Raw genomic sequence first — 113,868 nt, forward strand, 5'->3', positions numbered from 1 at the left:
CTCTTGGCCTTGGAGTGGCTGCAGGACAATATCGAAGCCTTTGGCGGCGATAAGACCAATATCACCCTGGTGGGCCAATCCGCCGGGGCGGCGATTAGCCTGTGGCTGACGCGTCGCGATCATTTCCGGGGCGGGTTCCGCCGCGTGCTGGCGCTCTCGCCGGCATTCCCGCGCGACCGTTTTGAGCATCGCATCACCGACCTGCGCCGGGCCCTAGGCGTGCCGGTCACGCGCCAGGCGCTGGAAAAGATGGATCCTGAATCACTGGCCAAGGGCTATGCCAAATTCCGCAAGAAGTACCGCTTCGACGTTGCCTTGGGCCCCGCACCACTGCGCGCCGAAGAACTAGCGGATATCCCTATCGTGGTGACCTCCACCCGCGATGAGTTCTACACCATGCCCGCGGCCGAGCGCATAGACAAGATGGCGTTTGCCGGCTTTATTACCAGCTACCTCTCGCCCAAGTTCGGGATGTCACACGATCGTTTCAAACAGTGGCGGCAGCTAGCGCACTACGTCGATCCGCATCGGCCAATGGGCCGGCTCATTGGTGATGCCGCCGTGCGCCGCTGGACCGCGCAGGTAGCCGAGGAGGCTCCAGGCCCGACCTGGATGATGGAATTTACCCGGACCGAAGCCCCCGCGGTGCACTGCGCCGAGTTAGACCCGCTCTTTGGCGGCAGCGGAGGCGAGGAGGCCGACGCTTCCCCGGCCGGTGAGCTCAACGAGTGGCTGCGCCACTATGCCACCACGGGCGAGCCCGGTTTCCCCGGCTACGGCGATGACCACCAGGTGTTGGAATTCAACCTGGATACGGGAGAGCGTCGGCTAGCCTATGCCACCTTGGACTATGTGGCCGCGGCCTTCTATAACGACGACGAGCTTGGGGTGTAGCGGGCGCCGAAAATTACAACGCGGCGCGCAGCGCGCTATCCGCGAGCTCGTCAATCATCCACGGGCTAAAAACACCAGGCATGGCATCGGCGGCGGCGAAGAGGTTTGCTGGCTCGACCCATTGGTAGGAATCTACCTCGTCGGGGTTAGGCTCCCAGGTGGCGTCGGCAGCAAGCTCAACGGTATATACCGGGCAGATTTCATTTTCTACCGTGCCGGAGGAATCCACCGCGCGATAGGAAAAGTCCGGCAGAATAAGCCGCGGGGCGGACAGATCCGCCGGCGCAATGCCCAGCTCAAAGGAAGCGCGGCGCAGCACCGCATCCGCGGTCTCCTCGCCGGGTGCGGGGTGGCCGCAAAAGGCATTGGTCCACACGCCGGGCCAGGTGCGCTTGCTCAGGGCGCGGCGGGTGACCAGCACCTTGCCACCGCAGGTCAGCCAGGCAGAAAAGGCGAAGTGCAGCGGGGTATCAGTGGTATGAACTTCGGCCTTGGGAGCGGTGCCGATGGGTTCGCCCTCGGCAGAGGCCAAGACTACAAGTTCCGTCATAGATTAAGGTCTCCTACCCAGGTCACGTTGCCAATGTGCAAGCGCGCATTCCACAGGTTGCCAGGCGTCACGTCAAAGCGGTACTGCAGGTTGACCGAAGCGCCTGCACCCAGCGGGAGATCGAGTCCCGGGGGCTCCACGTCTGGGGCAGATTCCTTGTCATAGGGCAAGGAGTTGATCTTGGCCCAGCCGCCGTTGCCGTCGGCACGCTCCAGGGTGGGGTCTTCAAAGGCGTCGACAGGCAGGGGCACATCATTTTTATTCTTGAGCAGAATGGTCACTACGGTGCCACCGGTGTTGCTATCGGTATACACACCCTGCAACTCCCAGCTCACACCCAGGCCCTTATCCTCTACCGGCTCGGCCAGGTTAGAGGTGACTTCCTTATCGTCGGTGTCCTTGGCCTCGTACGGGGCCTCTTCGGAGCTGGATACGGTGATATGGTCCCCCAGCCCGGTTTCTTCCGGCTGGAGAACGCTACATCCGGTCAGGGTCACGGCGAGTACGCTGACTACGCCCGCGCCGAGTGTGTGGGAAATTTTCACCGTGGATGGATCCTTTGCACGCGAAGATTGTTGTATTTCTGCACAAGTACCTTAGCCTAAACCTCCCTGAACTTAAGTATTTACGCTCGTTAACGCCGCATGTGGCATACTGGGCAGTCGCTTAAATCTCGCCCCCCTTTCCCTAATTCAGCGCACTAACCGCCGTTTCGAAGTGAGTGTGGTCGACTTATGAATTCCATTTTGCGCATTACCCGCAGTGCCTCTGCCCTGTGGCCCTTTTATTTAGGCGTGCTGCTGACCGCCACGATCACTGCGGTCGTTGCACTGATCTCGCCGTTTTTGACGCGCGAAGCTACCGATACCATCGTGGGCGCCCTGCAGAACGACGCCCCACTGGGCGATGCGCTGCGCACGGTGCTGTTGCTGGCAGTGGCGCTTTTTCTTGCCGACGCCGCCAATGCCCTCTTCCGCAATATCGGCGGCTACATCGGCGATGTCATGGTCTCGCGCCTGCGCGAGATTTTGTCCACGCGCTACTTTGCCAAGCTGCTGGCCCTCCCGCAGGGCTACTACGATAACCAGGTCACCGGCACGATCATCGCCCGGCTGGATCGATCGATTGCCAATATCACGCAGTTCGTGCAGTCCTTTGCCAATAACTTCTTCACGATGATCATCCAGACCCTCGCGGTGCTGGCCATTACCGCGTGGTATTACTGGCCGCTGGCCGTCCTGCTCGCGCTGCTCTTCCCGGTCTATATGTGGCTTACCGCGCTGACCTCGAAGCGCTGGCAAAAGTTTGAGGCGGTCAAAAACGAAAATATCGACCTCGCCAACGGTCGCTTCGCAGAGGTCATAGGCCAGGTCAAGGTGGCTAAGTCCTTCGTGAGCGAAACCCGCGAGCTCTCCCACTTTGCTAAGCGTTACCGCACCGTGGTCGATACCACCAAGCCGCAGTCCCACTGGTGGCACATGATGGATACCTTCCGCGGCCTGGCCATGGCGGTTATCTTCCTCGGCATTTACGGCGTAATTTTCTGGCGCACGCTCGAGGGGCATTTCTCCTTGGGCGATATGGTCATGTTGCTGCAGATGGTCTCCAGTGCGAAGCAGCCGGTCTTTATGATGAGCTGGATTGTCGATACCGCCCAGCGCGCCATCGCCGGCTCCAAGGACTACTTCAAGGTCATGGAAGAAGAGCTCGAGCCCACCGCGCCGCGCGAGCTGGTTGCTGCCACCACCGGTTCGCATACCCCGCAGCTCGACCTCACCCCGGTACGCCCGCTGGAGCCCACACCCGGCGCGCCGGTCTTCTCCTTTGACCACGTCTCCTTCGCCTACGAGGAGGGCAAGCCCGTGGTGGAGGATATTTCCTTCGCCGCCTCTGAGGGCCACAAGGTGGCGCTCGTGGGCGAGTCCGGCGGCGGCAAGTCCACGTTGGTCAACCTCTTGCTAGGCCTTTACCATCCCTCGGCCGGACACCTGGATGTACTGGGGCACCGAGTAGACGATCTCACCGCCTCACGCCTGCGCGCCTCAGTGGGCGTGGTCTTCCAGGAGTCCTACCTCTTTTCCGGCACCATTCGCGAGAACATCGCTTATGGCAAGCCGGGTGCCACGGAAGAGGAAATCGTGGACGTCGCCAAGCGGGCCAATGCCCATGAGTTCATCCAAGCCTTCCCGGACGGCTATGACACGGTCATTGGCGAGCGCGGTCTGAAGCTTTCCGGCGGGCAGAAGCAGCGCGTCTCTGTGGCGCGCGCCATGCTCAAGGACGCGCCCATCCTGGTCCTGGATGAGGCCACCTCGGCGCTGGATACCAAGTCCGAGCGCGCCGTGCAGGCCGGCCTAGATGAGCTGATGAAGGACCGCACCACGCTGATTATTGCCCACCGCCTATCCACCATTGCGGATGTCGATACCATCATCACCCTAGATCGCGGTCGCATTGATGAGATGGGCTCGCCGGCCGAGCTGGCACAATCCGGTGGCATTTATGCCGAGCTACTCAAGCTCACCCAATCCACCTCGGCCGCGGACCGCCGCCGGTTGAAGAAGTATGGCTTTGTCTCCGGCCCTGCCTCCGAATCCGAAGACGAGGAGGAGGACTCCCGGTGGGCCGACAAGGCAGATGAATAAAAGCGCATAAAAGCGCTGGGGTGGCCGCGGGCTTCGCGTTATGGTTATGGCCATGGAGTTTCCTAGCCTAGAAGAGTTGCAAGCCCGCGGAACCCGCAAGTGGACCGTCTTCGAGGAAGACGTTTTGCCGCTGTGGATCGCGGAGTCCGATTTCCCCACCGCACCCGCCGTAAAGAAGGCACTGGAAGAGATGGTGGATAAGGAAACCTTTGGCTATACCCCAGCGCCCAAGGCCTCGGGGCTGCGCGAAGCTGTGGCCGATTTCTACAACGACCGCTACGGCTGGCGCCCCAACTCCGACCATATTTTCTGGATCGGCGATGTAGTGCGCGGCCTCTTGCTCGGCGTGCAGTACTTCACTCGCGAGGACTCCCCCGTGATCGTGCCAGTTCCTTCCTACCCACCGCTTTTGGAGCTGCCACGCACCGCGGGCCGCGAGAAAATCGAGACCAGCTTGGAGCTCGACGATATTGAGCGCGCCTTCCAGGCGGGCGCGGGCTCTATTTTGCTGGCCAATCCCTATAATCCACTCGGCCGCGCCTTGGATGAGGAGTTCCTCACCGAGCTAGTCGAACTGGCGGAGAAGTATGACGCGCGCATCTTGGCCGATGAAATCCACGCCCCGCTGGTCTATGAGGGCCGGCATATCCCGGTAGCCTCGCTCGGCGCGGCGGCCGCGGAGCGCACCATCACGGTCACCGCGACGTCCAAGGCCTTTAATACCGCCGGGCTCAAGTGCGCGCAGATGATTTTCTCCAACGCGGCCGATGTTCAGACCTGGAACTGCCTTTCTGGCGTGGCCAAGGATGGCACGGGCACCTTGGGCGTGTTGGCCGCGGAGACCGCCTACCGCGAGTGCGGCGACTTCCTCGATGAGGAGGTGGCCTACCTGCGCGAGACTCGCGATTGGTTGGTGGAGGAGCTGCCCAAGCGCATCCCCGGGCTAAAGACCAGCAAACCGGATGCCACATACCTGCTGTGGTTGGACTTTGCCGATACCGCCATCGGTGGCAATCCGCAGCCGGCCAAGTGGCTGCGCGAGAATGCCAAGGTGGCACTCAATGAGGGCGATACCTTCGGCACTGGCGGCCCGGGCCATGCACGGTTGAACTTTTCTACCTCGCGCGAAATCTTGGAAGAAGCGCTCGACCGCATGGAGCGCGCCTTCGCGGACCTCGATTAGGCCGGCCCAGCTGGGACCACCATGTATTCTGCGTCACCCCCACGCTTTGATTTCTCACCATGTGGGCGGTAATGTCCCATTACACGAACAGGCGTGACCCGCCACCTCGGACCACGAAGAGGTACCCCACCTCCGCCACCACCCTCGGCGGAATGGGGAAGCTTCCTCGCATTCTAGCTGTACATGGAAAATTAAGGAGCCACAATGGCTACCCCAGTTGCGTCAAGCACCTCTAAGCCCGGCGCCACCATCGTAATCGCGTCGCTGATGCTGTTTTCGATGTTCTTCGGCGCCGGCAACCTCATCTTCCCGCCCATGGTGGGCGTTTCGGCCGGCACCAACTTTTGGCCCGCCGTCCTCGGCTTCCTGGCCGCCGGCGTGCTCCTTCCGGTCCTAGCTATTGTTGCCGTTGCCATTTCTGGCCGCTCCGTGCGCGATTTGAGCTCCAACGGCGGCGCCCTCTTCGGCCTGGTCTTTTCCGTGATGGCCTACCTGGCCATCGGTGCTTTCTACGCCCTGCCGCGTACCGGCGCCGTGTCCATGGAAACCGCCATCACCCCGCTTCTGGGCTGGGAAGGAACGATGGCCAATGGCATCTTCAATATCGTCTTCTTCCTTATCGCTTTAGTGCTGGCCTGGAGCCCAAATACCATCATCGATACCTTGGGCAAGTTCCTTACCCCAGCCCTGGTAGCGCTGCTGATTGTCCTTATCACTTTGGCCGCTTTTAGCAACGGCCGCGATCCCCAGACCCCTACTGAGGATTATTCTTCTTCCCCCATGGTCACCGGCCTGTTCGAGGGCTATAACACCATGGACGCGATTGCCGGCTTGGCCTTTTCCATCGTGATTGTCGGCTCTTTGCGCTCCAAGGGCTTTAAGACCAAGAAGTCCTTGGTTAACGGCACCATCACCGCCGCGCTCATTGCGGGCTTTTTGCTGGCCGCAATCTACCTGGGCTTGGCCTGGGTGGGCCAAACTATCCCTAATGGCCAGTCCTATGAGTCGGGAGCGCCCCTGCTTGCCGACGCCGCCAATCTCACCATGGGCACCATCGGCCAGGCCGTCTTCTCTGCCATCGTCATCCTGGCCTGCATGACCACCGCGGTGGGCCTTATCACCTCCACGTCGGCCTTCTTTGAGATGCTCATGCCCAAGGTCAAGTACCACGTATGGGCGTGCCTGTTTACCGCGCTGTCCATCCTCTTTGCCTTCCAGGGCCTGGATACGGTTCTGTCTATCGCGGTTCCGTTCATCACCTTCTTGTACCCACCCGCTATCTCCCTGATCGCCCTCACCCTGATCCAGCCGGTGGTAAAGAAGTCCGTCGTCTTTTACTGGACCTACCGCCTGGCGCTGTGGGTATCGGTGCTGTGGTCGGCTCTGTCCGTCATCGCCGCCCAGGGCTGGGGCGCCGACACACTCGATCCCCTCTTGAGCCTGGCGCCCGGCCAGTCCGTGGACTTGGGCTGGATTGTTCCTACCGCTATCGCGGCAGTTATCGGCCTCGTTGTCGATATCGCCACCAAGGCCGGCGAGAAGCACGCCGCCGCCAACCGACAAGCGGAAGAACCGGCCGAGGCTGAGGCCCTCGCCGGGGCTTAGTACCCTTCTCCTGCTTCACTCCCCTCCCTCTCCGCACTGCATCGCAGCGCCGAGGCGGAGGGGAGTTTTCTGTGTGCCTACCGTTCTCCACTCCACACTGCCGTATCGCCCCCGACCGGAATAGTCGAGCGGCGCGTACCGTTGGAAGGAGAGAACTTATAGAGCACCTACCGAAGCAAAGGAAGGCCCTCCACCGTGACCGAACGCGCGCATCTTTCCGTCTTGGACTTCTGCACCATCTATGAGGGCGAAACTCCAGCACAGTCCATCGCCCGCTCCGTGCAATTGGCACAGGAAGCAGAGAAACTGGGCTACTCCCGCATGTGGTACACCGAGCACCACAATATGAAGTCCATCATGTCCTCTTCCCCGGCCGTGCTCATCGCCCACATCGGTGCGAAGACCGAGCGCATCCGCTTGGGCTCCGGCGGCGTGATGCTGCCCAACCACTCCCCTTATGTCATCGCCGAGCAATTCGGCACCTTGGAGGAAATGTACCCCGAGCGCATTGACTTGGGCGTGGGCCGCGCCCCCGGCACGGACATGAATACCCTGGGCCGCGCGCTGCGCCGCGACGCCCACTCTGCCGAGCGCTTCCCCGAGGACGTCAAGGAGCTCAACTCCTACCTCGAGGGCAAGTCCTATATCCCTGGAGTCAGCGCCATTCCAGGCGCGAATACCAACGTGCCTATCTATATTTTGGGCTCGTCCATGTTCGGCGCCTCGCTGGCCGCCAAGCTCGGTCTGCCTTATGCCTTTGCCTCCCACTTCGCCCCGCAGCACCTCGAGCAGGCCACCACCTACTACTGCGAGCACTTCCAGCCTTCCGAGCGCTTTAGCAAGCCCTATGTCATTGCCGGCGTCAACGTCACTGCCGCCGATACCACCCAAGAGGCACAGGAAGAATACGAGCGCGTGTGCTTCAATCGCGTCAAGGCCTTCGCCGGCCGCGGCAAGCACCTCACCGACGAGCAGGTAGAGCAGATCATCGGCTCGTACCAGGGCCAGCAGATCCTCGACATGTTGAAGTACTCCGCCGTCGGCACCGCCGATGAGGTGGCCGCCTACCTCGATACCTTCCAAGAGCACGCCAAGGCCGATGAGCTCATGGTCTCTCTGCAGTCCAGCTCGCACGAAGAAGTAATCAAGAATATGCAGCTGCTCGCGCAGGGCTGGCAGCTCGATCCGGCACGCGTAGCCGGCACCCCGAGCTAGTCTTCGGCCCGCACCTGGCCCAAGTGGTCAATGGGAACGCCGGGGAACCGCTCCCGGAGCTTTCCCTCGAGTTCCCGCGGGCCCAGGTTCGCCTGCTCCGGCAGGCGGGCCGAATACCGTTGGGCCTCGTCCAAGGTAGAAACGCGCACCCCGCCTGGAATCAGGGCAAGGAAATTCTGATCCGGCCCGAGCGAATAGAACTGCACGCGCTCTAGCTCAGAGGCGGCGAAACTGGTCCGCTGGTGGGGCAAGGAAATCTCCTCGCCGATCCGCAGCACCGGACGTGCCCGGCGCCGCCCGGAGGCCACCACCGCCAGCATGGCGCACAGCGCCCCGCCTAGGGGCATGAGCGCGGCAATGAGATAAACGGAATGCAGGCGCGAATCGGCCGGTTCCTGCAACGCCGAGTAAATAAGCACCCCACCGATAACCAGCAGCGCGACGGCGATGATGACCGCCACCGCTATCGCCTTGCCCAGGCGCGCGCTGCCGCTAGCCGCGCGTACTTCAATCGTTTCGGTGCTCTCGTCCACGGTCACATAGCCTAGCGTGCTCGCCTAGCATCTCGGTGCTGGTCGGACGGCGCGTGACTTATTATTTGAACGCCTTTACCCGGGCAACGCGTTGTTTCTCCGTGACGCTGTTGCATTAGCGCGCCTTTGCAAAATGGAATAGCATTACTGTGTTTCGCTCCGCTGGGAAAGGCCCCGGAGAAACTAAGGACAAAGGTTGAATGAGCCCACGCGATAAACAGCAGCATCAGAAGATCGCTTATTACCTGCGAGAACAGATCAGCTCCGGCGTGCTGCAACCAGGCGATTTCCTGCCTAGTGAAGCAGATTTGTGCGAGAAGTTTTCTTCCTCCCGCGGACCCGTGCGCCAAGCCGTTGCGGCTTTGCGGGCCGAAGGGCTAGTGTCCTCAGGCCGCGGGCGCCGCTCCACCGTTTTGGCCTCGACCCAGGCAGAGCTTTTTGAATCGATTTACTCCATTTCCAGCTGGCTGAGCGAATATGACGTGGATCCGCAGCAGCACACCCTGTGGCTGGCTCGCCGCCGCGCGCCGCGAGACATCACCCGCTTTCTGCGCGTAGACCCAGAACAAAATGTCGTCTTTGTCCACCGCGTACGCTATACCGAAGACCACCCCATTGCCATCGAGCGCATGTATTTCCCCATGGTGGTGGGAAAGCACATCCTGGACTTCGATGCAGATGCCGGATCCATTCATGCGCACCTGCGCGATTGCGGCGTGGACTTTGATAATGTGCGCCGCGAACTCACGTTGGAAGAAGCCAATGCGGAGGACGCTGAAGCGCTTGGCGTGGCTACGGGTACCCCGCTGTGGCGGCTGCAGATGGAGATTTCCAACCACTCCGGCGAACCCGTGGAATTGGCAGTCTACCTTTACCGCGCGGACCGCATGAAGCTGGCGATGAATAGCGTGCGCGGGGGTGTATCACCCCTAGAAGTTATCCCCACTCCGGGAAATTTTGCATAATTTTCACGGCAGCTATTCCCACCTGCTACCCTGCTTTCTATGAGAAGATTTCGCGCCAGTAGGGCGCTGGGCAGCCTCGCCATGGCGGCCGCTGTAGGAACCCTCTCGGCGTGTTCCGCGGGCCATACCGCGGTGGTCGATACCACCCAGGCAGGCAGCGACACCGCACCTTCTGCCCTCACCGTGGCTTCCACCTCTGCCGCCACCTCGCTGGATTTCACCACCACCGGTGGCGCCGCCATCCCCGCCGTGCTTATGGACAACGTGTACGAGACCCTCGTGCGCATCGATGAGGACGGCTCCATTACCCCAGGGCTTGCCACTTCGTGGGATATCAGCGATGATGCCCGCACCTATACTTTCCACCTGCGCAAGGGCGTCACCTTTTCCAATGGCGATGCCTTTAACGCTGAGACCGCCGCCTTTTCCATTAACTACGTGCGCGAGAAGTGGACTAACGGCATCGCCGCCGCCATGGATCCGGTAGACACGGCCACGGCAGTAGACGATCACACGCTCAAGGTGCGCCTCAATCAGCCGTCCAATGGCTGGCTGTGGTCCATGGGTACGGCCACCGGCGCGATGATGACGCCACACGGCATGGATAACCTCGCCGCCCAGCCGGTGGGAACCGGCCCCTATGAGGTTTCCCGCTTTGCCCCCTCGGAATTCGTAGAGCTGCACGTTCGCGACGGTTATTGGGGAAAGCCCGCCGCACAGGATGTCACGGTGCGCTATTTCCCGGATACCATCTCCTCGGTCAATGCGCTGCAGGCCGGCGGCGTGGACGTGGTCTGGGGCGTGCAGAACCCGGAGCTTCTTGATGACGTCAAAGAGGGCATCGCTACCGAGGTCGGCACCACCAATGGTGAGGTGCTGTTGTCTATGAATAATGCCCGCGCGCCTTTTAACGATCCACGGGTGCGCCAGGCCGTGGCCTATGCCGTGGACCGCTCGGCGGCCAATGACATTTTGTGGAATGGGATGGCTAAAGACACCGGCGGCGCGCCGATCCCGCCTACGGATCCGTGGTTCGAGGACAAGCACTACTACGACTACGACCCAGACAAGGCCCGCCAACTGCTCACGGAGGCCGGCGCGGAAGGCGCCGAAATTACACTGACCACGCCGACGCTGCCCTACGCCCAGACCGTCGCCGAGCTGCTGTACTCGCAGCTTACTGAGGTTGGTTTTAAGGTGACGCTGGAATCCGCCGAATTCCCGGCCGTGTGGCTAGGCCAGGTGATGGGGGCTAAGGACTATCAGATGTCGCTCATTTCCCACGTGGAGCCGCGCGATGTGCCTACCTTGTTCGGCGATCCGGATTATTACCTCAACTACGATTCCCCACGCACCCGTGAGCTTTTGGACCAGGCCGATTCCGCACCCGAGAAGGACTACCCCAAACTCATGGCACAGGCCGTGGACCAGATCATGGCGGATGCGGGCGCGCTGACGCTCATGAATATGCCCAATATCGTGCTCACCCGCGCCGGCGTGAGCGGATTGCATCCGGATCAGGTCACTAACGCGCTCATCCTGCGCGACCTGACCTCTGCCGACGCGGACGCGGGCGCCAAAACCACCGCCGCAGAAAACACCGGAAAGGAGGCCCGATGAGTTCCCTTCGCACCACGGGGCGCGCCATCGTGCGCCCGTTGCTGCGCTTCGCGTTGACGCTCTTTATAGCCTCCATCATCATTTTTGCGCTCATGCGCGCGGTGCCGGGCAACCCGGCGCGGGTGGCGCTGGGGGTGAATGCGACCGAAGAGGCCGTCGGCAAGCTGAGCTCCGAGTTGGGGCTGGACCGCCCGCTGCTGACGCAGTATTGGGAGTGGGTAAAAGGCCTATTTACCGGCAATTTTGGGCAGTCTTTGTCCTCGCAGCAGGATATTACGCCGCTGGTATTGGACCGCGCCCAGGTCTCGCTCATCCTCATTGGCCTGGCGATGCTGCTTGCGCTGGCCGGGGCTATCCCGGTGGGCATGTGGCTGGCACTGCGCAACCGTACCCGCGGCGCGGATGTGGTTTCGGCCGGCACGCAGCTGGGCATTGCGGTGCCAAGCTTCCTCCTCGGCATCATTCTGGTGGCTATCTTTGCCGTCCATCTGGGCTGGCTGCCCGCCAATGGTTGGGTGCCGCCCAACCAGGGCGCGGGCGAGTTTATTCGCCACCTCATCTTGCCGGTCATTGCACTGGCCCTGGTGCAAGGCGCAATGCTGACGCGCTACGTGCGCTCGGCGGTGCTTGATGTACTGAATCAAGACTATATCCGCACCGCCCGTGCGCTCGGCCAGTCCCCGTGGGAGGCACTAAAGCGCCATGGCCTGCGCAATGCGGCGCTACCGGTGCTCACCGTGGCCGGCGTGCAGCTGACCACGATGGTCGTGGGTGCCGTGGTGATCGAATCCGTCTTTGTCATCCCCGGTATTGGTTCCATGCTCTTGGACGCGGTATCGGTGCGCGATCTGACCACGGTGCAAACCCTGGTCATGCTGCTCGTCGCCTTCGCCTTGGTGGTTAATGCCTTAACGGATGTGGCCTACCGATTCATCGATCCGCGCATCACGGCAGGTGAGAAGTAATGAAGCTGCGTTTTTCTGGCTGGCTGGGCGCCTTCCTCGTTGCCGCCACGGTGCTGGTGGCGCTACTTTCGCTGGTGTGGACCCCCTATGACCCGACGCTGGCGCACCCGGATGTGCGCCTTGCCGGTCCCAGCGCCGAGCACCTCCTGGGCACGGACCGCTTTGGGCGCGATACCGCCTCCCGCATCATGGCGGGCGCCCAGATTACGGTCTTCGTCGGGCTCATTGCGGTGGGCATCGCCGCCCTCGTGGGAGTGCCCTTGGGCATCCTCGCCGGCATGCGCCGCGGCACATGGGTAGATGCCCTGGTAATGCGCGGCGCGGATCTGTTGCTTGCCTTCCCCGCGCTGCTGCTGGCGATTATTGCCGGCGCGGTGTGGGGCCCTTCGACGCTGACGGCCATGGTTGCCATCGGCATCGCCGGCATTCCCTCCTTCGCCCGCGTGGCGCGTTCGGGCACGCTGCAGGTTATCACGCAGGACTTTATTTCCTCCGCGCGCATTTCCGCGGTGCCGGGCTGGAAGGTGGCGCTGCGCCATATCCTTCCCAACCTCACCGGGCTGCTCATCGTGCAGGCCTCCGTCTACTTCGCGCTCGCCATCCTGGCCGAGGCCGGCCTTTCTTACCTCGGCCTGGGCACTGCCCCGCCGGCAGCCTCTTGGGGCCGCATGCTGCAAGATTCCCAGTCGCTGCTGGGCACCGCTCCCCTGCAGGCCTTCTGGCCGGGGCTGGCCATTGCTGCAACGGTGCTGGGCTTTAACCTGCTTGGCGACGCCCTCCGTGACCTCCTCGATCCCCGCCTGAAAGGATCCGCGCGATGAGCCTGCTCCACGTAGATGACCTGACGGTTACCGCCACCGGGTCCACCACTGCCCTGCTAGGCCCCATTAACATCGAGCTCGCGGCCGGCGAGAAGCTCGGCATCATTGGTGAATCCGGCTCCGGCAAGTCCCTCACGGCGCTATCCATCATGGGCCTTCTGCCCGGTGGGGTGCGAACGAGCGGCTCCGTGACCGTGGACGGGACCGAGGTGATCGGCGCGCGCGATGCCCGCATCCGCCCCCTGCGCGGGTCCACCATGGCGATGGTCTTCCAAGAGCCGATGAGCGCGCTGGATCCGCTCATGCGCATAGGCACGCAGCTCTCCCAGGCCGGGGTGCGCGATTGCGCGGCCGCGCTCGACGAGGTGGACCTAGCCGCCGATGTTGCCTCCCGGTTTCCGCATCAGCTCTCCGGCGGGCAGCGCCAGCGCGTGCTCATCGCCATGGCCATGGCCGGGCGCCCCGACCTCCTCATCTGCGATGAACCAACCACCGCGCTGGATGCCACCACCCAAGATGGCGTGCTGCGCGTTATCGAGCGGGTGACCAAGGCCCACGGCACCGCTCTGATCTTTATCACCCATGACCTGGGCGTTATTCGCCGCATGTGCCCCAACGTCCTAGTCATGCACCAGGGCGCGGTGGTGGAATCCGGTCCCACCGAGCGCGTGCTTGTCCACCCCGAGCATCCCTATACCCGCACGCTCATCGCCTCCTCGCGGCCGCCGGAGCTGAGCCTTTCTCCTGCCACGGCGGAGGAGGATGCGCTGGTGACGCTACGCGGGGTCAGCAAGGTCCACGCCGCACATACCGCACTGGATGGCATCGACCTGCGCGTGCACCACGGCGAGCGCCTCGGCATCGTGGGCGGCTCCGGCTCGGGCAAGACCAGCCTGCTCAAGCTCATCGCCGGGCTCGACCAGCCCACGAGCGGTGACATCGACGTCCGCGGCCGCGTGCAGATGGCCTTCCAAGACCCGCAGGGCTCGCTTAACCCGCGGCTGAAAGTCTGGAAATCCATCGCAGAGGCCATCCCCGGCAGTCCCAGCAAGGCCGACAAGCGCGCTCGCGCCGCGGCCGCGCTTGAGGAGGTCGGCCTGCCGGCCGAGAGCCTCGATCGCTTCCCGCACGAGTTCTCCGGTGGCCAGCGCCAACGCATTTCCATCGCCCGCGCACTGTGCGGCGAGCCGGATATCTTGCTGGCCGATGAAGCCGTCTCTGCCCTCGATATGTCGGTGCGCGCCCAGGTGCTGGAGCTTTTGGCGGGGGTCATCGCCAAGCGCAAGCTGACCCTGCTCTTTGTCACCCACGATCTCGCGGTGGTGCGCCACCTATGCGATAGCGTCGCGGTCCTGGACCGCGGCCGGCTCATCGAGCACGGAGCGACCGACTCCGTATGGTCCTCGCCCAGCACGGACTACACGCGCCGGCTCATCGCGGCCGCCGACATGTAAAGCGGGTGGCTTCGGGCGTAAGGTAGTCGGGTCAGATAACTCCGCCGAGAAAGGATCCTGCTGCTCCGTGGCCACCCAGCTTGACTATCCCATCCCGCAGCGCCCCAGCACCACCCAGTTACTCACCGCGTTTAATAGCGCCTCGGTGCGCTGGCCCAGTGCCCTGCGCGCGGGCTTGGCGATTCTCATTCCCGGCGCCATCGCGCTGCTGACCGGCCACGACTACGCCATCCTGCTCATTTCCACCGGCGCGTTCACCGTCATCTTTGGCGAGGGCCACCCTTATCGCACCCGCCCCCGCGTCATGCTCACCGCCGGCACCGCACTCATTACCGTCGCGGCCGTGGGCGTGCTAGTAGGCCACCTCATCTTTGCGCCTGGCCACGGCCATTGGTGGCTGCTGCTGGCAGGCTTATACACCACGGCATTGGCCGCCGTGTGCGGCTTTGCCCAAAATGCCCTGCGCTTGCCGCCGCCGGGCACCTTCTTCTTGGTCATGGTTGGCGGCGGTTCGGTGATGCTTGCGCGCACCGATGTCACCGTGGGCCAGCTGCTCTTTTGGGCGCTGACCGGCATGATAGCCAGCCTCGTGCTCGGCATGGCGCCGGCGCTTATTGACTCCCACGGCCCCGAGCGCCGCGCGGTCACCGCACTGGAAAAGGCCGCGGCCGCATTCAAAGATGACCGCGACGATTCCTTGGCCCGCCACCACCAGGCGCAGACCGCGCTCTTTGCTGCCTGGCAGGCGCTTTCCGACGCCCACATCATCCGCGGCGGCCGCATCATCGACTCCCAGGGCGCCCACCTAGTAGAGCGCACCCTCGCGGCGCAGCACACCATCGTGGCGCATAATCGCGCCTTGGATTTGGGCGCCGATTCGGATCAGCTCACCGATAATGTCACCGACGTCGATCCGGATCGCACCGCCATCCCGCACACCCGCCCCACCGGCCGCTACCGCCTGTATCGCGCCGCGGTCCGGGATTCGCACGCCATGGTCACCACCCAAAAGATTGTCCTTTCCGCGGCCATTACCGTGCTGGTGGGCCTTACCCTCGGCTTCGACCGCCCGGACTGGGGCGTGGTCTCTGCCTTCCTCATGCTGCAATGGGGACCGGATCACGTGCCAGGCACCGTCCGCGGCATCCACCGCATGCTCGGCTCCGTCGTCGGCGTACTGCTGTTTTCTATCCTCCATTACTTTGGCATTCAAGGGTGGACGCTCCTGCTCGCGCTGGCCGCGTGCCAATTCTGCGCCGAAATCTTCGTGGCCAAGAACTACGCCATCTGCGTTATCTTCTCCACCCCGCTCGCCCTCCTCATGGGCAATTCCGCCACCCGTCCCCTGTGGCCGACCATCCAGGCCCGCTGCGGCGAAATCATCTTGTCCATCCTCATCGCCACCGCGGTGCTATGGCTGTGGCAGCGCAGCGCCCCCGTGCGCAATCAGGCTCGCCTGCAGGTCCGCGCGATGGAGTCCATGGCTACCCTGCTCGGCCTGCTCTTTGTCAATACCCCAGATGCCGTACTGTCCGCCCGCCGCGACCTGCAATACGAGCTGCTTTCAGAGCGCCGCGCCATCCAGTCCCTCGCCGTGGATAACCCCGATGCCGTGCGCCGATTCTGGGCCCGCCACATTGCCGTTCAGCATGCCGGCTACTTCCTGCTAGATTTCTGCACCACCCACCCGGACCGCACCGCCACCCGCGCGGAGCTTGATTCCCTCGTCCGCGAAATCCGCACCGCACGCGCCGCTTAAAACAGCGAGTACTCCTCTATAACTTCGTAGCGTGGGCCACCGCCGCGGCCCTCGCCGAGGTGCGATTGCATCAGGCACACTCGGTCCGCGCGAAATTCCGGCCCCCGATACACCGATAAAGCACGCACATAATCCGCTAGCGCCCACGGCTCGCGGGTGCGCCGGCCGGCACGCGCAACGGTGAGGTGGGGGCGGTGGTGGTTAAAGGGGACGTCGGCAAGCTGGCACTGCGCCATCAACTCCCGCACACCGCGCGCCTGCCCGCCGACGCCCACCCATAGCGTGCGCTGCTCAAAGCTCCCCGCCCCGCTCAGGTGCACATCCAACGCCGCGCGCCCAGCCACCGCGTGGGCTAGGTGCTCGCGCACCGCCGCGGCATCATTGGGCTGATCGCCATAAAAGGCCATGGTCATATGCCAATTATCCGGATCCGTCCAGCGCAGCTCGTTGGTGGTTGCCGCGTGGATGGGCCGCAGCGTATGCACCAAATGCTCGCGCGCGGCGGCCGAGGGCAATAGTGCAGCAAAGACGCGGATCATGGCCTAGCTGGCATAGACGTTGAGGCGCAGTTCCGCGTCCAGCAGGTGTTCTTCCTCGCGCTCAAAGACGGCGAAGGCATGCAAAATATCCGCAACAGCGGTGGAATTATCATCAAACTCGGGCATGCGATAACTTCTTTCAAACCACAAAGGAGGCACAAGAATCACGCTCGATTCTTCTGCCTCCACATAGTAGCTGACAATGATGTAATTAGCCGCCCTTGACCACCGTGACCTGCCAGCCAGCATCCCCCGAGCGATGGAAATCACGAATCTCATGGCCCTCATCAGCCGCCCACTGCGGAATGGATTCGGTGGCCTGGGTGCAGTCGAAGTCAATAACCAGTGCCTCGCCAGTCTCCAGCTCCGCCATGACCTGCTTGGCCTCGATCAACGGGAACGGGCACACCGCGCCGAGGGTATCGAGCGCATAGCGCCCGCCGCCCAGCGCGCGGGCCTTGTCCTTCGCCTGCGGCTTAGTCTTGAGCGCTACCGCCCCGGTGGCAGTGGCAAAGCTCGGCAGCACCTTATCCTCGGCGGAGACCACCGAGTTATCCACGGATTCCTCGGTGGAGTAGGTCTGCGGCTGCTGCGGCTCACTCTTGGGTTTCAGCCACAGACGCGCGCCCGCACCCACGCCTAGCGCCATAAAGAATAGCGATACCCAGCCCTGGAAGCTAAACAGGGAGGTCTCCACCATGCCATTGCCCACGGTGCAGCCGCCGGCCAGCGACGCGCCTACGCCCATCATGATGCCGCCCCAAATAGCGCGGGTCGCGGTCTGTGCATCTGGCACGCGCACACGGAACTCACCAGCGGACTTGGCGGCGATAAAAGCGCCCACCAGCAGGCCGATACCCAACAGGGTGCCCCAGTTCATGCGCGCGGAATCGCCGGTGGCGGTCCAGCGGACGATGTCCGCGGTCGGCGTTGTGATACCGAGGCCGCCGTTGCGGCCAGCGTTGGCCGAAAGCACAAAGCCCACCGTGCCGATGATGCCCACAGCAACCGCCGCGATATTCATGTTCAGCGGCTTGGCGTACCACGGCTGGCCCAGGTCCACCTTCGGGCGGCCGGCGTCCTTGGCGCGGTAGTGGCGCCACAGCAGGAAGGTCACGACCCACAAGACCGCCACCAGGATCCACGGTGAAATGTGCAGCGCGCCATGGATGGTGGTGACCGGGAGGCTCCACTGCTTGAACCAATCATTGGCGCCAGACAGCGGGCCGGACTTCATGGCCGCGGCCGAAAGCCCATAAAACAGCAGCGCAATCCACGAGCCGACCAAGCCCTCGGCCGAGCGGTACCACGTGCCGGAGGCGCAACCGCCGGACAAGATAATGCCGAGGCCAAAGATGAAGCCGCCCACGATGACGGCTACCGGCTTAAAATCACTAATCTCCGGCGAAAGCACGCCCGTGCCTGTCAACAGAGTCAGGCCAAAGGCATGCACCGAAATCAAAATGAGCAGGGCGGTAAAGCCGCGCCAGGTCTTGTTGAGGAAAATATCGCGCAGCATACCGGTTACGCAGAAGCGCCCGCGCTGCAACACAGCACCGAAGGCGATGCCTGTGAGAAGTCCGGTAATACTCACACTGTCTCCTTGCATCGAGTCAAGGGTTTCAGACTACGCCCTCTAAGACAGAATTGTCTATAATTGACGTACAACCCGGTTTTAAGGTGGCAGATTTCCGCGTTTCCGTCGGCCTTCCCTATGCCACCTCAGGCGCCCCAGCCGCTCCGGGCACAATTAAGGAGAATTAACCTATGGGAATCCCAGACGACGTTGTCCTCGATGGTTATACCCTCATTGAGCAACACGCAATCGACCACGAGTTCCTGCTGCGCGGCTCTCCGCTGGGCACCGAAACTCCCCTCCTATTCGCCCTGACCATTGCGGGCGTACTGCTGGTTGCGGCGAGCTTCTTCCTCCGCGGAGGCAGCCGCGTCGCCGCCGGCTTGGTGGGCGCCATCCTGGCGCTAACCAAGCTGTGGTGGATGCCCTTCGCGCTATGGCAGCAGTTCGATGACGGCCAAGTATTCGGCTACACGCTCAAGTACTTCCCGCAGTACTGGCCGGTGGCGTCCCTTATCGTCGGCGTCATCGCGCTGGTGGGCCTAGCCTCCGCCATTTTCCGCCGGCCTTAGTTGCCCAGGCCAGCCCAGCCGCGACTAGCCGCCGAGCACCGCAATTGCGATGTGTACCCGGTTGGTGCCATCGATCTTGGCCAGGATGTGCTTCATGTGCGTCTTGACCGTGGTCAGGGAGATGAATAGCTGCTCGGCAATCTCGGCGTTGCTCAGTCCTTGGGCCACCAGCTGGGCGATTTCATTTTCGCGCTCGCTCAGCTCGGCCAGCCCGCTGGGCTGAATCATCTCTTGTTCCGGCTGCGGCGGCGTGGCCGCCAGCCCCACCAGGTTTTCTAGCACCTTCGGGCTGAGCTGTTGCTGGCCTTGGGCCGCCGCTCTTACCGACGCCACCAGCGCCTCCGGCGCCGTTGTCTTCAACAAAAAGCCCACCGCCCCAGCGCGCAGGGCGTGCAGGATGAATTCGTCGGTATCAAAGGCGGTGAGCATCACCACCGGGATTTCGCGCGCGCCGGCGAGCGAGTGCAGCTGCGCTGTCGCCTCGATGCCGTCCATGACCGGCATGCGAATATCCATCAGCACCACGTCCGGCTCCTCGGCCAGGATGAGCTCCACTCCCTCCTTGCCGTTTCCGGCCTCGCCGATGACGCTGATGCCCGGCGCGCCTTCCAAGATCATGCGCAGGCCGTGGCGCAGCAGCGGCTCATCATCGACGAGAACTACACGAATCTCACTCACTGTACTTCCTTCCTGGGCAGGCGCAGCGTCCACGAGAAACGTCCTTCCTCGTCCTTTACCCGCAGCGATCCGCCCACCACACTAGCGCGCTCGCGCATGCCGACGATCCCGTACCCGCCACTGTTTCCACTCCCCTTCTTCTCGGCCCGGGTGACGGGGTTGGACATGGTGATAGACAGGGCGTCGGCAAGCGCGGCGATAGTGATGGTCACCGGCTCGCCCGGCGCGTGCTTGCGGGCGTTGGTCAGGCCCTCCTGCACCGCGCGGTTGAGCGCGTGGCCACCCATGGTGCTAAGCTCCGCCAGCGACTGCGGCCCCGTGCCCTGCTGGTAGCGCACCTCCACGTACATGCCTGCCCGGCGGGAGCGCTCCACCAGCGATTCCACGCCCTCGCGTGGGTCAATGCGCCCCTCACTGCGCAGCGAGTGCAAAGCCTCGCGCAGGTCCCCCACGGCGGCCTCGGCTTCATCGCGAATCGTGCGCGCAGATTTCCGCGTCTCTTCCGGATCCAAGTCCTTGCGGTAGGCCAGCCCGCCGGCATAGACCGCAATCATGCTCAGCCGATGCGAGAGCGTATCGTGCATATCCCGCGCAATCCGGTCGCGCTCCTCCTGCCGCGCAAAGTTTTCCCGCGTGGCCATTTCCTCATGCGTGAGCTCCGCCTGCGCCTGCAGCGCAATCGTGCGCTCTTTTTGGTTCGAGCGAACCAGCCCAACAACCAGTACGACCAGCGCCGGGATAAGCGGGCTGCCGTAATAACCCATCTGAAACGGAATATTTGCACCTTTAGCACCGGAAAAATCAGTGTCGACTAGTTTCGAGGCCACCATGGCCGTGCATACCAGCGCGATCCACAACCGGCTGCGGCGCGAGGCCGCAGAAAACGCCGCTATCATTACCGAAGGACGGTACTCAGCAATCGTCACCGTCGCCGAAATAATGGTTGCGGCTACCAACGCACTGCGCGGGCCGGGCTGCGTGCTGCGCGGGTCACGCTCTCGGGCGGCATGGCGCAAGGCGAAAGGCAGAAGCATCCAGGTGCCGACCATCACCGCGGCCGTAACAAGCATGCGATTTACTGAGGCATCAGTATCCGCTAGTCGCATCAACGAGACCAGCACGTCGCCGACGACAACAATTACTGCGATGAGAATTTTCTGCCACAGCGGGCGCTTAAGCATCTCGTCGGATTTTCGGAACAACTTCATAACGCGCACCAGTCTAAGCCGACCCGCCGCCAGCGCGGTATCCCCCGCAGGGAGGATTCTCCGAGCTTAGCCACGCGCCTCTAAGACCATAATGGCGATGTGCACGCGGCTCGTGCCGCCGATCTTTTTCAAAATGTGCTGCATATGGGACTTTACCGTGGCCATGGACACCACGAGCCGGTCGGCAATCTCCTGGTTATTCAAGCCTTGCGCCACCAGCTCGGCGATTTCTCTCTCGCGAGAGCTAAGCCTACCTAAGTGGTTGCGGGCGGTACGGGTGTGGTGCGAATGGGCGTCGGAAAGCGCGGGGCCTTGCATGCCTACCAGCTTGTCGACGACCTGCGGGCTCAACAGCGGCTGCCCCGCCGCGGCCGCACGCACGGCCGCCATGAGCGATTCCGGCGGCGTCGACTTCAACAGGAACCCAGCCGCCCCGGCACGCAGAGCCCGCAGGATGAAAGAATCGGTATCGAAGGCCGTGAGCATGATGATCGGCACTGCGTGAACGGACAGAATCTTCTCCACGGCCGCGATGCCATTCATGACCGGCATGCGAATATCCATTAACACCACATCGGGCTGCGCATCGAGGACGGTAGCCACCGCGTCCCGGCCATTGCTCGCCTCGGCCACGACCTCAATATCGGGCGCATTAGACAACAGCAGGCGCAGGCCGCTGCGGACCAGGTCCTCGTCATCAACGAGCACTACTCGCAGGGCATCGGCCATCATGCTCCCTTTCCTACTGGTTGATTCCACCGCGCGCGCCACAACTGCGATGCGATGGGCGTATACGCCACAGTAACCGCTACCACTGCCGCGAGCGCTATCGGCACGATTCCCACGTGGCCTGCCACTACGCCATTGAGGAACGAGGGCACGAGAATATCGTTTAGCTTTTCGAAGATTCTGGGGAAAAATTCGATGACTAGTGTGGCCGCGATGAATGTCAGCGCAGCCTGCAGGAGCAACGTCCATAGGCTTACCCGATGCAGCCGCTTATCGACGTCCGGCTTCCCCACCGCCGCAAACAGCACCCTCGCGCCTTGCCCGCGAAACTCCGGCACGACATAACCGCGGCGCTCCACCAGCTCGATGCGGTCTGCGTCTTTGGGCGCGTTATCGTCGCTGTGCCCGCGCAGGAATTCCAGGCTATAGGCCGAGTCATCGGTATCGGTATAGCTGAGCTTGCGCGAGGTTCCGTTGACGGTCGAGGTAAAAAGACTGCGCTTAAAGTCTAAGTATTTTCCCGTCCACCCCTCGCGGGCCGTGGTTTCTTCTAGGTCGATGCGCATGAGCCCGTATTCGGGATGGCGCAGTTGCCAGCTCATCTCGCTCATCGTGTGGCCTCCTTGTGCGCTAGCGGTAGCTGGATCCTCCATCTGAATTCCTCGCCTTCGTTTCCTTCCGGACTTCCCTGGTCAGCCGCGATGCTCATGCGCCCGCCGGAAAGCTCCACACGCTCGCGCAGTCCCACTAGACCGTAGCCACCTGTGGTGTCCGCGCCATTGCCCGTTTCGGTTCCTGCCTTCTCGCGCGGGACTGGGTTTCGCATCTCGATGTCTACCGCGCCGGCCGCCTCGCGCACCGTGATACTTACCGGCTGACCGGGCGCGTGCTTGCGTGCGTTCGTCAGGCCCTCTTGTACTGCGCGGTGCACGGCGTGCTGCGCCATCGTGGATAGTCCGGCGAAAACGTCCGGGTCGGTACCGTCCGCGTAGGCCACCGTTACCTCTGCGCCGGCCTCCCGTGCGCTCGCGACCAGCTCCTCGACACCGGTGCGCGGGTCCTGGGAAAGGTCTTCGCGCAAGGCGCTTAAGACGGTGCGCAAATCTTCCACCGCGTTTTGGGCTTCAGCGCGGATGGTGCGCGCAGCCTCCGTAAACTCCTCCGGCACACCCTCGCGCGGATAGCTCAGCGCTCCCGCATGAATAGCCACAAGGCTCAACCGATGCGAAAGCGAATCGTGCATATCCCGCGCGATGCTTTCGCGCTCCTCTCGCCGCGCATGCTCCACCTTGGCGCGCATCTCTTCGCGGTTCATCCGGGCTTGCTGTTCCACCCGCCACCGCTTTTCGCGCTGGTTGCCGCGCTTTTGGCCTGCAAGCAAGCCCGCGACCATCACGACCACGACGAAGATGGCCCCAACCCATCCGATCTCGTCCCAACTTAGGTACGGGTTAAAGCTAGTATCTATCGCAAACGCCAGTACAAAGCATGCCACCGCGACCACCGAGCGCGTGGTCGAGCGCCGCGAGACCATGGAAATAAAAGCCACAACTCCGCTGACCGCGCCGAAATAGGAACTAGACCCCAGCAGTACGATGCAACCGGCGATGAAGCTGCGGGTGGAGCCGGCATAGTCGACGTCGGAAAGCTCGCGCGGCTGGTGCTCCAGGGCAAAGGGCAGGGCGATAATACCCAGCACGCCCACCGCAAACCCGGTGCAGATATAGGGCCCGTACTCCTCAAATGTCGGCGAGTACTCCTCAATATCGAGGTTCATCAGCACCATGCCGACGAGCCAATTCGCCACCGCGCAGGCGGCAACAATGCCCGCCGTACTCCACTTCGTTCTGACCATGGCCCCAAGCTTAAGCCCGCGGCCATAGTCCCTAGGGATGATTTATTTCTGCACCCCGGCCGCATCGCGCATGGCCTTCGTCTGCGCGGACGGATGCTCGTTCTCGGTAGCGAGGCGCTCAAACGCCACGGCCGCCAGCGCGGCGGCCTGCATGCCGAGTACGGAATCATCAAAGCGCATCATCGGCGAGTGATTCCACTCGCGCTGATTTTCGGGCTTTTCCGGATTGGCCGTGCCCATCCACATAAACGTGCCCGGCACCTGGGAGAGGACGTAGCCGAAGTCCTCGGAGGCCATCATCGGGGCGTCGAAAGGCTGGACGTTCTCGGCGCCAAACATCTGGCCCCACAAGGTGGCGGCGAATTGGTTCTCGCGCGCATTGGTCTTGGTGGTCGGGTACAAAATCTCGAAATCCACCTGCGCGGTGCAGCGGTGCGAGGCAGCGACGGAGCTGGAGACCTCCGTAATCATCTGCCGCACGGCGTCGATCTTTTCATCGCGCAGCACGCGCACCGTCGCGCCCAAAGCCGCGCGCTCCGGGATGGCGTTATACGCGCCGTCGCCCGCCCACAGGTTGGTCACGGTAATCACGATGGGCTCCAGCGCATCAAAACGGCGGGTCAGCGCGGTCTGCAGCGACATCTGAATCTCCGCCAGCGCCGCCACCGGGTCGATGGCATCGTGCGGGCGGGAACCGTGCCCGCCCTTGCCCAACACCGTGATGGTCAGGTTGGAGGAGCTGGCCATCATCGGGCCTGGCACATAGTGGAAGGTGCCGCGATCCTGCGGGCCGACGTGCAGGCCGTAGGCGGCAATGGGGCGTCGGCCAGCGGCGTCGAGCACGCCCTCCTCAATCATCGGCAGCGCGCCGCCCGGGCCTTCCTCGCCGGGCTGGAACATGAAGGTGACATCGCCGTGCAACTCCTCGCGGTGCTCGCACAGAATCCGCGCCGCGCCCACCAGGCCGGCGGTGTGCAAGTCGTGGCCGCAGGCGTGCATGTACCCATTCGTCGACGCGAACGGGCTGCCGGTCTGCTCGCGCACCTCCAAGGCGTCCATGTCCGCGCGCAAAAGCACCGACACCGGCCGCTCGCCGCGCTGGCCGCCGCGCAGCACAGCCACCACCGAGCTCAAATCCTGGCCCACGTGTATCTCCAGCGGCAGGCCCTCCAGCGCTTCTAGGACCTTCTTCTGCGTGCGCGGTAGGTCCAGGCCGATTTCCGGGTTGCGGTGCAGGTCGCGGCGGAAATTCTGCAGCTCCTCGAGCATGCCCTCGCCCATTTCCTGGAATACCTCGGTGGCTACCCGCTCACCAATGCGCGCCCGCGTCACCGGCAGGGGCGGCAGCTGCTGGGCCTGGCGCGGGGCGGCCAGGCGGCCGGGGTTGGTGGGGCGAATTCGCTTGGTCGGGTCAGTCATGGGGAGCTCCTTTTCTCGCTTTCCTATTCGAGGGTACCGCAGGTTATCCACAGGGCGCCGGGCGGGTTCGGGGTTGGTGTGACGGGTGGGGCGAGTTATCCACAGGCGGGCGCGGGTGGGCTACCGCGGGCTTGCGGGGTGTCTTAGGCTCACCGGCATGACCCGCTTGCAGGACTACGCCCGCCAACTTGCCTCGCCGATGGAGCTTCTCGGCGAGGTCTCTGGCGCGCGCGAGGCCGACCTGCGGCGGCTGGGGCTTCCCCGGCAGGAGGTCCGGAGCCTGCTTGCGCTTGCCGACGTCTACTTTGGCCCCACTCCCTTCACCCGCCGGCAGCGCTCGTGCCGGGCAACCAAGCATTGCTTGGCGACGTTGAAGATCATCGAAAAGTACGTCTCGCGCACGAAATCCAAGCGGGATGCGTGGGCGCTGCGCGCTGAATTATGCGCGAACGACCAAGACGTGGAGCGGCTCGCGCGCACGCGATTGAAGGAGATGTATCCGCCGCGGCAGCCGGAGAAAGGCGTGCGAATGACGCGGCGCAAGGGCGGCCCGTCGACGCTCTCGATTACCGGCGATTCCGATTTCATTGCTGACCTGCACGCCAGCATCAATGAGGAGAAGCCGCTTGATTCCGTGGAGAATATCTTCTTCCGTGGCGGGGCTACGGCGCGGCCTGCCGCGACGACGAATATCATCATCCAGCTCGATGAATTAGATGAAATCTTAAGCGGCGGAGGCGAGGAAATCACGCTGCGGCTGACCAATGGTGCCGAAATCAGCGGCGCGAAGCTGGTAGAAAAGCGCTTGGCCGAATGCGGGCTCGTCACCCTCGTCCATCCTTATGAGGGAGCGGTGAACCTGTATCGCACCTCGCGGCATGCCTCGGAAAAGCAGCGGCTCATGGCGGGCGCGGAAAATCCCACCTGCCCGTGGGCCGAGTGCAATTATCCGGCGGATAAGTGCCAGATCCACCACCTGCAGGCGTGGAAGCACGGCGGGGAGACCAATATGGCGAACCTCAGCGTGGCGTGCCCGTATCACAACGGCGTCAACGACGACGATCCGCACGCTCCGCCGGTGCGCGGCCGCCTTGAACGGCGGCAGGGCCGAATAGTCTGGGTCCCGCCCTGGGCCTATTCGACCTAACTACTCACCTAAAGCCCCGGCCGTACCGCCTATCCCGGCCGCAGAAAACCGACCGCGAAATATCAACCGCACGGGCCGGGCGCGCGGGCCGGGCGCGGAAGCCGGCAGCTAAAGACCTCGCAACCACGGCGTGGCTGCGAGGTGGGTTCGGCATGCGTGGGGTGGATTAATCGTCGGCGTCGGTAGACAGCGCGGCCACGAAGGCTTCCTGTGGCACCGAGACGGAGCCCAGCGTCTTCATGCGCTTCTTACCGGCCTTCTGCTTCTCCAGGAGCTTGCGCTTACGGGAGATATCGCCGCCGTAGCACTTAGCCAGCACGTCCTTGCGCATGGCGCGGATGTTTTCGCGGGCGATGATCTTCGAGCCGATGGCCGCCTGGACGGGCACCTCGAACTGCTGGCGCGGGATGAGCTCCTTGAGCTTCTTGGTCATCTTATTGCCGTACCACTGGGCGGAATCGCGGTGGACGATGGCAGAAAAGGCGTCGACCGGGTCGCCGTTGAGCAAAATGTCGACCTTTACCAAGTCCGCGAGCTGCTCACCGGCCTCTTCATAGTTCAGTGAAGCGTAGCCCTTGGTGCGGGACTTGAGCATATCGAAAAAGTCGAAGATGATTTCGCCGAGCGGCATGGTGTAGCGCAGCTCCACGCGATCCTCGGAAAGGTAGTCCATGCCGCCCATCTGGCCGCGCTTGGACTGGCATAGCTCCATGGTGGGGCCGACGAACTGCTCGGGCACGATGACGGTCATCTTCACCACGGGCTCGTAGACCTCGTTGAGCTTTCCTTCCGGCCAGTCAGACGGGTTGTGGACCCACTTTTCCTCGCCGTCTTCGGCCACCACGCGGTAGGTCACCGAAGGCGCGGTGGAAATCAGGTCGAGGCCGAACTCGCGCTCCAAGCGGTCGCGGGTGATTTCCATGTGCAACAAACCCAAGAAGCCGCAGCGGAAACCAAAGCCGAGGGCGACGGAGGTTTCGGGGTCGAAGGTTAAGGAGGCGTCGTTAAGCTGCAGCTTTTCCAAAGCATCGCGCAGGTCCGGAAAGTCGGCCTGGGAAATGGGGAAAAGGCCGGAGTAGACCATCGGGTCTGGGTCCTTGTAGCCCTTGAGCGGGGTTTCGGCGCCGCCGTTGGACCAGGTGACGGTATCGCCCACCTTGGTCTCGCGGACGTCCTTTACGCCGGTAATGAGGTAGCCCACCTCGCCTGGGCCCAAGCCATCACACTTTTGCATCGTGGGCGAGACGATGCCGATTTCCAGCAGCTCGTGATTAGCGTTGGTCGACATCATGGTGACCTTCTGGCGCGGGGTGAGCTTGCCGTCCACCATGCGGATATAGGTCACCACGCCGCGGTAGGTGTCATAGACGGAGTCAAAAATCATCGCGCGGGCCGGCGCATCGGCGTCGAATTCAGAAGACGGAGGCGGGACTAGCTCGCAGACCTTGTCCAGCAGCTCGACGACGCCCTCGCCGGTCTTGCCCGACACGCGCAGCACCTCTTCCGGCTCGCAGCCGATGATATTAGCGATTTCCAGCGCGTATTTTTCCGGGTCGGCGGCCGGCAGGTCGATCTTATTGAGGACCGGGATGATTTCCAGGTCGTTTTCCATCGCCAGGTAGAGGTTGGCGAGGGTTTGGGCTTCGATGCCCTGGGCGGCGTCGACAAGCAGGATAGCGCCCTCACACGCCTCGAGCGCGCGGGAGACCTCGTAGGTAAAGTCCACGTGGCCGGGGGTATCGATCATCTGCATGACAATCTGCTCCCCCTGCGCGGTGCCGGACTGGGGCACCCACGGCAGGCGCACGTTCTGCGCCTTAATGGTGATGCCGCGCTCGCGCTCGATGTCCATATTATCGAGGAACTGGTCACGCATATCGCGCTCCGCAACCACCTTGGATAGCTGCAGGATGCGGTCCGCCAGCGTCGACTTGCCGTGGTCGATGTGAGCAATAATGCAGAAGTTTCGGATTCGGGCGGGATCCGTAAACGTCGTGGCCGCAAAGTTTTCAGACATACGTCTACAATAGTCGACATGAAAAGCGCCATGCTCACCCGTCTGCGCCAAGCGCTGGGAATCAGCGAGCGCGAGCCCATAGACACCGGCCTGAGCCGCATTAATTCCCGGTTGGGGCTGGATAGGTCGGATGAGTTCCACGAGCCACGCAAGGCCGCCGATATCCGGGTAGAGGCCACCGCCTCCCACCCCCGCTCCATATTTTTCTCCCCCGATATGGACGGCCAGGCCGATTCCGGCGAGGTGGTCTGGGTGTGGGTGCCGGCCGAGGGAAAGCAAGCGCCACCGCGCGAGCGGGCCATTTTGGTCGTGGGCCGCACCCGCACCACGGTGATGGGGCTGCTTATCTCCCCCAATCCAAAGCATGCGCTTGACGACGCCTGGCTGGAAATCGGTTCCGGCGAGTGGGACGAGTCCGGGTGCGATTGCTGGGTGCGCCTCGACCGCCTGCTCGAGGTATCCGAGGAGCAGGTGCGCCGGCAAGGCACGCTTTTTCCGGAACGCAGATTCGAACGAATCGCGAATAGGTTGCGGGCGCGCTACCACTGGGCCTAGCCGCCGCGCGGCCGGCGGCCACGGGGAGAGTTTTGGCAGGTCGGGTTCGGTACTGCTATTGTGTGTTGGTTACTTACTTGCCGGGCGCGTTGGTCAGGGCGGGCAGGACCTTGGGTTCGCTCTTCGAATACCAGCGCCGAGCGCGCCAGTAATTGCTGGCCGCGGGAGTAGTCCGAGTAGGTCGGTTTCTACGTCAATCACTTTCGATTACTAAGAGGTATTTTTCATGGCAAATATCAAGTCCAAGCAGAAGCGCGTTATCACCAACGAGAAGGCACGTCAGCGTAACAAGTCCGTTCGCTCCGCCGTCCGTACCGAGATCCGCAAGTTCCGCGAGACCGTTGCCGCTGGCGACAAGGCTGCTGCTGAGAAGCAGCTGCGCGTGGCATCCCGCGCCCTGGACAAGTCCGTGTCCAAGGGTGTCTTCCACCGCAACACCGCAGCCAACAAGAAGTCCGGCATGGCTTCCGCGTTCAACAAGATGGACTAAGAGCCATTGCACAGATTATCCCCCGGTCGCGCTCTACGGAGCGCGCCCGGGGGATTTTCTTAGCTTATTTTGGGCGGCGGAACCGGCAGGCAGGGCCGGTGAGACTTAGGCGGGGCGCTTAGGCCAGTTCGTCGTTGAAGTAGTCTTCGAAGATGGCGCCGGCGTTGTGGAAGGCGTCGGCAAGCGAAGTGCCGCCACGGGTTTCCACAAAGGTCTCATAGGCGGTCAGCAACTGGGTGTAGATAATGTTGACGGTCGGCGTGAGGCGCGGATCGGAGGACTTCCAACCCTCACGGGCCTGTACCGCCTGGCGGACGCGCTGAATGATGCGGCTATTGCGCTGGCAGTACAGGGCGCGCAGCTTCGTGTCCTTTGCCAGTGCCTGGGCCGTGAGCTGGGAAATTTCGGGGAAGAACTCATTGCCTACGGCACGGTTGAATTCGGCCATGGCCATGATTTCGGAATCTTCGCGCAGGCTTCCGGTGGGCAGGCCGGCAGCGAAATTCTGGAACTGGTTCTCCACTTCCTCTGACATTTCGGGGCCTAAAACTGCCGATTCTTTGTCTTTTATGTGATTAAAGAGGGTACGGCGGGAAACGCCTACCTCGCGTGCGAGTTCCTCCATGGTGAACCCGTCATAACCTCTCTCGATGACGAGGTTGAGCGCAGCGACTCGGATTTTTGATATACGCGGCATAAATGCCCCTTTCTGTCCCGACGCCCTTTAAGCTTCAGTATCTTTTCTTTCTCCCTAAGGAATTGTGAGGAAATTCTATTTTGCCTACAAACTAAGGGATTTTGGGGCGATTTTATTACCTTATAATCGGTCAGGGAAACCACCATGCGCTTCGCGGGAATTCCCCGCCTGCGCGGCGGCGAGTTTGCGCCCGTCATGACACTATTTGAGAAAACTGTGACGTTAGACAACCAGGGCGCCAAGCCCGAGCGGCCGGCCCCACATTTTATCCGATCGCGCGTTCGAAAGACCGATGGTGCTTGTGTCCGGTGGGACGGCTAAGATGAGTCAACGATGAAAGACGTTAAGCCACTGGTGAAATGGGCGGGCGGGAAGCGCCAGCTCTTGCCGCATATCCACGCCGCCCTGCCGGCGGAGGCCCCGCGGCGATTTTATGAACCCTTCATTGGTGGCGGTGCGGTGCTTTTCTCTCTCGAACCGGCCAGCGCACGGGTCAACGATCTCAATGGTGAGCTCATCAACCTCTATGAGGTGGTGCGCGGCGGCGTCGATGAGCTCATTGAGGAACTCGCGGGCTACCCCAATGAGGCAGAGTTTTTCTATGCGCTGCGCGCAGTGGACCGGGATGCCCACAAGTTTGCCGCCCTCTCCCCCGTCGAGCGCGCGGCACGAACGTTGTATCTCAACCGCACCTGCTATAACGGCCTGTACCGCGTGAACGCGGCCGGTCAGTTTAATGCCCCGTTTGGGCGCTATAAGAATCCCACCATCTGCGATGAGGACACGCTACTCGCGGTGCACCGCTATTTTGCGGACAATGATGTGGCCTTCTCGCAGGGTGATTTCGCCGCGGCGGTAGCAGAGGCGCGCGAGGGCGACTTTGTATACTTCGACCCGCCTTATGACCCGGTGAACGTGACGAGCTCGTTTACCGGCTACCAAAAGGGCGGCTTTGACCGTGCGGAGCAAGAGCGCCTCAAAGAGGTCTGCGATGACTTGGATAGGCGCGGGGTGAAGTTCCTGTTGTCTAATTCGGCCACCGAGTTCATCCGCGAGCTCTATGCGGACTATGAAGTAGGCATCGTGGGGGCGACGCGGGCGATTAACTCCGTTGGTTCGAAGCGGGGCAAGGTCGACGAGGTCCTGGTGCGCAACTACGAGGTCCGCGGTGACTAGCGGGCCGGAAGCGCAGGAGCTGCGGGCGCGCTTTGGTGTGCCAGAAACGGTGAAGCTCGGCGTCAATGACTGGGGGTGGCTGCGCATCCTGGCGGCGGGATACGACGCGGAGCTGGAGCGGCGCGGGTATTTCTATATCGGCGCGCGGGAGCTAGAACGGCTTTCGGGCCGGCAGCCGCGGCTGATGGCCAAGCATGATTTTTCTACGTCGCGGCCGTGGATCTTTCAGCGCCTCCAGCTGGGAATCGTACCGGTCAGCCGCAGCGAATACCTGGTGGGCCGGTTCAACCTCTACGAACGGTTTCCAGAAACGCAGCGCGGCGAGGTACGCACGCTGGAGTTGCCCGCGGGGCTGGACACCCTCTCGTTGGAGGGGGTGAGCTCGGAGGCGGTGGCGTTAAATGGGGCGTCGGCAAGCGGGATGCTAGAGGACTTCCTGGGCTGCGGGCCATTGCAGGCGACGGTGGCCGGGCGCATGTCCACGCGCGGGCTTAAGGTGCGGCTGCCGGACTTGGGCGTGGATGTGGCGGTGGACCGCGCGCAGATGGAGATCGACGGCGGCTTCGAATCGCTCGAGCACCTGGTGCTGGTGGAGGCGAAGAACCACCTTTCGGACGATTTCAATATCCGGCAGCTATATTTTCCGTATCGCCGGTTCCAGCAGCGCCTGGCCAAGGATGTCGTGCCGGTTTACCTGGTGTATTCCAATGGTATTTTCCACCTGTACCGCTATGAATTTCGGGACCCGGCGGATTTTCGCAGCATTGCGCTGGTTGATAGCGCCCGCTACGCGCTGTCGGCCTCGACCCTGGACGCGCAGGCGGCGCTCGATATTGTGCGGGCGGTAGAGCCCGAACCCGAGCCGGCCGTGCCCTTCCCACAGGCCAATAGCTTTGAGCGGGTGGTCAACCTGCTGGAGCTCATCGCCCTGCAGCCGCTAAGCAAGGCGGAGATTACCCAGCGCTATGACTTTGACCCGCGGCAGGCGGATTATTATGCCAACGCCGCGCGCTACCTGGGCCTGGCGGAGCCGGTGGAGGACACGTGGGAGCCGACGGAGCACGGGCGCCGGGTTACCGAGCAGCCGCAGCGCGACGCCCGGAATGCGGCACTCATACGGGCGCTGGCGGCGCGGCGGGTTTTCCGCGAGGTGCTTGAGCTCAGCCTGGCCCGCGGCGCGGTGGCTAGCACCGCGGAGATTTGTGCAGCCATGGAGGGGCTGGGGCTGAGCTTGGCGACGTCCCGGCGGCGCGCCTCCACCGTCGCCCGTTGGACCCAGTGGGTGCTGGACACGGTGGCCGAGGGCACGCCGCGCCTGTTTTAAGCCAGCAGGTTCTGCCCGCCGGAGATGATGAGGACGATGCCGGCGATGATGAAGAAGAGGCCAGAGCCGATGTCGATCCACGGGCCGGCGGCGATGAGTTTGCGGCGCACCGCGTTGGTGGAAATTACCGTGGCGACGACGAGGAAGAAGAGGAAGGCCGACAGCGAGAGCGAGAGTGTCAGCGCAATCGCCAGCCAGACGGGTGGGCTAGCCGGGAGCAGCGGGGCGATCATCGCGGCGAGGAAGAGCACGATTTTCGGGTTGGACATATTCGTGGCCAGGCCGACCTTGAAGGCGGTGCGCAGGCGGCCGAGCTGGGCAGCGGCGTCTTCTAAGTCCACGGGCGGGTTGGCGCGCTGGGCGATGCCGCTGCGCAGCGCGCGCGTTCCCATAAACACTAGGAAGCAGCCGCCGACGGCTTGGACCGCGCCGAGGATTTCCGGGAAGGCCGTCAGCAGCGCGGCGGCACCAAAGACGGTGGCGGCGCACCAGAAAAGCACGCCGATCTGGATGCCAGCGGCCGCGGCAATGGCGTGGCGGCGCGAGCGGGTAGCGTAGCGAGTCACCAAAATGATGTCCGGCCCCGGCGAGGCGACGCCCACCAGGTTCATCAACAAGAGGGTGAAAAAGGATGTCCAGGTCACTCCCCCGCCTCGCTTTCCAGGCGCGAGATAAGGTCCTCGCGGCCGAACAGGCGGGCCGAATCCAGCGCGGAGGGCTGGCCGGCGGTGGGGTCGGCGTGGGCGGCAAGGAGGGCGTCGATAACCGCGTCTTCCTTCTTGAAGATGGCACCGGCCAGCGGGGACTGGCCGCGATCATTGAGCAAGTTGACGTCCGCGCCGGCGCGGGCAAGTGCGGTAACCAGCTCGGCGTGGCCGTGATAGGCGGCGAGCATGATAAAGGACTGGCCTTCGTGGTTAACGAGGTCGATATTCACGCCGTGGTCAATATAGGCGAGGAGGTCCAGGTTGCCCTCGCGCGCCATGTCAAAGAGCCGACCGGCGAATTCTTGCACTTGCGTCTCAGACATGGTTTCTAGCTTATCGCGCCAGTTCCGCGACGCGTTTGACGGCCGCCTCTATGGCGAATTCGGGCTCACCGCCTTGGCCTTTAACGGCGGCATCAAGCTCGGAGACGAGGATGACGGCCTTGGTGACATTATCGGCGGACCAGCGGCGAGCCACGGGCTGGGTCATTTTGACCACGTAGGGCGCCAGGCCGGTTTGGCTCGCCAGCGAGTATTGGTCCCCGCGCGCGGAGTAGAGGCGGGCGACGGCGCCGACCTTATTGGCCAGCGCGGCGGCAATCGCCACGGGGCTCGCGCCCAGCTGGAGGGCGCGGCGGCAGGTGGATACGGCGGCTTCGACGCGGCCGGCGACGGCGGCGTCGGCAATGTCCCAATTGGCCACCTCGGCCACGCCGACGTAGTAGTTTTGCACCGCTTCGCGGGTAACGTTGCCGCCGGTGTCGGAGACCAACTGAGAGATGGCCGAAGCCAGCTCGCGCAGGTCAGAGCCCACGCCCTCGAGCACGGCATGGATAACGTCCGGGGTGGGGCGCACGCCGTGACTGGAAAATTCGCGGGTGGCCCACTGTCCCAGCTCATTGGGGTAAAGCGAGAAGACCTCGTGGACCTCAGCAATCTTGCGCAGCTTGGCCACGAGCTCGGGCTGCTTCTTCTTTTTCTTCAGCGTCTTGGCCGTCACGGAGTAGATGATGACCATGGTCATGCCCGGCGCGGGGTTGGCGCAGGCGCGCAGGAGGATATCGACTACTTCCTTGCCGGCGCGCTCGCAGTCGCTGATGACGATTACGCGGTTATCGCCAAAGAGCGACGGGCTGGTGGCCTCGAGGATTTCGCCTTCAGAGACCTCGGAGGCCTTGAGCTTCGTCAGCTCGGGCCGAGCACCGGTGGGGCCGCTCTCCTCGGCCGCGGCGCGCTGAATCTGCAGGCGGGCGCGTTCGGTGAGGAATTCATCGTCGCCGAGGATGAGGTGTACTGGAGGCATGCCCGCCATTCTAGCCTGCGGCCAGGCCGAGCCAGGCGATGCCCGCCAGCGTCAGCGCCAAGGTGAGCCACGGGCGGTGATAGAGGAGGCCGGCGATAATCCATGCGTAGGCAAGCAGCGTAAAAAGCGGGTTGGCGGGGATGGTGACCACGGGCAGGTGGGCCACGCCGTGGGCGACGGTATTAATCCACCACGAGAAGGGCTCGATAAGGCGCAGCAGGCCGGCGCCCAGCACATCGAGCGGGCCGAGCTGGGCAAAGATGGCGGCGATGAGCCCCACGATGGTAATCGGCACGGTGGCGGGCTCGACCAGGATATTGGCCAGCACGGAGACCACGGAGACCTCACCGGACATGAGCGCCACCAGCGGCAGGGTGACGATATCGGCGGCGATAGCCACGGCAACCGCGCGCAGGAAGATGGCGGGCCAGCCGGTCACGGCCAAGTGCTTATAGATGAGCGGGCTCAGCGCCACGATGCCGAGCGTCGCCGCACAGGATAGGGCGAAGCCGAAGTGCACGGCGAGGTCGGAATCCACAAAGAGCAGCGCGATGATGCCGAGGCTTAAGGCATGGATGGGCTCCATGCGCGTGGAATTGAGCACCGCGAGCAGCCCCACTACACCAGCGACGGCCGCGCGCTGGACGGAGGGTTCGAAGCCCACAAGCAGAACATAGGTGGCCAGCGCGCACAGGGAGGCGGCCACGCGGGCGCGGGGCCCGAGCGCGAAGGCGGCGCACACCACGGCAGCGGCGGAGCAGACGATGGCCACATTGGCGCCGGATACAGCACTCAAGTGGGAGAGCCCGGTGGCGATATACAGGTCGCGCTCGGCGGTATCTTGCAGCGCGGTATCGCCGAGCACCATGCCGGGGATAAGGCCCTGGCTGGAAGGACCGACGGTATCGAGGACCAGCGCGCGGAAATTCTCGGCCACCTCGGCCGCCCAGCCGGCCAAGCCTTCGGGTTCGGCGGTTACCTGTACGTCGGTGGCATTGGCGCTGAGCTTTCCGACGCCCGCCCTATCCGACTCCCCTACCCTTACCCTGGCCGTAACCTCGGCGCCAGCGGCCGCTGGGACTGGTTCTGGGCTAAAGACCGGCAGCTGGGTCGGGTATCCCGGAACCTTGAGCTTGAGCAGCCAGCCGCCCGTACTGGTCTGCGTTGGTGCAGTGACAAGGCGCCCGGTGACTTCGCTGCCGAGGTCGAAGGCGGCGGCGCGAGCCTGGCGCACCGCGGCGACGAGCGCCGCACCCCCAGCGACCGCCCCGCAAAAGAGCGCTTGGCCCCATTGACGGGCAATGAGGCACAGCGCGACGACGACCGCGATGAGTGCGATGGCCCAGCCGCGGCCGGCGAGCAGCACGGCGATGACGGCCAGCCAAGCGGTGGCCGCGCCGGGGACGAGCCGCAGTTCTCGCATCGCACGCTCGAGCTCGGGTTAGAGCTGGACCTGGTCTTTAAGCTGCGCCAGCTTCGCCGGCCCGATGCCGGAGACCTCGAGGAGCTCTTCTACATCCTTGAAACCGCCGTGCTCCTCGCGGTAGGCCACGATGGCCTGCGCGGTCACCTCGCCGACGCCCTTGAGTTCGGTGAGCTCCTCGGCGGTGGCGCTATTGAGGCTCACGCCGCTGCTGCTAGCGCTGCCGCCAGGGCTGCTGGAGTTTTCGCCGGCGGGGGCGGGTTCGCCGGGTGCGGGAGCTGGGGCGGCGCCGGAGGGCAGAATGTGGAGTTGTTGGCCGTCGGAAAGCCGCTGGGCATGGTTGAGGGCCATGGTCTCGGCGCCTGGTAGCGGCTGGGCGGCATCGAGGGCATCGGCCACACGCGCGCCGGGCTCGAGTGTTTTCAGGCCGGGCTCTGCAACTTCGCCGATGACCGAGACGATGATCTCGCTAGGCTCTTCGCTGGGGGCCGCGCCTGGGCTCATTGCTGCAGGCTCGGGCATGCCGGAGGCGTCATCGGAGCGCGCATTAATGCCGAGCCAGACCACCACGCCGATAACGAGAATGACCGCCACGGCGCAGGCCTGCCAGGGGCTGATGCGCAGTCGCGGGCGCGGGTAATCGACGGCGAGGAGTTCTTCCTCGCCGGTGGGTTGGGTAAATTCGCGGAGTCGTTCGCTGATCTTGGGTGCCGCCATGGCGCTGAGGCTAAGCGCGGGCGCACACCAGTGAAAGGTCGGGCGAAGGCGGGCTGTGGATAACTTGTTGTGGACGTCAACAAACCCGGCGCGCTGGGCCTAGTTATCCACAGATCGGCGCGGTGGGAAGGCGCGGGGTCGACCACGTGTGTGAGAATGCACCGGTTCGGCGGGTGGTTCGGAACTAAACACGGCGGAGACGCCGATGGCGGAGGGGCCGGTGTGGACAGAGAGGACGTCGTTAAGCGGAGTGCAGATGAAGGACGACCCTTGCGGCAGCGCGGCTTTAAGGAGCGCCTCCAGCTTGGCAGCCGCGTCTTCGGCCTGATTGTGCTGGATGGCGACGAAGGCCGGCTCGCCGTCCGCGCGGGAGGCGATGAGGTCCACCAGCTTGGTAAAGGCCTTGGTCTGGGTGCGGGTCTTGCCCACCAGCTCCAGCTTGCCGCGGGTAATCGACATAATCGGCTTGGTGGCCAAAAGGGCCGTAGAAAGCACGGCCGTGGCAGGGGAAAGGCGGCCAGAGCGGCGCAGGTCCTCCGTGGAGTGCAGGTAGACCCAGGTAGACGCACGCTTGAGGGTATCGACGGCCGCGGCGTAGCACTCGTCCAAGCTGGCGCCGCGGGAGGCGAGCTTGGCGGCGGACATGGCGGCCGCGCCCATGGCCATACCGGCCGAACCGGAGTCAATCACCCGCACCGTGTGCGGAAAAACGCCGGAGGCGGATACCGCCGCGGAATAGGTGGAAGATAGCTCTTTGGACAGATGAATGGCCACCACGCCATCATCCTGGGCGCGCTCCATTTCGCGGCCGTAGGCGGCGGCCAGCTCCAGCGCGCTCAGCCCCGAGGTGGAGCGCTCCAGGCCATCCTTGCCGTGGCTTTCCATAAGGTGCAGGTCAATGACGGTGATGGATAGCTGCTCCGCCAGCTCCGGCGGCAGGCCCGCGGAGGAATCCGTAATGACGCGGACCGTCACTAGATATCCGCCCCGCCGTCCCCGGTGACCTCGCCGCCCATATTCCAGCCGTCGAAATACCACTGGGCGCTGCCCACATTGTCTGGGGTGAACTCCAGGGAGGACAGCGGGGTTTCCGGGTTGAAATCAGGGCGGGCCGTCAGCTGTGACCAGTGCGTATTCTTCAGGCCGGAAAGGATTCCGTACTGCGCGTGGTCAAGGCCCAGCAGGTGACAAGTCAGCGCCGAGATAGCGCCGCCATGGGCCACGATGAGGACGGGGCCCTGGTCCCAGCCGGCGAAGTCTGCCATGAGCTCATCGACGACGGGCCGGGCACGCTCGGCCACATCCACGCGGGATTCGCCCTGCGGCGGGGCCCAAGTGGGATCGTGGCGCCAGATGGCGCGCGCGCCAGGGAACTCGGTATCTACCTCGGCGGAGGTTCTGCCCTGCCACTGTCCTAGGTGCGTCTCGCGCAGGCGGGCATCCGTGGTGAATTCCACGCCGAGGGCCTCGGCGACGACGCGGGCGGTTTCGCGCGCGCGGAGGAGATCGGAGGCGACGATTTTAGACACGCCCTGATCCTGCAGCAGGCGCGCGGCGGCGCGGGCCTGCTCATAGCCTAGCTCGGACAGCTCGGTGTCCAAGTGGCCCTGCATGCGGCCGGTGGCGTTATAGGTAGTTTGTCCGTGGCGGATCAGGATCAGGCGGCGGCTCATGCGGGCTTAAAGCTCCTCGTCCTCACCAGGGACCTTATCGGCCAGTGGGAGCTCATCGATGGAATCGACTTCGCGCGGGTTAACGCCATTGGTCCATTCGCCCGGGCGCTCTGGGGCCTCGATGCCCTCGATCTCCAGTGCCGGGCAATCGTGGTACAGGCGGTCTAGGCCGTAGAACTCGCGCTGGTCATTGCGCTGAACGTGGACGACGATATTGCCATAATCCAGCAGCACCCAACGGTTCTCGCGGTTGCCTTCGCGGCGCTGCGGCTCGAAGCCTTGCTTGGTCATTTCGTCTTCGACTTCATCCACGATGGAGCCCACCTGGCGCTCGTTGTCTGCAGAAGCGAGCACGAAGACCTCGGTAATAGCGAGGACATCGGAGACATCAATGGCCGCGATATTGGTGGCCAGCTTTTCTTGCGCGGCGTGGGCCGCGGTTTCTGCCATGCGGCGGGCGAGATCAGAAGTAGACAATGTGTAAAAATTCCCTTTTCGCGTCTGAGTATATTCGGTATGAACTATCTCTATTGAGAGTCTATTCTTGCACGTTTAGCAGGCCCGTGCCCAAAATCTTGGGAAGGCCGCGGAAGTTTCTACAAAGGCTTATCTGGGTTGGGCCCGTAGAGATTATTCTTGGTGATGTACTGCACCACCCCATCCGGAACGAGGTACCACACGGGCTGGCCTTGAGCGGCGCGTTCGCGGCAAGCGGTAGAAGAGATAGCCATCGCGGGAATGTCAATAAGATCGATATCCTCCTGCGCATCGGAGGGCAGCATATCGGCGCTTAGCTCATAGCCGGGGCGGGTAACGCCCACAAAGTGCGCCATCTCCAGCATCTCTTCCCAGTTATGCCAGCTCATGATGGATGCCAGCGAATCGGCACCGGTAATGAAATAAAACTCCGCCTCCGGGAAGAGTTCGCGTAGGTCGCGCAGCGTATCGATGGTATAGGTAGGCCCCTCGCGGTCAATGTCTACGCGCGAGACGGTAAAGCGCGGGTTGGATGCGGTGGCCACCATCGTCATCAAGTAGCGGTGCTCGGCCGCGGTGACGTCGCGGTGGGACTTTTGCCACGGCTGGCCGGTGGGAACAAAGACGACGGTATCGAGGGCAAACCGGTGTGCAGCCTCGCTGGCCGCTACCAAGTGGCCATTGTGGATGGGATCAAAAGTGCCACCCATGATGCCGATGCGCTGTGGGCTAGTCATGGGTGGTGATTATAGTCGCACTACTAGGGGCGGGTCTGACCGGTACCCTGCAGGATCCACTTGGTAGAGGTCAGCTCCGGAAGTGCCATCGGGCCGCGGGCATGCAGCTTCTGGGTGGAAATGCCGATTTCCGCACCCATGCCGTAGACCTCGCCATCGGTAAAGGCGGTAGAGGCGTTGAGCATGACTGCGGCGGCATCCACCTCGTTGCCGAACTTCACTAGGACATCGGCGTCCTGCGCGGCGATGGCCTCGGTGTGGCCAGTGGTGAATTCGGCGATGTGGGCAATGGCACCGTCGACACCGTCGACCACCTTGGCGCAGATATCCATGGACAGCGACTCCTCGCGCCAGTCCTCTTCGGTGGCCTGCACGGCATCCTTGACGCCGAAGGCCTCGAGCCCAGCGACGTCGCCGTGGATGGTCACGCCCGCCTCCTGCAGCGCGGTGATGATGCGGAGCTTGGCGGAGTCGTCCAAGGCGGCGTCGATAAGCACGCACTCCGTGGAGTTGCATACGGAGGTGCGGCGGGTCTTGCCGTTGATGACCATGTCGATAGCCTTGTCCAGGTCCGCAGAGGCGTCCACGTAGAAGTGGCAGTTGCCGGTGCCGGTCTCGATGGCCGGGACGGTGGCGCCGGTGACCACGGCTTCAATAAGCTTGGCGCCACCACGCGGAATGACCAGGTCCACCAGGCCACGAGCGGTGATGAGGTCTTGGACGGAATCGTGGGTCTCGCACGGCAGGAGCTGCACGGCCTCGCGCGGTAGATCGAACTCGGCGAGGGTATCCTGCAGGATTTCTACCAGCTTAGCATTGGAGTTGCGGGCAGACTTGGAACCGCGCAGCAGCGGCACGTTGCCGGACTTGATGGCCAGGCCGAAGGCGTCCACGGTGACGTTCGGGCGTGCTTCATAGACCATGCCCATCACACCGAGCGGGACGCGCACCTGCTTCATCTGGATGCCGTTGTCCATGGTGCGGCCCTGCAGGATCTCTCCTACCGGGTCCTGGAGGCCGGCTACCTGGCGCAGGCCCCCGGCAATGCCTTCGACGCGCTCGGCGTCGAGGGAGAGGCGGTCAATGAGGGACTCGGACATGCCGCGCTCGCGGCCGGCGTCGATATCCTGCTTATTGGCGGCGAGAATATCTTCGGTGTGGGCGATAAGGTTTTCGGCTGCGCGCTGCAAGATCTCATTCTTGCGCGGCGTGGACAGCTGCGCCACGACGGGCGCGACTTCCTTGGCAGCACGGGCTTTGGACAGAACTTCTTCGCGTTCAGTGTTGCTCATGCCATACCAGCCTAACGAAAGGCCACGCGCATTTCAGCGACCTCAGCCGCGGTGGGGTTGAGCTGGCCATCGTCAGCGCGGCTACCGGGGCTATCCATCAGTAGCCGGCCTCGATATCTACTTCCGTGGGGATTGCTTCACCCGCGGCAAACCGCTCCATGACCTTTGCTGCATGCGCACCGATGCGGCGCTGCACCGAATACGGCGGATTGGCCAGATGCGGGGTGATGACTACGTTGGGCATCTCCCACAGCGGGTGCCCGTCGGGCAGCGGCTCGGGGTCGGTGACATCCAGGCCAGCGCCGGCGATCTGGCCGGCGCGCAGGGCCTCGACCAGCGCATCGGTATCCACTAGCGGGCCGCGCCCAACGTTAATGACCACGGCGTGATTGGGCATGGCGCGGAAAGCGGCGGCGTCGAAAAGCTGGTGGGTCTGGTCCGTGAGCGGTGCCAGCGCCACGAAATAATCGGCGGTCGGCCACACGCGCTCGATATCGGAGGTGGCATAGGTTTCATCGGCGCCTTCAACCGGGTTACCGGAACGATTGACCGCTATGATGCGCGGACCAAAGCCTTCTAGCATGCGAATGAGCCGCTTGCCGATGCCCCCGGCACCCACCACCGCCACCGTCTTATCCTCAAAGAGGAAGCTGGTGTGCGCCTCCACCTCATCGCGGTTATCCCAGCTCGTCCCCACGCGCTTATGCGCATGCAATTGGGCGAGCAGGAGCGCAATGGTGGACTCGGCCACGGTGGCATCATACAGTCCTGCCGCGTTGGACCAGCGGGCGGAGGTATTTCGCATGACGTCGAGCAGGTGGTCCACCCCGGCAAAGGGAACCTGCACCAAGCCGACGCTTGGCGGGAGGGGCTGCGGGAAATCATCGGGACCGCCGTTGAAGACGAGCACCTCGGCTTCCTCCAGCGAGACACGCTCGTGGCCGGCAGCATCGAGGGCCTGCAGGGTTTCCTCCCACGGGGTGGGCAGCATCGCGTACTTCATTAGTAGCCAGCCTCCGCATCGACGCGGGTGGGCATGGCCTCTCCCCTCTCCCACGCTGCGGCATTGGCGTTGAAGATAGTGCCCAGGTGGTACTGCGCCACGTGCGCGGAGGCGGCCATGTGCGGCGTCATAGTGCAATTGGGAAGGTCATACAGCGGATGGCCATCAGGCAGCGGCTCGGGATCCATAACCTCCAAGCCGGCGCCGGCGATGTCGCCATCGCGCAGGGCCGCTACGAGATCCTCGGTGACGACAGTGCTGCCGCGGCCGACGTTGATAAAGATGGCGGAGGGTTTCATGGCGCGGAAGGTGGCGGCATTGATAAGCCCCTCGGTGTCCTTGGTGGCCGGCAGGATGCAGAAAATGAAATCCGCCTCGCCCCACACGCTTTCGGCCTGGTCCATGGGCACGACCTCATCGGCGCCTTCCACCGCGCGGCCGGAGCGATTGACCGCAGTAATGTGCACGCCAAAGGGCTGCAGGAGCTTAATGAGCTGCTTGCCGATGCCCCCAGCGCCAAAGATCGCTACCCTCTTCGGCCCTTGCTGGTCATAGAGCCAGGCCTGGGACTCGTCCAGCTCCTTGGCCACCGACCACGACGCGGCTTGGGCGAAGGCCTTGTGGTGGTGCGCCTGGGAAAGGGCCAAACCGAGTGCGGACTCGGCCACTGGCTGGGCAAAGGCGCCGGCGGAGTTGCACCATGGCACGCCGTCTGGGGTAATGACGCCTGCATCGATGAGCTGATTGACGCCGGTATAACAATGCTGCACCCAGCCGATATTCGCCGGCATCTCCGGGATGCGGCGCGGATTGGGCGCATTATTGATATAGACCTCGGCGTCTTCAATGCTGCTTACGCGTTGGTGCCCGGCAGCCTCGATGTCTTCTACCATCGGCTGCCAGGTTTCCGGTCCCATGAAATACTTCATGCCCCAACCATACGGGGAATCTCGGCTCCGGGTTTAGATGCGGGAGGCGAAGTTGGAGAGGTAGTCCGCGTGGACGACGGAACGGCGCTGATCCTCGGGCAGGTCTTCCATCTTCTTGCCCTTGATGGCGTGGAGCTCCTCGGAGTCAAAGCGGACTTCGCCGCGGCCGATGACCTCACCATTCGGGCCCAGGATGTCGATGATTTCTCCCTTATTGAACTCGCCCTGCACGTCAGTAATGCCGACGGCGAGCAGCGAGGTGCCGCCTTTGGTGACGGCCTCCTTGGCGCCCTCGTCGAGACGGACGGCTCCGCCGGTATCGGCGCAGTAGAGCGCCCAGAACTTCCAGGCGGATAGCTGGCGTTCCTCGCGGGTGTGGAAGACGGTGCCCACGGAGGCGTCGGCAAGCGCGGGGCCAATATTATCCGTAGAGGTCAGCAGCACTGGAATGCCACCGCGGGTAGCCAGGCGGGCCGCGGAGACCTTAGTAGCCATGCCGCCGGTGCCGACCTTTCCGACATCACCAGCCACAACGCCCTTCAGGTCCTTGCCGGTGCGCACCTCATCGATGAACTTGGCATCCGGCTCGGCCGGGTTCTTATCGTAGAGGCCATCCACGTCAGAAAAGAGGAAGAGCGCGTCCGCACCCACCAGGTTGGCTACCAGCGCGGAAAGGCGATCGTTATCGCCAAAGTGCATCTCGGACGTTGCCACCGCATCGTTCTCGTTCACGATAGGGATGGTGCGCAACTGGCGCAGGCGGTCGATGGTGCGCTGCGCATTGCGGGCACGGTCGCGGTGGCCGGTATCGGACGCGGTGAGGAGGACCTGGCCGATGGTGCGCTTATAGCGCGCAAAGGACTGGCCCCACACAGAGGCCAAGTGCACCTGGCCGACGGACGCGGAGGCCTGCTTGGTAGCCAAATCGGTGGGCCGCTGGTGCAGGCCGAGCGGGCCCATACCTGCGGCAACCGCACCGGAAGAGACAATGATGACATCGGAGCGGCCCATGCGCGCATGGACGGCATCAACGATGTGATCGATCTTTTCCTGGGAAACGCGGAAATTTTCATCCGTGAGGGAAGAGGAACCAATCTTGACCACCACGCGCTTTGCCTGCGCGATGTCGTGGCGGAGATCCGATTCAAAACCGGACGCCACCGGATTTTCATCGAGCGGCTCCGGGAAAGGGGTATCAGCGGTAGGTCCGTCAAAAGGCTCTACCGGAAGCGGAAGGATGGGTTCTTTCTGTTCATCAGAAGACATGCCAACCGAGTTTACAAAGCCCACCCTCCAGCACACCCCAAGAATAGGGGATCTGGAAACTAGCCCTGCCACCTATCTCGGTTTGCGCCCTCGCGGGTGACCTCTTCATCATTGCCATAATCGTACTCATCAATAAGGCCACGGCGCGCCTGGGAGGCGCGCTTGCGCTCCGCGGCGGAGACACGGCCCGTGCCCTTCAGGCGGGCATCCTCGCCACGGCTTGCCATCGTCGGATCACCGCCAGTCATCGGCTCCCACTCGAAGGTAATGCCGCCGATAGTCACCGGGCAGCCTTCCACAGCACCCTGCTCGCGCAGCTCATCCTCCACGCCGGCCTTGGCCAGGCGGTCCGCCAAGAAGCCCACTGCCTCATCATTTTCAAAGTCAGTCTGGGTAATCCAGCGATCAATCTTCTTGCCCTCAACAATGAAGCCACCCTCGACCTCAGGATCAGGCTTCACGGTGAAATCAGCAAACGCGCCGGTATGTTTCTTATGGCCCTGCGCCTTGGGATGGATAACGGTGTGGTTCTTATCCTTCTTTGGCAACGGCTGGGCCTTGCGGTGCTCGGTCACCATATCCATGAGCCGGAACTTCAGCGGGTCCAGACCCTTGCGAGCGACTGCCGAAATAATAAAGACAGGCCAGCCAAACTTCTCTTCCAGATCATCCTTGACAAATTCCGCCAGCTCTTCGGCCTCAGGCACATCTGCCTTATTCAAAATGATGACGCGGGGGCGCTCACGCAGATCCCCCAAACCAGTATCTTCCTGCAAAGCCTCCTGGTACTTTGCCAACTCATTTTCCATCGCCTCAATATCAGAGACCGGATCACGGCCGGGCTCAATGGTGGCGGTATCCACCACATGGGCAAGCACCGCTGTGCGTTCAATATGGCGCAAAAAGTCTAGACCGAGCCCCTTGCCATCGGCCGCGCCTGGGATAAGCCCCGGCACGTCTGCGATAGTAAAGGAGCTATCTCCCATATCCACCACGCCAAGGTTCGGCTGCAGCGTAGTAAAGGGATAATCACCGATCTTGGGTTTCGCGGCCGACAGCACCGAAATCAAGGATGACTTACCTGCCGATGGAAAGCCCACCAGCCCTACATCCGCCATAGATTTCAGCTCAAGGATCAGATCATGTGCTTGACCCGGCTCACCCTGTAGAGCGAAACCCGGTGCCTTGCGGTTCTTTGAGGCCAAGGCGGCATTGCCCAGACCGCCAAACCCGCCTTCTGCAGCCACAAACCGCGTTCCCGGAACAGTAAGGTCCGCCAAGGTTTCGCCCTTTTCGGTGCGAACCACCGTTCCAGCCGGGACCTCCAAAATCAGGTCTTCACCGCGACCACCATTGCGCATATCGCCGGCGCCATTGCCGCCGCGTTGCGCCTTAATATGCGGGCGGTAGTGGAAATCCATAAGCGTATGGATTTGTTCAGAAACCTCGAGGATGATGTCGCCACCGTGGCCACCATTGCCGCCATCTGGGCCGCCCAAAGGCTTAAACTTCTCGCGGTGGACAGACACACAGCCGTGTCCACCGTCGCCTGCTTGCAGGTGCAGGACAACGCGGTCAATAAAACGTGCCATGGTCAAACCCTCCGTTAGTTAAATCTTTGTCCCCGCCAGTGTAATGCGTGTCTTGGGCTGGACTCCAACCGCAGCTGACAGAGACGGCCTACCTCGTGGGCCATCCCATCGGTTGTGTCCGCCAGCGTGGTGTATCTATTACCCGAGTGGAGCCTCGTTTCGGTATCCACAAAACCAGAAAATCCTCGAGCCACCCTCACTGGGGCAGACTCGAGGATTAACCTCAGCGGCCTTAGTTAGGCAGTTGCCTCTGCAGCAACCTCTTCAGCCGGAACGATGTTGACCATACGGCGGCCACGCTTGATACCGAACTCAACGGAGCCAGCTGCAAGCGCGAACAGGGTATCGTCGCCGCCGCGACCTACGTTCTCACCTGGGTGGAACTTGGTACCGCGCTGACGCACGATGATCTCGCCGGCATTAACCTGCTGACCACCGAAGCGCTTGACACCGAGACGCTTGGACTCGGAATCGCGACCGTTGCTGGAGCTGGAAGCACCCTTCTTGTGTGCCATGTGGTTTTCCCTCCTTTAGGGATAATTACAGCCGGTTAAGGCTTACTTGATACCGGTGATCTTCAAGGTGGTCACAGGCTGACGGTGGCCCTGACGCTTCTTGTAACCAGTCTTGTTCTTGTACTTCAGGATATCGACCTTCGGGCCCTTACCCTGCTCAACGATTTCTGCGGAGACAGAAACCTTCTCCAAGTCGGAAGCCTTGGACTTAACATCGGCGCCATCGACGAGCAGAACCGGGGTGAGAGCTACGGCAGAGCCTGGCTCACCCTCGATCTTCTCGACCTTGACGAGGTCACCTTCAGCAACCTTGTACTGCTTGCCGCCGGTCTTGACGATCGCGTACATAGAGGGTTACCCCTTATCTAAACTCGCTCGGAAGCAACCGGGGAGGCCGCGTTCCGAATGGACACTTACACATTGCGTTTAGTTCCCGCGCGAACATGCCCGCACAGCTCACAAAGTGAGTGTCGGACTGATCCAGCGCCGTGAGTACTAAACAGCGACTGTCAAAGACTACCCCGTAGCGGGCACAAAATACAAACCACGCTTTTTGTGCCCGCGTGGCGTAGCCCTAAGACTTGCTTCGCCGTGCTACGCGGCGTCGGCCACGCCCAGACTTAGCGCGCGCATTTTCCTGGGGTGCACCGCTTCCTGCAGCCCGGTTCTGAGCGGCGTTATCCTGCACCTTTGGGGCCTTGGCGCTTGCCGACGTCCCCTTCTTGCGCACCGCCCTCTTCTTTCCGCGGCGCAGCACCTTGGTATCGCCCGTGGCCGCCCGCTGGCCAGCACCGGAACGATCCGACGAGCCATCCTGCTGCGTCGAACGGCCCGGGGCGGTCTTCGCTACCTTCGGATTCTCTGCTACCGCCTTTTTAGGAGCGGCCTGGCGCACGGCACGGCGACGCCCACGGCCCTTACCACCGGCGCGACCCGCGCGTGCGGCGCCAGCGGCCTTTTCATGGCGCTGCTCGGCGGATCCGCCCGCCTGCTTGTGTCCGTGCTCCTGTGCCTTTTCCTTGACCTCGTGCGGCACGCGCGAGGTGCTCCGGCGCTTGGCCGGCTGGGTGCGCACTGAGCGACGGCGGCCACGCCCGCGAGCCTTGCGCTCTTCGCGCGAGGTCTTCTCTCCGTGCTGGGCTTCAGTCCCGCTAGCGTTACCGTCGGCGTCGGCAGAGTCCTGCTCACCGGCGACCGCGAAATCCTGCGGCTGCGGGCGCCTATCGGAGCGCGAATTGCCGCGGGTGCGGCGCTTGCGGCGCGGGGAAGCCTCAAACTCGGCTACTGCCTCGTCATAGGTCTTTCCAGTTGCTTTCTCCGGAGCTATTTTCTCCGGAGCGGCTTCCTTTTCCAGTGCCTTCTGCTCGCCGCCTGCAGCCGTGTGCGTGGCCTTAGACCGGCGCGTCGCCCGGCGCGGCTTCTTGCCACGCTTGGAGCGGGCCGCTGCACCAGGGTGTGCCTGAGCAACGGCACCCGAGTCCGCGTCCGTATCCGCATCGGGGACATAGGAATTAAATTCCTGCACCTCGTCGCTCTCGGCCGCATTATCCGCCGCGGCATACGCGATGGCCTCGATATCGGAAACCTCAGTCTGAGTGCGCTTGCGCGCGCGGCGGCGACCGCGTCCACGTCCGCGCTCCTTGCTGCGGTCGTGGTCTCCGCTGTGCTCTTCCGATTCGGCCTGCGACTCAGCCGGACCGCGCTCGTCTACAACGACGTTTGCTACGAGGTCTTCCAACGACGTCTTGGCAGATTCCCGTGCGGCGTCCTCGCTCTCGGTACCGTAAACCGGCGCCTGGGTCTTTTTGAAGCGCTTGGGCTTGGAGGAGTTTTCGGGGGCGTCGTCAAGCTCGTGCTTATGCATCGCCACCGCAGTCGGGTGCTGCTGCGGATCGTGGTGCTGCTTCTTGTGTGCCTTGGACTTGCGGCCAGAATGCTTGGAGCGCTGATCGTCCTCGGCCTCGTCCACCGGATACTGGTGAATGATGATGCCACGGCCGTTGCAGCACTCGCACTCGGTGGAGAAGGTCTCCACCAGGCCGGTGCCCAAGCGCTTGCGGGTCATCTGCACCAAGCCCAGCGAGGTGACCTCGGAGACCTGGTGGCGGGTGCGATCGCGGCCCAAGGCTTCCTTCAGGCGGCGCAGCACCAGATCCTGGTTTTCTGGCAGGACCATGTCGATAAAGTCCACGACGATCATGCCGCCAAGATCGCGCAGGCGCATCTGGCGCACGATTTCTTCGGCCGCCTCGAGGTTATTGCGGGTAACGGTTTCTTCCAGATTGCCGCCGGAACCGGTGAACTTGCCGGTATTAACATCAATGACGGTCATGGCCTCGGTGCGGTCAATAACCAGCGTGCCGCCCGAGGGCAGCCATACCTTGCGCGAGAGCGCCTTATGCAGCTGCTCATCAATGCGGTATGCCTCGAAGGCATCCTGCCCGCCGTGGTCCTTGGCGCGGTAGCGCACTACACGGTCCGCAAGGTCGGGCGCCATGGAATCCACATAGGCGCGGACGGTATTGAAGGAACGCTTGCCATCGACGATGAGCTCGGTGAAGTCCTCGTTGAAGAGATCGCGCACCACCTTGATGAGCATATTTGGCTCTTCATACATGGTCACCGGCTTGGCACCCTTGGAGGACTTTTCCTTCTTGGCGTGTGCCACGATGTCCTCCCACCGGCTGTGCAGGCGGTTGACGTCGGTAGCAATTGCCTCTTCTGGGACGTTTTCGGCGGCGGTACGGATAATCGCACCACCATCGCCTGGAACCACGCGGCCGAGGATATCCTTTAAGCGCTTGCGCTCCGGGGCGGGCAGCTTGCGGGAAATGCCGGCGCTGCGCCCGCCTGGTACGTAGACCAGGTAGCGGCCAGCGAGGGAAATCTGGGTGGTAAGTCGCGCGCCCTTGTGACCGATGGGATCCTTAGCCACCTGCACCAGCACCTGGTCACCAGACTTCAGGGCGTTTTCTACCTTGCGGGCGCGCCCGTGCAGCTTGGTCTTGCGCCAGTCGATTTCACCGGCGTAGAGCACACCGTTTCGGCCCTGTCCGATGTCCACGAAGGCCGCCTCCATGGACGGCAGCACGTTTTGGACGCGGCCCAAGTAGATATTGCCAATGAGCGAGGCCTGGGACTCGGTGGTCACGAAGTGCTCGACCAACAAGTCATCTTCTAACACGCCCACCTGGGTGATGATGCCGGCGCCGTCCTCGCGCTCCTTATCGCGCACCACCATGGTGCGCTCCACGGCTTCGCGGCGGGCAAGGAACTCCGCTTGGGAGACGATGTGCTGGCGGGTGCGGCCCTTTTCGCGCAGCTCAGCACGACGGCGCTTTTGAGCCTCGATGCGCGTGGAGCCACGGATGGCCTTCGGCTCTTCAATGTGCTCGGGCTCGTCTGCCTGCTCTTCACGCTTCGAACCCGCGCCGCGTCCGCGGGATGCGCCGCGGCGCCCACGGCGGCGGCTTTCAGACTTTCCGGAACCGCGGTCGGAGCCGGAGCCGGAGTGCTCGCGGCTATCTTCGGCGGAATCGGCAGCGCCCTCATCGTCGTCGCGTGCGGAGTCGTCTGCAGAGAAGTCCTCCTCCGCTGCATTTACAGCCGGTGCGAATGCCCCTGCCTCGTCCTGTTGCGGGGCCATGAAGATAGGCGCAAAGTCATAGTGTCCAGAGTCTTCCTCGGATTCCGCGCGCGGGACGATGTGCGGGGCGTAGTAGTCATCCTCGAAGTCCTCGCCGGCCTCGGCCAGCGCCTCGTGCAACTTCGCCGCATCAACCGTTCCGGTATCGAGCGCGCTAGCCGGTGCTTCGCCCGCCTCATCCGTGGGTTCTGCCGCTTCGGATACTTCCGCTTCAGCGTCCTCTGGCTCCTCGGCGGCTGCGCCAGTTTCGGCTGCGGCCTGGGCCAGCGATGCCTCTACCTTGTCTTCGATCTGGGAGATCTCATTGTCCACGTTCTTGCGCACGCGGTGGCGCAGGTGCTCTTCGTCTTCCGCGGACTGCTCGCCTTCCCCTGACTCGACGGCATCTGCCGGCTCTTCGGGTGCCACGGCGGCGGACTTACGGGTGGCCTTGCGGGCGCGCTTGGCGCGCTTTTTCGGCGGCTTCTTTTCCCGTTCCTCGTCCGAGTGTTCTTCCGGTTGCGCAGCGGCCTCACCCTTGGCCTCTTCAGCCGGTGCTTGGGTGGAAGTTTCGGGGGCGTCGGCAACCGCGGCGGCGTTCGCCACAGCGTCCAGCACCTGGCCTGCTTCCTCGCGGGAAAGGGAGCTCTGCGCGCTCTTTTTCAGGCCCATGTCTTTGAGCTGTGCCACCAGCTCGCGCGAGGAAAGCCCCAGCTGCTTGGCTAGGGAATACACGCGGGTCTTGTCCTTGAGCTGGCTGCGGTCCAGGTTCTGGGCCAAAGACGCCGCCGCCTTGAGGCTTTCAGTTGTTTCTTGAGAGTTCTGTGCCACCATGTTCGGGCTTACTCCTGTACATCGTCTGTATTTGGCGCCGCCTCGGGCGCAGGCACGGACGAAGACCGTACCGCCGCCGCACGAGGCATAGTGCGCGCTATAAAAGTTTGTGGGATATGAAGTTATGCCGCGTCTCGTACGCGCTATCCCCCATTGTGTCACAGAACCGCGGGCAAGCTGGCAGGCGGTGTTATGTTGGCGGGGTGGCAGAACTAGCACGAATCCCCGCGCGCGAACTCGCGCAGTACCGACAGCGCAATGAAGTCCCGGTGCGCTCCGCACTTTACTTTGGCGTACCGGCCGGCTTTGCCATTGGCTTCGCCAACACAGGCGTGGACTATATGTTGATGGGAGCCGGTGTTTTTGCCGTCTTTGCGGTGCTGGGGTTGGTGCACCTCATCCGCAATTACCCGCGCGGCATCAACGCTGCGCAAGAGGAATTCCGTGATGGTGACTATCCCACGATTGCCTATATCGCACCGTTTATCCCGATCGCTGCGCCATTGGTCATGGCGCCACTGAGCGCAGCCGGCCTGCTCCCAGAGGTAGAGCTGGCCCCGCCCGTTGCCGGGATGCTGTCCGGCGCGTGGTGGGCCTTTGGCTTGCCGTTGGGCATCTGGAGCATGTTTTCCCAGTCCTTCCGGATCGGCCGGCGCCGCATTAACAAGATCCTGGAAAAAGACCCGCTCGACGGGGTTACGGAGGCTCGCTTGGAGCTTGCCGACGCCCACTCGGACATCCTCACCGCCCTCGTCGCCGCCGGCGCGGTGCAGGGAAACACGATTAATTCCACTGCCCTCTCGAAGTTCATGAAGGTAGACCTCGACCCTCTATCCGAACAGCTCGATGCTTTAGCAAAGGCGGACCTGGTGAAGCTGAGCCGCATGGGACTGCGCACCGCGCCCGCAAAGTGGACCATCACCATCACGCCGACTGGGGTTCGCTGTCTGTATCAAGTGGGCCGGCGCTAACTTGGCAAGCTTTTGTCTCCTGGGAAGAGCTTCGGGCCTATCCAGAGCATTATATAAACGAGGCCCACGAGCACTGGGATTTCAATCAGTGGCCCGATGGTGCCGGCGAGGGCCTGTGCTGACGCGGCGCCAAATGTACCGATGGAAACCGCGATGGCTAGTTCGAAGTTGTTACCAGCTGCGGTAAACGCAACGGAAGCGGATTGCGCGTAGTTCATTCCCACGACCTTTGCCACGCCCAAAGCTAGGAAAAACATTCCAACAAAGTAGATGACCAACGGAATCGCTACCTTGATCACCGCCGTGGGCTGCGCTACCAACTGTTCTCCCTGCAGGGAGAATAGCAACACAATGGTATAGAGCAAGCCGATCATCGCCAAGGGAGAAACTGCCGGAAGGAAGCGGTTTTCAAACCATTCGCGGCCTTTGACTTTCTCACCCCAGACCCGTGAGAGCACACCAAGCAGTAGGGGGACTCCCAAAAATACGAGAACCGCGGTGACGATAGACCAGAAAGAGAAATCAGCAGAGGTGGTATCTAGCCCTAACCACCCTGGCAAAATCTGCAAATAGAACCATCCCAGCACACCGAACATGGCTACCTGGAATATAGAGTTAATGGCCACAAGAACGGCGGTGGCCTCCCGATCGGCGCAGGAGAGATCGGACCACACTAGGACCATTGCGATACAACGGGCTAGCCCAACGATAATCAAGCCGGTTCGCAGCTCGGGCTGGTCGGCCAGAAATATCCACGCCAGGGTGAACATCAATGCAGGGCCCACCAGCCAGTTCAGCACGATAGATATCACCATCAGGCGGCCATCGGCAGCAATGTCTCGAGTCTTTTCGTAGCGAACTTTAGCCAAGGGCGGATACATCATAACTAGCAGGCCCAGCGCGATTGGAAGAGAAATACCGCCAACCTCTAGAGCAGACAGTGCTTCTCCAATGCCTGGCAGGAAGTGGCCTATCAATAGCCCCACAGCCATGGCCATGATGATCCACACAGGAAGGAATCTATCGAGAAATGACAACTTTGGGCGTTGCGTAACGGCCATGGCTCTCCTTGTGCACCGAGGAATTCAACTTTCGAACAGTACTTTAATCGCCCATATTGATACTCGTCAATATAACGGAATGGGAGGCAGACTCCTTATACTGTGGGCATGGACTCCTCCCCTAGCAATGCCGATAGCACCCCGGATGCACAGTGCTGTTCCCTGAGCAGTGGCCCACTCAGCCAAGGCGATTCCCTCCGCTTTTCCCAGCAATTTAAAGTACTTGCTGACCCAGCCCGCCTGCGCCTGCTATCCATATTGTGCGACGAGGGCTGCGGCCCGATGAGCGTTACGGAGCTGACCGCGCTTTCCGGCCTGAGCCAACCGACGGTATCTCATCACCTCGGCAAGTTGAGGGAATCCGGTCTCTTAATCAAGCAACAATCGGGCCGTACCGTTACCCATCGAGTGCAAAAGGAAGCCTTCCGCACACTGCGCCAGTTACTCTCCTTCGATTAGGAGAACTCCAGTCCTAGTCTGAGAGGTGAATGACCTCGCGTGCATTATCCTCAGCAATTATCTGCCGCGTTAAGCACCTTCAGCCCCGAAACAAAACCCCTGCTCCAGTTCTGCTTCTCTACGTATTTGCGGCTTTGCCGTTTCAATACTTATTCAGGGTAGGGCCGGATACTCGGTATGCGGCTCTCCGCCTGGGCTTATGGATCAAGCAATAAATAAAGCCCGAGCCTACAGGCTCGGGCTGAATGATGCGCTAAGTGCGCAAAAGTTTAGAGGTTCGGGAACCAGATAGCGATCTCGCGCTCAGCGGACTCTGGGGAGTCAGAGCCGTGGACGATGTTCTCGCCAACGGTCAGAGCGAAGTCGCCGCGGATGGTGCCCGGGGTGGCCTTGGAGACTGGGTCGGTGCCGCCAGCCAGCTGACGCCATGCCTCGATGGCGCGCTCGCCCTCAACAACACCAGCGATAAGCGGTGCGGAGGTGATGAACTCGACGAGGTCGCCGAAGAATGGCTTGTCCTTGTGCTCCTCGTAGTGCTTCTCCGCGGTCTCGCGGTCAGCAACGCGCAGGTCGAGCTCGGCCAGCTTCAGGCCCTTGCGCTCGATGCGGGAGATGATTTCGCCTACGTGGCCGTTCTTTACGCCGTCCGGCTTGATGAGAATCAGTGTACGTTCAGTCATGCCCCACACTGTACCGAAACCGCACGCATGCGTCGCGCGCTGGGGTATCCCGTTGGGGTAAAAGTGTGGGGGTCTAGGGCTATGCGAGTTGTTTAACTATCTCTTCGGCGCGTTCTTGGGAGGTGCCCCGAAACCACAGGCGTACCTGGCCTACTGCGGCGCCAAACTGGCCATTGGCCAGCAGGCGTTGCAGCTCCGCGCGCTGTTCCTTGTCCAAATCCTCGAAGGTGGCTTCTTTGGCCGGCTCAAAGTTGCTCCGCAGGGCCAAAACCAGAAAAACGCCACCAATGATGAGGGCGACTAGCGGTAGCCATGGCGTTCCCGTAGCGGCGCGGGCTGCCACCGCAGCGACGCAGGCGAGTGCGGCAAGGACGAGATAGAGAGTGCGCATGGGCGCTAGTCTATCGCGTCTGCCCCACCCGCCGGAGGTATCGAGCCTTATTTCTCGTTGAGGTGCTGCGTGGTGAGGTAACCGCGCTTCATGCGGGCGATGAGGTTGCTGCGCAGGTAGACGGCCAGCAGCCACTCCAAGCCAAAGATTATGAAGATGGCGGCCACGGCCCAGTGGACCATAAAGCCCACAATGACGCACAACAGCTGCGCCCATACGATGACAGACAGCGCCCACTTCTTATTCATGAACGCGATCATCACGAGGTGGAATACCACTGCGGCGATGACAAAGCCGTAGTTAAAGGGGGTCCACAAGGTACCGTCATAGAGCTTGTAGAGCATCGGCAGTGCGAAGGATAGGGCGAGCGCCTCCATAGTCAGGGAGCTGGCAATGACCATCCCGTTGAAGCTTTTGAGTGGGTCCTTGACTGGGGCTTGGCCCATGCCAAGCGGGCCGATCTCGCTTTCCGGGATCTGTTCTTCGCGGCCACGGCCGCGGGTGCGGCGGGGCGGGCGAGGCTGGTGCTCGCCGCGCGGGTGGTGATTGTCGCGGCTCATGCAGGTTCCTTTCCAAACATCGCGCGGGCATCACCAGCGGTGACGACCGAGCCGGTGATGATGATGCCGGAGCCGGACTGGACCTCGGCGTCCTCGGCAAGCTCCACGGCCTGGGCATAGGCGCCCGGCAAGTTATCGGCTACGTACACTCGCTCCTCGCCAAAGATATCGCGGGCGGTCTCTGCCAAGTCGTAGGCATCGAGGGCGCGCGGCGAGGAGTTTTGGGTGATGACGACCTCGGTGAGGTAAGGCTCTAGTGCGGTGAGGATGCCGGTGGCGTCCTTATCCGCGAAAATGGAGAGCACACCGATGAGGCGGGCGAAGTCGAAATCGCGGTCCAGCGCCGCGCCTAGCGCCTTGGCGCCATGTGGATTATGGGCGGCGTCAATAAACGTCGTGGGCGACGTGCGCACGCGCTCCAGGCGGCCGGGCGAAATCGCTTGGGCAAAACCATTGCGCACGGTCGCGACGTCCAGCGGGTGGCCGGCCGAGGCGCCGAAGAACGCCTCCACCGCAGCAAGGGCGACGGCCGCATTCTTGGCTTGGTGCTCGCCGTGCAGGGGCAAGAAAATATCCTCGTACATGCCGCCAAGGCCCTGGATAGTAATCTGCTGGCCACCGACGGCGATGCGAGACTCGAGGGCGGCAAACTCAGAACCGGAGCGGGCGACGCCCGCCTCCACGTCCACGGCCTGCTGCAGGATAACCCGCATTGCCTCAGGGTCCTGTTCCGCGACAACCACAATGTTTTCATTGGGAGTCAGCGGATCATCGGCATCCTCGCGCGGCTTGATGATGCCGGCCTTTTCACCAGCAATCTCTGCGAGGGTATCGCCCAAGTAATCCGTGTGGTCCCAGCCCACCGGGGTAATGACGGAGACGTCCGCATTGACCACGTTGGTGGCATCCCACCGGCCGCCGAGGCCGACTTCGACGACGGCGACGTCCACGGGGGCGTCGGCAAACGCGGCATAGGACAAGCCGACGAGGACCTCGAACTTGGACATGGGGACGTCCGACTGGGCATCGACCATCTCCACAAAGGGCTTGATCTCGTGCCAGATGCGCACATAATCGCGCGGGTGGATGGGCTGGCCATCGATGCCGATGCGCTCCGTGACGCGCTGCAGGTGCGGGCTGGTGACAAGGCCGACGCGGCGGTGGAAGGCACGCAGGAGCGAATCCACCATGCGCGCGGTGGAGGACTTGCCGTTCGTGCCGGCAATGTGGATGACATCGAAGGAACGCTCGGGGTGGCCAAGCAGATCCATGAGCATCTCGATGCGATCGAGGGAAGGCTCAATCTTGGTTTCCGGCCAGCGCTCATCGAGCTCTTCTTCTACCTCCGCGAGGGCGCGCAGCTCTTCGGCCGACACCTCTTGCGGTGCGGCCTCGTTGTACTCATCCTCGCTACCCATGCCCAAGTTGAGCGTCAGGCCGGACTCGGTGATTTCCACCGGTCCACCGTCGGTGCCTTCTTTGAGGGCATCGACGATTTCGAAGTCCTCAGTCTCCTTGTCCTTGTCCGCCACTACTTCAGGCCCTCCAAACGGCTGGTGATGCGCTCGACCTCTTCGCGGGCAACCTGCTGGCGCTCCTTGATCTTATTGACCACTTCTTCCGGCGCCTTGGACAAGAAGTTCTCGTTGCCCAGCTTCTTGCCGGTCTGCTCCAGTTCCTTATTCGCCTTGGCCAGATCCTTCTCCAGGCGCTTGCGCTCGGCTTCTACATCCACCGCGCCGTGGGTATCCAGGGTGACCTCCACGGTGGCCTGGGAAAGGCGCACCTCGATGGAGGCGGAAGGATCGAAATCCTCGCCCGGGGCGGTGGTATTGGCCAGATTGCGCACCAGTTCCTCTTGGCCGGCGAGATCCGCTGCGGCGAAATCGAGGCGGCCCGGCACCTTCTGAGAAGGCTTTACGCCCTGGTCGGAGCGGAAGCGGCGCAGCTCGGTGATGAGCTTATCGGCGTCCTCGATGCGGCGGGCGGCCACCTCATCCTTGGTAGCGCCACCATTGGTATCGGCAACGGTTGGCCATGGTGCCACGACGATGGACTCGCCGCCGGTCAGCGCCTTCCACAGCACCTCGGTGACGAATGGCATGGTCGGATGCAGTAGGCGCAGGACGACGTCGAGCACGCGGCCCAAGACAATCTGGGTATTGCGGCCCTGTTCGCTTACACCATCGCGCGGGATCTGGGTCTTGGCAATCTCCAAGTACCAGTCACACAGCTCGTCCCAGGTGAAGTGGTAGAGCAGCTCGTTGGCCTTAGCAAACTGGTAGTCATCCAGGTAGGCATCCACCTTGGCGCGGACTTCTTCGGCGCGGTCAAGGATCCACCGGTCGGCGTCGCTAAGCTCCACGCGGTTCGGCAGCGTGGCCACTCCAGCGCCGTTCATGAGCGCGAACTTGGTGGCATTAAAGAGTTTGGTGGCAAAGTTGCGGGCGGCCGCGGCGGCGTCGGAGCCAAGCGGCAGGTCCACGCCGGGGTTAGCGCCGCGGGCAAGGGTAAAGCGCAGGGCATCCGCACCGTAATCGCGCACCCAATCCATCGGGTCAATGCCGTTGCCCAAGGACTTGGACATCTTGCGGCCCTGCTCATCGCGGACCAGGCCGTGCAGGTACAGATCCTTGAACGGAACCTGCGGGCGGCCATCGGTGCCCTCGCCCAAAAGCTCCGGGGTGTGGGTGCCGGCAAAGGTACCGAACATCATCATGCGGGCCACCCAGAAGAACAAGATGTCGTAGGCGGTGACCAGCACGTTGGTGGGATAGAACTTCTCCAGATCCGGGGTCTTTTCTGGCCAGCCCAGGGTGGAAAATGGCCACAGCGCGGAGGAGAACCAGGTATCCAGCACGTCCGGATCCTGCTCGTATCCTGCCGGTGGCTCCTCATCAGGGCCAACACAGACGATGTCTCGCTGGCCGTCCTCGCCTTCTGGCCCGTACCAGATAGGAATGCGGTGGCCCCACCACAGCTGGCGGGAGATGCACCAATCGTGCATGTCATCGACCCACTCGAAGTAGCGCGGCTCGAGCGACTGCGGGTGCAGGGTGGTATCGCCCTCGCGCACGGCGTCGCCAGAGGCCTTGGCCATCTTGGCCACGTCCACGAACCACTGCAGGGACAGGCGCGGCTCGATGGGCTCGCCGGAGCGCTCCGAGTGGCCCACGGAGTGGACGTACGGGCGGATTTCCTTGACAATGCGGCCCTGCTCGCGCAGTGCCTCGCGGATCTCCACGCGGGCTTCCTCGCGGGTCAGGCCGTCGAAGCGGGTACCGGTATTGGCAATGTGGCCGGTGGTATCGATAACGGTGGGCATCTCCAGGTTGTGGCGGGTGCCCATCGCGTAGTCATTCGGATCGTGGGCCGGGGTGATCTTCACCGCGCCGGTACCGAATTCCATGTCCACGTAATCATCGGCGATGATCTTGAGCTTCAGGTCATCGCGGAACGGGTGCGGTAGCTCCTTGCCCACCAAATCGGCGTAGCGCTCGTCGTCTGGGTGGACGGCAATGGCAACGTCACCCAGCATGGTTTCCACACGGGTGGTGGCCACGATGAGGTGCGGTTCATCGTCATTGAGCGAGCCATAGCGGATGGAGACCAGCTCGCCCTCGACGTCCTTGTACACGACCTCAATATCGGAGACGGCGGTCTCTAGCACCGGCGACCAGTTCACCAGGCGGTTGGCCTGGTAGATCATGCCCTCATCGTAGAGGTTCTTAAAGATGGTCTGGACGGCGCGGGAGAGGCCATCATCCAAGGTGAAGCGCTCGCGGGACCAGTCCACGGAGTCACCGATGGCCCGCATCTGGTTCTGGATGGTGCCGCCGTACTGCTCCTTCCATTCCCAGACCTTGTCAATGAATTCTTCGCGCTCATAGTCCCAGCGCTTTTTGCCCTCGGTCTCCTTGAGCTTGGCCTCGACCTTGGTCTGGGTGGCAATGCCGGCGTGATCGGCACCGGGCAGCCACAGGGTGGCGTAGCCCTGCATGCGCTTGCGGCGGATAATGGAATCAATCAGCGTGTGGTCTAGGGCGTGGCCCATGTGCAGCTGGCCGGTCACATTCGGCGGCGGCAGCACGATGGAATAAGGCTCAGCCTCCGAATTCGCATCCGGCGTGAAGTAACCCTTTTCTACCCAGCCCTCATAGAGGTCCTTCTCTACGGCCTGCGGCTCCCACGACTTAGGCAGCGCATCGGCGCGGTTGGTACCAACTAATTGCTCATTATTTTGCTCAGTCACCTGGCCGATTCTACCTTGCACGTCAACCGGCTCAGCCAGGCAGGGTGCGCACCGAGTATGAGGTGCGCACCGACCGTGTTTTAGAGCAGGTCCGCCACGGCCTTGCGCTCCTCGCGCAGCTCGGCCACAGAGGCCTCGATGCGCTCCTTTTGGAATTCAGTGAGCTCCAGTCCCTGCACAATCTCCCACTGGCCGTTGCGGCTGACAGTGGGGAATCCGCAGATAAGGCCCTTGTCGACGCCGTAGGATCCGTCCGATGGCACCGCCGCGGTGCGCCAGTCCTCAGTGCCATGAATCCAGTCATGCATGTGGTCCACGGCTGCCGACGCCGCCGAAGCAGCCGAGGAGCTACCGCGAACCTCAATAATTTCCGCACCGCGCTTGGCCACCTTGGGGATCATCTCCTCGCGGTACCAGTCCTGGTCCACCTCGGCGTTGGAGTAGGTAATATCCGGGAACTGGCTAGCGGAGTGGTTGCCCCAAACCGCCACCTTGGTGAAATCGGTGGTGGACTTGCCGGTCTTTAGCGCAAGCTGGCTCAGGGTGCGGTTGTGGTCCAAGCGCATCAAAGCGTTGAACTGGGAATCATCCAAATCCGGGGCATTATTCGCAGCGATGAGGGCATTGGTATTAGCCGGGTTACCCACCACGAGCACGCGGACATCGCGCGCGGCGTAGTCATTGATAGCCTTGCCCTGCTTGGTGAAAATGGCGCCATTGGCCTCCAGCAGGTCGGCGCGCTCCATGCCCTTGCTGCGGGGGCGAGCGCCGACGAGGAAGGCAGCCGAGGTGTTTTCAAAGGCTTCCTTGAGATCATCAGTAACCGTGATGGAGTTAACCAACGGCAGGGCGGAGTCATTGAGCTCCATGGCAACACCTTGGGCCTTTTCCACCGCAGCGGGAATTTCCAGCAATGCTAGGTCCACCGGGGTGTCCTTGCCGTACACATCTCCAGCAGCGATGCGCCACAGCAGCGAATAGGCGATGTTGCCGGCGGCGCCGGTGACAGTGATCTTGACGGGCTGGGTCATGGTGTAAAGCCTCCTCAATAATGGCTGTGACATGGGCGGCACACGCGAGCCAGATTGCTCGCACCGCCAGGGAATGTAATCCATCACCGAGCTTAGCCCCACCGCCAGCATTCGCGCTGTGAATCTGGCCCCCTCTTTTGGAGGGAAAATCTAGGGCCCTTGCGATAAAATACCCCCATTTACCTCAAAATTAGCGCCCCCAATGGGCCAGATACTCCCGCACGGGGTGATTAATCGGGCATGATAGGAAAAGGAAATGCGGGACACTCCCCCACGCTGCACACCCAGAATGCATAGGGATTGCCAACTCCCGCACTATTAGACATCAGTTCACCGCGCCACCGCCGCGCCGCAAGGATTAAGGACTTATGCAATGAGCACAGAGAATACTGACCCACTGCAGGCTGCAGACCAGGCGGATTCTCCTCACGCTGCCCACGCGGAATCCGTCAGCATTGACTCCGTGGTGGACGTTGCGATCAAGCAGTTCTCCCGTTTTGGCTTTACAGAAACCAAGCTAGAGACCATCGCCCAAGAATCCGGCATGTCCAAGCGCATGATTCATTACCACTTTGGCGATAAGAAAGGCTTGTACCTGCGTGCGCTGAGCACCGCCGCGCAGCGCCTCAATCCGCCTGAGGATGCCCTGGAAATCGATACCGCAGTTCCGGTCGAAGGCGTGCGCAAGTTGGTGGATTGGCTCTTCCGCGAGCGAGTAGCCAACCCGGAGGCCATCCGCATGCTGGTATGGGAAAGTAATCAGCAGATTGTGGACCCGGCACAGCAGGCTATTGCCGACGTCGCCGGGGTGGCCCTCCACCTTGACCGCTTGCTGCTTTTGGGCCAAGACGCCGGCGCCTTCCGCCCCGGCATTTCCGCCAATGACATCTTCACCCTGATTTCCTCGTTGACGGTCTACCGCGTGACCAACCAGGTGATGGTGGAAAACATGCTGGGCGTAAACTTCAATACCCAAGAAAATATCGACGGCATGCATAGGCTCACCGTCGATGCTGTGCTGGCGTTTTTGACCGCCAATATTCCGGACTCGGGCCACGAGTCCTACCTCACCTCGTCCTCGTTCGATACCGAAGAAGGCGACGAGGCCTCCCCGCAGGATATCTACAGCGAGGAGTACTAGCGCGGGCCTTCCGGCCCACGCCCCACCCTGCCACAGCCCGCCAGTAGGCGCTGTGGCAGCTAAGGCCTAGGCAGATTCCTTGGCCTCGTCCTTGTAGCTAAACTGCGGCTCCGCGCCCTCGGTCACGCACTCCCGCGTGATGTGTACCGTGGCAATATCCTCGCGGTCTGGCAGGTCGTACATGACTGGGACCAAAAGCTCTTCCATGATGGCGCGCAGGCCACGCGCACCCGTCTTGCGCTCCAAGGCGAGCTCCGCGATGGCATCCAATGCCGCTGGCTCGATGTCCAATTCGCAGTCATCCATCTCAAAGAGGCGGCTGTACTGCTTAACCAGGGAGTTCTTGGGCTCGGTGAGCACCTTGACCAAAGATTCACGGTCCAGGTTATCCACCGTGGCCACGACAGGCAGGCGGCCGATGAACTCTGGAATAAGACCGAACTTCACTAGGTCCTCGGGGCGCACCTGGGAGAAGAGGTCAACCTTTTCGCGCTCGTCCTTGGTATCCAGGTTGGCGCCAAAGCCCACGCCCTTCTTGCCCACGCGATCCGCAATGACTTGGTCCAACCCAGCGAAAGCGCCGGCGACGATGAACAAAATATTGGAGGTATCCAGCTGGATAAACTCCTGGTTCGGGTGCTTGCGCCCGCCTTGCGGCGGGATGGCCGCCACGGTGCCTTCCAGGATTTTCAGCAGGGCCTGCTGCACGCCCTCGCCGGACACGTCGCGGGTAATGGATGGGTTCTCGGACTTGCGGGAAATCTTGTCCACCTCGTCGACGTAGATGATGCCGCGCTGTGCGCGCTCCACGTCAAAGTCCGCGGCCTGCAGCAGCTTCAACAGGATATTTTCCACGTCTTCGCCTACGTAGCCGGCCTCGGTGAGGCTGGTGGCATCGGCAATGGCAAAGGGGACATCGAGAAGCCGGGCCAAGGTCTGCGCCAGGTAGGTCTTACCGGAACCGGTGGGGCCCAGCATCAAGATATTGGACTTAGAGATCTCCACCTCATCGCCCTCGGCCTTCTTGCGGCGGGCCTCCAACGCGGCCGACTCTTCGGCCTTGATGCGCTTGTAGTGGTTATACACCGCCACAGACAACACGCGCTTGGCCTTGTCTTGGCCAATGACATATTTGTCTAGGAAGGCGGAAATCTGCGAGGGTCGGGGCAGGCGCACCTCTGCATCAGAGGATTCTTGCGCCTGCTCTTGGCCCAGTTCCTCTTCGATGATCTCATTGCATAGCTCGATGCACTCATCACAGATGTAGACACCGCCGCCGGCGATGAGCTTTTTCACCTGCTTCTGACTCTTGCCACAAAAGGAACACTTGAGCAGGTCAGCGCTTTCTTGCATACGTGCCATTAAGTTCTTTCACACTCGCTTTTCGTACCGCTATCCACAGTTGGAAGGACGATTCTACCCTTCCGAGCGGCTTAATCTTCATCTGTTTCTACCTTAGTAAATCAACCCGACAGGCCCTTCATTCATTCCCTCCCGCGTGGCGAATTTCCCAGGCCCTTCCTGCTCTTGCGGCATAAACTAGAAGGTGAAATCACCCTCATTCCACCCCTTTTTTAGGAACAGGAGCATCATGTTCGATCTCACAGGCCGGGTAGCCATTGTCACCGGCGGCGCCTCCGGCATTGGCCGCGGCATCGTCGCCTCGCTGCGGGAGGCCGGCGCCACCGTCATCATCGCCGATATCGACCTAGACCACGCCACCGCTACTGCCAAGGAGTTGGGTGCCAGCGCCATTCGCGTGGACGTCACCGAACGCGCTTCGGTTAAGGACATGTACCGCCAGGTCACTGCCGAGCACGGCGGCTTCGACATTGTGTGCTCCAATGCCGGTGTCTTTCCCAACTGCCCGCTGGCAGAGATGACCGATGATAAGTGGGAGGCGATGTTTGCCATCAATACCCACGGCACCTTCAAGGTGGTCCAGGAGGCGCTCCCCTATCTCAAGCAACGCCGCTATGGACGCATCGTTATTACAACGTCTATCACCGGCTCGCACACGGGCTTTCCCGGTTGGGCCCACTACGGCGCCTCCAAGGCCGCGCAACAAGGCTTTATGCGTTCGGCCGCGCTCGAGGTGGCCCGCGATGGCATCACCATCAACGGGGTCCTCCCAGGCAATATCCTCACCGAGGGCCTCGAGGCCCAAGGCCAGGAGTACCTCGATCAAATGACGCGCTCGGTACCGCTGCACCGCCTGGGCACCCCACGCGATATTGGCACTGCAGCAGCCTTCCTAGCTTCGGAAGAGGCAGGCTACATCACCGGCCAAACACTAATTATCGATGGCGGCCAGCTTCTGCCCGAGACCCCTGAGGCCATACTGCCGCCGCGCGATTAGCCGCGCTTGCCGACGCCCCCGTGTACCCCACGCAGCACAAAGCCCCCTGCTACACACTGTGCGGCAAGGGGCCTCGTGGGGATTTCATTCAGTAGCTGCTTACTGCAGCCAATCGAAGTCGAGCAGGAAAAGTTCCGCATCGAGCATCTCGTGTTCATCCGGAGCATGACCGGTGACGGTTTCTAGCGCCTCTGCTACGTCCTTAGTAGTAGCAGGGGTCTTATCAGCGTCAAGCAGGGTTTCTGCCACCAAAGCGCGAACCGGAGCTTCTGAAACGGTGTCCAGGCCGGTTCCAGTGGTGGAGCCCTTGAACGCATCAGCGATGCCGTCCATCAATGTACGCATCTTGTTCATTTCTCACACCTCCATGTGGCTTTCTCTCTGTTTGATAGAGAAGAATATACGCGGCACACTTCCACTAAGCAACCCCTAGGTCGCTTAAAGTTAACCTTTTGTTAACTTTAAGAAAGTGTGCCGCGCATCACACGGAAGGTTTACCCTCAGGCAAGAGGATTCTTTATAGGTCACCGAACGGCGTAAAGCCGAAGTAGTGGTCCAGCGTATCGCGAGCAATCCACATGATGGCCACGAGAATGACTACGGCCAACACCGCATAGACGGTCCAGCCCAGTACCTTCATCTGCGTACTTGCCGGAGTATCGCCCACGACAACGCCGTTGTCGTCACGAATTGGATCACCGGTCATGCACCGCATGCCCAGAGAGAACAGGAGCGGAATGCCAGCACCGAAGACCAGCGCCAAGCCTGCAACGTGAATGAGGGACTGGAAGATTTCTGCAGCAGTCATGGTTTAGCGCTCCTCTTGAGCAGTAGACGGCGCGGAGGCATCCTCCGCCTTGGTTGCGGATACTGGTGCGGCACCGGCAGCAACTGGCTCCTTGCGGTCAGAGCCCGCACCCATGGAGGAATCCACGGACTCGGAGTTTGGATCCCAGTCGTTGTTGACGTTGGAAGCATCCACCGGGTTCATGCGGGAGCGGATAACGATAAGTGCGGCCATTGCCAGCAGCAAGACGAAGTCCACGATGGCGCCGGTTGCTACGTTAGTAAAGGAAGAGACGCCATGTGCCAACCACCAGGTAGCAAAGCCCACGAACGCAGCGCACGGCAAGGTAATGAGCCATGCGGACACCATGCGCATGGCCACACCCCAGCGAACCTCAGCACCGCGACGGCCCAGGCCGGTACCCAAAATGGAACCGGTGGACACGTGGGTAGTGGACAGCGCCATACCACCGGTAGCAGAAGTCAAGATGATCGCTGCAGAGGTAGCTTCAGCAGCCATACCCTGCGGGGACTCAATCTCCACCAGACCCTTGCCCAGGGTGCGGATAACGCGCCAGCCGCCGGACATGGTGCCGGCCGCGATAGCCACAGCACAGGAAACGATAACCCAGGTAGGAATGCGGGCGTCAGCAACCGCATGCCCGGAAGCAACCAATGCCAGGAAGATAACACCCATGGTCTTCTGCGCATCGCCAGCGCCGTGTGCCAGGGACACCAAGCAAGCGGTAACAATCTGACCGTGGCGGAAGTGCTCGTTCTTCGCCTTGTTGGGAATGGTGTTGGTAACCCAGTAGATAAGGAAGGTCGCACATGCGGATACCAGCGCCGCGATAATAGGCGAGGCAACGGCTGGGATAATGATCTTGCCGGCAATGGAGGACCACTCCACACCGGTAGAGCCCATCGCAGCGAAGGCGGCACCAATGAGGCCGCCAAAGAGTGCGTGAGAGGAACTGGACGGCATGCCCAGCAACCAGGTGAACAGGTTCCAGATGATGCCACCGATGAGGCCGGTAAAGACCACCATCAAAAGCGCCTGGCCGTCGGTATCGGCGGCGGCTCCAGTTAGATCGTAGGAATCGAGGTTAACAATGCCCTTTGCCACGGTCGCAGCAACGTTGACCGAAAGGAAAGCACCGACAAGGTTGAGGACTGCGGAGATTGCCACCGCAGTAAAAGGCTTCAAAGCACCGGTGGCAATGGACGTAGCCATCGCGTTGGCAGTGTCATGAAATCCGTTCGTAAAGTCAAAGGCAAGGGCGGTTACCACCACAATGCCGAGGATAATCAGAGTCGCTGTCACAGCGTTGGCCCCTTGGAAAGAAAACAGATGAACACGGTACGCACCTACGACGCTTTCACGCGTCGCGGACGAAATGCAGATTACCCCTGCGCCTATCCACAGACAATTGATTTTCTTTAATATTCCCTTTGGTTAACCTTTTGTTAACCTGCTGGGGCTTAGAATCGAGCCCAAAAGAAGCCCAGCGGGACACAACTTCCCCAGCTCATACCGTTTATGTTCCCCCCACCTTCCCCGCTTAACCCGAGTGATAAAAACCACTTAGGGAGGTATGCCAACATCACGCCGACATACCTCCCATTTAAGGGTGTTTTACAGCACCTAGCGGAAGGTAGAGAACTTCTTTACCACCCAGCGGCTTAGAACAAGCAGGATGGCGCCCAACACGATGGATACAACGCCGAGAGAGATAAAGAAGGTATTCTCCGCTCCTGCATCATCCGGGTTATAGAAGCTAGCCAAGGAGCCGGCCAGCGAGGTACCCATAGCCACCGCCATCATCCATACCGCCATCATTCGGGACGGGAATGCCACCGGCGCCACCTTGGTAGCAAGCGCATTTCCTACTGGCGAGAGGAGAAGCTCCGCCATAGTGAACAGGAACAGGATGAGGATGATGACATACATCGGCGTGGAGTTCGCCGCTGCACCCGAGTACGGCAGGAAGAAGAACAAGGAGATGCCAATGACGATATTGGCTACGCCGAACTTTACTGGGGTGGACCACTGCCTATTCCCTAGCTTCGTCCACATCGTTGCGAAGATAGCGGAGAAAATAACAATAAAGATTGGGTTAATGGACTGCACCAGTGATGGCGGGATTTCCCAACCAAACATGTGGCGATCCAAGCGCACATCCGCATAAATCGTCATTACGGTGAACTGCTGCTGGAAGATTCCGAAGAACAAAACACCGGAAATAAACATCGGAATAAAGCCCAACAGGCGGTTCTTTTCCTCGCGGGTCACCAACTTCGAGGTATACATCTGCGCCCATAGATAGATTGCTGCAACCAGAGCAACCGCGGTAACAATATTGGACAGCCAATCAACCTGAATAGCGCCGGTAGCCAATGCCACCACCATAATCACAATGATGGCGGCTACTACAACCCCGCCCATGAGCAGTTGCTTCGAGCTAGCCGGGTTTGGAACCTCATGCCCTGCATCCTTGATGGTGGTCTTGCGCATCAGGGAATACTGAATCAGGCCGAGCGCCATACCAATTGCCGCGATGCCGAAGCCCCAGTGGAAGCCCTTCCAGCCCCACAACGCAGTAGTAATCAGCGGTCCGAAGAGGCCACCGATATTGACGCCCATATAGAAAATGGAGAAGCCACCATCACGGCGCGGGTCATCGCGGGAGTACATGGAGCCAAGCACAACCTGCGCGGTGGTCTTAACGCCACCGGAACCAATCGCAATGAGGACAAGACCAATGGCCAAACCAGTTACCGCGGGGATAAACGCCAACGCGAGGTGGCCGGCCATAACCAGAACGGCCGAATAGAACAGAGTGCGCTCTGCACCCAAGACTCGGTCGGCAACTAGGGAAGCCAACAAGCAAGCCATGTACACCAAGCCGCCATACGCACCCACGATGGATGTCGCGTCCGCGCGGTCTAGACCAAGACCGCCATCGGTAGTGGCGTAATACATGTACAGCAAGACAAGTGCCTGCATGCCGTAGAAGCTAAATCGCTCCCACATTTCCACGCCAAAGAGGTTGGCCAAGCCCCAAGGGTGGCCAAAGAATGTACGTTCGCCGCTCTGCGGCGTGGGCGCAGCAGCTTGGGCCGCCGCGTCAGATGTGTGTTTCTCCATGAAGATATCTGACCACTTAGAGGCCTAAATCACAAATTGGCCATTATAAGTTTAGTGTCGCACGATAGAAATAAACCTAACGACCTGCAGATATTGCGCAGAGAGACTTACCCCATTCGGGTGCAGCAAGAATTACCGGGCATTGCCCCTTCCCTGCCCCACAATGCTGAAAGCCCCTGCCTCACAACCGGAACTCGGTTGAGCGGCAGGGGCTACCTAGAATGAGTTATTCCAAATTAAGCGTTGAGCTTGCGGTAATCAAAGACCGCATCGATGATGCCGTATTCAACGGCTTCCTGAGCGGTCAGAATCTTATCGCGATCCGTATCAATGCGGATCTGCTCAGCGGTACGACCGGTGTGCTCAGACAGGGTGGTTTCCATCAGCTTGCGCATGCGCTCAATCTCGGCGGCCTGGATCTCTAGATCAGAAACCTGACCCTGAGTACCCTGAGTTGCCGGCTGGTGAATGAGCACGCGGGAGTTCGGCAAAGCTGCACGCTTGCCCGGCGCACCGGCGGCAAGCAGCACAGCTGCCGCCGAAGCGGCCTGGCCCAAGCACACGGTCTGCACGTCCGGGCGGACGTAGCGCATGGTGTCATAGATGGCCATCAGCGCGGTAAAGGAGCCGCCCGGGGAGTTGATGTACATCGTGATATCGCGATCCGGGTCCTGGGACTCCAGGACCAGCAGCTGCGCCATGATGTCGTTAGCGGAGGTGTCATCGACCTGGGTGCCCAGGAAGATGATGCGCTCCTCAAACAGCTTGGAGTACGGGTTGGTTTCCTTAGTGCCCTGTGCGGACTGCTCAATGAAGGACGGCAGAACGTAGCGGGAACTTGGCATCTGGGACTGATTCATAGTGATTTTCTCCTTATTCCCTAGTTGCTCAGCGGGCCGTTAACGGACTCAATGACGTGGTCAACAATGCCGTAGTCCTTGGCCTGTTGGGCGGTCATCCAACGGTCACGGTCGGAGTCCTTGGTGATCTGCTCAAAGGTCTGGCCGGTGTGCTCGGCAATGAGCTCCGCCATCTCCCGCTTGGTCTGAGCAAATTGCTCAGCCTGGATGGCGATGTCCGCAGCGGTACCACCGACACCAGCGGAAGGCTGGTGCATCATAATGCGCGCGTGCGGCAGAGCGTAGCGCTTGCCCTTGGTGCCGCCGGAAAGCAGGAACTGACCCATGGAGGCAGCCAGGCCCATGCCGTACGTGGCAATATCGCACGGCGAGTACTTCATGGTGTCATAAATAGCCATGCCCGCAATGACAGAGCCACCCGGGGAGTTGATGTAGAGCGAAATGTCGCGAGTGGGGTCCTCGGCGGACAGCAGGAGGATCTGGGCGCACAGCTTGTTCGCAATCTCATCATCGACCTGGGTTCCCAGGAAGATAATGCGCTCGCGCAACAGGCGCTCGTACACGCTATCGCTCAGATTCATACCCGTAGACGACGAGTTCATTGAAATCTTCTCAGACATTAGTGGTTCTCCTTCAAGTGAAGAATGCTTTAACTGGCCCCACCTTACCGGCATTCCTCTCAAACTTGGCCTCTGTTCGCTATGAGCGTTGGGCCACAGCGCCAAAGGCGCACACGGAAGCTGGGTTAACATTTACTCATGTCTGTTTCCGAGCTGTCCACCAGTACCCAGAACTATTTGAAAGCTATCTGGGGGCTAAAGGAATGGTCATCCGAGCCCGTTACCGCCACGCTTATAGCGAAACAGCTGGGACTCAAGCTCTCCTCGGTTTCCGATGCAGTGCGCAAAATGGCGAAGCAAGGGCTCGTGTCACACACGCCCTATGGCTCTGTGGAGTTAACCGAACTTGGCAGGCAGTACGCATTGGTCATGGTGCGCCGTCACCGATTGCTTGAGTCTTTTTTGGTTCAAGCATTGGGCTACACCTGGGACGAAGTCCATAATGAAGCCGAAAATCTCGAACACGCGGTGTCTGACATGCTCATAGAACGTGTGGATAAGTTCCTTGATTACCCCACTAGGGATCCGCACGGCGATCCTATCCCTACGGTTGATGGACAGATCACCATCCCCAGTGCGCATCGCCTCACCGACAGCGGTGCACAATCGCAGGTGACCGTGGAACGCATTTCTGATTCCGACCCACAACTGCTGAAGTTCCTTGAAGAGCGCGGCATTGTCACTGGGGCTGTTCTTAGCACGCGCGAGGGAGCGCCCTTTTCAGATTCTCTCGAAATACAGGTGGCCGGCGGCACTCAGTGGGTAGTACTTGGACGCCCAGCTACCGACGCAGTGTTTGTAGCACACCACAACCTTTAGACATTCCCCTTTGCATTAATCCTGCTCTCACCTGCCCTTTTCAAAACTACGTTAGACCGTAGTTGCAACTACGTGATTACGTAGTTAGTCTTTTCGAATATCACCTACCCCACTTATGGCTAAGGCCAGGATGAGCAGGATTGCCATGTCAGACTCACCAGATTTGGTGTACTTTTCCAGCGTTTCAGAGAACACGAAAAGATTCGTCGAACGCTTAGATAGACCCGCGGTGCGCATTCCACTGCGCCCCAAGAAAACCGGGATGATCCAGGTTTCACACCCGTACGTACTCATCGTTCCCACCTACGGCGGCGGCTCGCTCAAACGCGCAGTCCCCAAACAGGTCATCGACTTCCTCAATGACCCAATCAACCGCTCCTTTATCCGGGGCGTTATTACCTCAGGGAATACCAACTTCGGAAGTGCTTACTGCGTCGCCGGACGCATCATTTCCGCCAAGTGCCACGTACCGGAGCTGTATCACTTCGAGCTTCTCGGCACCCAGAAGGACATCGCCGCCGTAAAGCAGGGCCTTCAGAAGTTTTGGAAGCAGCAAAAGCAGCTAACGATGACACCCCATTAATCCCCCACAAGATGAAGAACACATCCGCATCACACAGATTGGAAAACACAATGTGGCCTCTTGATGCCACCCCCACACAGACTATTGGCGCTACGCCCCGCACCGCTTCAGCAGACAATGCCGGCGGTGTCGGCAAGCGCAAGAGCTACCACGCACTCAACGCGCAGCTGAACTTGTTCGACGCTTCTGGAAAAATCCAGTTTGACAAGGACATTCAGGCAGCACAAGACTATGTCACACACCATGTCGCTCCCCGCATGCATCAGTTCGATTCCACCAAGCAACGCTTGGAATGGTTGGTTGATAACGAGTACTACGAGCGGGATTTCCTTGAGCTTTATGATGACGCCTTTCTGTGCGCCATGTACGACAGAGCACATCGAGTTAAGCATCAGTTCCGCACTTTCCTCGGCGCATTTAAGTTCTTCACTTCATATGCACTGAAAACCTTTGATGGCTCCCGATTCCTAGAAGGCTACGAAGAACGCGTCGCCACCACAGCTTTATACCTTGCACAGGGCGACGAAGAGCTCGCAGAAAAGCTGGTGGATGACATCATGACCGGACGCTTCCAGCCCGCCACCCCTACTTTTCTCAACGCAGGCAAAGCCCAGCGCGGCGAAATGGTCTCCTGCTTCCTCCTGCGAATCGAAGACAATTTGGAGAGCATTGGCCGCTGCGTGAACTCTGCACTGCAACTATCAAAGCGCGGTGGTGGAGTGGCCCTGTTGCTGAGCAATCTGCGCGAATCCGGAGCCCCGATCAAAAAGATTGAGAACCAGGCTTCCGGCGTAGTCCCAGTCATGAAGATTCTCGAAGATAGCTTCAGCTATGCCAACCAATTGGGCTCCCGGCAGGGCGCTGGAGCCGTCTACCTGCATGCGCACCATCCAGATATTCTTCGCTTCCTGGATACCAAGCGGGAAAATGCCGATGAGAAAGTCCGCATCAAGACTCTTTCGCTGGGGGTTGTTATTCCAGATATAACCTTCCGTCTGGCCAAAGAGAACAAGGATATGCATCTTTTTAGCCCGTATGACATCGCTCGCGAGTACGGCGTAGCCATGTCTGACATGTCCATCACCGAGTACTACGACGAGCTGGTTGCCAATCCGCGAATCTCTCACACGACCATTAAGGCCCGCGAGTTTTTCACCACGCTGGCTGAGCTTCAGTTTGAATCCGGATACCCCTACATCCTCTTTGAGGATACGGTCAACCGCGCTAATCCCCTCAAAGGACATATCAATATGTCCAACCTGTGTAGCGAAATCCTCCAGGTCAACACGCCATCGACCTACGGAGCTTCGGGTGACTACACCACTGTTGGCCAGGATATTTCCTGCAATCTAGGTTCGCTCAACATTGCGAAGGCTTTTGAATCGCCGGACTTCGGGGAGACCGTCGAAACCGCAGTGCGTGCCCTCACGAAGGTTTCAGACCTGACGAATATCGAAGCTGTTCCCTCCATCGCTCACGGAAATGCTTCCATGCATGCCATTGGTCTGGGCCAAATGAATCTCCACGGCTTCCTTGCTTCACAGCGTATTCCTTATGGCTGCGCCGAGGCACTGGACTTTACAAATATCTATTTCCTCACGGTGACCTACCATGCGCTCCGCGCATCCCATGCACTCGCGGTTGAAAAAGGTCAACGATTCACAGGTTTCGAAGAATCCACCTATGCCACTGGCGCCTACTTTGACAAATACATCGACCAAGACTGGGCGCCAGCCACTGAACACGTAAAACAGCTCTTCCACGAAGCAGGCGTGCAGATCCCTCAACGCGAGGATTGGCTACGGCTCAAGAATCAAGTGATGCAAGACGGCATCTACAACGCCTACTTGCAGGCAGTTCCACCCACTGGATCAATTTCCTACATCAATGACTCCACCGCGTCCATCCACCCAATTGCCTCCAAAATTGAAATACGCAAGGAAGGCCGCTTGGGGCGCGTGTACTACCCCGCGCCGGAAATGACCAACGACAACCTGGAGTATTTCGATGACTCCTACGCCGTGGGATACGAAAAAATCATCGACACCTACGCCATGGCCACCCAACACGTGGACCAAGGGCTTTCCCTGACCTTGTTCTTTACCGCTGATACCACCACGCGGGACATCAACAAGGCACAAATCTATGCCTGGAAAGCCGGAATCAAGACCCTCTACTACATCCGTTTACGCCAATCCGCGCTCCAAGGAACCGAGGTCGAAGGCTGCGTCTCCTGTGCTTTGTAGGAGCACGGTCCTCCCCCTTGTCCACAACCATTCACTCAGAAAGAAAGAAGCTATGTCGTCAACATCGAATAGTGCTGAACTAACCAGCATTTCAGTTACTCCGCCGAGCTACCGGCATGATCCTTCAGCCCGCATCCGCGCCATCAATTGGAACCGGGTGAGCGATGACAAGGATCTTGAAGTGTGGAACCGTCTAACCACCAACTTTTGGTTGCCAGAGAAGGTCCCGCTTTCTAATGATCTCCCGGCGTGGCAGAAGATGACACCCGAGGAACGCAACCTCACCATGCGGGTGTTCACGGGACTCACCACCCTGGATACTGTCCAGGCCACCGTGGGTGAAATCTGTCAGATTCAAGATGCCCGCACCGAACACGAGGAGGCCGTGTATACCAACATCGCGTTCATGCAGTCAGTCCATGCCCGTTCATACTCTTCAGTGTTTTCTACCCTGAGCAGTACAAAGGAAATTGATGAAGCATACCGCTGGGCGGTGAATAACGACCTTCTCCAGGCACGCGCCAAGAAAGTTCTCGCGCACTATTTTGGGCCGGATCCACTCAAACGCAAGGTGTCATCGACGTTGCTTTCCTCGCTGCTTCTCTACGCGGGTTTCTATCTTCCCTTGCACTTTTCTGTCCACGCCACCCTGACAAATACGGCAGACATGATCCGCCTCATTCTGCGTGACAAGGCAGTGCACGGCTACTACTCGGGTTACAAATATCAGCGCGGTCTGGAATCCACGACCCCGCTACGGCAGAAGGAGATGCATGATTTCACCATTTCTTTGCTCGAAGAGCTTTATGCACTAGAGCTGGACTATTCCGGCGAGCTATATGAGCCTTTGGGACTCATGGATGATGTAGCCGTGTTCGTTCGCTATAACGCCAATAAGGCACTCATGAATTTGGGCTACCCGGATTATTTCCCGCCCGAAGAAACGGAAGTGAACCCAGAAATCCTCGCGGCCCTAGCCCCCGGAGCAGATGAGAACCATGACTTCTTCTCCGGATCTGGTTCCTCCTATGTCATTGGTACTGCTGAAGAAACGAGTGATGATGACTGGGATTTCTAGACCTTTTCCGCGACCGGACCAAGGAAGCTGGCTTGAGACCATCGCGCTGTTTGAAGCCATCCGCGAAGGAAACCAACCCGCAGCCATGCGGCTGTTGAATACATCCGCCGCACGAGAGGCCGTCCTCGGGGGGCTTCTAGGACTCATCGATCTGTACTTCCGCCATGAAGAAGGAGACAAAGTAGATGGCTTCCTCACCGCCGCCCACGCTGCCGGCCCACCACCGGCCTTTGGCTGCAAGCCTTTTCTCCCTTGACCACGTCTCCCTACACCCAACTAAGAAAGAAGGTTTACCATGACCACCCCACGTATCAGCGTTATCGTCGGCAGCCTGCGCCGAGAGTCATTTGCACGCAAGATTGCACACGAGGTGCTCACGATGATCCCTGAAGGCTACGAGGCAAACATCGTGGAAATCCGTGACTTGCCGCTCTATGACTTCGACTACGATGACCCCGCCGTCACGGACAAGCCCACTCCGGCTGAGTACACCACCTTTCGCGAGACCATCAAGAACTCGAGCGGGATCCTCTTCATTACGCCAGAGAACAACCGCACTATCCCTGCCTGCCTCAAAAACGCAGTGGACATCGGCTCTAAACCCAACTCAGATGTGGCGTGGAAGAACCTTCCCGCAGGTATCATTAGCCACTCTGTAGGCCGCATGGGCGGCTACAGTTCACAGAAGAACCTTCGCCTCGCTCTGTCCTACTTCGACATGCCGCTCCCTGGTCAGCCCGAAGTATTTCTGGGCCAATCCCCCACCCTTTTCGAAGAGTCCGGACATCTCAATCAACGTACCGCAGACTTTGTCAAGGATTACGTTATGCGCTTCCTGCAGTTGACCGACGAGGCCTTTAGAGCCAAGAACGGCTAGCGGTATCCCCAGCCAACACACATCACGCCCTCTTCGAAGTACTCAAAGACTCCTAGAGGGCGTTCACAATGACACAAACCCCGGATTCAGGCTCATCCTTGAGTTACCTGAATCCGGGGTTTCATGCGCGCTCGCCACCACACATGTGGCAGCAGCGCGTTACAAGCGGGAGATTACTTCTCCTCGGAAGCTTCTGCAGCGTCCTCTTCTTCGATTTCACCGAAGTACTGGTCAACGTCTACGTCGTTGCCCTCTTCATCCTTGACGGTGGTGCGGCAGATAGCGGCAGCCAGTGCCTTGCCACGGCGCACGTCAGAGAAGAGGTTTGCGATCTGGCCGTTGGACTGCAGCTGCTGGATGAACTGGTTCGGGTCCATGCCGTAGGACTGAGCGGTGAACAGGATGTGGTCGGTCAGCTCCTGCTGGGAAACTTCCGGCTCTTCCTTCTCTGCTACAGCGTCAAGGAACAGCTGGGTGCGCACGGACTCTTCTGCCTGCTCGCGAGTCTGCTTATCAAACTCTTCGCGGGAGGTGCCCTGTGCCTCAAGCAGCTGAGCCAGTGCCTTCTCATCGTGAGCCAGCTGGCCCAAGATCTGGTGCAGCTGGGAGTGTGCCTGCTCGTCCACTACGGACTGCGGCAGCTCGAATTCAACCTCGGACAGTGCGGACTTCAGAACCTCATCGCGGATCTGTGCAGCCTGCTCAGCCTTCTTGGTCTCCTCCACCTGGGTCTTGGTGGACTCACGCAGCTCGTCCATGGTGTCGAACTCAGAAGCCATCTGAGCGAACTCATCGTCCATAGCCGGAAGCTTGCGCTCCTTGGACTGCTGGACGTGGACCTTGATGGTGGCCTCTTCGTCCTTGTGCTCGCCGGACTGGATGGTGGAGGTGAACTCGTTATCCTCACCGGTCTTCATGCCGCGCAGGGCGGTGTCCAGACCCTTGATGAGGTCATCGTCACCGATGCGGTAAGAAAGGCCCTCGGTGGAAGCGTCTTCAATCTTCTCGCCGTCGATCTCAGCGGTGATGTCGATGATGGCGTAGTCGCCGGTCTTCATCTTGCGCTTGGTGTCCTTGAGCTCACCGAAGCGCTCTGCCAGCTCCTCCAGAGCCTTGTCGACGTCCTCTTCGTCAGCCTTCAGGGCCGGGACGGTAACGGAGATCTTGGAGAAGTCCGGAATCTCGAACTCAGGGCGGATATCAACCTCGGCGGTGAACTCCACGAAGTCCTTGTCCTCGATCTTGGAAATGTCAACGTCCGGCTGGCCGATGACCTTCAGATCGTTTTCCTTGACTGCCTGCTCGTAGCGGGAAGGCAGCATGTCGTTGACAACCTGCTCCAGGATGGGGCCGCGGCCGAAGCGAGCGTCAATAAGCTGGCGCGGTGCCTTGCCCTTACGGAAACCTGGAATAGAAACCTGCTGCGCGATTGCCGCGTAAGCTTGATCGATTTCCTGGTCCAGCTCCGCAAACGGAACGTTGACGGTGAGCTTAACGCGGGTATCGCTCAGCTTGTCTACGGTGGTCTTCACGAGTGAATCTCCCTGGCTTCATTGTTTTACGTACATAAACTTAAAGGGGGTCCGGAAATCCTTATTAGGGCATTTCCAGACCCCCATACGTCGGGGCGACAGGATTTGAACCTGCGACCCCCTGCTCCCAAAGCAGGTGCGCTACCAAACTGCGCCACGCCCCGTATGTAGGCCACCAAGTTGCCTTGGCTGCGTTGCATACCTGAGACAGTGTACCGTGTCCGTTTTAAATCTCCTAAACGGACCCCCACTTAATGGAATCAACGCAGCACAGAGGCCACTTTTGACAGCCTAGCGGCTAGAAATCGAAATCAAACATTCCGTCAAAGAATCCGCCGCCGTCGCCATCGCCAAGGCCATCAAATAGGCCGCCGCCGTCATCGCCGCCGCCCATGTCTCCGGCGTCACCAGCATCGCCAGCGTCACCGCCCATTTCGCCGGCATCGCCCATGCCATCACCGCCACCCCAGTCGCCGCTTTCAGCAGCGGCCGCGGAATAACCAATGCCAGACATGCCGGAGAACAGGGCATTGAACATCATGGAGTAGCCAACCATCCACACGCCGGTCTGCAATGCATCAGCCCACCACGGACGGGAATACCAACCCGCCGGAACTGGGCGCCCTGCAACGGTTCCGCCTGGGTAGTAGTTCGGGGTATCCGCGGAGGCATACGGCGAAGCAGTGATCTGCTGGCCATTCGCTTCCACGGTGCGCTTTTCCGTCACCTTGCCGGCGGCGCGCTGCCCCTCGAGCGGCGGCAGCTCTGGGCCCGGGTTCATGCCCATAATCTCGCGCGCGGCATTCACATAGTGCATGCCTTCCAAGGCGGACTCACGCGCTAGGTTCGCCTGCTTTGCGGTAGTGGCGCGCGAAATTGCCGAGTTAGCTGCTGTGAAACGCTCGGACGCATCGGCCATTGCCTGCTGGGAGGCAGAGTCTGTGCCTGAAATCTGCATTACTTGGCCCCCCAGGCGTTCAATCCACCGGCGAGCATCGGCTTGTGCATCGGCCAATTGCTGTGCTTCTCGTTCCTCGCGGCGTTTTTGAGAGTTGCGCGAGGACATCAACCACGCGCCTCCGCCCACTGCCAGCACAAGGAGCAAAATTCCCACTATGATCATCGCTTTCTATAGATAGGGCCGTTCCGCTTATAACAACGACTCAGGCGCCAGCCTAGTTCCCTATTTTCATTTTTGCCCCCACGTGCGCTAAAGTATGGCGCAGCGTTTCAATAGCGCGCTGTGGGAATGTCGTATAGTGGCTAATACCTCAGCCTTCCAAGCTGAAGACGCGGGTTCGATTCCCGTCATTCCCTCCACGTTTCGCCCATCTTTTAGGTGGGCGATTTTCTGTTTTCCATCCATCATCGCTGGCTACTCATGGTAAACGGCGTACGCGTGCAACGAAGTGTAGGGTGGCGCGCATGACTTCAACCAATAAGTATTCCGAATTTATCCGCAATCGCCACTCTCCCCGCGCATTCCTGCCGGAGCCCATGCCGGTAGAAGACATCAAGCAGGTTTTGGAGGACGCTCAATCCGCACCCTCCAATTCCAATACCCAGCCGTGGAACGTGCACGTAGTGGGCGGAGAAAAGCTCAAGGAGCTCAGCGCCGCGCTTATTAAGGAATTCGACACCAATGGGCTCAGCCCAGACTTCACCACCGATTATGGTGAGGGGATCCATCCCAAGCGTTCCCAAGAGCTGGCCGCCAAGATGTACGGTCTACTGGGCATTGAGCGCGAGGACAAGGCAGGCCGCGTGGAATTCGTCCGCGAAAACCTGCGGTTCTTCGGCGCGCCTCATGCAGTCCTTCTCTTTATCCCGCCGATGGGCGACCGCATCCGTGCCGCCTTTGACCAGGGAACCTACGCCGAAAACTTCCTGCTTTCCTTGGAAGCACACGGCTATCACGGCATCCCACAGGGCATGATTTCCTTGATTGCGCCAACCGCACGCGAGTTCCTAGGCGTGGACGAGGAGTACAAGCTGGTCACCGCCATCACCTTTGGTACGGCCGATGAATCTAGCCCAGTCTTTAATACGGCTCCGGGTCGCGCACCACTGTCAGAGACCGTGACCGTGCACGGCATTGAGGACCTGGAGCTCGATTAGAGCCAGCTCCCCATCAGCAAGCTACTTTCAACGATTTCGTCCATCTAAACCACCGCGACCGTCGACGAAAAAGGCGTTTTATAGGGACAAAATCGTTGAATCGCCGCGGTGAGCGTCCGCTCACCAATATCACTAGGCAAAGTTGGCCGAAGGGGGCGTCGGCAAGCCTAGAATTGAGCCCATGGATATCACTCTTGCGACCTTTGACCATGCGCCGGAGACCGCACTGCGCGGCGTTCGTTTTAAAAACACGTGGGTGCCTTCGGAAACCTATGCGGACTCCCGCCGCGGTACCCTGACCGGGCAGTACCCGCAGCGACAGGCCACCACGCGCATCAACGAGGTTTTTGCTGGGGTGGGCTATGAGGTCCGCGAAGACACGCACCCTGCCGGTGAAGACGTCTTTCGCCTGCTAGAACAGCCCAGGCTGGAGGAACTCGACCAGGTTGAAGGCGTCATTGCCGTCTGCTCCCTGCTGGGTGGAAATGCCCCCATGTCGGTGCTATGGCCGGGTGTGGCAGAAAACGGGGAGAATAACGAGCTAGTCTCCCCTATTGACTTGGCTCCCACCCTCGCCGCCATTGCCGGGCTGGATGTGCGGCCCAATGCGCGCCTGTCCTTCGATGGGTTGAACTTGGTTCCGGTACTGCGCCATGGTGCCTCGGGGCACGCCGCGTTGTTCTTTGACAATGGCGTGCGCATGATTGACGCCGCGCTTATCGACGGCACCGCTACCCCACCCCACGAGCGCGCCCGCCTGCAAGATGAGTGGGAGACGTGGAATAAATTCATCACGCTCGGCCCGCTGCAGTAGATAGGTAGTCTGGGGCGCATGAGCGTACCTAACATCACCCTTAACGATGGCAATACCATCCCGCAGCTGGGCTTTGGCGTATTCCAGATGGATCCGGATAAGACCGAAGAGCTGGTAGCCGAGGCCCTGCGCGTGGGCTATCGCCATATCGATACCGCCGCTATCTATGGCAACGAGGAAGGCGTGGGCCGGGCAATTGCCAAGTCCGGCATCCCGCGCGAGGAACTTTTTGTCACCACCAAGCTGTGGAATGACCGCCAGACCGATGCCGCCGCAGCACTTGATGAATCTTTGGACAAGCTCGGCCTAGAGTATGTGGATCTCTACCTCATCCATTGGCCGACCCCGGCGAAGGGGACCTACGTCGTAGCCTGGCAGCAGCTCATCGAGCTGCAGAAGCAGGGCAAGGCCAAGTCCATCGGCGTCTCCAACTTCGAACTCGAGCACCTAGACCAGCTGGAGCTCAAGACCGACGTCAAGCCGGCGGTCAATCAGGTCGAGCTTCACCCTTACCTGCAGCGCTGGCGCGAGCTGGATGCCTTCCGCGCCCACACCGTAGCTATTGAGGCATGGGGGCCTTTGGGGCAGGGTAAGAGCGATATTTTGGATGCTCCCGAGGTCACCGACGCCGCTGCGGCGCACGATGTCAGCCCAGCGCAGGTCGTCATCCGTTGGCACCTGCAAAATGGCGTCATCCTCTTCCCTAAGTCCGCCACGCCATCGCGCATCGCGGAGAATTTCGACGTCTTTGGCTTTGAGCTCACCGAGGACGAAATGGCTGCCATCACCGCCCTGGATGAGGGCGAAGAGGGACGAGGCGGTCCGCACCCGAATGACATGAATGACGCCTAAACCTTAGCGCCTCGGCCGAACCGGCCGAACCACACGAAGAAACGCCGCGGAACCAGCTTTGGTCCGCGGCGTTTATTCTGCGTGGCTTAGGCCTCCGGCAGCTCCGGGGCAATGCCGGTGCGCTCGTATTCCGCCAAGATGTCGATGCGGCGCTGGTGGCGCTCCGCGCGGGACCATTCTTGGTCCAGGAAGGCGTCGACGATTTCCAGTGCTTGCTCCTCGGTGTGCATGCGGCCACCGATGCCGATGAGCTGGGCATTGTTGTGCTCGCGGGCAAGGCGGGCGGTCTCTGCGGACCACGCCAGTGCGCAGCGAGCACCCTTGACCTTATTGGCGGCAATCTGCTCGCCGTTGCCGGAGCCGCCAAGCACGATGCCCAGGGAACCTGGGTCATTGACGGTGCGTTGTGCCGCTTCGATGCAAAAGGCCGGGTAGTCATCCTCGGCATCGTAGGTATGGGCGCCGCAGTCAATGACTTCGTGGCCCTGCTTGGTGAGGTGTTCAGCAATCAGGTTCTTGGTTTCGAAACCTGCGTGGTCTGCTCCTAGATAAACGCGCATGGCCCACATCCTACCGGCCCGGCGCGCCTTGAGGAGGCTTAGCGCTCACCCTATTTCGCATTACATATTCCTGATAGGCTCGCGGACAAGCACTATCGCGATAAGAAAGGAAAGCAATGCCTATCAACACACGGATCCTCGCGCTATACGGCGGGACCCTTCTCGTCTACCTCATCATGCTAGGCATTATGGTAGCTGGCGGCGGCGGCTTCCTCCTCCCGCTTATCGCCAGCATCCTTGCGACATTGGCCCACGTAGGTTTGGGCATCTGGTGGATTGCGCAGAAGGTGCGAGGGAATCCGCGGGCCAATGGGGGCGCAGTTGCGGCCGGCATTATCGCGCTTCTCGCTGGGGCCTCGTGGGCTTCCTGGGTACTTGTCGCGTGGGAGGAGTTTCAGGCCGGCATGGAGCTTCCCGTTATCAATATCGCGGGTCTGCCGGCACTTATTTTGACCCCACTGACCATCGCACTGTGCGTCGGCGCCGCGATTCAGCTGCGCCGACGTGAGAAAAACGCTTAGTTTTCCTCCACCTGCGGCATCTCGGTGCGGGAGCGCTTGAGCTCGAAGAAGTAGGGGTACTGGGCAAGGCGCAGGGAGGCGTCGAAAAGCTCGCCTGCTTCTTCCCCGGTAGGGATGCGGGTAATAACTGGGCCAAAGAAGGCGGTCTCGCCCAGCTTGATAACCGGGGTGCCTACCTCATCGCCCACAGCGGAAATGCCGTTGTGGTGGTACTCGCGCAGCTTCTCGTCATAGTCCTCGGTATTGGCTACCTCGGCGAACTCTGCTGGGAGGTCCACCTCCGCTAGGGCTTGGGCGATGATGTCATCATAGGCGCCAAAGCCGGTGCGCATACCGTTGCCCTTGGCGTGAATCAGGGTGCCCATTGCGGTGTAGAGCTCGTCTACCTTCTCAGGGCGCTCGGCCTTGACCTTGGCAAAAACGCGGGCTGGGCCCCAGTTAGCCTTCATCATGTCCATGTAGTTGGAGTCCAGATCGCGGCCGTCATTGAGCACGGACAGGGACATCGGCTCGAACTCGACCTCGATGTCGCGCACCTTTTCTACTTCCTTAATCCAGCGCGAGGTGGCCCACGCGAAGGGGCAGGATACGTCGAACCAGAACTTTACTGCGTCAGCCATGAATACTCCTTTGATTGAAAAAGTTTGCCCCACCAGCCTAGGTGCACGACTACTGTGGATGCAGAACTATTTTCGGCTTAGAAGGAGAATATAGGCCATGACCTCTATAAACCTGACTCGCGAGGAAGCGGTTCAACGCTCCCGAATGATCGAGGTGAACCACTACGACGTCACTTTAGACCTCAAGTATTCAGACACCCACTTCCTGTCCACCACGAAGGTGAGCTTTACCTCGCAGGAGATCGGCTCGACTTTTATCGATCTGCGCGCCGAAGAAATCCAGGAGGTACGCCTCAACGGCAATCCCCTGCCCACTGCTTCCTATAACCCCGCCTATGGCATTCCATTGTCTGGCCTCCAGGTAGCCGATTACACGCTAGAAGTCACCGCCACGATCCCGTATTCCCGCACCGGTGAGGGCCTGCACCGCTTTGTAGACCCCGCCGATGACAAGGTCTACCTTTATACCCAGTTTGAAACTGCCGATGCCAAGCGCGTCTTCGCCTGCTTTGACCAGCCGGATATGAAGGCCACCTACGCGCTGCATTTCAAGGCGCCCGAAGAGTGGACCATCATTAGCAATGGCCCGGTCAGCTGGGAAGGCGATGTAGCCAGCACGGCTATTGACTACCCGTTGTCCACCTACCTGGTGGCCCTCTGCGCCGGACCGTACCACGAGGTCACCGATACCTGGCGCGGCGAGCTGACCGCACACCCAGAGGGCAAGCCGGCCCAAAAGCTCGAGGTGCCACTCGGCATCTACTGCCGCGCTTCGCTCGCCCACGCACTGGATGCCGAGCGCCTATTTACTGAGACCAAGCAGGGCTTTGATTTCTACCACCGCAACTTCGGTTTCCCCTACCCCTTTGGCAAGTATGACCAAATTTTCGTACCGGAGTTCAACGCCGGCGCGATGGAAAATGCCGGCTGCGTCACCATCCGCGATGAGTACGTCTTTACTTCCCAAGCCACGCACTATAAATATGAGCGCCGCGCCGATACCGTCCTGCACGAATTGGCGCATATGTGGTTCGGTGACTTGGTCACGATGCAGTGGTGGGACGATTTGTGGCTCAATGAGTCCTTTGCCACCTGGTCCGCTGCCATCTCCCAGGCGGAGGAAACCGAATACGATACCGCGTGGGTAACCTTTGCCAATGTGGAAAAGTCCTGGGCCTATCAGCAGGATCAGCTGCCGACCACCCACCCGATTTCCACCGATGCCAGCGATATCGAAACGGTGGAGCAAAACTTCGATGGCATCACTTACGCCAAGGGCGCTTCAGTGCTCAAGCAGCTGCAGGCTTATGTCGGCCGCGAGAACTTCCTGGCTGGTGTGCGCCGCCACTTCGCCGCCCATGCATGGGGCAATGCCACCTTTGATGATCTGTTGCGCCACCTGGAAGAGGCCTCCGGCCGCGACCTTTCCTTCTGGGCGCAACAGTGGCTCAAGACCTCCGGCATCAATACGCTCAGCGTGGCGCTCAATGCGGATGAGTCTGGCACGATTACCCATGCTTACCTCACCCAGGCCGGCGATACCCTGCGCACCCACCGCGTGGCGGTAGGCCTGTATAACCTGCAGGACGGCAAGGTGGTGCGCACCGATCGCATCGAGATGGATATCGATGGCGCTTCCACCGAGATTCCAGAGCTCATCGGCCGCCAGTTGGCAGACATTGATTTCCTGCTGCCCAACGACGATGACCTGACCTATTGCCTCATCGAGCTGGACGCGGGTTCCCTGCAATTCCTGCTGGACAATATTGATAAGTTCGTCGATCCTATGGCCCGCACCCTGTGCTGGTCTACCGCTTGGGAGATGACCCGCGCCGGTACTATGCGCGCCCGCGATTTTATCCAGCTGGTTGCCCGCGGCATGCAGGCGGAGACGGAGCTCGCCGTCCTCGAGCGCATTGTCTTGCAGGCGTCTAGCGCGCTGAAGAACTATGCCGATCCACAGTGGGCCGCCCAGAGCACCCTGCTTGCCGACGCCCTCCTCGACGGCGCCCACAGCCCCGATGCCCAGCGCTCCATCATCTGCACCCAGGCACTGGCGAAGATTCGCCTGCACGATAGCGCGCGCGACTATCTGCGCGGCGTGCTCGAGTCCTCCGCGGATGCGGGACTGCGCTGGTCCGCACTGGCGGCACTTGCCGCCGATGGCGCGGTAGAAGACGTCCCCGCTGCCGCGGACGCGCAACTCGAGCGCGATAACTCCGCCACCGGCTACTACTCTTCCCTGCGTGCCCGCGCAGCCGTGGCAACCGCCGAGAACAAGCGCGCGGTATGGAAAGAAATCGTGGCGGGAAATCTCACCAACCGCGAGCTCACCTCCAAGCTGGAAGGCCTGCTCTACCCGCATAGCGATGAGTTCCTACCCACCGCGGAATTCTTCGACATCGCGGAAAAGGTGTGGTCTTCCCAGTCCTCCGAGGTGGCACTGACCACCGTGACGGGTCTCTTCCCTTCCTGGGATATCACGCACAAGGGCTTGGAGCGCGCCGATGCCTTTTTGAAGAAGGATCTGCCGGGTGGTCTGCGCCGTACGGTCACCGAGCAGCGTGACCGCGTGGCCCGCGCGCTGCGCAACCGCCAGGTCGACGCTAGCTAAGCCGGCTTTCCCGCGCCGTTGCCCTGGCCCGGTAGGGGTTGCGGTGAGGGATCCTCACCCAGGACCACCTCGACGTTGGCGATATCAGAGCGCAGCGACTCTTCAATATAGGCAAAGACCGCGCCCGATTTAGTCTTTAGCAGCCGCACGAACCGAAGCAGCGGGTGCGATCGGCTCACGTGCAAAAGTTTCTGCTCTTCGGTGCGGGCGGTAGCGGCACGCATGCTCTCGCGCTTAAAGACGGGCTTGAGGTTGTAGCCAGCCAGGATTTCCATAATGGGCTCACGCAGATCGTGCTGATTGAGATCGGGAGCCATTTCTACCGGGATGGTGTAGCGCGAAAGGATGACGGGCTTGCCATCGACGGTATAGACGCGCTTGATATCCCACGCAAAGGTGGAATCGCTAACATCCAGGACCGCTGCCACATGCTTGGGCACGTGGGCCTTGTTAACCGAGACCACGCGTACGGCAGTGTCGTGCCCGCGCTCGCGCAGCTGGGTGACGATATTGTCCTTGTTGGTCAGGCTCAGTGTAGGGGGAACCGTGCGCACATAGGTGCCACCACTGCGCCCGCGGCGTCGGTCGATGAGGCCTTCGACTTCCAAAATGTCTAAGGCATGGCGCACGGTCATGCGCGCAACATGAAATTCCCGGACCAATTCGCGTTCGGTAGGAAATTTCTGACCGGGTTCTAATTCATTGCGTTCGATCTTGTCGCGTAGGGCATCCGAGATACGGAGATAGGCGGGCCGTTTTCGGCTTTGGGAAGTCACAGCCCCCGAGTGTAATGGACACCCCTGGAAACCAACCCCATTAATGTGTGATGTCCATTACCACTACTTGCGTTCCTACTTGCGCAGATGTAACTCGATTCGCGGCCTGACCTGGATTTCCGTCAGCTGGGTGGTAGGGCCTGCCTCTACCACGGTACGAATGGCACGAGCCACCTCAGCCGGGGCAATAACCTGGGAGGGATCATAATCCTGCAACCCCTTAAGCATCGGGGTATCGGTAGGCCCCGGAGCCACGGTGGATACGCGGATTCCCGGCTCGGAGATGCGCAGTCCATCGGCGAGTGCATACAACGCGTGCTTGGTCGCCGCGTAGATGACGTTATCGCCGTAGCTGTGGCGTCCTGCGCCAGAGTTAATAAAGACCACGGTGCCCTCCGCCTTGCGCAACTGCGGCAGCAAGGCGCGGGTCAGCTCAGCAGGGGCATGCACGTTGAGGTCCATGTGCGCGCGCCAATTTTCGGGCGTGGCTTCCTCCACGGAGTACTTGGTAGCTCGTGCAGCCGCGTGGACGAGCACGTCCACGCGGTCTAGCTCCGGCAGCTTCATGCCTTCATCGAGGCCGGCGACGAGGTCGATGGCTACCGGCGTAATGGAGTCCGATTCGGGCAGATCCGCTGCGCTACGCCCCAGTGCATACACATGGTAATCACCGGCCAGGTCAGCGATGATTTCGCGACCCATGCCGCCGGTAGCGCCGGTGACGACGGCGACTTTCTGCGGGGCTTCGCTCTCCGAGTGTGCTGATGCGGTGACGTTCTTAGTATCAGTCATGCCGCCCCATCTTAGGGATCCTTCGCCTTCAGCGCCGCTCCGAACCAGTCACCGGCGGTAGCCGATTAACGGAAGCGCTTAGGCACGTCCGGCTGGCCCAGGGTGAGCATCAAACGATTAGCCCAGTTGAAGAAGGAGGAAGCGTAGATGAGGTCCAGAATGGATTGATCATCGAATCCGGCCGCACGCAGGTCTGCGCATAGTGCCGCATCGAAGGCGAACGGGGATTCCGTCAGCGCCACGGCGGCACGACGGATAAGATCCCATTCCTTTGAGCCAAGGTCGGCGTCGATACCCTCGTCCAAGAGGCGGTCTACGATTTCACGGTCGCCGCCCTCCTGGACGCACCGCGCCTGGTGCACGGAGGCACAGTACTCGCAGCCGTTGTAGCGCGAGGCCACAGTAGCGGCGAGCTCGCGGTCCGCACGGGAGAGGCCGCCTTCGGTGTTATAGAAAATGTCCAGGTCAGTCAGCGTGCGCGCCTTCAAGGCCGCAGGGTCGCGGGCGAGCAAGCGGAAGTACTCGGAATCGATGCGCTCAGGCTTGATGAGGGCATCGGTATGCACCGCGGTGAAATCCTCCTTCGCCAGCGCCTCTACCCAAGGCTTCCAGCCCAGGGAGTGGTTGACAAAGTGGTCCGGCAGCACAGTATTGGGCTGCAGCGTATTCGCAGTAACCTCCCAACCCGGATCGGCCACGCCGGCGGCGCGCTCGGCTGCGGGGTGGGATGCGGGCTCCTCGCCAGAAAGTACGCGCAGGCCGTGGACCACGCGCAGCTGGAAGGCCAAAAATGCCACCAGCTGGGACAGGCTGACGATATCCGTAGCGGACCATCCTGCGGCATCGAGGTGCCCGATGGCCTGCGGGGAGGCGTCTTTAGGGTGGAAAGCCAGAAGGTGCGCCCAATCAAAGGCCGCAGCTAGGCGTGTGCCCAGCGCGGCTTCCGCGGAGGTATCGCCGAAGATAAGGAAATCACCCTGGTGATACGGGCCGGTGGACACACCGCGCTGGCTCGCGGCGCGCACGGCGGCAACAAGGTCCTCGTCGGCCTCATCTTCCAGCAAGTCGAAGTAGAAATCCGCAGCCTCGCTCGCCTGGTAGATTGCAGCGGTAAAAGCCGCTACGGCATAGCGCTCCGTATAGGAGAACTCGCCTGGCTCTGCTGGCTCGAGCAAAGCGCTAAAGCTCAGCTGCGCATTGTCCTGCGCATCATGGCGCGCACGGCGCAGCTGTTGCACCTCGGCGCTGGCGTGGGAGAGCTCATTAATAATGTCGGTCATATTTTCAGTCCAACCTTTCTGGGGCGCGGTTATAGCCCCAAGTTTAGGTCTCCGGCACGATAGCGGGAGCCTGGGATAGCGTCAATTAGCTGTCGCGTGTACTCGGTTTCCGGATGCGCAAAGACCTGCGCGGTAGGTCCAGATTCCACTTGCGTGCCGTGGGAGAGCACGGAAACGGTATCGGAGATTTGGTTGACTACCGCCAGATCGTGGGAGATGAAGATATAGGTAAGCTCCAGCTCGCGCTGCAGCTCATCGAGCAAGCGCAGGATCTGCGCCTGCACGGTGACGTCGAGCGCGGACACGGCCTCATCGAGCACCACGAGATCGGGCTCAATGATCATGGCGCGGGCGATGGCCACGCGCTGGCGCTGGCCACCGGAGAGCTCGCGGGGACGGCGGGAAGCCATGGAAGAATCCAAGGCCACCAAGTCAAGAAATTCGCGTGCTTTGGCACGCGCATCCCGCTTGGAAGCGCCGGTGAAATTGCGCACCGGTTCGGCGATGGTATCGCCAATGCTCAAGCGCGGATCCAGCGAGCCAAAGGGATTTTGGTAGACCATCTGGATCGAACGGCGCAGCTCGCGACGGCGCTTGCCACGGACGGAGCTAATGTCTTCCCCGCCCAAGCGAATGCTGCCGGAGGTGGGCGTGCTCAACAAGGAAATGGCTCGGCCGGTGGTGGTCTTACCGGAGCCAGACTCCCCCACCAATGCATGGGTGGTGCCGCGGGCCACGGAAAAGTTGATGTCTTCCACCGCGGTGAAATCCCCGAAGCGTTGGCTCAGCCCTTCCACCTCGAGCAAGGTTTCGTGTTGCGCGGGCACGGCGGCCCGCACGGGAGATGCGGCCTGGGAGGAAGTGGGGGCGGTGAGCGAGGGGGCGTCGGCAAGCAGGCGCTTGGAGTAGGCGTGCTGGGGGTCGGTGAGGACGCGGGCAGCAACGCCCGACTCGCGGACGGTGCCCTTTTCCATCACCACGATGTTATTGGCACGGTCGCCCGCCACGGCCAGATCATGGGTAATGAAAAGGATTCCCATGGTGAGCTCTTCGCGCATCTCATCCAGGAGGTCCAGGATGATCTTCTGCACGGTGACATCGAGCGCGGAGGTAGGCTCATCGGCGATGATGAGCTCCGGCTCCAATGCCACGGCCGCGGCAATGAGCACGCGCTGCTTCATGCCGCCGGATAGCTCATGCGGGTACTGGTGATAGCGGCGCTGCGGATCATCAATGCCCACACGCTCCAAAAGCTCCAGTGCACGCTTCTTCCGGGAGGCCTTATCGCCCTGCCCGTGGATGGCCATGCCCTCCTCCACCGAGGCACCGATGGTCTTGAGCGGGTTAAGCGAGTTATTGGGATCCTGCGGAATCAAACCAATGCGGCGGCCGCGCAGTTCACGCCACTGCTTCTGGGAATACTGGGTCACGTCGCGGCCGTCGAAAGTAATGGTGCCAGAAACGATCGACGCATTGTCTGGCAGCAGGCCAATAGCGGCCATGGCGGAGGTGGACTTGCCGGAACCGGACTCGCCAACGATGGCGGTCATCTCGCCAGGGTTTACCTCGAGCTCAATGCCGCTTACCGCTTCTACCTCACCGTGCGCGGTGCGGTAGGTAATGGATAGATCACTAATGCTAAGCAGGGACATTAGGCCGCCTTTCGCAGTTTCTGGCTGAGGTGGTTGGCCGCGAGGACCACGGCGACGATCACAATGCCCGGGGCGATGGTCAACCAGCCGGCCGTGGCGATGTAATCGCGCGATTCAGAGATGAGAAGACCCCATTCCGGGGTTGGGGGCGGTGCGCCATAGCCCAGGAAGCCAAGGGTAGCTAGCTGCAGAATGGCCAGGCCAAATTGCAGGGCTGCTACAGCGAAGACCGCGGTGAGTGAATTGGGAAGAATATGGCGCACGAGCACCTGGAAGGAAGAACCGCCGGAGCCATAGGCGGCCTCGACGAAATCGGAGCCGGCAACGCTAAGCACCTGGGAGCGTGCAAGGCGCGCAAAGGTGGCCACCGAGGTAATACCTACGGCGATGGCGGCATTGAAGATGCCGTGGCCCAGCACGATGATGACGGACAGGGAGAGCAAGAGTCCGGGGATGGACAGCAGCACGTCCACGATGCGCATGATGACGGCATCGACCCAGCCGCGGCGCACGCCGGCGATAATGCCCAAGATGGTGCCGACGATGAGGCCGAAAAGTACGGCCAGGAGCGCGCCTAGTAGGGATTGGCGCGCGCCATAGACCACGCGGGTATAAAGATCACGGCCGACGGCATCGGTGCCGAACCAGTGCTGGAAACTGGGTTGCAATAGCGCCGTGGTGTCCCCGCCCTGGTTAGGGTCCTGGGAAGTAAATAGTTGGGGGAACAGCGCGCAGAGCACCGCCAGGCCCAGCACAATCAGAGAGAGGATGGTGCCCGGGGTGAGCTTCAGCTGTGTGGATTTAAGCTTCATGCTTGGACCTTCTTCTCGTTCGTTGCGGTGGTATCGGCGGTGGTGGTGGCAGCGGTGGCGGAGCTAGATGAAGTCGCGTGCTCGCGCTCGCGCAGGCGCACGTCAAGCACTGGGTAGAGCAGGTCCACAATCAGATTGATAAGGACAAAGACGGCGGCGGCAAGCACCACAATGGCCAGCAGCACCGAGGTATCGCGGTTAGCCACCGCATCCACGGTGAGCGCGCCAATGCCGTGGCGGGCGAAGACTGCTTCCGTCACCACGGAGCCGCCGACGAGCTCACCAAAGGTAAGGCCGGCCATGGTCAGCGCCGGCAGCAGCGCGTTGCGCAGGACGTTGCGCCACAACAACCAGGCGCCGCTAGCACCCTTGGCGCGCACAACCTGCACGAAGGACATATCCATGACCTCATCGATGGAGCGCAGCAGCACCTGCGCCAGCGGTGCGGCCACGAAGATAGCCAGGGTGATTACCGGCAGGATGAGGCTTTGGGCGTCGCTTGCGCCAATGACCGGCACCCAGCCCAAACCAAAGGAGAATATCTGGATCAAAATGATGCCAATCCAGAAGGTGGGCAGGGAAACCATCACGGAAGGCAGGCTACGGAAGAAACTGCGCAGCCAAGAAAAGGGGCCAAAGGTGGAGACAATAGCCACCACGAAGGCCAGGACCACGCCTACGAGGAAGGCAAAGACAGCCAGTGCCAGCGTGGAGGGAAGGGCATCTGCCAGCATCTCCGATACGGCGGTACCGGTGGCGACGGAAAAGCCAAAATCACCGGTGAGGAATCCGCCGAGCGCGCTGAAGTAGCGGCTTAAGATCGGCTCATCGGCACCATAAACCTCGCGGATGGCGGCCAGCTGCTCGGCGTTGAGCCCCAAGTTGGGGTTGTCATAGCGGGTCGCGACGGCGTCACCAGGCAGTGCCGCCAAGAGGATGAAAGAAAGGGTGAAGGTTGCCCAGATAACGAGCACGGCTTGGCCGATGCGCAGGGCAATAGTTTTCAGGCTCATGGTTTAGTCCTCCCCTTCTGCGGGGTTGATGTCTACCGCATAGAACGATGGGCGTCCGATGGCCTCGGTGCTAAAGCCCTCGATATAGGGCTGGAAACCATAGACCTGCGGCTCTTCAAACATGGGCAGGATATAGGCCTGTTCGGACAGGTAGTCCTGCATGCGGCCGGTCATGGCTAGGCGATCCTTTTCACTGCTGAGGTCGAAGTAATCCTCCACCAGTTTCTGCAGTTTCTCATCGCCAAAGCTATCGGTCTTCTCGTCATAGTTGAGGAAAGAATTGCGCCCGGTGCCATCCAGCCACGTGGCTAAGGTGTCCACATTGGCACGGCCGGTCATGGTGTGGCGTACCTGCACGGTGTCTTGGTCCTTCATGGCCTTTTGCTGCGCAGAGCGGTCACCCGGGTTGAGGTTGGCCTCAATGCCGACGTTCTTGAGCATCTCTTGAGCCTTGGTGAACATCTCTTTAGAGCGCGGCTGTGGGACGGCCTCGTTGAAGGTCACGGACAGGCGCTTGCCGTCCTTTTCGCGAATGCCATCTTCTCCTGGGCGCCAGCCGGCCTCATCGAGCAGGCGCTTGGATTCTTCTGGATCGAAGGCATAGTTCGCGGACTGATCCTTATAGCCAATAGCCGTCTTGGCCAGGATCGACGTGCCCTTGGGGTAGGAATCAGAAAAGAGGGTGTCCAGGATGTTATCGCGGTCAATAGCGTGGATGATGGCCTGGCGCACGCGCTTATCTTCCAAGAGTGGATGGCGGAAGTGGAAGTGGAAGCTATTATTCACGCCACGGGTGGGCGCGGCGAAAATCTGCAGGTTTTGATCCTTCAGGTGCTTCTCATCGGGAGCTTCGATCTGACGCGCGACATCGGACTGGCCGGCTACAAGCGAGCCCACGCGCACGGAGTCTTCGGCCGCGAGCACGATATTGATGCCCTCAATATCGGCCGGGCCCTGGTGGTCCTTGCGGGCCGGAGGCGCCCAGTCATAATCCTCGCGCTTCTTGAGCACCAGCTTGGTGCCCAGCTCTTCTTCCTCAATGACGAAGGGGCCAGAACCGGAAATCGCGGTGGCATTTCCCGGCGCGAAGCCGGTGTCATCCAAATCCAGGGTGGCATTAGAAAGCAGGCCCTGGTTCATCACGGAGGTGGACTGCGGGAAACCTGGGGAAGGCTCGCTGAAGTAGAACTTCACCGTGTAGTCGTCGATGACCTCGGACTTTTCATAGTTGGGCAGCTGCTCCGATGGAGTGAGCATGCGGTCCTCGTCACCCAAGGCATAAAGGTCATAGTTCTTCTTCACGTTCGCAGCATCCAGGCGGGAGCCATCAGAGTAGGTCACGCCCTTGCGAATCTTGAAGGTGAATTCGGTGTTGTCCTTGTTTGCCTTGGGCATCTCCTCCGCAATCCACGGGTGCAGCTCGAGGGTATCCGGGTCCTGCCAGAGCAGGCGGTCCGTGATGTTATTGAGCACACCACCGTTGGGGTAATAGCCACCGGAGGGCGGATAGAGGTTGTTGAACATATTGGGCTCGACATAGGTGACCATGCCATCTTCCGCGGCGTGGGAAGTAGAGGCGCACGAGGTAAGCGAGAGAGCTAGCGCGCCGCTGGCCAGGACCGCGGCTACGGGCCGCAGGAGCCGAGAAAGTTGCTTCATAAAAGCTCGAGTTCCTTTAAGTCTTAAGTAGTACTCGCCCATTAGACCACACTCATACCCCTAATTACAAGACTGGACGGTCTACCGTATTACCTGCCAAAACATCGACATAACAGGAACCAGGCAGACTGACTGGTCTATTTTATTCTAACTGCCAGGTCCGATGATCCTGAAAGGGCCTGAATGTGGCACGATAGGAGGTATGTCTACTCCAGCAATCGCGATCGTCGGCATGGGCCCGCGCGGCATTTCCATCTTGGAACGCCTCTCCGCCCGCATGGACGATTCCAGCGACCCTATTACTGTCCACCTCATCGATGACGCCCAACATGGCGCCGGCCGCATCTGGGAAACGGATCAAACCAAGACGCTGTGCATGAATACTCGCGCCGGCGCGGTCACCCTCTTTACCGAGCCCGGCTCCACCGTTGATGCCCCGGTGCTCGAGGGCCCCATCCAGTACGAGTGGATTCAGCTGCTGCGCGGCGATGGCGAGAATATCTCCGCCGCCAAGCGCGAGCTTTTTGAGCAACACCCTCCGGCCGCTCATATTGCCCAGGACTACCGCGAGGAGCTCGCGGCTACCCGCCCCGAATCGAATCCTTCGCGCGCACTGTATGGCGAGTACCTGCGCTGGGTCTATGACGTGGTCATTGCGCGACTACCCAAGAGCATTTCCACCGTGAATCACTTCAGCCGGTTGGAGACCATCAATGAGGATGGTCACCAAGACGTCCTCCACCTAGCCGATGGCTCCGAGGTGCGCGCCGATGCCACGGTACTGGCCTATGGTTGGATGATTCCGGAATATAACGAACAAGAAAAGCAGTTGGCCGCTTCCGGTTTGAACTGGATCGCCCCTAATAACCCGGTAGAGCAGGACTATGCCGCCATTCCGGGCGGCGAGGACGTGCTGGTGCGCGGTCTGGGCATGGGCTTTTATGACATCATGGCGCTGACCACCATCGAGCGCGGCGGCACATTCGTGGAGGATCCTTCCGCGCGCTCCGGCCTGCGCTATGAACCTTGCGGCCAGGAGCCCAACTTCATCATTTCCTCTGGCCGCGGCTACCCCTACCACCCCAAGTCCGAGTACGGCGAGCTGCCGCCTACCATGCCGCGCCGCCGCCTGAAAAATGTCATTGCGGAGCTCAGTGGCACCCAGGACATCGACTTTGACGCCCAGGTCTGGCCTGCCATCGCGCGCGATAGCTACGAGGCCTATATCACCACCTTGGAGCGCGTGCGCCCGGATTCCCTCCTGCGCCCGCGCGCAGAGATTCTCGAGGCCATCGATGCCACCGCCCCCGATGAGCTGGGCGCGGCCATTGCGCCCATGGTCACCGAGCCATGGGACATGAACGATCTCATATACCAGATTGCCGGGTTTACCGGGGACATCGCTGAGCTCACCGAGCACATTGCCCAGTCCATGGAAGGCGATATCCGGGAGGCCGCCGCCGGCCACGACTCCCCCATCAAGGCCGCACTGTGGTCGCTTTCGCAATCGCGCAAGCCGGCCTCCATCCTCGGCGCAGAGGGCCGCTACACCCGCGAGTCCCGCACCGGCCGCTACGGCCAGGTCATGTCCCTTGGCCAGATGATCGGCTCCGGCCCGCCGCTCTTCCGCGTGCGCCAGTTGCTCGCGCTTGTCGACGCCGGCCTGGCCCACTTCCTAGGCGATCACCCCACCGTGTCCATCGAGGCCGATCACTTCACCTTGACCTCCGGCCCGCGCTCGGCTTCGGCGCCCACGCTTGTCGACGCCTTTATGCACCGCCCCGATATCCGCACCGCCGGCGATGCCATGACGCGCTGCTTGGTGGATTCCGCCCGCGTGCGCCCCTTCCCCGATCACGGCCAACCCACCGGTTCGCCGGAAACGGATGGGGCCACCCGCCGCACCGTTCACCCGGATGGCGAGTTGGATGCACGCCTGCATATCGTGGGCATCCCTACCTATTCCCAGTGGCCGGACACCACCATTTCCCCCATGCCGGGCACGGACCCGCTCATGCTGCAGGAAACCGACAAGGCCGCCGGTTCCCTTCTTGCCGTGGTGCGCTCCTAGCCACCGCACTTGCGCTATGGGCCCAGTGTCGCGGCCTATAGCGCGTCGAGGGCCTGCTCCAAGTCCGCGAGCAGGTCATCGATGTCCTCGATACCGATGGAGATGCGCACCAGATCCTCCGGCGGCACCAGCTCGGATCCTTCCGCGGATACGTGCGTCATATTCTTCGGATGCTCGATAAGCGATTCCACTCCGCCCAGCGATTCTGCCAGGCAGATAAGCCGCGTATTGAGGCAGATCTGCTTGGCATGCTCCGCACTGTGGAAGCGCACGGACATCATGCCGCCGAAGCCACGCATCTGCTGTGCTGCCAGCTCATGCCCCGGGTGCTCCTTGAGCCCTGGGTAGAGCACCTGCTTGACCTCGGGTCGCGCCTGCAAGAATTCCGCTACTCGCTGCGCATTCGCGCAATGGCGGTCCATACGCACCGACAGCGTCTTGATGCCGCGGGCGGTTAAGTAGGCGTCGAAAGGCGAGCTCACCGCACCCACATTGCCCTGGAAGTAGAGCAAGCGCTCGTCCACGTGGGCGTCATTAGTAACTACCGCGCCACCCAGTACATCTGAATGGCCGCCTAAGTACTTGGTGGTCGAGTGCAGCACGTGGTCGGCGCCGAGTTCCAGGGGGTTCTGCAGGTAGGGCGTGGCAAAAGTATTGTCCACCAGTACCTGCGCATTCCCCTTAATCTTGGCCACCGCGGCAATATCGGTGATATTTAGCGCCGGATTAGTGGGCGTTTCCAGCCAGATGAGCTTGGTATTCTCTTGGACCGCGGCGGCAACCGCTGCGGTATCGCTGGTGTTCACGATGGACATCTCCACGCCCCACTCGGTGAAATCATTGAGCAGGCGGTAGGAACCACCGTAGGCGTCATTGCCCAAAATGACGTGATCTCCTGGGCGCACCAAGATGCGGATCAGCGTATCGGCGGCGGCCATGCCGGAAGAAAACACGCGCGCATACTCCGCGCCCTCCAATGCCGCTAGGGTGCGCTCGAGCGAGCGCACGGTCGGATTGGCCACGCGGCCGTATTCGAATCCGCCGCGCAGCTGCGCCAAGCCGTCTTGTGCAAACGTGGTTGAGGCATAAATGGGCACGTTGATAGAGCCCATGTGCGGATCCGGGTGATAGCCGCCATGGATGGAACGGGACGTAAAGCCTTGAGCGAGGTTCTGCGTGCTGCGTTCAGTCATAGCACCACAGTCTAGACCAAGCTGTTCATTTCCAACCGAGAGATGGGTATTTATTTTCACACTCTCAGACACCCACGACTCATCGCACTTTCAGCCTCTGCCCTTACAATGGGCGCAGTTCATTTTGTCCTCGACTAAGAAAGAATGATGAATACGCAATTCTTAGCATCCGCCGCTTCCACCACGGACTCGGCCATCGAGTCCGTGTCCAGTTTTTGGAATGACGAGAAGGTACAAAGCTGGCTTATCGAGCGCCCGATTCGCATCGCTATCATCCTTATCCTGGCCATTATCGCCCACTGGCTCCTCCACCGAGTTATCAACAAAGTGGCCGAAAATAGCATCAAGTCCTCCGGGCTAGATAAGCAGCGCCTGCGCGGGAAATTCAAGGGCCGCGCCAATCGCCCCGAGCTCAGCCAACAAGAAGAAGCCATGCGCCAAACCCGCGAGACCCGGCGCGCCTCCCGCATCAAGACACTTGCCGGCGTAGCCCGTTCCGCCGCCGCCATCTTCGTCTGGGTGTGGGCCGTCATCGCCATCCTGGATGAGTTAGAAGTTAACGTAGCACCGCTTATCGCTTCCGCCGGTGTCATCGGCGTTGCCCTCGGCTTTGGTGCACAGGCGCTGGTGAAGGACTTCCTTTCTGGCATCTTCATGCTCATTGAGGACCAGTACGGCATTGGTGACGTGGTTGATTTGGGCAATGGCGTCTTTGGCGATGTCGAGTCCATTTCCCTGCGCATCACCACGGTCCGCGATATCGATGGCGCCCTCTGGTACGTGCGCAACGGTGAAATTCTCCAGGTAGCCAACCACTCCGATGAGTACTCCGTTGCCCGCATCCAAATTCCGGTGGGCCTTTCTAATGACCCAGAGGTGGCCGGCGAAATCATTGAGGACGCAGTGAAAGAAGCCGCACAGGACGAAAAGGTGCGCAAGCTCATCCTCAGCACACCCCGTGTGGACGGCATGTCTGGCTTTGAGCCGGATTATGTATCCTTCCGTGTCTCGACCAAGACCTTGCCGGGCAAGCAGTGGGACGTTCAGCGTTTCCTACAGTCCCGCGTGCTCAATGTCATGCACACTAAAGGTATTACCACCCCCTACCCGCACGGCATCGGCATTGCCGATCCCCGCAAGGAAGAAGAAGAGTAAATGGATTCTGTCTATGAGGCCATCGGCGGCATGGAGACCTTTGAGCGCCTCGTCCACGGCTTTTATTCCCAGGTCAAAGAGGACGATGTCATTGGCCCGATGTACCCCGATAACGACTGGGAAGGCGCCGAACAGCGCCTTACCTGGTTCTTGGCACAATACTGGGGCGGCCCGCAGCTATTTTCTGAAAACCGTGGGCACCCGCGCCTGCGCATGCGCCACGCCCCCTACCCCATCGATATCACCGCGCACGACCGGTGGCTAGAACTCATGGGCAACTCCCTCGCGGACATCGACGAGGAAACCATCCCACCCGCCTACCGCGAGATGATTTGGGATCACATGCAGCGCGTGGCCGCCATGATGATCAACAAAGCACCATAACCACGCCAGCCCCTTCGGCGCAGATAACTCAAGCCCGGGCCCCGTTTCTAGCGGGGGCGCCGGGCTTGTGGTGTATCTAGCGCTGACTACGCCGGGTGATGACTAGTCTTCCCAATCAAAGGCCTTGCGCACAGGCTCGGAAACCAGACGGCCACCGCGAGTCATGACGCCGCCTTCCAGACCTGGGAAGCGCTTGATCGCGGCATCCAGGCTGTCGTTGGCCACCGCGCGGATGTACGGCAGGGTCGCAGAAGACAACGCGCGGGTGGAGGTATTAGCCACCGCACCCGGCATATTCGCCACGCAGTAGAACAGGGTGTCATGCACCTTGAAGGTGGGGTCATCGTGGGAGGTCTTCTTGGAGTTCTCGAAGCAACCGCCCTGGTCGATCGCTACGTCGACGAGCACCGCGCCCTTCTTCATCTTCTTTACAGTCTCTTCACGCACCAGCTTCGGCGCGGCGGCTCCCGGAATAAGTACGGCACCGATGACGAGGTCGGCTTCCTGCAGTTCCTTATCGATGGTGGCTGGATCGGAGATCAGGGTGCGGACGCCTCCGGCGTACTGGTCATCGAAGCGCTGGAGAACGTGCGGATCGAGGTCCAGCACCGTCACCTCGGCGCGAAGGCCGTGGGCCATAGCTACAGCGGACGCGCCGACCTGGCCGCCGCCGATAACTACGACGCGTGCTGGCTGAGTGCCCGGAACACCGGAGACCAGCAGGCCGCGGCCACCCTGGGTGGACAACAGGTGGTGGGTGCCTTCGATGGCGGCAAGGCGGCCAGCTACCTGAGACATCGGGGTGAGAAGCGGCAGGGTGCCGTGGCGGTCGGTGACCGTCTCATAGGCGATGGCGGTGGTATTGGCGTCGACAAGTGCCTCAGTCAGCGGACGATCCGCCGCAAGGTGCAGGTACGTGAAGACGGTGAGGTCTGGGCGCAGGTACTGGTACTCAGCCTCGAGCGGCTCCTTCACCTTCAGCAGCAGCTCTGCCTGTGCCCAGGTATCTTCCGCAGTGCCAACGATGCTGGCACCCGCGGCCTCGTACTCGGAGTCCGGGAAAGAAGCGCCTTCACCGGCACCAGTCTCAATGAGGACCTCATGACCATCCTGAACGAGGGTCTGCGCGCCGCTCGGGGTAAGAGCCACGCGATTCTCGTTATTCATGATTTCTTTTGGCACAGCAATACGCATTACATAGTCTCCTTGTGGGTGCAGGAAATTACATCGACCATGTAAGAGTAACGCAGGACACGTTTGCGCGCGGCGCTCTGCTGGCTAATTCACACTGCGGGGGTAGCATTACTCCAACACCCCCGTTAAACATGCTGTTCACAGGGGTTGGGAGGCTACCACGCCAGGGTCCCCCTACCCCTAAGGCAGACTACTTTTCGGGCAATGTCGCCCATTATGGGGCGGTGGTACGCCGAGATTGTTGAACACCAGGGTGTGCGCCCTGGCGGCGAAAGCTAGAACAAGGACAAGCGGGTGGAACGGTAAATGCTGCCAAAGGGGGCGTCGAGTCGCACCCACCGACCCAGCTGAGCCACCCGCAGGTGCCGCGGCACGTCCATCGGGGCGGAAAATCCAGGAATAAGCCCCAGGTTGGTGCAGGCAAAGATCATGCGCATGGGGATTTCGACCGTGGCGCCATCGCCTTCCACCGTGACAACGGTTTGATTCAACAAGCTGGACGGCGGGCCCATCGGGCCAGAAAATTGCCGGGTTAGCTGTTGGCCTTTATCGGATAGATCGCGCACCACGGTAACCGGCAAGGTATCGACCACGCTGTAACCCGTGGCCGGCGGCAAGGCTCCCGGCCAGGATGGATCGCGGGCAGGACCCAAATCTAAGGTGCCGCTAGATTCATGCTCTTTGAGTTGCTCGGCGAGCGTGGCAGCAGAAACCACAGCTCCATCGCGAGACGCGACGCCTTGGACGCGGCGAGAGGCAACCACCTCGAAGGGGGTGGTGACAAAGACATCGACGACGTCGTCAGTCAGCTGGCGCAGCCGCACCGACGCGCCCGCGTCCAAGCCAACCGCGCGCGTGACAAGGGCCCGAAGGCCAGGTCCACCGCTTCCAATTTCTAGAGTCTCGGTGACCATGCCTTCGGGCCCTGCCTTTCTCATCTGTGCTCTGCCCCGCTGCTAGTTGGCAGCGGTATTGTGCAGAATATCCTTTTCCTGGTCCGTCAATGGACGCGGGGTCTGCTGCTGACGGTCAATGACTACCTGCACGCAATCCACGGTTGCCGCGACCTCGCCCTGGGCGTTCTTCACTTGCTGAGTGGTGGTAAACGAGGTGGTACCAATCTGGGAAATGGTAGTTTCCACCTCCACCGTAGTGGTGTCCTTAAACTCCATCGGGCGCTGGAAGTCCACATCGAGGTGGCGCACGAACGCCACGAAGTCGAGGCCTTTGGAATAGATATGTTCCTTCGCAAAGGCCAGGCGCGCTTCCTGGGCGAGCTCGATGTAGTTTGCGTTCATCATGTGGCCGTACATATCAAAATCCGACCAGCGGGTTTGAATACGGTACGTGTGCACGCTTGGGGTTGCCATCATTCTCCTCAGTTAAGGCGTTAGCTACTTAGCGGGTCAGCTTGCGGTGGGTCACGCGGGAAGGACGGGCTGCCTCTTCACCGAGGCGGTCGACCTTGTTCTTCTCGTAATCGCCGAAGTTACCCTCGAACCAGAACCACTGGCCTTCTTCCACATTGCCTTCCCAGGCCAAGATGTGGGTACAGGTGCGGTCCAGGAACCAGCGGTCGTGGGAAATGACCACGGCGCAGCCCGGGAACTTCTCCAGCGCGTTTTCCAGTGAGCCGAGGGTTTCCACGTCCAAGTCGTTGGTCGGCTCGTCAAGGAGGATCAGGTTGCCGCCCTCCTTCAGGGTCAGCGCCAAGTTCAGGCGGTTGCGCTCACCACCGGAAAGCACCTTGGATGGCTTCTGCTGATCCGGGCCCTTGAAGCCGAACGCGGACAGGTAAGCACGCGACGGCATCTCGTTTTGACCAACGTGAATGTAATCTAGGCCGCCGGAGACAACCTCCCAGACGGTTGCCTCGGGGTCGATGTTCTCACGGTTCTGGTCCACGTAGGACAGCTTGACGGTATCGCCCACCTCGACGGAACCGGCATCCGGCTGCTCCAGGCCAACGATGGTCTTAAACAGGGTGGTCTTACCCACACCGTTCGGGCCGATAACGCCCACGATGCCGTTGCGCGGCAGGGTGAAGGAGAGGTCCTTAATCAGGACGCGGTCATCGAAGCCCTTCTGCAGGTCCTTGACTTCCACAACCTTATTGCCCAAGCGCGGCGGGGTAGGAATCTGGATCTCTTCGAAGTCGAGCTTCTTGTACTTCTCGGCCTCGGCAGCCATCTCCTCGTAGCGCTCCAGACGAGCCTTGTTCTTGGCCTGGCGGGCCTTCGAGCCGGAGCGTACCCACTCCAGCTCGTCCTTCAGGCGCTTGCGCAGCTTCGCATCCTTCTTGCCAGCAACCTCCAAGCGCTCCTGCTTCTTATCCAGGTAGGTGGAGTAGTTGCCCTCGTACGGGTAGAGCTTGCCGCGGTCAACCTCACAGATCCAGCCCGCGACGTGGTCAAGGAAGTAGCGGTCGTGGGTCACGGCCAAGACAGCACCCGGGTAATCGGCCAGGTGCTTCTCCAGCCACTGCACGGACTCGGCGTCCAGGTGGTTCGTAGGCTCGTCGAGCAGCAGCAGGTCCGGCTCGGTGAGCAGGAGTTTAGCCAGCGCTACACGACGGCGCTCGCCACCAGAAAGGTTGGTCACTGGGGCGTCGGAAGGCGGGCAGCGCAAAGCTTCCATGGCCTGCTCGATCTTGGAATCAACCTCCCAAGCATCGGCGGCGTCCAGCTCTTCTTGCAGCTTGCCCATTTCTTCCATGAGCTCGTCGCTGTAGTTGGTGGCCATTTCCTCGGCGATCTGCTCGAAGCGCTGCTTCTTTTCAAAGATATCGCCCAAGCCCTCTTCGACGTTGCCGCGTACGGTCTTCTCGTCATTGAGCGGCGGCTCCTGCTGCAGGATGCCCACGGTGGCACCCGGATCCAAGAAGGCCTCGCCGTTGGAAGGCTGATCCAGGCCGGCCATAATCTTCAGAATGGAGGACTTACCGGCACCGTTAGGGCCGACCACACCAATCTTGGCACCTGGGTAGAACGCCATTGTTACATCGTCAAGGATGACTTTATCGCCAATTGCCTTGCGCACGTTTTTCATCGTGTAGATGAATTCGCCCACTTTTACCCCTTTGCAAAAATTTGGGAGACGTATTTATCTACACAAACACTACATCAGAACCACCGCCCAAGTGCCTCGGGTCAGGTACACCCGAGGCGATCAAGCCGGTGGGGAAACGCTTATGCGTTTACTGGGGCGGATTCTGCCTCGGCAGCTTCCTCTTCCACCTCGGCGTCGTCGAAGGAATCTTCTTCCCCACCGCGTGCGGCTACGGCGCGCTCGGCTAGATAGCGGTCGGCCGCGGTATCGACAGCGGTATCTCCCTGCCCTGCCTGCTGCGGCGGCAGGCTGTGGTCCACGTCCGGTTCGATGGCGTTGTCCCCCAGTTCTGGGACCGCAATATTTTCCTGGTTGTACTGCGGAGCGAGCCGCTTGGTACCGATAACGTGGCGGTTCAGATCCAGGCCCACGTACTGCGCCTTAATGAACGTGCGGAAGTGATCGGTGCCCTGGTCATCGCGCCATTGTTCTGTAACTAAGGAGCCCACGATGACCAGCGGCATGCCTTTAGCCAGGGATTTGCGCACATTGATGGCGAATTGATTCCACATTTCGACGTCGATGTAGAGGTGGTCCACGTCGCGCCACTGCGGGGCCTTGGGGTTGTTGCCTTCCGGATCATTGGCGCCGGCATCGACCTGACGGTCCGGAATTCGGCGGGAAGAAGCGACGCGCAGCTTAGCCTTATAGGCCCCAGTTGAGGTCTTGGTCAGGATGGGATCGCGAGTAAGGCGACCGGTCAAAGTAATTGGGTATTGGGACATGGTGCTAGAAAATCCTTTGCTGGATAGTTGGATAGGCGAGTTCGGTTTTCCTCGCTCGCTTCCACATCCTGATGCCGGCGCGCAAGCCGCACCATGCCGGCAGCCCCTACCCTGTGAATAACTTGTTGTACCCGTCAACAAAACTCGGGTTTGGGGGCGATTTCGGGCCGGTTATCCACAGGCTAGCGCCCGCGGAAGCTCGATTCATCGCCGTGGCCCATATCCTGGAGCATCGCGTTATAGCGTTCCAATTCGGCATCATCGTCCGCATCCGCCTGCATATCGTGGCGGCGAGCCGTAGCGCGATCATCGCTGAGCCAATCCAGGAAGAGCTTGCCAAAGACGATAACCAGTGGGAACTGACCAAAGCCCCACGCGATGCCGCCGCCCACACGTTGGTCTTGGAGCAGATCCTGATCCCAGGGCAGCTCCAAATACTGGTAGAAGTCTGCCCCCAACACGCTTTGCAGCTGCATCAGGTACACACCGGCAAAGAGGTGGAAAGGCATGGAAAGGAACAGCACGGCCAACCGGAACGGGGTGGAGTGCCGCTTGGGCAGCGGATCCGGCCCGATGATTTCCCAGAAATAGAAGCAGCCGGAGATGATGAACGTGAAGTTCATAATGAGGTGACCTGCATGTTCCGAGATAGCGAATTGATACAGACTCGGGAACAAGTACAGCACATAGAGGAAAAATAGGTACTGCACGAGGTTGACAAACGGATTGGTAATAAACGCGACGATCTTGGACTGAGTGGCCGCCAGAGCATAGTCGTGCAGGCTGGGCTTCCCCTTCGGTCCTGCCTCAAAGGCCTCCATGAGCAGGGTCAGTGGCGCTCCCAAGACGAGCAGGAGCGGGACCGCCATCGACAAAATCATGTGCACCAACATGTGCATGGAGTACATCGCCGGCATGTACAGGCCTAGGCCGGTAGACATCACAAGGGTCAGGCCCAGCGCACCGCACATAAACCATGCGGTACGCCCCTTACTCCAGGTTAGGCCGCGCTTGTGTACGCGGTAGACGCAGTAGCCATAGGCCGCAGCCAACAGCAGGCCAATGGTGCCAAACATGATGTCGAAGCGGAACATGGTCCACACGTTGAGCACCGTGGGCTTTTCAAACAGCTCATAGCCCATCAGAATCTGCATCGAGTTGAGGTTGGGATCGCGCGGCGCCGGGGGCACAGTGCGGCCCAGCGTGATGGCTACGCCAATCGTGCCGGCCATGACCGCTACTTCCACGATGGCGATGCGAATGAAAAGGCGCGGGTTCTTGCCCAGCTGCGGGATGGTGAGCTCGCGGTGAGCGAGGCCGAAGATGCCCAGCAAAATCGTCAGCACGAATTTGGTAATCAGAATGATTCCGTACGCGGAATCCACCAGATCGGAGATATTCATGCGGATGAGGGTGTTAATCAAGCCCGAAACAGCGAGCACCACAATGGCCATAAAGGCGATGCCGGAGTAGCGCTTCACCGCAAAGGCGAGATTGGGGCCAAGGCGCCGACCATGGGCGATTAGCGCCATAAGCCCGCCTACCCAAAGCATGACGAAGACCAAGTGCCACAGGAGCGAATTGGTGCCGTAATCATGGTCGCCGCCCGCCGCGGAATGGCCTTCCATGCCAATGGGTACGACCTGCATTATGGACAAGAAAAGCAGGACCGGCTGCATGGACCAGCCACGGCCCACCAGCCCGAGAATGCCCACTACCAGGGCAATGACCACGGAGATTGCCCACACAATGGTGGTGGAAATTTCCGTCAGAGCCATTTTCATGATGGAAGGCTCGAATACCTGAGAAAAGGGCGCGCCGGTGAGGTCGGACATAATGAGCGGGATTTCCACGAGCCCCACGGCCGCCATGCCAAAAGAGGCCCAGGTGCCGGTGCGGGCGGCGATGTGGCCATCGACGGACAAGGGGGCATCGATAAGCGCGGCATTGTCCCCGCGCGGAGCGATGAGGAACGACGAGGCCAAGAATGAGCCCACGGACAAAGCCATGAGAATCCACGCCACGCCTCGAAAGAGCGGCAAGCCAAAGGTGGTTATGCGGCCGGGGTCCGGAATGCCTAGCGCCGCCAGGGAATCAGCCAGGAGGAACAGGGAAATAAAACCGGCGATCAGGCCGGCAATAAGCATCGCTGCGATATAAATCCCCCAGGAAGAGCGGGGCTTCTTACCCGCCGCGTTCACACTGTTAACCTTCTCATTTGCCATAGTGCGCATTGTATAGCGCGACCTAGTTTCTCACCTAACACACATTTTGTCTTTACATGTGTCATTATGGAGCTTATGGACACCCGTCAACTTCTTTATTTTCGCGCCGTTGTAGACAATGGCTCCTTCACGCACGCTGCCGAATCCCTCGATATGACCCAGCCGTCTCTGAGCCTTTCCATCCGGAAGCTAGAAAAGGAGCTCAACGCCCAGCTGCTCTCGCGCGGTCGCTCCGGTGTCTCCACCACTGAGGCTGGCGATTATGTCTACGAAACGGCCGTCAAGGTTGATGCGCTGCTGAGCGAAACCCAGCGCCATATCAGCGAAATCACCGGCGACAAGGCAAGCACCGTGTCGCTAGCCTCCGGCGCCATCTTGAACTGGGAATTTACCCCTTCCGCCCTGGCCGAGCTCAAGCGGATTTACCCCACCGCCAATATCTCGCTGGACGACGCCGAACCGGCCACCGCTATCAAGCACCTGCTGGATGGCCAGGTGGACCTAGCGCTCTTGCCGACGTCCGATCCGAAGGCCTTCATTCGCCGCTACTCCCCCGAGCTCACCGTCCACCAGGTGGCCACGTTCGATTATTCCGTCGCCCTTCCCCAGCGCCTCGCCGAGTTGGAATCCCCCGTCTCCCTCGCCGAGCTAAAGAAGGAAACTTGGCTTGTCCCACCGCGCAGCCGCGAACTTCCCGAACTGGCCGAGTTCTATCACGACCTCTGGAATAGCCGCCCGGGCCTCAAGCCGGAAAAGACCCAGGAGGTCGCCAGCCTCAATAGCGCGATTCCTATGGTCTCCAGTGGCCTCGGCGTCAGCATCGTGCCCAATTGCGCACCTGCTGTGCAGCCGCACGGCATTATCACTCGCCCCATTGCTGATGACCTGCCGCGCTACTACGCCATCGTGGCCTACCGCACGGATCGCGAGCTGACCGCAGCTGCCCAAGACTTGGTAGACATCCTGCGCTCGCCGCAGCACACCCTGGCTTAGGTTTCCTCGCCCTAGTGGGCTACTATGAGTGCGTTGTAAGCCCCCATAGCTCAGTGGATTAGAGCAGTGGGTTTCTACCCCATGTGTCGCGGGTTCGAATCCTGCTGGGGGCACCGCGCGAAAGCCTTGAGGCGCCGAGTTTCTCGCCGCTTCAAGGCTTTTTGTTTACGCTAGGACTCACCATGCCCCCACTCCGGAAAGGCTTAACCATGTCACTTCCCGCCCCTTCCCGAACGTCCTACGCCCTCGTTACGGGCGCCAGCCAAGGCATTGGCAAGGCCATGGCGCAGGATTTCGCCGCACTGGGATATAACGTCATCCTTGTGGCCCGCCGCCGCGAGGTCCTGGAGTCCATCGCCGCCGAGCTCGAGCAGCGCCATAATATCGAGGCCATTGCTCTACCGGCGGACCTAGCGGTAGCTGACGACGTCGCCCGCGTGGCCGAGACCATCGCCACCCGCGAGGTGTCGATCCTGGTCAATTCCGCCGGCATCGCCAGCTTCGGCCCCTTCATGGACCAAGACTGGTCGTACGAGACGACGCAGTTCGAGCTCAACGGAACTGCCGTCCACCACCTCACGCGAGCCGCCTTGGAGCAAATGCTGCCTCGCCGCAGCGGCGCTATCTGTAATGTCGGCTCTGCCGCGGGCAATATCCCCATCCCTAATAACGCCACCTACGTTTTCACCAAGGCGGGCGTCAATGCGTTTACGGAGGCCCTACACTACGAGCTGAAGGGCTCCGGCGTCTCGTGCACCCTGCTCGCCCCCGGCCCCGTGCGCGAGGCCACCATCGCAGAGGAAGACCAGTCGATCGTGGACAAGGTGGTACCGGACTTTTTGTGGACCACCTACGAGTCGTGCTCCCAAGAAACCATCGAGGCCATGCGCCGCAATCAGCGCCGCGTGGTGCCCGGCCCGCTATCTAAGGCGATGAATACCCTCAGCCAGGTGCTGCCCACCCCGGTGATTGCACCGCTGGTAGGCAGCTTCTACGCCAAGATGGGCTAGGCCCCGGCGCCTTCTAAGTCCTTGTCTTTGTTTTTGAGCACGCTGCCCTCGCCGCGTGCTCGTTTGCGCTCCACCCAGAAGTCCGCATTCTTAATGCCCAAAGCTTCTGGGTCGAACTGCGGATCCTTGCCGGCCTTCTTTTGCTTTTCGTAGTCCTTGAGTGCCTTGAGGGCAGGGACCTGCAGGAAGAGGATGGCGATGATATTGAGCCATGCGGTCGTGCCGACGCCGATATCGCCCAGCGCCCACGCCGCACCCGGAGTGGTGGTGGCGCCAACCACGACAGAAACAATAATCAGTGCGCGCAGCACCCAAATCAGGCCACGGCGAGCCGTGCGGGAGCGGACCCAGCGGTTGAAGTAGGTCAGGTTAACTTCGGACATGTAGTAGTACGCCAGGACCGTGGTAAAGGCGAAGAAGGCAATGGAGACGGCAATGAAGGTTGGGCCCCAGCCGGCGAAGACGCTATCGAGACCGGACTGCACGTAGCCAGGGCCGACCTCGACGCCATCAGGAAGCGAGCCGTTGTAGACCACTTCGCCGTCCTCGGAGCTGCCGCGGAAGACGGCGTACATATCCGTAGAAATAATCATGAACGCGGTAGCCGAGCAGACGAAAAGCGTATCGACGTACACCGCGAAGGACTGCACAAAGCCCTGCTTAGCGGGGTGGGAAACCTCGGCGGCTGCAGCGGACTGCGGGCCGGTACCTTGGCCAGCCTCATTGGAGTAGATGCCGCGCTTAACACCCCACATGATGGCCGCGCCCAGCATGCCGGAGAATCCGGCTTCCATATTGAATGCGGACCTGAAGATGAGCCCGAAGACCTCCGGAATCTGCGAGAAGTTCATGCACATGACCACCACGGAAATCACGAGATAAATGACCGCCATGAATGGCACGACAATGGTGGCGAAGGTCGCAATGCGCTTCACGCCGCCAATAATGATGATGGCCAGAATGCCCGCCAAGACGACGGCTGCCCAGGTGGAGTTGATGCCCCAGGCGGTATCGGCCGCGGCGGCCACCGCATTGGCCTGGATTGCCGGCAGGAAGTAGCTGGTAGCCAAGATCATGGCGACGGCAAACACGATGCCGTAGACCACCATGAAAGGCGCCGCCTTAGTGTGCTTGTAGGCCTTTTCGATGTAATAGGCGGGCCCGCCGCGGTACTCACCGGTGTCCTGGTCCTTCTCCTTGTAAATCTGCGCCAACGTACTTTCGATGAACGAGGTGGACGAGCCCAACAGCGCCACTGCCCACATCCAGAACACGGCGCCAGGCCCACCGAAGGCGATGGCTGTGGCCACGCCGGCGATATTGCCCACGCCCACGCGGCCGGAGAGCGAAACCATCAAGGATTGGAAGGAAGAAACGCCATCTGCGGACTTTTCTCCGTTAACGATCTGCTTGAGCATGTCCGGGATGCAGCGCACCTGCAGGCCGCGTGTCACCACGGTGAAATAAATACCCGCGCCGAGGCATAAAAACACCAAGACGGGGGACCAAATTACGGTATTGAGGGCATCGAGGAAGTTTGCCATCTGGTCTCTCCTAAGTCTGTCGCACCTCCCGAATGAAGAGCGATTAACCAGAGTATGCCCTAACTCACATCGATGAGTGAGGTAAATCACCGATTAATTTTATGCAGTACAGCGCCACACGTACTGAAAGCTGGCGTTGTCCAGTAGTAATCGCCCCCCAGGGCAGCCCGGCTCGTACCCCATACAGGGGTAAAGGCACGCGGGCGTAGAATGGGCCGCATGCCACATTCCGAGATAGCCGCAAAACACGATCGCCTCGTCTGGATCGATTTGGAGATGACGGGCCTGGACCCCGAACGCCACGTCATCGTTGAGGTCGCTGCCGTCATCACCGATGGCAACCTCAACATCCTGGGCGAAGGCATCGACCTCGTCGTCCACGCCACCGAGGATGAGCTGGCACAGATGGATTCCTTCGTCACCGAGATGCACGCTAAGTCCGGCCTAGATAAGGAAATCCGCGAGTCCACCACCTCCATCGGGGAAGCCGAGGACGCCGTACTGACACTCATTAACGAGCACTGCGATCCGGAGCACCCCGCTCCCCTGGCCGGCAATTCCATCGCCACGGATCGCACCTTCATCCGCACTTATATGCCGCGGCTCGATAGCGCCCTGCACTACCGCATGATCGACGTCTCCACCATCAAGGAGCTTGCCCGCCGGTGGCACCCGCGTGCTTATTTCAACCAGCCCGATAAGGGCATGGCCCACCGCGCACTGCAGGACATCATCGAATCCATCCGCGAGTTGGACTTCTACCGCCGCAGCGTCTTCCGCACCGACGAGGGCCCCACCTCCCCCGAGGCGGAGGAAATCAAGGCTGAAACCACCGCAGATTACCAGGCGTTTTTGTAATTTAGGCGGCGTGAGTTAACCTATATCTCGTTGCTTTCACGCAGCGATGGTGGCTGTAGTTCAGCTGGTAGAGCACCAGGTTGTGATCCTGGGTGTCGCGGGTTCGAGTCCCGTCAGCCACCCCATGTCATGAGTCGCGACATGTTTGACAGATGAGTCGCGACATCGTTGACAAACCGGCATTCCAGTTGCTTTTTGTTCTGGGGTGCCGGTTTCTTCGATCAGGCGGGCAGTGCCAGGGCGCATTGTTCCAAGCAGCAGTACTAAGACGCCGTAAAGAACACCTATGCGTGACGGGCGGAGCCATTTCCCCCTCGGGCTCTAGAAGGTGCCTTCAGCCCTGAATGGCCGCACTTTATTTCGACGCCACTGGATTGCCACCTTCATGGCGTACGGCTTTGACGACAGCCATATTGCGGTTAGGACTGTTCATAGTGTCAAACATGTCCCGACTCACCAGTCAAGCATCACCCGACACGGTAAGGTAGCCCTAAGCGTCAAATATGTCGCGGCTGATCTGTCAAGCATCACGACGGTTCCCTCAGGCACAGACTGTCAAATATGTCATGAACTCAGACACCGTCAGCCACCCCAAGTGCCCGAGCCTTGCGCTCGGGCTTTTTCAGTTTTCCGCCTGCAGGCTCGCCAGCAGCTCCTCCGAGCGCGCCCGACCGGCCACATCTGGCATATCTCCGGTCACCACAAACTCGCTTACGCCCAGCCGCTTGCCGACGCCCCTTAGCTCCTCCCCCACTTCCTTCACCGTTCCCCACACGTCATGGGCCAGCGCTTCCTCAATGCGCCGGCGCTGCTGCCCCGTCAGCGCATCCATATCCAGCTCCCCTGCAGGCCGCAGGGCCGCGAACTCGCCGGTAGATTGCGCGAGTACCTTGGCATAGACCTCCGGTAACAACAGGTCACGGGCGGCCGCGGGCGTATCGGCAACGGCGATATTGAGCGAAGAGATGATAGGCGGGGCGTCGGCAAGCGCATGCTCCCGATACACCCGCGCGGCCGCCTCCTGCGTGGCCACCGGACCACCCAAGATGACGCCGAGCCCCATCTTGGCCGCAACCATGGCCGATCGAAAGCCCGCCAACACGTAGATCGGCGTGCCCGCATACTCCGGCCGCACCGTCACCGCCTCCTCGCCGCGCAGGTAGCGCAATAGCGTCGCCAGCTCCGCCTCAAAGCGCTGCTTCACCTCGGCCGGGTCGCCCTGGTGCAGTGCCCGCCGCACCGGGCCAGTAAAGCCGACAGAGGAACCAATCCCAATATCGATGCGCCCGGGATACAGCGCCTCGAGGAGGTTTATCTGCTCGGCCACCAGAAACGGCGGGTGATTCAACAGCATGACGCCGGCCGTGCCCACCCGAATGCGCTGCGTGCGCGCCGCCACGTGGGCTGCCAACATCCCCGGCTGCCCCGCCGGAATGCCCGGCACGCCATGATGCTCGGCCACCAGAAATCGCCGGAAACCAAGCCCCTCCACGTGCCGGGCGTGCTCAGCTACCTGGTCCAACGGCCCGGCCGCCCCGCGGTCTAAAACAGAAAAGCGCATGGCCACCACTGTAGCCATGCGCTCATCGCCTGCGCCGCTCTTGGGCGCTACTGATTGGCGTCCGCGTTGCCCTTAGACCACTCGCCCCAGGACATATTCCAGTCACCTAGGCCATCCAGCGCATTAAGCGTTTCACCGTAGGTATTGAACACGCGCACCACGTCGCCGCGCTTCATGGTTTCCTGGAACCACTGTGCGGCCTCCGGCGTCACGTTAATGCAGCCGTGCGAGGTATTGGTATTGCCCTGCGCCCCTACGGACCACGGAGCGGAGTGAACATAGATGCCGGAATAGGACATCTGCGTAGCCCAGTCCACGGTCGTGCGGTAGCCGCCTGCCTCATGGGCTAGGCCAAAGGTCTCCGAGTCCATGACTAGCTGCGGGTGCTCATCACCGATGATGTAGCGCCCGTTCGGCGTATCGTACTGATAATCGCGGCCTAGCGAGACCGGGATGGCGCGCAAGAACTTCTTATTCTTAAAGACCTTCATGGTCTTGGTGGCGTTATCGATAATCGCCACGGTGCGGTCACCGATGGTGAAATTGGTCTTGGCGTTCTCGCCGCCGTAAATTCCGCCGCCTAGGTCCTTGCCATACTGGTCCACCTTCACCTCAACCTTGGTGCCAGGCTCCCAGTATTCCTTTGGACGCCAGCGCACCTCTTGGTTGTTGACCCAGTAGAAAGCGCCCTTAACCTCAGGGTTGGTGGTCACAGTAATGGTCTTCTCGGCCGCCTTGCGGTCCGTAATCGGCACGCCGAAGTTCACGCCAATGACCTGGCCTACGCCGACCTCAGAATCCGGGATTGGGCTAAGCGAGACTTCGGCAACGCCCGCTGCTTGCGGGGTGGAAAAGCTGAGTTTCTTCTTGTTGCCATCCACATCGGAGGCCACGATGGAATAGGTGTGGTTGTAGCCCAGGTCCTCCGCCGTAGACCACGTCTTGGCGTCCTTGGAGAGCTTTTCTTTGACTTCCACGCCCAGTTCATTGGTCATGGTGACGCTCTTGAGCTTGCCGGTGGTCTTCACGGTGACGGGCTTAGACGGATCCACGTTCTTCGCCCCGTCTTTCACGGAAGCCTTCAGACCATCCTTTTTCTTTTCGGACTCTTTGCCACCATCTTTCGCGCCGTTCGCGCTTGCGGCGGCGGTGGATTCTTGGTCAGCGGCCTGATTCTCGGCAGAGGAATCAGAGGAGCAGGAGGCGGCGGCTAGGGAAATGCACGCAACGCCCGCGGCCGCGATGAGGCGGCGCGCACTAGGGAGGGAATGTTTCACTGAGTTGCCCTTAGACACGTAATTGCTGCTTTCAAAGACCAATTTAGATTAGCGTCTCGCTCCAGCAATTACCAGAAGCCACTTCAGGCATTAACCAATTCGTTATACACTCCTAAAAACATGCGATGACCAGGCGATTTTACACTTTTCAAGAATGGCTGCTAGAGTATCTACTCGTTGCACAGAGAGCCACACGGCAGGAAGTCAACAATGCGCCATTAGCTCAATTGGCAGAGCAACTGACTCTTAATCAGTGGGTTCGGGGTTCGATTCCCTGATGGCGCACCACTTAAAAATTTAAATTAAAAAATTAGGCCGGGCAATCGCCCGGCCTTTTTGCTATTTCACCCGCAGCGGGGCAATGAGTGGAGCGCCGCCATGCTGGACGACGTCCGCCTCTACCCCATACACGCCTTCCACGAGCTCCCCCGTGAGAACGTCTGAAGGCGCGCCCTGAGCGCGAATATGGCCCTTCTTGAGCACCACCAGCTGATCGCACATGCGCGCAGCCAGGTTGATGTCGTGGATGGCCACAAGGCCTAGGCTGCCGTCGCGCTTCGCCTTGGCACGCACCTCGTCCAGCACGAAGATCTGGTGATGCAGGTCGAGGGCGGACGTGGGTTCGTCGAGAAGCATGAGGCCTGGGTTGCCCACCAACATCTGCGCCACCGCCACCAGCTGGCGCTGTCCGCCGGAAAGCTCGTTGAGGTAGCGCGAGGCAATCGCGTCCAGGCCCAGCGAGTGCAGCACCTCACCGGTGCGCGTAATCGGGTCCTCGCAGGCCTCACGGCGTGCAGAGATCAGCACGGCCTCAAACGCCCGCAGCGCGGCCGTACTCGTGAGATCCTGCGGCACGTAGCCGATGAGCTGCCGGCGTCGCTTGCCGCGCGGGGCCGTGCCATCGACGCGGAAATCCACCTCACCATCGCAACCGCGGTGCACTCCAGCCAGGGACTTGATAAGCGTGGTCTTGCCGGAGGCATTCGGCCCCAACAGGCCCACCAGCTGCCCGCCGTGGAGCTTTTCCACATCCACGGACTCCAGCACGCGGTGCTTGCCATAGGCCGCACTCAGCCCGGAAATAGTCAGTTCTACGTCCACAATGCCCTCCTTCGGGTCATGACGATGGCAATGAAGAATGGCACGCCCAGAAGCGAGGTGACAATGCCAATGGGAATAGCCAGGCCCGGCTTAATCATCAGGCTCACCGCATGCGCGGCACACATCACGGCCGCGCCCGCCGCCATGGAGGCCGGCAGGAAGTAGCGCTGGTCCTCGCCCACCAACATGCGGGCGATGTGCGGGCCCACCAAGCCGATGAAGCCGATGATGCCCGCGAAGGCCACGGTGGTCGCCGCGACGAGCGAAACCACGATGAGCACCACAACGCGCAGGCGGGAGGTATTGATGCCCATGGCGGTAGCGCGGGCGTCGCCAAGCCGCAAGGCAGTAAGGCGCCAGCCCAACGCCCACAAAATGGGCAGGGCGATAATCAGCACGGCCGCCAGCACGCCGTTGGCCGCCCAATTGGCGCGGGTAAGAGAACCCATGGACCAAAAGACGATCTGCTGCAGCGCCTCGGCCGAGGACTGGTACTGGATAAGCGCCAGCATGGCTTGGAAGAAGAACACCAAGCCGATGCCCAGCAGCACCATAGTCTCCGCCTTCGCGCCGCGGATAACGGCCGCAACCACGATGATGGCCGTCGCCACTGCGGCCGCGAGCCATGCCATCAGCGCCAGGTTGAACTGCGGCTGCGCAATCAGCTGCCACTTGAGCACGATGGAGGTCGCGCCACCAAACGCGGCGGCCGCGGAAATGCCAAGGGTAAAAGGCTCGGCCAGCGGATTATTGAGGATGGTCTGCATCTCTGCGCCGGCCAAAGACAGCGCCATGCCGATGAGCACGGCCATCACGGCCATGGGCAGGCGCAGCTGCCACAGCACCGTGCGCGTCTGGTCATCCAGCCCCGCGGGATTCACAATGCCCTTCATGACCTCGGCCGGGCTGATATCAATCGCGCCCACAAAGTTGCTGATAATGAAGGCCACGGCTGCAATCAGCGTCAGGCCCGCAACGATGCCGATGCGTTGCCACGTTAACTTCTTATGCTGCCGCGCTAGCGCGGCTACCTCTGCGCCCTCCATTAGTTGGTGCTAAAGAAGGTTCCCTCGCCAGAGACCGGCGAGTACTTTTCTTGCGCGTCCATCCACTGCTTGGCGACGTCCACATCGGCATACGCCTCCGGATCAACCCACTCGGCCACCTGCAGCAGCGCCAGGTAGTTAAACGGCGAATCATAGAACTGGTGCCACATGCTGTGGAAGTGGTGTTCCTTGACCGCGCGCAGCTTATCGAAGCCGGTCTGCTTGCCCGGCAGCTTAGCCACGCTGCCCTTGGCTTCCTTTTCATCGATGCCATAACCGACGGCCGCATAGCCGACTGGGTGGCCCTCATCGTCCTTCATATCGGACCAATCGCCACCGGTGGCAATGATCATGTCCGGGTCGGCTTCTAGGACCTTTTCCGGGGTGATTGTGCCGGACTCGCCCGGGATGATTTCATCGGCAATATTCTCGCCGCCGGCCGCGTTGACCAGCTGGGAAATATTGGAATCGTTCCACGAACCGCAGCAATCGGAAACGCCGGCCGAACGCCAGACGAAGGTCTTTGGCTTATCCTTAACCTTCTCCGCGCGCTCCTCTACCAAGTCCACGGTCTTTTGCCAATCCGCGTTGAATTCCTCCGCG

Annotated in this window: 107 protein-coding genes and 5 tRNA genes (2 of these 112 only partly in view); 42 read left to right on the forward strand and 70 right to left on the reverse strand. The window is 60.9% G+C overall.

Translation table 11 applies throughout. From position 1 onward, the window contains the following. Positions 1–894 carry the 3' portion of a carboxylesterase family protein gene (locus BJ985_RS05415; RefSeq protein ID WP_179386840.1) on the forward strand. The gene continues 411 nt to the left of window position 1, outside the view, so 894 of the gene's 1,305 nt are visible here — the last part of the coding sequence; its start codon lies beyond the left edge, outside the window; its stop codon occupies positions 892–894. Between the two features lie 13 nt (positions 895–907). On the opposite strand, the gene idi is transcribed toward BJ985_RS05415, so the two are convergent. Then, positions 908–1,444, reverse strand: a complete 537-nt coding sequence (gene idi / locus BJ985_RS05420; RefSeq protein WP_023020986.1) for an isopentenyl-diphosphate Delta-isomerase — start codon at positions 1,442–1,444, stop codon at positions 908–910. Continuing rightward, positions 1,441–1,989 carry a hypothetical protein gene (locus BJ985_RS05425; protein WP_005324173.1) on the reverse strand — a complete coding sequence of 183 codons (549 nt, stop codon included), beginning with the start codon at positions 1,987–1,989 and terminating at the stop codon, positions 1,441–1,443. Before BJ985_RS05425 ends, idi begins: the two co-directional genes overlap by 4 nt. 189 nt (positions 1,990–2,178) lie before the next feature. On the opposite strand from BJ985_RS05425, the gene BJ985_RS05430 reads away from it, so the two are divergent. The 4 genes from BJ985_RS05430 to BJ985_RS05445 all read left to right on the forward strand — a co-directional run bounded on the left by BJ985_RS05430 (position 2,179) and on the right by BJ985_RS05445 (position 8,092). Further along, on the forward strand, positions 2,179–4,089 hold the full coding sequence (locus BJ985_RS05430; protein WP_179386841.1) for an ABC transporter ATP-binding protein: 1,911 nt from the start codon (positions 2,179–2,181) through the stop codon (positions 4,087–4,089). A gap of 52 nt (positions 4,090–4,141) precedes the next feature. Beyond that, positions 4,142–5,272, forward strand: coding sequence for a MalY/PatB family protein (locus BJ985_RS05435; RefSeq protein WP_179386842.1), 1,131 nt, complete (start codon positions 4,142–4,144; stop codon positions 5,270–5,272). Positions 5,273–5,476: 204 nt separating this feature from the next. Then, on the forward strand, positions 5,477–6,877 hold the full coding sequence (gene brnQ, locus BJ985_RS05440; RefSeq protein ID WP_179386843.1) for a branched-chain amino acid transport system II carrier protein: 1,401 nt from the start codon (positions 5,477–5,479) through the stop codon (positions 6,875–6,877). Between the two features lie 195 nt (positions 6,878–7,072). Next, entirely contained in the window at positions 7,073–8,092 is a 1,020-nt protein-coding gene (locus tag BJ985_RS05445) for an LLM class flavin-dependent oxidoreductase (RefSeq protein ID WP_179386844.1), read from the forward strand. Here BJ985_RS05445 and BJ985_RS05450 read toward each other — a convergent pair. Further along, complete coding sequence (locus tag BJ985_RS05450) at positions 8,089–8,625, reverse strand: hypothetical protein (RefSeq protein ID WP_179386845.1); 537 nt, start codon at positions 8,623–8,625, stop codon at positions 8,089–8,091. The two genes, BJ985_RS05445 and BJ985_RS05450, sit on opposite strands and share 4 nt — an antisense overlap. A 200-nt stretch (positions 8,626–8,825) precedes the next feature. Here BJ985_RS05450 and BJ985_RS05455 point away from each other — a divergent pair, with 200 nt between their 5' ends. The 6 genes from BJ985_RS05455 to BJ985_RS05480 all read left to right on the forward strand — a co-directional run bounded on the left by BJ985_RS05455 (position 8,826) and on the right by BJ985_RS05480 (position 16,209). Next, positions 8,826–9,590: a GntR family transcriptional regulator gene (locus BJ985_RS05455; RefSeq protein WP_179386846.1), complete on the forward strand. Its 765-nt coding sequence runs from the start codon at positions 8,826–8,828 to the stop codon at positions 9,588–9,590. A 39-nt stretch (positions 9,591–9,629) separates the two neighbouring features. Then, positions 9,630–11,210 (forward strand): ABC transporter substrate-binding protein, encoded by a 1,581-nt coding sequence (locus tag BJ985_RS05460; protein ID WP_179386847.1) that lies wholly within the window; start codon positions 9,630–9,632, stop codon positions 11,208–11,210. Continuing rightward, on the forward strand, positions 11,207–12,175 hold the full coding sequence (locus tag BJ985_RS05465) for an ABC transporter permease (RefSeq protein ID WP_179386848.1): 969 nt from the start codon (positions 11,207–11,209) through the stop codon (positions 12,173–12,175). Before BJ985_RS05460 ends, BJ985_RS05465 begins: the two co-directional genes overlap by 4 nt. Then, positions 12,175–12,996, forward strand: coding sequence for an ABC transporter permease (locus BJ985_RS05470; RefSeq protein WP_179386849.1), 822 nt, complete (start codon positions 12,175–12,177; stop codon positions 12,994–12,996). The genes BJ985_RS05465 and BJ985_RS05470 overlap by 1 nt, the downstream gene beginning before the upstream one ends. After that, a complete protein-coding gene (locus tag BJ985_RS05475; RefSeq protein WP_179386850.1) occupies positions 12,993–14,450 on the forward strand; it encodes an ATP-binding cassette domain-containing protein in 1,458 nt (485 codons plus the stop codon). Before BJ985_RS05470 ends, BJ985_RS05475 begins: the two co-directional genes overlap by 4 nt. Before the next feature lie 67 nt (positions 14,451–14,517). Beyond that, a complete protein-coding gene (locus BJ985_RS05480; protein WP_179386851.1) occupies positions 14,518–16,209 on the forward strand; it encodes an FUSC family protein in 1,692 nt (563 codons plus the stop codon). Here the strand turns inward: BJ985_RS05480 and thpR are convergent. The 3 genes from thpR to BJ985_RS05490 all read right to left on the reverse strand — a co-directional run bounded on the left by thpR (position 16,206) and on the right by BJ985_RS05490 (position 18,342). Continuing rightward, positions 16,206–16,748, reverse strand: a complete 543-nt coding sequence (gene thpR / locus BJ985_RS05485) for an RNA 2',3'-cyclic phosphodiesterase (protein ID WP_179386852.1) — start codon at positions 16,746–16,748, stop codon at positions 16,206–16,208. The genes BJ985_RS05480 and thpR overlap by 4 nt on opposite strands. 3 nt (positions 16,749–16,751) lie before the next feature. After that, the gene (locus tag BJ985_RS11710) at positions 16,752–16,874 is read right to left on the reverse strand and encodes a hypothetical protein (RefSeq protein WP_255342548.1); all 123 of its coding nucleotides are present in this window, start codon (positions 16,872–16,874) and stop codon (positions 16,752–16,754) included. An 85-nt stretch (positions 16,875–16,959) separates the two neighbouring features. Then, positions 16,960–18,342 (reverse strand): YeeE/YedE thiosulfate transporter family protein, encoded by a 1,383-nt coding sequence (locus BJ985_RS05490; protein ID WP_179386853.1) that lies wholly within the window; start codon positions 18,340–18,342, stop codon positions 16,960–16,962. A 173-nt stretch (positions 18,343–18,515) separates the two neighbouring features. Between BJ985_RS05490 and BJ985_RS05495 the strand changes: the two genes are divergently transcribed. Continuing rightward, a complete protein-coding gene (locus tag BJ985_RS05495; protein WP_023020971.1) occupies positions 18,516–18,896 on the forward strand; it encodes a hypothetical protein in 381 nt (126 codons plus the stop codon). A 24-nt stretch (positions 18,897–18,920) separates the two neighbouring features. Here the strand turns inward: BJ985_RS05495 and BJ985_RS05500 are convergent, their stop codons facing one another. The 6 genes from BJ985_RS05500 to BJ985_RS05525 all read right to left on the reverse strand — a co-directional run bounded on the left by BJ985_RS05500 (position 18,921) and on the right by BJ985_RS05525 (position 24,785). Next, the gene (locus tag BJ985_RS05500) at positions 18,921–19,574 is read right to left on the reverse strand and encodes a response regulator (protein WP_179386854.1); all 654 of its coding nucleotides are present in this window, start codon (positions 19,572–19,574) and stop codon (positions 18,921–18,923) included. After that, positions 19,571–20,782 (reverse strand): sensor histidine kinase, encoded by a 1,212-nt coding sequence (locus tag BJ985_RS05505; RefSeq protein ID WP_179386855.1) that lies wholly within the window; start codon positions 20,780–20,782, stop codon positions 19,571–19,573. Before BJ985_RS05505 ends, BJ985_RS05500 begins: the two co-directional genes overlap by 4 nt. Before the next feature lie 66 nt (positions 20,783–20,848). Then, positions 20,849–21,514 (reverse strand): response regulator, encoded by a 666-nt coding sequence (locus BJ985_RS05510; RefSeq protein ID WP_179386856.1) that lies wholly within the window; start codon positions 21,512–21,514, stop codon positions 20,849–20,851. Further along, complete coding sequence (locus tag BJ985_RS05515) at positions 21,511–22,122, reverse strand: hypothetical protein (RefSeq protein WP_179386857.1); 612 nt, start codon at positions 22,120–22,122, stop codon at positions 21,511–21,513. The genes BJ985_RS05510 and BJ985_RS05515 overlap by 4 nt, the downstream gene beginning before the upstream one ends. Continuing rightward, positions 22,119–23,366, reverse strand: coding sequence for a sensor histidine kinase (locus tag BJ985_RS05520; protein ID WP_179386858.1), 1,248 nt, complete (start codon positions 23,364–23,366; stop codon positions 22,119–22,121). The genes BJ985_RS05515 and BJ985_RS05520 overlap by 4 nt, the downstream gene beginning before the upstream one ends. A 42-nt stretch (positions 23,367–23,408) precedes the next feature. After that, complete coding sequence (locus tag BJ985_RS05525) at positions 23,409–24,785, reverse strand: M20 metallopeptidase family protein (protein ID WP_005326385.1); 1,377 nt, start codon at positions 24,783–24,785, stop codon at positions 23,409–23,411. 157 nt (positions 24,786–24,942) lie between these two features. On the opposite strand from BJ985_RS05525, the gene BJ985_RS05530 reads away from it, so the two are divergent. Next, positions 24,943–25,932 (forward strand): HNH endonuclease signature motif containing protein, encoded by a 990-nt coding sequence (locus tag BJ985_RS05530; protein WP_179386859.1) that lies wholly within the window; start codon positions 24,943–24,945, stop codon positions 25,930–25,932. Between the two features lie 166 nt (positions 25,933–26,098). On the opposite strand, the gene lepA is transcribed toward BJ985_RS05530, so the two are convergent. Beyond that, the gene (gene lepA / locus BJ985_RS05535; protein ID WP_179386860.1) at positions 26,099–27,949 is read right to left on the reverse strand and encodes a translation elongation factor 4; all 1,851 of its coding nucleotides are present in this window, start codon (positions 27,947–27,949) and stop codon (positions 26,099–26,101) included. A gap of 18 nt (positions 27,950–27,967) precedes the next feature. On the opposite strand from lepA, the gene BJ985_RS05540 reads away from it, so the two are divergent. Both BJ985_RS05540 and rpsT read left to right on the forward strand, forming a co-directional pair. Further along, positions 27,968–28,504, forward strand: a complete 537-nt coding sequence (locus tag BJ985_RS05540; RefSeq protein ID WP_179386861.1) for a type II toxin-antitoxin system PemK/MazF family toxin — start codon at positions 27,968–27,970, stop codon at positions 28,502–28,504. Between the two features lie 226 nt (positions 28,505–28,730). Next, on the forward strand, positions 28,731–28,994 hold the full coding sequence (gene rpsT, locus BJ985_RS05545; protein ID WP_005324114.1) for a 30S ribosomal protein S20: 264 nt from the start codon (positions 28,731–28,733) through the stop codon (positions 28,992–28,994). Positions 28,995–29,112: 118 nt separating this feature from the next. Here rpsT and BJ985_RS05550 read toward each other — a convergent pair whose 3' ends face one another. Further along, the gene (locus tag BJ985_RS05550) at positions 29,113–29,691 is read right to left on the reverse strand and encodes a TetR/AcrR family transcriptional regulator (RefSeq protein WP_150851156.1); all 579 of its coding nucleotides are present in this window, start codon (positions 29,689–29,691) and stop codon (positions 29,113–29,115) included. A 333-nt stretch (positions 29,692–30,024) separates the two neighbouring features. Here BJ985_RS05550 and BJ985_RS05555 point away from each other — a divergent pair, with 333 nt between their 5' ends. Together BJ985_RS05555 and BJ985_RS05560 are read left to right on the forward strand one after the other, a co-directional pair. Beyond that, complete coding sequence (locus BJ985_RS05555; RefSeq protein ID WP_179386862.1) at positions 30,025–30,867, forward strand: DNA adenine methylase; 843 nt, start codon at positions 30,025–30,027, stop codon at positions 30,865–30,867. Next, positions 30,860–32,191, forward strand: coding sequence for a type II restriction enzyme (locus tag BJ985_RS05560; protein ID WP_179386863.1), 1,332 nt, complete (start codon positions 30,860–30,862; stop codon positions 32,189–32,191). The genes BJ985_RS05555 and BJ985_RS05560 overlap by 8 nt, the downstream gene beginning before the upstream one ends. Here the strand turns inward: BJ985_RS05560 and BJ985_RS05565 are convergent. The 17 genes from BJ985_RS05565 to BJ985_RS05645 form a co-directional block, all read right to left on the reverse strand. Beyond that, a complete protein-coding gene (locus BJ985_RS05565; protein ID WP_179386864.1) occupies positions 32,188–32,835 on the reverse strand; it encodes a LysE family translocator in 648 nt (215 codons plus the stop codon). The genes BJ985_RS05560 and BJ985_RS05565 overlap by 4 nt on opposite strands. Beyond that, the gene (locus tag BJ985_RS05570; protein WP_005324104.1) at positions 32,832–33,221 is read right to left on the reverse strand and encodes an ankyrin repeat domain-containing protein; all 390 of its coding nucleotides are present in this window, start codon (positions 33,219–33,221) and stop codon (positions 32,832–32,834) included. The genes BJ985_RS05565 and BJ985_RS05570 overlap by 4 nt, the downstream gene beginning before the upstream one ends. Positions 33,222–33,231: 10 nt before the next feature. Then, positions 33,232–34,209 carry a DNA polymerase III subunit delta gene (holA, locus tag BJ985_RS05575; RefSeq protein WP_179386865.1) on the reverse strand — a complete coding sequence of 326 codons (978 nt, stop codon included), beginning with the start codon at positions 34,207–34,209 and terminating at the stop codon, positions 33,232–33,234. A gap of 1 nt (position 34,210) precedes the next feature. Continuing rightward, positions 34,211–35,623: a ComEC/Rec2 family competence protein gene (locus BJ985_RS05580; RefSeq protein ID WP_179386866.1), complete on the reverse strand. Its 1,413-nt coding sequence runs from the start codon at positions 35,621–35,623 to the stop codon at positions 34,211–34,213. Positions 35,624–35,641: 18 nt separating this feature from the next. Beyond that, complete coding sequence (locus tag BJ985_RS05585; RefSeq protein ID WP_179386867.1) at positions 35,642–36,340, reverse strand: ComEA family DNA-binding protein; 699 nt, start codon at positions 36,338–36,340, stop codon at positions 35,642–35,644. A 99-nt stretch (positions 36,341–36,439) separates the two neighbouring features. Beyond that, positions 36,440–37,315, reverse strand: a complete 876-nt coding sequence (locus tag BJ985_RS05590) for a DegV family protein (RefSeq protein ID WP_179386868.1) — start codon at positions 37,313–37,315, stop codon at positions 36,440–36,442. Continuing rightward, complete coding sequence (locus BJ985_RS05595) at positions 37,315–38,013, reverse strand: histidine phosphatase family protein (RefSeq protein ID WP_179386869.1); 699 nt, start codon at positions 38,011–38,013, stop codon at positions 37,315–37,317. The genes BJ985_RS05590 and BJ985_RS05595 overlap by 1 nt, the downstream gene beginning before the upstream one ends. Positions 38,014–38,019: 6 nt before the next feature. Further along, positions 38,020–38,463 carry a ribosome silencing factor gene (rsfS, locus tag BJ985_RS05600; RefSeq protein WP_179387589.1) on the reverse strand — a complete coding sequence of 148 codons (444 nt, stop codon included), beginning with the start codon at positions 38,461–38,463 and terminating at the stop codon, positions 38,020–38,022. A gap of 146 nt (positions 38,464–38,609) precedes the next feature. Next, positions 38,610–39,227 (reverse strand): nicotinate-nucleotide adenylyltransferase, encoded by a 618-nt coding sequence (gene nadD / locus BJ985_RS05605; RefSeq protein WP_179386870.1) that lies wholly within the window; start codon positions 39,225–39,227, stop codon positions 38,610–38,612. Positions 39,228–39,250: 23 nt separating this feature from the next. Further along, positions 39,251–40,519: a glutamate-5-semialdehyde dehydrogenase gene (locus BJ985_RS05610; protein WP_179386871.1), complete on the reverse strand. Its 1,269-nt coding sequence runs from the start codon at positions 40,517–40,519 to the stop codon at positions 39,251–39,253. 97 nt (positions 40,520–40,616) lie between these two features. After that, a complete protein-coding gene (locus tag BJ985_RS05615) occupies positions 40,617–41,522 on the reverse strand; it encodes a D-isomer specific 2-hydroxyacid dehydrogenase family protein (RefSeq protein ID WP_179386872.1) in 906 nt (301 codons plus the stop codon). Next, positions 41,522–42,451: a D-isomer specific 2-hydroxyacid dehydrogenase family protein gene (locus BJ985_RS05620; RefSeq protein WP_179386873.1), complete on the reverse strand. Its 930-nt coding sequence runs from the start codon at positions 42,449–42,451 to the stop codon at positions 41,522–41,524. The genes BJ985_RS05615 and BJ985_RS05620 overlap by 1 nt, the downstream gene beginning before the upstream one ends. 33 nt (positions 42,452–42,484) lie before the next feature. Then, on the reverse strand, positions 42,485–43,717 hold the full coding sequence (gene proB, locus BJ985_RS05625) for a glutamate 5-kinase (RefSeq protein ID WP_179386874.1): 1,233 nt from the start codon (positions 43,715–43,717) through the stop codon (positions 42,485–42,487). 59 nt (positions 43,718–43,776) lie between these two features. Continuing rightward, entirely contained in the window at positions 43,777–45,309 is a 1,533-nt protein-coding gene (gene obgE, locus BJ985_RS05630; protein WP_005324081.1) for a GTPase ObgE, read from the reverse strand. A gap of 236 nt (positions 45,310–45,545) precedes the next feature. Further along, positions 45,546–45,824, reverse strand: coding sequence for a 50S ribosomal protein L27 (rpmA, locus tag BJ985_RS05635; protein WP_005324079.1), 279 nt, complete (start codon positions 45,822–45,824; stop codon positions 45,546–45,548). A 42-nt stretch (positions 45,825–45,866) separates the two neighbouring features. After that, the gene (gene rplU / locus BJ985_RS05640) at positions 45,867–46,172 is read right to left on the reverse strand and encodes a 50S ribosomal protein L21 (RefSeq protein ID WP_005324077.1); all 306 of its coding nucleotides are present in this window, start codon (positions 46,170–46,172) and stop codon (positions 45,867–45,869) included. Between the two features lie 226 nt (positions 46,173–46,398). After that, positions 46,399–50,283 carry a translation initiation factor IF-2 N-terminal domain-containing protein gene (locus BJ985_RS05645; RefSeq protein WP_179386875.1) on the reverse strand — a complete coding sequence of 1,295 codons (3,885 nt, stop codon included), beginning with the start codon at positions 50,281–50,283 and terminating at the stop codon, positions 46,399–46,401. 203 nt (positions 50,284–50,486) lie between these two features. Between BJ985_RS05645 and BJ985_RS05650 the strand changes: the two genes are divergently transcribed. After that, positions 50,487–51,254 (forward strand): hypothetical protein, encoded by a 768-nt coding sequence (locus BJ985_RS05650; protein ID WP_179386876.1) that lies wholly within the window; start codon positions 50,487–50,489, stop codon positions 51,252–51,254. Here the strand turns inward: BJ985_RS05650 and arsB are convergent. Further along, the gene (gene arsB / locus BJ985_RS05655) at positions 51,251–52,315 is read right to left on the reverse strand and encodes an ACR3 family arsenite efflux transporter (protein WP_179386877.1); all 1,065 of its coding nucleotides are present in this window, start codon (positions 52,313–52,315) and stop codon (positions 51,251–51,253) included. The two genes, BJ985_RS05650 and arsB, sit on opposite strands and share 4 nt — an antisense overlap. A gap of 108 nt (positions 52,316–52,423) precedes the next feature. On the opposite strand from arsB, the gene BJ985_RS05660 reads away from it, so the two are divergent. Further along, positions 52,424–52,774 (forward strand): ArsR/SmtB family transcription factor, encoded by a 351-nt coding sequence (locus tag BJ985_RS05660; protein WP_040425217.1) that lies wholly within the window; start codon positions 52,424–52,426, stop codon positions 52,772–52,774. 269 nt (positions 52,775–53,043) lie between these two features. Here the strand turns inward: BJ985_RS05660 and ndk are convergent, their stop codons facing one another. The 6 genes from ndk to BJ985_RS05690 all read right to left on the reverse strand — a co-directional run bounded on the left by ndk (position 53,044) and on the right by BJ985_RS05690 (position 59,688). Next, the gene (gene ndk / locus BJ985_RS05665) at positions 53,044–53,454 is read right to left on the reverse strand and encodes a nucleoside-diphosphate kinase (RefSeq protein WP_005324068.1); all 411 of its coding nucleotides are present in this window, start codon (positions 53,452–53,454) and stop codon (positions 53,044–53,046) included. A 79-nt stretch (positions 53,455–53,533) separates the two neighbouring features. After that, positions 53,534–53,845, reverse strand: coding sequence for a hypothetical protein (locus BJ985_RS05670; protein WP_179386878.1), 312 nt, complete (start codon positions 53,843–53,845; stop codon positions 53,534–53,536). A 47-nt stretch (positions 53,846–53,892) separates the two neighbouring features. Next, positions 53,893–54,405, reverse strand: a complete 513-nt coding sequence (locus tag BJ985_RS05675; RefSeq protein ID WP_179386879.1) for a DUF4233 domain-containing protein — start codon at positions 54,403–54,405, stop codon at positions 53,893–53,895. Then, a complete protein-coding gene (gene folC, locus BJ985_RS05680; RefSeq protein WP_179386880.1) occupies positions 54,402–55,937 on the reverse strand; it encodes a bifunctional tetrahydrofolate synthase/dihydrofolate synthase in 1,536 nt (511 codons plus the stop codon). The genes BJ985_RS05675 and folC overlap by 4 nt, the downstream gene beginning before the upstream one ends. Next, complete coding sequence (locus BJ985_RS05685) at positions 55,937–58,657, reverse strand: valine--tRNA ligase (RefSeq protein ID WP_179386881.1); 2,721 nt, start codon at positions 58,655–58,657, stop codon at positions 55,937–55,939. Before BJ985_RS05685 ends, folC begins: the two co-directional genes overlap by 1 nt. Positions 58,658–58,737: 80 nt before the next feature. Beyond that, positions 58,738–59,688: a malate dehydrogenase gene (locus tag BJ985_RS05690; RefSeq protein WP_179386882.1), complete on the reverse strand. Its 951-nt coding sequence runs from the start codon at positions 59,686–59,688 to the stop codon at positions 58,738–58,740. Between the two features lie 373 nt (positions 59,689–60,061). On the opposite strand from BJ985_RS05690, the gene BJ985_RS05695 reads away from it, so the two are divergent. After that, positions 60,062–60,829, forward strand: a complete 768-nt coding sequence (locus BJ985_RS05695; protein ID WP_179386883.1) for a TetR/AcrR family transcriptional regulator — start codon at positions 60,062–60,064, stop codon at positions 60,827–60,829. 66 nt (positions 60,830–60,895) lie between these two features. Here the strand turns inward: BJ985_RS05695 and clpX are convergent, their stop codons facing one another. After that, positions 60,896–62,191, reverse strand: coding sequence for an ATP-dependent Clp protease ATP-binding subunit ClpX (gene clpX, locus BJ985_RS05700; RefSeq protein ID WP_005324061.1), 1,296 nt, complete (start codon positions 62,189–62,191; stop codon positions 60,896–60,898). Between the two features lie 229 nt (positions 62,192–62,420). Here clpX and fabG point away from each other — a divergent pair, with 229 nt between their 5' ends. Beyond that, complete coding sequence (fabG, locus tag BJ985_RS05705) at positions 62,421–63,188, forward strand: 3-oxoacyl-ACP reductase FabG (protein WP_179386884.1); 768 nt, start codon at positions 62,421–62,423, stop codon at positions 63,186–63,188. Positions 63,189–63,287: 99 nt separating this feature from the next. Here the strand turns inward: fabG and BJ985_RS05710 are convergent, their stop codons facing one another. From BJ985_RS05710 to BJ985_RS05735, 6 genes are all read right to left on the reverse strand, one after another. Then, positions 63,288–63,542: a hypothetical protein gene (locus BJ985_RS05710; protein ID WP_005324057.1), complete on the reverse strand. Its 255-nt coding sequence runs from the start codon at positions 63,540–63,542 to the stop codon at positions 63,288–63,290. Between the two features lie 163 nt (positions 63,543–63,705). Then, positions 63,706–63,996, reverse strand: a complete 291-nt coding sequence (locus BJ985_RS05715; protein ID WP_005324056.1) for a hypothetical protein — start codon at positions 63,994–63,996, stop codon at positions 63,706–63,708. A 3-nt stretch (positions 63,997–63,999) separates the two neighbouring features. Then, positions 64,000–65,298: an inorganic phosphate transporter gene (locus BJ985_RS05720; protein ID WP_005324054.1), complete on the reverse strand. Its 1,299-nt coding sequence runs from the start codon at positions 65,296–65,298 to the stop codon at positions 64,000–64,002. A gap of 321 nt (positions 65,299–65,619) precedes the next feature. Then, positions 65,620–67,122 (reverse strand): peptide MFS transporter, encoded by a 1,503-nt coding sequence (locus BJ985_RS05725; protein ID WP_179386885.1) that lies wholly within the window; start codon positions 67,120–67,122, stop codon positions 65,620–65,622. Between the two features lie 236 nt (positions 67,123–67,358). After that, positions 67,359–67,982: an ATP-dependent Clp protease proteolytic subunit gene (locus BJ985_RS05730; protein ID WP_179386886.1), complete on the reverse strand. Its 624-nt coding sequence runs from the start codon at positions 67,980–67,982 to the stop codon at positions 67,359–67,361. 20 nt (positions 67,983–68,002) lie between these two features. Beyond that, positions 68,003–68,602: an ATP-dependent Clp protease proteolytic subunit gene (locus tag BJ985_RS05735; protein ID WP_179386887.1), complete on the reverse strand. Its 600-nt coding sequence runs from the start codon at positions 68,600–68,602 to the stop codon at positions 68,003–68,005. A gap of 138 nt (positions 68,603–68,740) precedes the next feature. Between BJ985_RS05735 and BJ985_RS11820 the strand changes: the two genes are divergently transcribed. The 6 genes from BJ985_RS11820 (at position 68,741) to BJ985_RS05765 (ending at position 74,205) form a co-directional block, all read left to right on the forward strand. Then, entirely contained in the window at positions 68,741–69,421 is a 681-nt protein-coding gene (locus tag BJ985_RS11820) for a metal-dependent transcriptional regulator (RefSeq protein ID WP_005324050.1), read from the forward strand. A gap of 115 nt (positions 69,422–69,536) precedes the next feature. Continuing rightward, a complete protein-coding gene (gene nrdI, locus BJ985_RS05745; RefSeq protein ID WP_150850436.1) occupies positions 69,537–70,004 on the forward strand; it encodes a class Ib ribonucleoside-diphosphate reductase assembly flavoprotein NrdI in 468 nt (155 codons plus the stop codon). A 50-nt stretch (positions 70,005–70,054) separates the two neighbouring features. Continuing rightward, a complete protein-coding gene (gene nrdE, locus BJ985_RS05750; RefSeq protein WP_005324048.1) occupies positions 70,055–72,250 on the forward strand; it encodes a class 1b ribonucleoside-diphosphate reductase subunit alpha in 2,196 nt (731 codons plus the stop codon). 52 nt (positions 72,251–72,302) lie between these two features. Continuing rightward, positions 72,303–73,328 carry a class 1b ribonucleoside-diphosphate reductase subunit beta gene (gene nrdF / locus BJ985_RS05755; protein WP_005324047.1) on the forward strand — a complete coding sequence of 342 codons (1,026 nt, stop codon included), beginning with the start codon at positions 72,303–72,305 and terminating at the stop codon, positions 73,326–73,328. 85 nt (positions 73,329–73,413) lie between these two features. Continuing rightward, the gene (locus tag BJ985_RS05760) at positions 73,414–73,584 is read left to right on the forward strand and encodes a hypothetical protein (protein ID WP_167315513.1); all 171 of its coding nucleotides are present in this window, start codon (positions 73,414–73,416) and stop codon (positions 73,582–73,584) included. Between the two features lie 39 nt (positions 73,585–73,623). Then, a complete protein-coding gene (locus tag BJ985_RS05765; RefSeq protein WP_005324045.1) occupies positions 73,624–74,205 on the forward strand; it encodes an NADPH-dependent FMN reductase in 582 nt (193 codons plus the stop codon). A gap of 173 nt (positions 74,206–74,378) precedes the next feature. Here BJ985_RS05765 and tig read toward each other — a convergent pair whose 3' ends face one another. The 3 genes from tig to BJ985_RS05780 form a co-directional block, all read right to left on the reverse strand. Next, positions 74,379–75,737: a trigger factor gene (gene tig / locus BJ985_RS05770; RefSeq protein WP_005324044.1), complete on the reverse strand. Its 1,359-nt coding sequence runs from the start codon at positions 75,735–75,737 to the stop codon at positions 74,379–74,381. A gap of 90 nt (positions 75,738–75,827) precedes the next feature. Next, positions 75,828–75,901: transfer RNA gene (locus BJ985_RS05775), tRNA-Pro, on the reverse strand. Positions 75,902–76,035: 134 nt separating this feature from the next. Continuing rightward, positions 76,036–76,860, reverse strand: coding sequence for a flagellar basal body-associated FliL family protein (locus tag BJ985_RS05780; protein WP_179386888.1), 825 nt, complete (start codon positions 76,858–76,860; stop codon positions 76,036–76,038). A gap of 122 nt (positions 76,861–76,982) precedes the next feature. Here BJ985_RS05780 and BJ985_RS05785 point away from each other — a divergent pair. The 4 genes from BJ985_RS05785 (at position 76,983) to BJ985_RS05800 (ending at position 79,521) form a co-directional block, all read left to right on the forward strand. Beyond that, positions 76,983–77,057 (forward strand) — tRNA-Gly (locus BJ985_RS05785). Between the two features lie 105 nt (positions 77,058–77,162). Beyond that, on the forward strand, positions 77,163–77,855 hold the full coding sequence (locus BJ985_RS05790; RefSeq protein ID WP_005324042.1) for a nitroreductase family protein: 693 nt from the start codon (positions 77,163–77,165) through the stop codon (positions 77,853–77,855). 181 nt (positions 77,856–78,036) lie between these two features. Continuing rightward, entirely contained in the window at positions 78,037–78,669 is a 633-nt protein-coding gene (locus tag BJ985_RS05795; RefSeq protein WP_179386889.1) for a hypothetical protein, read from the forward strand. An 18-nt stretch (positions 78,670–78,687) separates the two neighbouring features. Beyond that, entirely contained in the window at positions 78,688–79,521 is an 834-nt protein-coding gene (locus BJ985_RS05800) for an aldo/keto reductase (protein ID WP_005324040.1), read from the forward strand. 86 nt (positions 79,522–79,607) lie between these two features. On the opposite strand, the gene BJ985_RS05805 is transcribed toward BJ985_RS05800, so the two are convergent. Beyond that, positions 79,608–80,081 (reverse strand): ribose-5-phosphate isomerase, encoded by a 474-nt coding sequence (locus tag BJ985_RS05805; RefSeq protein ID WP_005327249.1) that lies wholly within the window; start codon positions 80,079–80,081, stop codon positions 79,608–79,610. A gap of 116 nt (positions 80,082–80,197) precedes the next feature. Between BJ985_RS05805 and BJ985_RS05810 the strand changes: the two genes are divergently transcribed. Then, positions 80,198–80,602, forward strand: a complete 405-nt coding sequence (locus BJ985_RS05810) for an MFS transporter (protein WP_179386890.1) — start codon at positions 80,198–80,200, stop codon at positions 80,600–80,602. Here the strand turns inward: BJ985_RS05810 and BJ985_RS05815 are convergent. Continuing rightward, positions 80,599–81,222 carry a mycothiol-dependent nitroreductase Rv2466c family protein gene (locus tag BJ985_RS05815; protein WP_179386891.1) on the reverse strand — a complete coding sequence of 208 codons (624 nt, stop codon included), beginning with the start codon at positions 81,220–81,222 and terminating at the stop codon, positions 80,599–80,601. The two genes, BJ985_RS05810 and BJ985_RS05815, sit on opposite strands and share 4 nt — an antisense overlap. Positions 81,223–81,319: 97 nt before the next feature. On the opposite strand from BJ985_RS05815, the gene pepN reads away from it, so the two are divergent. Continuing rightward, positions 81,320–83,836 (forward strand): aminopeptidase N, encoded by a 2,517-nt coding sequence (gene pepN / locus BJ985_RS05820; protein WP_179386892.1) that lies wholly within the window; start codon positions 81,320–81,322, stop codon positions 83,834–83,836. Here the strand turns inward: pepN and BJ985_RS05825 are convergent. From BJ985_RS05825 to BJ985_RS05855, 7 genes are all read right to left on the reverse strand, one after another. Beyond that, the gene (locus BJ985_RS05825; protein WP_179386893.1) at positions 83,833–84,612 is read right to left on the reverse strand and encodes a GntR family transcriptional regulator; all 780 of its coding nucleotides are present in this window, start codon (positions 84,610–84,612) and stop codon (positions 83,833–83,835) included. The two genes, pepN and BJ985_RS05825, sit on opposite strands and share 4 nt — an antisense overlap. 75 nt (positions 84,613–84,687) lie before the next feature. Further along, positions 84,688–85,404: an SDR family oxidoreductase gene (locus tag BJ985_RS05830; RefSeq protein ID WP_179386894.1), complete on the reverse strand. Its 717-nt coding sequence runs from the start codon at positions 85,402–85,404 to the stop codon at positions 84,688–84,690. A 65-nt stretch (positions 85,405–85,469) separates the two neighbouring features. After that, a complete protein-coding gene (locus BJ985_RS05835; protein ID WP_179386895.1) occupies positions 85,470–86,684 on the reverse strand; it encodes an alkylhydroperoxidase domain protein in 1,215 nt (404 codons plus the stop codon). 29 nt (positions 86,685–86,713) lie between these two features. Continuing rightward, positions 86,714–88,336, reverse strand: coding sequence for a dipeptide ABC transporter ATP-binding protein (locus tag BJ985_RS05840; protein ID WP_179386896.1), 1,623 nt, complete (start codon positions 88,334–88,336; stop codon positions 86,714–86,716). Next, entirely contained in the window at positions 88,336–89,148 is an 813-nt protein-coding gene (locus BJ985_RS05845; RefSeq protein ID WP_179386897.1) for an ABC transporter permease, read from the reverse strand. The genes BJ985_RS05840 and BJ985_RS05845 overlap by 1 nt, the downstream gene beginning before the upstream one ends. Next, a complete protein-coding gene (locus tag BJ985_RS05850) occupies positions 89,145–90,161 on the reverse strand; it encodes an ABC transporter permease (protein WP_179386898.1) in 1,017 nt (338 codons plus the stop codon). Before BJ985_RS05850 ends, BJ985_RS05845 begins: the two co-directional genes overlap by 4 nt. 3 nt (positions 90,162–90,164) lie before the next feature. After that, positions 90,165–91,820: a TIGR04028 family ABC transporter substrate-binding protein gene (locus BJ985_RS05855; protein WP_040425170.1), complete on the reverse strand. Its 1,656-nt coding sequence runs from the start codon at positions 91,818–91,820 to the stop codon at positions 90,165–90,167. A gap of 202 nt (positions 91,821–92,022) precedes the next feature. On the opposite strand from BJ985_RS05855, the gene BJ985_RS05860 reads away from it, so the two are divergent. Further along, positions 92,023–93,891, forward strand: coding sequence for an FAD/NAD(P)-binding protein (locus BJ985_RS05860; RefSeq protein WP_179386899.1), 1,869 nt, complete (start codon positions 92,023–92,025; stop codon positions 93,889–93,891). A 35-nt stretch (positions 93,892–93,926) separates the two neighbouring features. On the opposite strand, the gene BJ985_RS05865 is transcribed toward BJ985_RS05860, so the two are convergent. Further along, positions 93,927–95,084: a cystathionine gamma-synthase gene (locus BJ985_RS05865; RefSeq protein WP_005327269.1), complete on the reverse strand. Its 1,158-nt coding sequence runs from the start codon at positions 95,082–95,084 to the stop codon at positions 93,927–93,929. Positions 95,085–95,228: 144 nt separating this feature from the next. Between BJ985_RS05865 and BJ985_RS05870 the strand changes: the two genes are divergently transcribed. Then, complete coding sequence (locus BJ985_RS05870) at positions 95,229–96,239, forward strand: mechanosensitive ion channel family protein (protein WP_179386900.1); 1,011 nt, start codon at positions 95,229–95,231, stop codon at positions 96,237–96,239. Beyond that, positions 96,240–96,623 carry a globin gene (locus tag BJ985_RS05875; RefSeq protein ID WP_179386901.1) on the forward strand — a complete coding sequence of 128 codons (384 nt, stop codon included), beginning with the start codon at positions 96,240–96,242 and terminating at the stop codon, positions 96,621–96,623. It abuts the gene before it with no gap. Positions 96,624–96,725: 102 nt separating this feature from the next. On the opposite strand, the gene ald is transcribed toward BJ985_RS05875, so the two are convergent. The 6 genes from ald to BJ985_RS05905 form a co-directional block, all read right to left on the reverse strand. Then, positions 96,726–97,817, reverse strand: a complete 1,092-nt coding sequence (gene ald / locus BJ985_RS05880) for an alanine dehydrogenase (protein ID WP_005324009.1) — start codon at positions 97,815–97,817, stop codon at positions 96,726–96,728. Between the two features lie 275 nt (positions 97,818–98,092). Beyond that, positions 98,093–98,731, reverse strand: coding sequence for a DUF8185 domain-containing protein (locus tag BJ985_RS05885; protein WP_005327272.1), 639 nt, complete (start codon positions 98,729–98,731; stop codon positions 98,093–98,095). A gap of 42 nt (positions 98,732–98,773) precedes the next feature. Further along, positions 98,774–99,190: an acyl-CoA thioesterase gene (locus BJ985_RS05890; RefSeq protein ID WP_005324005.1), complete on the reverse strand. Its 417-nt coding sequence runs from the start codon at positions 99,188–99,190 to the stop codon at positions 98,774–98,776. 25 nt (positions 99,191–99,215) lie between these two features. Next, the gene (ettA, locus tag BJ985_RS05895) at positions 99,216–100,886 is read right to left on the reverse strand and encodes an energy-dependent translational throttle protein EttA (RefSeq protein WP_005327274.1); all 1,671 of its coding nucleotides are present in this window, start codon (positions 100,884–100,886) and stop codon (positions 99,216–99,218) included. A gap of 119 nt (positions 100,887–101,005) precedes the next feature. Continuing rightward, a complete protein-coding gene (locus tag BJ985_RS05900; protein WP_005327275.1) occupies positions 101,006–101,650 on the reverse strand; it encodes a single-stranded DNA-binding protein in 645 nt (214 codons plus the stop codon). A 182-nt stretch (positions 101,651–101,832) separates the two neighbouring features. Beyond that, complete coding sequence (locus BJ985_RS05905) at positions 101,833–103,884, reverse strand: bifunctional copper resistance protein CopD/cytochrome c oxidase assembly protein (RefSeq protein WP_179386902.1); 2,052 nt, start codon at positions 103,882–103,884, stop codon at positions 101,833–101,835. Positions 103,885–103,950: 66 nt separating this feature from the next. Between BJ985_RS05905 and BJ985_RS05910 the strand changes: the two genes are divergently transcribed. From BJ985_RS05910 to cmrA, 3 genes are all read left to right on the forward strand, one after another. Next, the gene (locus BJ985_RS05910) at positions 103,951–104,868 is read left to right on the forward strand and encodes a LysR family transcriptional regulator (protein ID WP_201802319.1); all 918 of its coding nucleotides are present in this window, start codon (positions 103,951–103,953) and stop codon (positions 104,866–104,868) included. Between the two features lie 39 nt (positions 104,869–104,907). After that, a tRNA-Arg gene (locus BJ985_RS05915) sits at positions 104,908–104,981 on the forward strand. Between the two features lie 96 nt (positions 104,982–105,077). After that, a complete protein-coding gene (cmrA, locus tag BJ985_RS05920; RefSeq protein ID WP_005327278.1) occupies positions 105,078–105,878 on the forward strand; it encodes a mycolate reductase in 801 nt (266 codons plus the stop codon). Here cmrA and BJ985_RS05925 read toward each other — a convergent pair. Continuing rightward, the gene (locus tag BJ985_RS05925; protein WP_179386904.1) at positions 105,875–107,422 is read right to left on the reverse strand and encodes an alanine/glycine:cation symporter family protein; all 1,548 of its coding nucleotides are present in this window, start codon (positions 107,420–107,422) and stop codon (positions 105,875–105,877) included. The genes cmrA and BJ985_RS05925 overlap by 4 nt on opposite strands. 210 nt (positions 107,423–107,632) lie before the next feature. Between BJ985_RS05925 and orn the strand changes: the two genes are divergently transcribed. Next, positions 107,633–108,280 (forward strand): oligoribonuclease, encoded by a 648-nt coding sequence (gene orn, locus BJ985_RS05930; RefSeq protein ID WP_179386905.1) that lies wholly within the window; start codon positions 107,633–107,635, stop codon positions 108,278–108,280. 49 nt (positions 108,281–108,329) lie between these two features. Further along, positions 108,330–108,405, forward strand: a tRNA-His gene (locus BJ985_RS05935). Positions 108,406–108,902: 497 nt separating this feature from the next. On the opposite strand, the gene BJ985_RS05940 is transcribed toward BJ985_RS05935, so the two are convergent. Then, positions 108,903–109,859 (reverse strand): MsnO8 family LLM class oxidoreductase, encoded by a 957-nt coding sequence (locus BJ985_RS05940; protein ID WP_179386906.1) that lies wholly within the window; start codon positions 109,857–109,859, stop codon positions 108,903–108,905. Between the two features lie 29 nt (positions 109,860–109,888). After that, positions 109,889–111,118, reverse strand: a complete 1,230-nt coding sequence (locus tag BJ985_RS05945; RefSeq protein ID WP_179386907.1) for a L,D-transpeptidase — start codon at positions 111,116–111,118, stop codon at positions 109,889–109,891. A gap of 212 nt (positions 111,119–111,330) precedes the next feature. On the opposite strand from BJ985_RS05945, the gene BJ985_RS05950 reads away from it, so the two are divergent. Beyond that, positions 111,331–111,406 (forward strand) — tRNA-Lys (locus BJ985_RS05950). 51 nt (positions 111,407–111,457) lie between these two features. Here BJ985_RS05950 and BJ985_RS05955 read toward each other — a convergent pair. The 3 genes in view from BJ985_RS05955 to BJ985_RS05965 are tightly spaced (each overlapping or abutting the next) and all read right to left on the reverse strand, a layout consistent with a single transcriptional unit that may run on beyond the window. Continuing rightward, entirely contained in the window at positions 111,458–112,219 is a 762-nt protein-coding gene (locus BJ985_RS05955) for an ABC transporter ATP-binding protein (RefSeq protein WP_179386908.1), read from the reverse strand. Continuing rightward, entirely contained in the window at positions 112,210–113,265 is a 1,056-nt protein-coding gene (locus tag BJ985_RS05960) for a FecCD family ABC transporter permease (RefSeq protein ID WP_005323991.1), read from the reverse strand. Before BJ985_RS05960 ends, BJ985_RS05955 begins: the two co-directional genes overlap by 10 nt. After that, positions 113,265–113,868 carry the 3' portion of an ABC transporter substrate-binding protein gene (locus tag BJ985_RS05965; protein WP_179386909.1) on the reverse strand. 560 nt of this gene lie beyond the right edge of the window, so only the last 604 of its 1,164 coding nucleotides appear in the window; its start codon lies off the right edge, out of view; it ends in the stop codon at positions 113,265–113,267. The genes BJ985_RS05960 and BJ985_RS05965 overlap by 1 nt, the downstream gene beginning before the upstream one ends.

Origin of the sequence: Corynebacterium tuberculostearicum, from assembly GCF_013408445.1 — a bacterium.
Lineage (GTDB): Bacteria > Actinomycetota > Actinomycetes > Mycobacteriales > Mycobacteriaceae > Corynebacterium > Corynebacterium tuberculostearicum.

Bases quoted from the DNA above. Each gene is read 5' to 3' on its own strand.
- idi (WP_023020986.1), bottom strand. From the start codon at position 1,444: ATGACGGAACTTGTAGTCTTGGCCTCTGCCGAGGGCGAACCCATCGGC.
- BJ985_RS05430 (WP_179386841.1), top strand. From the start codon at position 2,179: ATGAATTCCATTTTGCGCATTACCCGCAGTGCCTCTGCCCTGTGGCCC.
- BJ985_RS05435 (WP_179386842.1), top strand. From the start codon at position 4,142: ATGGAGTTTCCTAGCCTAGAAGAGTTGCAAGCCCGCGGAACCCGCAAG.
- brnQ (WP_179386843.1), top strand. From the start codon at position 5,477: ATGGCTACCCCAGTTGCGTCAAGCACCTCTAAGCCCGGCGCCACCATC.
- BJ985_RS05455 (WP_179386846.1), top strand. From the start codon at position 8,826: ATGAGCCCACGCGATAAACAGCAGCATCAGAAGATCGCTTATTACCTG.
- BJ985_RS05460 (WP_179386847.1), top strand. From the start codon at position 9,630: ATGAGAAGATTTCGCGCCAGTAGGGCGCTGGGCAGCCTCGCCATGGCG.
- BJ985_RS05465 (WP_179386848.1), top strand. From the start codon at position 11,207: ATGAGTTCCCTTCGCACCACGGGGCGCGCCATCGTGCGCCCGTTGCTG.
- BJ985_RS05470 (WP_179386849.1), top strand. From the start codon at position 12,175: ATGAAGCTGCGTTTTTCTGGCTGGCTGGGCGCCTTCCTCGTTGCCGCC.
- BJ985_RS05475 (WP_179386850.1), top strand. From the start codon at position 12,993: ATGAGCCTGCTCCACGTAGATGACCTGACGGTTACCGCCACCGGGTCC.
- thpR (WP_179386852.1), bottom strand. From the start codon at position 16,748: ATGATCCGCGTCTTTGCTGCACTATTGCCCTCGGCCGCCGCGCGCGAG.
- BJ985_RS11710 (WP_255342548.1), bottom strand. From the start codon at position 16,874: ATGCCCGAGTTTGATGATAATTCCACCGCTGTTGCGGATATTTTGCAT.
- BJ985_RS05495 (WP_023020971.1), top strand. From the start codon at position 18,516: ATGGGAATCCCAGACGACGTTGTCCTCGATGGTTATACCCTCATTGAG.
- BJ985_RS05505 (WP_179386855.1), bottom strand. From the start codon at position 20,782: ATGAAGTTGTTCCGAAAATCCGACGAGATGCTTAAGCGCCCGCTGTGG.
- BJ985_RS05510 (WP_179386856.1), bottom strand. From the start codon at position 21,514: ATGATGGCCGATGCCCTGCGAGTAGTGCTCGTTGATGACGAGGACCTG.
- BJ985_RS05515 (WP_179386857.1), bottom strand. From the start codon at position 22,122: ATGAGCGAGATGAGCTGGCAACTGCGCCATCCCGAATACGGGCTCATG.
- BJ985_RS05520 (WP_179386858.1), bottom strand. From the start codon at position 23,366: ATGGTCAGAACGAAGTGGAGTACGGCGGGCATTGTTGCCGCCTGCGCG.
- BJ985_RS05525 (WP_005326385.1), bottom strand. From the start codon at position 24,785: ATGACTGACCCGACCAAGCGAATTCGCCCCACCAACCCCGGCCGCCTG.
- BJ985_RS05530 (WP_179386859.1), top strand. From the start codon at position 24,943: ATGACCCGCTTGCAGGACTACGCCCGCCAACTTGCCTCGCCGATGGAG.
- lepA (WP_179386860.1), bottom strand. From the start codon at position 27,949: ATGTCTGAAAACTTTGCGGCCACGACGTTTACGGATCCCGCCCGAATC.
- BJ985_RS05540 (WP_179386861.1), top strand. From the start codon at position 27,968: ATGAAAAGCGCCATGCTCACCCGTCTGCGCCAAGCGCTGGGAATCAGC.
- rpsT (WP_005324114.1), top strand. From the start codon at position 28,731: ATGGCAAATATCAAGTCCAAGCAGAAGCGCGTTATCACCAACGAGAAG.
- BJ985_RS05550 (WP_150851156.1), bottom strand. From the start codon at position 29,691: ATGCCGCGTATATCAAAAATCCGAGTCGCTGCGCTCAACCTCGTCATC.
- BJ985_RS05555 (WP_179386862.1), top strand. From the start codon at position 30,025: ATGAAAGACGTTAAGCCACTGGTGAAATGGGCGGGCGGGAAGCGCCAG.
- BJ985_RS05570 (WP_005324104.1), bottom strand. From the start codon at position 33,221: ATGTCTGAGACGCAAGTGCAAGAATTCGCCGGTCGGCTCTTTGACATG.
- holA (WP_179386865.1), bottom strand. From the start codon at position 34,209: ATGGCGGGCATGCCTCCAGTACACCTCATCCTCGGCGACGATGAATTC.
- BJ985_RS05580 (WP_179386866.1), bottom strand. From the start codon at position 35,623: ATGCGAGAACTGCGGCTCGTCCCCGGCGCGGCCACCGCTTGGCTGGCC.
- BJ985_RS05585 (WP_179386867.1), bottom strand. From the start codon at position 36,340: ATGGCGGCACCCAAGATCAGCGAACGACTCCGCGAATTTACCCAACCC.
- BJ985_RS05595 (WP_179386869.1), bottom strand. From the start codon at position 38,013: ATGAGCCGCCGCCTGATCCTGATCCGCCACGGACAAACTACCTATAAC.
- rsfS (WP_179387589.1), bottom strand. From the start codon at position 38,463: ATGGCAGAAACCGCGGCCCACGCCGCGCAAGAAAAGCTGGCCACCAAT.
- nadD (WP_179386870.1), bottom strand. From the start codon at position 39,227: ATGACTAGCCCACAGCGCATCGGCATCATGGGTGGCACTTTTGATCCC.
- BJ985_RS05610 (WP_179386871.1), bottom strand. From the start codon at position 40,519: ATGAGCAACACTGAACGCGAAGAAGTTCTGTCCAAAGCCCGTGCTGCC.
- BJ985_RS05615 (WP_179386872.1), bottom strand. From the start codon at position 41,522: ATGAAGTACGCGATGCTGCCCACCCCGTGGGAGGAAACCCTGCAGGCC.
- BJ985_RS05620 (WP_179386873.1), bottom strand. From the start codon at position 42,451: ATGAAGTATTTCATGGGACCGGAAACCTGGCAGCCGATGGTAGAAGAC.
- proB (WP_179386874.1), bottom strand. From the start codon at position 43,717: ATGTCTTCTGATGAACAGAAAGAACCCATCCTTCCGCTTCCGGTAGAG.
- obgE (WP_005324081.1), bottom strand. From the start codon at position 45,309: ATGGCACGTTTTATTGACCGCGTTGTCCTGCACCTGCAAGCAGGCGAC.
- rpmA (WP_005324079.1), bottom strand. From the start codon at position 45,824: ATGGCACACAAGAAGGGTGCTTCCAGCTCCAGCAACGGTCGCGATTCC.
- rplU (WP_005324077.1), bottom strand. From the start codon at position 46,172: ATGTACGCGATCGTCAAGACCGGCGGCAAGCAGTACAAGGTTGCTGAA.
- BJ985_RS05645 (WP_179386875.1), bottom strand. From the start codon at position 50,283: ATGGTGGCACAGAACTCTCAAGAAACAACTGAAAGCCTCAAGGCGGCG.
- arsB (WP_179386877.1), bottom strand. From the start codon at position 52,315: ATGGCCGTTACGCAACGCCCAAAGTTGTCATTTCTCGATAGATTCCTT.
- BJ985_RS05660 (WP_040425217.1), top strand. From the start codon at position 52,424: ATGGACTCCTCCCCTAGCAATGCCGATAGCACCCCGGATGCACAGTGC.
- ndk (WP_005324068.1), bottom strand. From the start codon at position 53,454: ATGACTGAACGTACACTGATTCTCATCAAGCCGGACGGCGTAAAGAAC.
- BJ985_RS05670 (WP_179386878.1), bottom strand. From the start codon at position 53,845: ATGCGCACTCTCTATCTCGTCCTTGCCGCACTCGCCTGCGTCGCTGCG.
- BJ985_RS05675 (WP_179386879.1), bottom strand. From the start codon at position 54,405: ATGAGCCGCGACAATCACCACCCGCGCGGCGAGCACCAGCCTCGCCCG.
- BJ985_RS05690 (WP_179386882.1), bottom strand. From the start codon at position 59,688: ATGACCCAGCCCGTCAAGATCACTGTCACCGGCGCCGCCGGCAACATC.
- BJ985_RS05695 (WP_179386883.1), top strand. From the start codon at position 60,062: ATGAGCACAGAGAATACTGACCCACTGCAGGCTGCAGACCAGGCGGAT.
- clpX (WP_005324061.1), bottom strand. From the start codon at position 62,191: ATGGCACGTATGCAAGAAAGCGCTGACCTGCTCAAGTGTTCCTTTTGT.
- fabG (WP_179386884.1), top strand. From the start codon at position 62,421: ATGTTCGATCTCACAGGCCGGGTAGCCATTGTCACCGGCGGCGCCTCC.
- BJ985_RS05710 (WP_005324057.1), bottom strand. From the start codon at position 63,542: ATGAACAAGATGCGTACATTGATGGACGGCATCGCTGATGCGTTCAAG.
- BJ985_RS05715 (WP_005324056.1), bottom strand. From the start codon at position 63,996: ATGACTGCTGCAGAAATCTTCCAGTCCCTCATTCACGTTGCAGGCTTG.
- BJ985_RS05725 (WP_179386885.1), bottom strand. From the start codon at position 67,122: ATGGAGAAACACACATCTGACGCGGCGGCCCAAGCTGCTGCGCCCACG.
- BJ985_RS05730 (WP_179386886.1), bottom strand. From the start codon at position 67,982: ATGAATCAGTCCCAGATGCCAAGTTCCCGCTACGTTCTGCCGTCCTTC.
- BJ985_RS05735 (WP_179386887.1), bottom strand. From the start codon at position 68,602: ATGTCTGAGAAGATTTCAATGAACTCGTCGTCTACGGGTATGAATCTG.
- BJ985_RS11820 (WP_005324050.1), top strand. From the start codon at position 68,741: ATGTCTGTTTCCGAGCTGTCCACCAGTACCCAGAACTATTTGAAAGCT.
- nrdI (WP_150850436.1), top strand. From the start codon at position 69,537: ATGGCTAAGGCCAGGATGAGCAGGATTGCCATGTCAGACTCACCAGAT.
- nrdE (WP_005324048.1), top strand. From the start codon at position 70,055: ATGTGGCCTCTTGATGCCACCCCCACACAGACTATTGGCGCTACGCCC.
- nrdF (WP_005324047.1), top strand. From the start codon at position 72,303: ATGTCGTCAACATCGAATAGTGCTGAACTAACCAGCATTTCAGTTACT.
- BJ985_RS05760 (WP_167315513.1), top strand. From the start codon at position 73,414: ATGCGGCTGTTGAATACATCCGCCGCACGAGAGGCCGTCCTCGGGGGG.
- BJ985_RS05765 (WP_005324045.1), top strand. From the start codon at position 73,624: ATGACCACCCCACGTATCAGCGTTATCGTCGGCAGCCTGCGCCGAGAG.
- BJ985_RS05780 (WP_179386888.1), bottom strand. From the start codon at position 76,860: ATGATCATAGTGGGAATTTTGCTCCTTGTGCTGGCAGTGGGCGGAGGC.
- BJ985_RS05790 (WP_005324042.1), top strand. From the start codon at position 77,163: ATGACTTCAACCAATAAGTATTCCGAATTTATCCGCAATCGCCACTCT.
- BJ985_RS05795 (WP_179386889.1), top strand. From the start codon at position 78,037: ATGGATATCACTCTTGCGACCTTTGACCATGCGCCGGAGACCGCACTG.
- BJ985_RS05800 (WP_005324040.1), top strand. From the start codon at position 78,688: ATGAGCGTACCTAACATCACCCTTAACGATGGCAATACCATCCCGCAG.
- BJ985_RS05805 (WP_005327249.1), bottom strand. From the start codon at position 80,081: ATGCGCGTTTATCTAGGAGCAGACCACGCAGGTTTCGAAACCAAGAAC.
- BJ985_RS05810 (WP_179386890.1), top strand. From the start codon at position 80,198: ATGCCTATCAACACACGGATCCTCGCGCTATACGGCGGGACCCTTCTC.
- BJ985_RS05815 (WP_179386891.1), bottom strand. From the start codon at position 81,222: ATGGCTGACGCAGTAAAGTTCTGGTTCGACGTATCCTGCCCCTTCGCG.
- pepN (WP_179386892.1), top strand. From the start codon at position 81,320: ATGACCTCTATAAACCTGACTCGCGAGGAAGCGGTTCAACGCTCCCGA.
- BJ985_RS05830 (WP_179386894.1), bottom strand. From the start codon at position 85,404: ATGACTGATACTAAGAACGTCACCGCATCAGCACACTCGGAGAGCGAA.
- BJ985_RS05835 (WP_179386895.1), bottom strand. From the start codon at position 86,684: ATGACCGACATTATTAATGAGCTCTCCCACGCCAGCGCCGAGGTGCAA.
- BJ985_RS05840 (WP_179386896.1), bottom strand. From the start codon at position 88,336: ATGTCCCTGCTTAGCATTAGTGATCTATCCATTACCTACCGCACCGCG.
- BJ985_RS05845 (WP_179386897.1), bottom strand. From the start codon at position 89,148: ATGAAGCTTAAATCCACACAGCTGAAGCTCACCCCGGGCACCATCCTC.
- BJ985_RS05850 (WP_179386898.1), bottom strand. From the start codon at position 90,161: ATGAGCCTGAAAACTATTGCCCTGCGCATCGGCCAAGCCGTGCTCGTT.
- BJ985_RS05855 (WP_040425170.1), bottom strand. From the start codon at position 91,820: ATGAAGCAACTTTCTCGGCTCCTGCGGCCCGTAGCCGCGGTCCTGGCC.
- BJ985_RS05860 (WP_179386899.1), top strand. From the start codon at position 92,023: ATGTCTACTCCAGCAATCGCGATCGTCGGCATGGGCCCGCGCGGCATT.
- BJ985_RS05865 (WP_005327269.1), bottom strand. From the start codon at position 95,084: ATGACTGAACGCAGCACGCAGAACCTCGCTCAAGGCTTTACGTCCCGT.
- BJ985_RS05870 (WP_179386900.1), top strand. From the start codon at position 95,229: ATGATGAATACGCAATTCTTAGCATCCGCCGCTTCCACCACGGACTCG.
- BJ985_RS05875 (WP_179386901.1), top strand. From the start codon at position 96,240: ATGGATTCTGTCTATGAGGCCATCGGCGGCATGGAGACCTTTGAGCGC.
- ald (WP_005324009.1), bottom strand. From the start codon at position 97,817: ATGCGTATTGCTGTGCCAAAAGAAATCATGAATAACGAGAATCGCGTG.
- BJ985_RS05885 (WP_005327272.1), bottom strand. From the start codon at position 98,731: ATGGTCACCGAGACTCTAGAAATTGGAAGCGGTGGACCTGGCCTTCGG.
- BJ985_RS05890 (WP_005324005.1), bottom strand. From the start codon at position 99,190: ATGATGGCAACCCCAAGCGTGCACACGTACCGTATTCAAACCCGCTGG.
- BJ985_RS05900 (WP_005327275.1), bottom strand. From the start codon at position 101,650: ATGTCCCAATACCCAATTACTTTGACCGGTCGCCTTACTCGCGATCCC.
- BJ985_RS05905 (WP_179386902.1), bottom strand. From the start codon at position 103,884: ATGCGCACTATGGCAAATGAGAAGGTTAACAGTGTGAACGCGGCGGGT.
- BJ985_RS05910 (WP_201802319.1), top strand. From the start codon at position 103,951: ATGGACACCCGTCAACTTCTTTATTTTCGCGCCGTTGTAGACAATGGC.
- cmrA (WP_005327278.1), top strand. From the start codon at position 105,078: ATGTCACTTCCCGCCCCTTCCCGAACGTCCTACGCCCTCGTTACGGGC.
- BJ985_RS05925 (WP_179386904.1), bottom strand. From the start codon at position 107,422: ATGGCAAACTTCCTCGATGCCCTCAATACCGTAATTTGGTCCCCCGTC.
- orn (WP_179386905.1), top strand. From the start codon at position 107,633: ATGGGCCGCATGCCACATTCCGAGATAGCCGCAAAACACGATCGCCTC.
- BJ985_RS05940 (WP_179386906.1), bottom strand. From the start codon at position 109,859: ATGGCTACAGTGGTGGCCATGCGCTTTTCTGTTTTAGACCGCGGGGCG.
- BJ985_RS05960 (WP_005323991.1), bottom strand. From the start codon at position 113,265: ATGGAGGGCGCAGAGGTAGCCGCGCTAGCGCGGCAGCATAAGAAGTTA.